The 115,343-nt window shown below is 74.0% G+C and carries 97 protein-coding genes, 1 tRNA gene and 1 pseudogene (2 of these 99 only partly in view); 53 read left to right on the top strand and 46 right to left on the bottom strand.

From position 1 onward, the window contains the following. A protein-coding gene (locus EDD32_RS08580; protein WP_170175252.1) for a bifunctional metallophosphatase/5'-nucleotidase crosses the window boundary here: on the bottom strand, positions 1–1,090 show its 5' portion. Its footprint begins 866 nt before the window's first position; only the first 1,090 of its 1,956 coding nucleotides appear in the window; its start codon is at positions 1,088–1,090; its stop codon lies off the left edge, out of view. A 159-nt stretch (positions 1,091–1,249) separates the two neighbouring features. On the opposite strand from EDD32_RS08580, the gene EDD32_RS08575 reads away from it, so the two are divergent. Continuing rightward, complete coding sequence (locus tag EDD32_RS08575) at positions 1,250–2,758, top strand: MFS transporter (RefSeq protein WP_246006048.1); 1,509 nt, start codon at positions 1,250–1,252, stop codon at positions 2,756–2,758. 7 nt (positions 2,759–2,765) lie between these two features. Here the strand turns inward: EDD32_RS08575 and EDD32_RS08570 are convergent, their stop codons facing one another. The 3 genes from EDD32_RS08570 to purL form a co-directional block, all read right to left on the bottom strand. Next, positions 2,766–3,488 (bottom strand): copper homeostasis protein CutC, encoded by a 723-nt coding sequence (locus EDD32_RS08570; RefSeq protein ID WP_123916671.1) that lies wholly within the window; start codon positions 3,486–3,488, stop codon positions 2,766–2,768. Position 3,489: 1 nt separating this feature from the next. Continuing rightward, positions 3,490–4,827 carry an NADP-specific glutamate dehydrogenase gene (gene gdhA / locus EDD32_RS08565; protein WP_123916669.1) on the bottom strand — a complete coding sequence of 446 codons (1,338 nt, stop codon included), beginning with the start codon at positions 4,825–4,827 and terminating at the stop codon, positions 3,490–3,492. A 64-nt stretch (positions 4,828–4,891) separates the two neighbouring features. Next, positions 4,892–7,183 carry a phosphoribosylformylglycinamidine synthase subunit PurL gene (purL, locus tag EDD32_RS08560; protein WP_123916667.1) on the bottom strand — a complete coding sequence of 764 codons (2,292 nt, stop codon included), beginning with the start codon at positions 7,181–7,183 and terminating at the stop codon, positions 4,892–4,894. On the opposite strand from purL, the gene EDD32_RS08555 reads away from it, so the two are divergent. Together EDD32_RS08555 and EDD32_RS08550 are read left to right on the top strand one after the other, a co-directional pair. Continuing rightward, complete coding sequence (locus tag EDD32_RS08555; protein ID WP_123916665.1) at positions 7,182–8,306, top strand: DUF2804 domain-containing protein; 1,125 nt, start codon at positions 7,182–7,184, stop codon at positions 8,304–8,306. The two genes, purL and EDD32_RS08555, sit on opposite strands and share 2 nt — an antisense overlap. A gap of 60 nt (positions 8,307–8,366) precedes the next feature. Next, positions 8,367–9,923: a glycosyltransferase gene (locus EDD32_RS08550; protein ID WP_123916663.1), complete on the top strand. Its 1,557-nt coding sequence runs from the start codon at positions 8,367–8,369 to the stop codon at positions 9,921–9,923. Between the two features lie 299 nt (positions 9,924–10,222). On the opposite strand, the gene EDD32_RS08545 is transcribed toward EDD32_RS08550, so the two are convergent. Next, positions 10,223–11,689, bottom strand: a complete 1,467-nt coding sequence (locus tag EDD32_RS08545) for a dihydrolipoyl dehydrogenase family protein (protein ID WP_123916661.1) — start codon at positions 11,687–11,689, stop codon at positions 10,223–10,225. 218 nt (positions 11,690–11,907) lie between these two features. Between EDD32_RS08545 and EDD32_RS08540 the strand changes: the two genes are divergently transcribed. After that, a complete protein-coding gene (locus EDD32_RS08540; protein WP_246006047.1) occupies positions 11,908–15,942 on the top strand; it encodes a Pls/PosA family non-ribosomal peptide synthetase in 4,035 nt (1,344 codons plus the stop codon). After that, complete coding sequence (locus EDD32_RS08535; protein WP_123916657.1) at positions 15,939–17,273, top strand: M1 family metallopeptidase; 1,335 nt, start codon at positions 15,939–15,941, stop codon at positions 17,271–17,273. Before EDD32_RS08540 ends, EDD32_RS08535 begins: the two co-directional genes overlap by 4 nt. Positions 17,274–17,376: 103 nt before the next feature. On the opposite strand, the gene EDD32_RS08530 is transcribed toward EDD32_RS08535, so the two are convergent. Next, complete coding sequence (locus EDD32_RS08530) at positions 17,377–18,627, bottom strand: IS110 family RNA-guided transposase (protein WP_123915458.1); 1,251 nt, start codon at positions 18,625–18,627, stop codon at positions 17,377–17,379. A 438-nt stretch (positions 18,628–19,065) separates the two neighbouring features. Between EDD32_RS08530 and EDD32_RS08515 the strand changes: the two genes are divergently transcribed. Beyond that, the gene (locus EDD32_RS08515) at positions 19,066–21,669 is read left to right on the top strand and encodes an HNH endonuclease signature motif containing protein (protein ID WP_170175251.1); all 2,604 of its coding nucleotides are present in this window, start codon (positions 19,066–19,068) and stop codon (positions 21,667–21,669) included. Here the strand turns inward: EDD32_RS08515 and EDD32_RS08510 are convergent. The 3 genes from EDD32_RS08510 to EDD32_RS08500 form a co-directional block, all read right to left on the bottom strand. After that, entirely contained in the window at positions 21,663–22,403 is a 741-nt protein-coding gene (locus EDD32_RS08510; protein WP_123916649.1) for a 4'-phosphopantetheinyl transferase family protein, read from the bottom strand. The two genes, EDD32_RS08515 and EDD32_RS08510, sit on opposite strands and share 7 nt — an antisense overlap. A 215-nt stretch (positions 22,404–22,618) precedes the next feature. Further along, the gene (locus tag EDD32_RS08505) at positions 22,619–24,820 is read right to left on the bottom strand and encodes an acyl-CoA dehydrogenase family protein (RefSeq protein WP_123916647.1); all 2,202 of its coding nucleotides are present in this window, start codon (positions 24,818–24,820) and stop codon (positions 22,619–22,621) included. A gap of 170 nt (positions 24,821–24,990) precedes the next feature. Next, positions 24,991–25,920 carry a TetR/AcrR family transcriptional regulator gene (locus tag EDD32_RS08500; protein ID WP_123916645.1) on the bottom strand — a complete coding sequence of 310 codons (930 nt, stop codon included), beginning with the start codon at positions 25,918–25,920 and terminating at the stop codon, positions 24,991–24,993. 147 nt (positions 25,921–26,067) lie between these two features. On the opposite strand from EDD32_RS08500, the gene EDD32_RS08495 reads away from it, so the two are divergent. From EDD32_RS08495 to EDD32_RS08475, 5 genes are all read left to right on the top strand, one after another. After that, on the top strand, positions 26,068–27,411 hold the full coding sequence (locus tag EDD32_RS08495; protein ID WP_123916643.1) for an acetyl-CoA C-acetyltransferase: 1,344 nt from the start codon (positions 26,068–26,070) through the stop codon (positions 27,409–27,411). Next, positions 27,408–28,799: a 3-oxoacyl-ACP reductase gene (locus EDD32_RS08490; RefSeq protein ID WP_123916641.1), complete on the top strand. Its 1,392-nt coding sequence runs from the start codon at positions 27,408–27,410 to the stop codon at positions 28,797–28,799. Before EDD32_RS08495 ends, EDD32_RS08490 begins: the two co-directional genes overlap by 4 nt. Positions 28,800–28,864: 65 nt before the next feature. Further along, a complete protein-coding gene (locus tag EDD32_RS08485) occupies positions 28,865–29,716 on the top strand; it encodes a MaoC/PaaZ C-terminal domain-containing protein (protein WP_123916639.1) in 852 nt (283 codons plus the stop codon). Between the two features lie 445 nt (positions 29,717–30,161). Further along, a complete protein-coding gene (locus EDD32_RS08480) occupies positions 30,162–31,817 on the top strand; it encodes an ABC-F family ATP-binding cassette domain-containing protein (protein ID WP_123916637.1) in 1,656 nt (551 codons plus the stop codon). Between the two features lie 125 nt (positions 31,818–31,942). Next, positions 31,943–33,592, top strand: coding sequence for a transposase (locus tag EDD32_RS08475; protein WP_123914609.1), 1,650 nt, complete (start codon positions 31,943–31,945; stop codon positions 33,590–33,592). 174 nt (positions 33,593–33,766) lie between these two features. Here EDD32_RS08475 and EDD32_RS08470 read toward each other — a convergent pair whose 3' ends face one another. After that, the gene (locus EDD32_RS08470; protein ID WP_123916635.1) at positions 33,767–34,330 is read right to left on the bottom strand and encodes a YceI family protein; all 564 of its coding nucleotides are present in this window, start codon (positions 34,328–34,330) and stop codon (positions 33,767–33,769) included. 165 nt (positions 34,331–34,495) lie between these two features. On the opposite strand from EDD32_RS08470, the gene ald reads away from it, so the two are divergent. After that, positions 34,496–35,614 (top strand): alanine dehydrogenase, encoded by a 1,119-nt coding sequence (gene ald, locus EDD32_RS08465; RefSeq protein WP_123916633.1) that lies wholly within the window; start codon positions 34,496–34,498, stop codon positions 35,612–35,614. 51 nt (positions 35,615–35,665) lie between these two features. Here the strand turns inward: ald and purQ are convergent, their stop codons facing one another. The 4 genes from purQ to EDD32_RS08445 form a co-directional block, all read right to left on the bottom strand. After that, positions 35,666–36,370 carry a phosphoribosylformylglycinamidine synthase subunit PurQ gene (gene purQ / locus EDD32_RS08460; protein WP_123916631.1) on the bottom strand — a complete coding sequence of 235 codons (705 nt, stop codon included), beginning with the start codon at positions 36,368–36,370 and terminating at the stop codon, positions 35,666–35,668. Beyond that, positions 36,367–36,627 carry a phosphoribosylformylglycinamidine synthase subunit PurS gene (locus EDD32_RS08455; protein WP_123916629.1) on the bottom strand — a complete coding sequence of 87 codons (261 nt, stop codon included), beginning with the start codon at positions 36,625–36,627 and terminating at the stop codon, positions 36,367–36,369. The genes purQ and EDD32_RS08455 overlap by 4 nt, the downstream gene beginning before the upstream one ends. Positions 36,628–36,858: 231 nt before the next feature. Then, positions 36,859–37,977 carry a fatty acid desaturase family protein gene (locus EDD32_RS08450; RefSeq protein ID WP_123916627.1) on the bottom strand — a complete coding sequence of 373 codons (1,119 nt, stop codon included), beginning with the start codon at positions 37,975–37,977 and terminating at the stop codon, positions 36,859–36,861. Positions 37,978–38,108: 131 nt separating this feature from the next. Then, positions 38,109–39,026, bottom strand: coding sequence for a phosphoribosylaminoimidazolesuccinocarboxamide synthase (locus EDD32_RS08445; protein ID WP_123916625.1), 918 nt, complete (start codon positions 39,024–39,026; stop codon positions 38,109–38,111). Positions 39,027–39,186: 160 nt separating this feature from the next. On the opposite strand from EDD32_RS08445, the gene gndA reads away from it, so the two are divergent. Further along, complete coding sequence (gndA, locus tag EDD32_RS08440; protein WP_170175250.1) at positions 39,187–40,641, top strand: NADP-dependent phosphogluconate dehydrogenase; 1,455 nt, start codon at positions 39,187–39,189, stop codon at positions 40,639–40,641. Positions 40,642–40,868: 227 nt separating this feature from the next. On the opposite strand, the gene purD is transcribed toward gndA, so the two are convergent. Then, on the bottom strand, positions 40,869–42,146 hold the full coding sequence (gene purD / locus EDD32_RS08435; protein WP_123916621.1) for a phosphoribosylamine--glycine ligase: 1,278 nt from the start codon (positions 42,144–42,146) through the stop codon (positions 40,869–40,871). A 145-nt stretch (positions 42,147–42,291) separates the two neighbouring features. Here purD and EDD32_RS08430 point away from each other — a divergent pair, with 145 nt between their 5' ends. Continuing rightward, on the top strand, positions 42,292–42,567 hold the full coding sequence (locus tag EDD32_RS08430; RefSeq protein WP_123916619.1) for a DUF2249 domain-containing protein: 276 nt from the start codon (positions 42,292–42,294) through the stop codon (positions 42,565–42,567). 207 nt (positions 42,568–42,774) lie between these two features. Here EDD32_RS08430 and EDD32_RS08425 read toward each other — a convergent pair whose 3' ends face one another. Then, the gene (locus EDD32_RS08425) at positions 42,775–44,616 is read right to left on the bottom strand and encodes a phosphoenolpyruvate carboxykinase (GTP) (RefSeq protein WP_211338775.1); all 1,842 of its coding nucleotides are present in this window, start codon (positions 44,614–44,616) and stop codon (positions 42,775–42,777) included. Positions 44,617–44,742: 126 nt separating this feature from the next. On the opposite strand from EDD32_RS08425, the gene EDD32_RS08420 reads away from it, so the two are divergent. Continuing rightward, positions 44,743–46,224: an XRE family transcriptional regulator gene (locus EDD32_RS08420; protein WP_123916617.1), complete on the top strand. Its 1,482-nt coding sequence runs from the start codon at positions 44,743–44,745 to the stop codon at positions 46,222–46,224. A gap of 176 nt (positions 46,225–46,400) precedes the next feature. Here EDD32_RS08420 and EDD32_RS08415 read toward each other — a convergent pair whose 3' ends face one another. After that, a complete protein-coding gene (locus tag EDD32_RS08415) occupies positions 46,401–47,687 on the bottom strand; it encodes an adenylosuccinate synthase (protein ID WP_211338774.1) in 1,287 nt (428 codons plus the stop codon). A gap of 249 nt (positions 47,688–47,936) precedes the next feature. Here EDD32_RS08415 and EDD32_RS08410 point away from each other — a divergent pair, with 249 nt between their 5' ends. Then, positions 47,937–48,293, top strand: a complete 357-nt coding sequence (locus EDD32_RS08410) for an STAS domain-containing protein (RefSeq protein WP_123916613.1) — start codon at positions 47,937–47,939, stop codon at positions 48,291–48,293. Positions 48,294–48,436: 143 nt separating this feature from the next. On the opposite strand, the gene EDD32_RS08405 is transcribed toward EDD32_RS08410, so the two are convergent. Next, positions 48,437–49,813, bottom strand: a complete 1,377-nt coding sequence (locus tag EDD32_RS08405) for an IS1380 family transposase (protein WP_425459477.1) — start codon at positions 49,811–49,813, stop codon at positions 48,437–48,439. Between the two features lie 328 nt (positions 49,814–50,141). Continuing rightward, positions 50,142–52,379: a SpoIIE family protein phosphatase gene (locus EDD32_RS08400; protein ID WP_123916611.1), complete on the bottom strand. Its 2,238-nt coding sequence runs from the start codon at positions 52,377–52,379 to the stop codon at positions 50,142–50,144. 95 nt (positions 52,380–52,474) lie between these two features. Here EDD32_RS08400 and EDD32_RS08395 point away from each other — a divergent pair, with 95 nt between their 5' ends. After that, positions 52,475–52,876: an STAS domain-containing protein gene (locus EDD32_RS08395; RefSeq protein ID WP_246006045.1), complete on the top strand. Its 402-nt coding sequence runs from the start codon at positions 52,475–52,477 to the stop codon at positions 52,874–52,876. Positions 52,877–52,941: 65 nt separating this feature from the next. Here the strand turns inward: EDD32_RS08395 and fbaA are convergent, their stop codons facing one another. Further along, on the bottom strand, positions 52,942–53,964 hold the full coding sequence (fbaA, locus tag EDD32_RS08390) for a class II fructose-bisphosphate aldolase (protein WP_123916609.1): 1,023 nt from the start codon (positions 53,962–53,964) through the stop codon (positions 52,942–52,944). A gap of 203 nt (positions 53,965–54,167) precedes the next feature. Continuing rightward, the gene (locus tag EDD32_RS08385; RefSeq protein WP_246006044.1) at positions 54,168–54,806 is read right to left on the bottom strand and encodes a TrmH family RNA methyltransferase; all 639 of its coding nucleotides are present in this window, start codon (positions 54,804–54,806) and stop codon (positions 54,168–54,170) included. 127 nt (positions 54,807–54,933) lie between these two features. Between EDD32_RS08385 and EDD32_RS08380 the strand changes: the two genes are divergently transcribed. Beyond that, positions 54,934–55,707 carry an HAD-IIA family hydrolase gene (locus EDD32_RS08380; protein ID WP_123916605.1) on the top strand — a complete coding sequence of 258 codons (774 nt, stop codon included), beginning with the start codon at positions 54,934–54,936 and terminating at the stop codon, positions 55,705–55,707. A gap of 64 nt (positions 55,708–55,771) precedes the next feature. On the opposite strand, the gene pyrE is transcribed toward EDD32_RS08380, so the two are convergent. Then, positions 55,772–56,344, bottom strand: a complete 573-nt coding sequence (gene pyrE, locus EDD32_RS08375; RefSeq protein WP_211338942.1) for an orotate phosphoribosyltransferase — start codon at positions 56,342–56,344, stop codon at positions 55,772–55,774. A gap of 33 nt (positions 56,345–56,377) precedes the next feature. Beyond that, positions 56,378–57,151 carry an SDR family NAD(P)-dependent oxidoreductase gene (locus EDD32_RS08370; protein WP_123916601.1) on the bottom strand — a complete coding sequence of 258 codons (774 nt, stop codon included), beginning with the start codon at positions 57,149–57,151 and terminating at the stop codon, positions 56,378–56,380. Positions 57,152–57,318: 167 nt separating this feature from the next. Here EDD32_RS08370 and EDD32_RS08365 point away from each other — a divergent pair, with 167 nt between their 5' ends. Then, on the top strand, positions 57,319–58,098 hold the full coding sequence (locus EDD32_RS08365; RefSeq protein ID WP_123916599.1) for an exodeoxyribonuclease III: 780 nt from the start codon (positions 57,319–57,321) through the stop codon (positions 58,096–58,098). 118 nt (positions 58,099–58,216) lie between these two features. Here the strand turns inward: EDD32_RS08365 and EDD32_RS08360 are convergent, their stop codons facing one another. Both EDD32_RS08360 and clpB read right to left on the bottom strand, forming a co-directional pair. Next, the gene (locus EDD32_RS08360) at positions 58,217–59,026 is read right to left on the bottom strand and encodes a serine hydrolase domain-containing protein (protein ID WP_123916597.1); all 810 of its coding nucleotides are present in this window, start codon (positions 59,024–59,026) and stop codon (positions 58,217–58,219) included. A gap of 158 nt (positions 59,027–59,184) precedes the next feature. After that, entirely contained in the window at positions 59,185–61,818 is a 2,634-nt protein-coding gene (gene clpB / locus EDD32_RS08355) for an ATP-dependent chaperone ClpB (RefSeq protein WP_123916595.1), read from the bottom strand. A 583-nt stretch (positions 61,819–62,401) separates the two neighbouring features. Here clpB and EDD32_RS08350 point away from each other — a divergent pair. Beyond that, positions 62,402–62,584: a hypothetical protein gene (locus EDD32_RS08350; RefSeq protein ID WP_123916593.1), complete on the top strand. Its 183-nt coding sequence runs from the start codon at positions 62,402–62,404 to the stop codon at positions 62,582–62,584. 187 nt (positions 62,585–62,771) lie between these two features. On the opposite strand, the gene EDD32_RS08345 is transcribed toward EDD32_RS08350, so the two are convergent. Continuing rightward, positions 62,772–64,214 (bottom strand): amidase, encoded by a 1,443-nt coding sequence (locus EDD32_RS08345; protein ID WP_123916591.1) that lies wholly within the window; start codon positions 64,212–64,214, stop codon positions 62,772–62,774. Positions 64,215–64,425: 211 nt separating this feature from the next. On the opposite strand from EDD32_RS08345, the gene EDD32_RS08340 reads away from it, so the two are divergent. The 15 genes from EDD32_RS08340 (at position 64,426) to EDD32_RS08270 (ending at position 77,843) form a co-directional block, all read left to right on the top strand. After that, positions 64,426–64,608, top strand: a complete 183-nt coding sequence (locus EDD32_RS08340) for an antitoxin (RefSeq protein ID WP_123916589.1) — start codon at positions 64,426–64,428, stop codon at positions 64,606–64,608. A 13-nt stretch (positions 64,609–64,621) separates the two neighbouring features. Beyond that, on the top strand, positions 64,622–65,029 hold the full coding sequence (locus tag EDD32_RS08335; RefSeq protein WP_123916587.1) for a hypothetical protein: 408 nt from the start codon (positions 64,622–64,624) through the stop codon (positions 65,027–65,029). A gap of 257 nt (positions 65,030–65,286) precedes the next feature. Next, the gene (locus tag EDD32_RS08330; RefSeq protein WP_123916585.1) at positions 65,287–66,522 is read left to right on the top strand and encodes a substrate-binding domain-containing protein; all 1,236 of its coding nucleotides are present in this window, start codon (positions 65,287–65,289) and stop codon (positions 66,520–66,522) included. 75 nt (positions 66,523–66,597) lie between these two features. Next, a complete protein-coding gene (locus EDD32_RS08325; RefSeq protein ID WP_123916583.1) occupies positions 66,598–67,356 on the top strand; it encodes an ABC transporter ATP-binding protein in 759 nt (252 codons plus the stop codon). Then, a complete protein-coding gene (locus tag EDD32_RS08320; RefSeq protein ID WP_123916581.1) occupies positions 67,353–68,093 on the top strand; it encodes an ABC transporter ATP-binding protein in 741 nt (246 codons plus the stop codon). The genes EDD32_RS08325 and EDD32_RS08320 overlap by 4 nt, the downstream gene beginning before the upstream one ends. Continuing rightward, complete coding sequence (locus EDD32_RS08315) at positions 68,090–68,962, top strand: branched-chain amino acid ABC transporter permease (RefSeq protein WP_123916579.1); 873 nt, start codon at positions 68,090–68,092, stop codon at positions 68,960–68,962. The genes EDD32_RS08320 and EDD32_RS08315 overlap by 4 nt, the downstream gene beginning before the upstream one ends. Next, positions 68,959–70,128: a branched-chain amino acid ABC transporter permease gene (locus tag EDD32_RS08310; RefSeq protein WP_123916577.1), complete on the top strand. Its 1,170-nt coding sequence runs from the start codon at positions 68,959–68,961 to the stop codon at positions 70,126–70,128. Before EDD32_RS08315 ends, EDD32_RS08310 begins: the two co-directional genes overlap by 4 nt. After that, a complete protein-coding gene (locus EDD32_RS08305; RefSeq protein WP_123916575.1) occupies positions 70,125–71,645 on the top strand; it encodes an AMP-binding protein in 1,521 nt (506 codons plus the stop codon). Before EDD32_RS08310 ends, EDD32_RS08305 begins: the two co-directional genes overlap by 4 nt. Next, positions 71,642–72,337, top strand: coding sequence for a TetR/AcrR family transcriptional regulator (locus tag EDD32_RS08300; RefSeq protein WP_123916573.1), 696 nt, complete (start codon positions 71,642–71,644; stop codon positions 72,335–72,337). The genes EDD32_RS08305 and EDD32_RS08300 overlap by 4 nt, the downstream gene beginning before the upstream one ends. Then, complete coding sequence (locus tag EDD32_RS08295) at positions 72,334–73,086, top strand: SDR family NAD(P)-dependent oxidoreductase (RefSeq protein ID WP_123916571.1); 753 nt, start codon at positions 72,334–72,336, stop codon at positions 73,084–73,086. The genes EDD32_RS08300 and EDD32_RS08295 overlap by 4 nt, the downstream gene beginning before the upstream one ends. Next, positions 73,083–74,045 (top strand): alpha/beta hydrolase, encoded by a 963-nt coding sequence (locus EDD32_RS08290; protein ID WP_123916569.1) that lies wholly within the window; start codon positions 73,083–73,085, stop codon positions 74,043–74,045. The genes EDD32_RS08295 and EDD32_RS08290 overlap by 4 nt, the downstream gene beginning before the upstream one ends. Further along, the gene (locus EDD32_RS08285; protein WP_123916567.1) at positions 74,042–74,848 is read left to right on the top strand and encodes a CoA transferase subunit A; all 807 of its coding nucleotides are present in this window, start codon (positions 74,042–74,044) and stop codon (positions 74,846–74,848) included. Before EDD32_RS08290 ends, EDD32_RS08285 begins: the two co-directional genes overlap by 4 nt. Continuing rightward, positions 74,848–75,501 (top strand): 3-oxoacid CoA-transferase subunit B, encoded by a 654-nt coding sequence (locus EDD32_RS08280; RefSeq protein WP_211338773.1) that lies wholly within the window; start codon positions 74,848–74,850, stop codon positions 75,499–75,501. Before EDD32_RS08285 ends, EDD32_RS08280 begins: the two co-directional genes overlap by 1 nt. Continuing rightward, complete coding sequence (locus EDD32_RS08275) at positions 75,498–76,706, top strand: acetyl-CoA C-acetyltransferase (RefSeq protein WP_123916565.1); 1,209 nt, start codon at positions 75,498–75,500, stop codon at positions 76,704–76,706. The genes EDD32_RS08280 and EDD32_RS08275 overlap by 4 nt, the downstream gene beginning before the upstream one ends. A gap of 6 nt (positions 76,707–76,712) precedes the next feature. After that, complete coding sequence (locus EDD32_RS08270; RefSeq protein ID WP_123916554.1) at positions 76,713–77,843, top strand: alpha/beta fold hydrolase; 1,131 nt, start codon at positions 76,713–76,715, stop codon at positions 77,841–77,843. Positions 77,844–77,849: 6 nt separating this feature from the next. Here the strand turns inward: EDD32_RS08270 and EDD32_RS08265 are convergent, their stop codons facing one another. After that, positions 77,850–78,917, bottom strand: a complete 1,068-nt coding sequence (locus EDD32_RS08265) for a LacI family DNA-binding transcriptional regulator (protein ID WP_123916552.1) — start codon at positions 78,915–78,917, stop codon at positions 77,850–77,852. A gap of 133 nt (positions 78,918–79,050) precedes the next feature. Between EDD32_RS08265 and EDD32_RS08260 the strand changes: the two genes are divergently transcribed. The 6 genes from EDD32_RS08260 (at position 79,051) to EDD32_RS08235 (ending at position 87,042) form a co-directional block, all read left to right on the top strand. Then, positions 79,051–80,346 (top strand): sugar ABC transporter substrate-binding protein, encoded by a 1,296-nt coding sequence (locus tag EDD32_RS08260; RefSeq protein ID WP_123916550.1) that lies wholly within the window; start codon positions 79,051–79,053, stop codon positions 80,344–80,346. Positions 80,347–80,459: 113 nt separating this feature from the next. Then, entirely contained in the window at positions 80,460–81,386 is a 927-nt protein-coding gene (locus EDD32_RS08255) for a carbohydrate ABC transporter permease (protein ID WP_123916548.1), read from the top strand. Beyond that, complete coding sequence (locus EDD32_RS08250; RefSeq protein WP_123916546.1) at positions 81,383–82,198, top strand: carbohydrate ABC transporter permease; 816 nt, start codon at positions 81,383–81,385, stop codon at positions 82,196–82,198. Before EDD32_RS08255 ends, EDD32_RS08250 begins: the two co-directional genes overlap by 4 nt. A 26-nt stretch (positions 82,199–82,224) precedes the next feature. Further along, a complete protein-coding gene (locus EDD32_RS08245; RefSeq protein WP_123916544.1) occupies positions 82,225–84,129 on the top strand; it encodes a glycoside hydrolase family 127 protein in 1,905 nt (634 codons plus the stop codon). A 35-nt stretch (positions 84,130–84,164) separates the two neighbouring features. Continuing rightward, the gene (locus tag EDD32_RS08240; RefSeq protein ID WP_123916542.1) at positions 84,165–84,896 is read left to right on the top strand and encodes an SDR family oxidoreductase; all 732 of its coding nucleotides are present in this window, start codon (positions 84,165–84,167) and stop codon (positions 84,894–84,896) included. Between the two features lie 52 nt (positions 84,897–84,948). Beyond that, positions 84,949–87,042: a prolyl oligopeptidase family serine peptidase gene (locus EDD32_RS08235; protein ID WP_123916540.1), complete on the top strand. Its 2,094-nt coding sequence runs from the start codon at positions 84,949–84,951 to the stop codon at positions 87,040–87,042. Between the two features lie 45 nt (positions 87,043–87,087). On the opposite strand, the gene EDD32_RS08230 is transcribed toward EDD32_RS08235, so the two are convergent. Next, positions 87,088–89,397, bottom strand: a complete 2,310-nt coding sequence (locus EDD32_RS08230; protein WP_123916538.1) for a sodium-translocating pyrophosphatase — start codon at positions 89,395–89,397, stop codon at positions 87,088–87,090. A gap of 143 nt (positions 89,398–89,540) precedes the next feature. Between EDD32_RS08230 and EDD32_RS08225 the strand changes: the two genes are divergently transcribed. Continuing rightward, positions 89,541–91,982, top strand: a complete 2,442-nt coding sequence (locus tag EDD32_RS08225; RefSeq protein WP_123916536.1) for a DEAD/DEAH box helicase — start codon at positions 89,541–89,543, stop codon at positions 91,980–91,982. A 15-nt stretch (positions 91,983–91,997) separates the two neighbouring features. Here the strand turns inward: EDD32_RS08225 and EDD32_RS08220 are convergent, their stop codons facing one another. The 7 genes from EDD32_RS08220 to ssd form a co-directional block, all read right to left on the bottom strand. Further along, positions 91,998–92,375, bottom strand: coding sequence for an Rv3654c family TadE-like protein (locus tag EDD32_RS08220; RefSeq protein ID WP_123916534.1), 378 nt, complete (start codon positions 92,373–92,375; stop codon positions 91,998–92,000). Next, entirely contained in the window at positions 92,372–92,746 is a 375-nt protein-coding gene (locus EDD32_RS08215) for a TadE family type IV pilus minor pilin (protein ID WP_211338772.1), read from the bottom strand. The genes EDD32_RS08220 and EDD32_RS08215 overlap by 4 nt, the downstream gene beginning before the upstream one ends. Before the next feature lie 17 nt (positions 92,747–92,763). Continuing rightward, positions 92,764–92,979, bottom strand: a complete 216-nt coding sequence (locus tag EDD32_RS08210; protein WP_170175249.1) for a DUF4244 domain-containing protein — start codon at positions 92,977–92,979, stop codon at positions 92,764–92,766. Between the two features lie 153 nt (positions 92,980–93,132). Continuing rightward, complete coding sequence (locus EDD32_RS08205; RefSeq protein ID WP_123916528.1) at positions 93,133–93,690, bottom strand: type II secretion system F family protein; 558 nt, start codon at positions 93,688–93,690, stop codon at positions 93,133–93,135. Continuing rightward, positions 93,683–94,354 (bottom strand): type II secretion system F family protein, encoded by a 672-nt coding sequence (locus tag EDD32_RS08200; protein WP_123916526.1) that lies wholly within the window; start codon positions 94,352–94,354, stop codon positions 93,683–93,685. The genes EDD32_RS08205 and EDD32_RS08200 overlap by 8 nt, the downstream gene beginning before the upstream one ends. Next, a complete protein-coding gene (locus tag EDD32_RS08195; RefSeq protein WP_246006042.1) occupies positions 94,351–95,541 on the bottom strand; it encodes a TadA family conjugal transfer-associated ATPase in 1,191 nt (396 codons plus the stop codon). The genes EDD32_RS08200 and EDD32_RS08195 overlap by 4 nt, the downstream gene beginning before the upstream one ends. After that, positions 95,538–96,551: a septum site-determining protein Ssd gene (ssd, locus tag EDD32_RS19455; RefSeq protein ID WP_123916522.1), complete on the bottom strand. Its 1,014-nt coding sequence runs from the start codon at positions 96,549–96,551 to the stop codon at positions 95,538–95,540. The genes EDD32_RS08195 and ssd overlap by 4 nt, the downstream gene beginning before the upstream one ends. A gap of 179 nt (positions 96,552–96,730) precedes the next feature. Here ssd and EDD32_RS08185 point away from each other — a divergent pair, with 179 nt between their 5' ends. Continuing rightward, on the top strand, positions 96,731–97,507 hold the full coding sequence (locus EDD32_RS08185) for an HAD family hydrolase (protein WP_123916520.1): 777 nt from the start codon (positions 96,731–96,733) through the stop codon (positions 97,505–97,507). A gap of 62 nt (positions 97,508–97,569) precedes the next feature. Here the strand turns inward: EDD32_RS08185 and EDD32_RS08180 are convergent, their stop codons facing one another. After that, on the bottom strand, positions 97,570–98,433 hold the full coding sequence (locus EDD32_RS08180) for a Fic family protein (RefSeq protein WP_123916519.1): 864 nt from the start codon (positions 98,431–98,433) through the stop codon (positions 97,570–97,572). A gap of 92 nt (positions 98,434–98,525) precedes the next feature. Between EDD32_RS08180 and EDD32_RS08175 the strand changes: the two genes are divergently transcribed. The 5 genes from EDD32_RS08175 (at position 98,526) to EDD32_RS08155 (ending at position 103,719) form a co-directional block, all read left to right on the top strand. Then, positions 98,526–99,344 (top strand): hypothetical protein, encoded by an 819-nt coding sequence (locus EDD32_RS08175; protein WP_123916518.1) that lies wholly within the window; start codon positions 98,526–98,528, stop codon positions 99,342–99,344. Between the two features lie 105 nt (positions 99,345–99,449). Further along, entirely contained in the window at positions 99,450–101,435 is a 1,986-nt protein-coding gene (gene acs / locus EDD32_RS08170; protein ID WP_123916517.1) for an acetate--CoA ligase, read from the top strand. Between the two features lie 345 nt (positions 101,436–101,780). Further along, positions 101,781–102,410, top strand: coding sequence for an AzlC family ABC transporter permease (locus EDD32_RS08165; protein ID WP_123920356.1), 630 nt, complete (start codon positions 101,781–101,783; stop codon positions 102,408–102,410). After that, positions 102,400–102,720 (top strand): branched-chain amino acid transporter permease, encoded by a 321-nt coding sequence (locus EDD32_RS08160; RefSeq protein ID WP_123916516.1) that lies wholly within the window; start codon positions 102,400–102,402, stop codon positions 102,718–102,720. Before EDD32_RS08165 ends, EDD32_RS08160 begins: the two co-directional genes overlap by 11 nt. 75 nt (positions 102,721–102,795) lie before the next feature. Further along, on the top strand, positions 102,796–103,719 hold the full coding sequence (locus EDD32_RS08155; RefSeq protein WP_123916515.1) for an alpha/beta fold hydrolase: 924 nt from the start codon (positions 102,796–102,798) through the stop codon (positions 103,717–103,719). An 8-nt stretch (positions 103,720–103,727) separates the two neighbouring features. Here EDD32_RS08155 and nth read toward each other — a convergent pair whose 3' ends face one another. Further along, positions 103,728–104,456 carry an endonuclease III gene (gene nth / locus EDD32_RS08150; protein WP_123916514.1) on the bottom strand — a complete coding sequence of 243 codons (729 nt, stop codon included), beginning with the start codon at positions 104,454–104,456 and terminating at the stop codon, positions 103,728–103,730. Between the two features lie 112 nt (positions 104,457–104,568). Here nth and EDD32_RS08145 point away from each other — a divergent pair, with 112 nt between their 5' ends. Next, a complete protein-coding gene (locus EDD32_RS08145; protein ID WP_170175247.1) occupies positions 104,569–105,246 on the top strand; it encodes a Crp/Fnr family transcriptional regulator in 678 nt (225 codons plus the stop codon). Positions 105,247–105,276: 30 nt separating this feature from the next. Here the strand turns inward: EDD32_RS08145 and EDD32_RS08140 are convergent, their stop codons facing one another. The 3 genes from EDD32_RS08140 to EDD32_RS08130 are packed head-to-tail and all read right to left on the bottom strand — an operon-like array spanning position 105,277 to position 106,274. Next, positions 105,277–105,735: a RidA family protein gene (locus tag EDD32_RS08140; RefSeq protein WP_123916513.1), complete on the bottom strand. Its 459-nt coding sequence runs from the start codon at positions 105,733–105,735 to the stop codon at positions 105,277–105,279. After that, entirely contained in the window at positions 105,732–105,896 is a 165-nt protein-coding gene (gene sp36 / locus EDD32_RS08135; RefSeq protein ID WP_123916511.1) for a Sp36 family protein, read from the bottom strand. The genes EDD32_RS08140 and sp36 overlap by 4 nt, the downstream gene beginning before the upstream one ends. A gap of 36 nt (positions 105,897–105,932) precedes the next feature. Further along, positions 105,933–106,274, bottom strand: coding sequence for a WhiB family transcriptional regulator (locus EDD32_RS08130; RefSeq protein ID WP_123916509.1), 342 nt, complete (start codon positions 106,272–106,274; stop codon positions 105,933–105,935). A gap of 257 nt (positions 106,275–106,531) precedes the next feature. Between EDD32_RS08130 and EDD32_RS08125 the strand changes: the two genes are divergently transcribed. The 3 genes from EDD32_RS08125 to EDD32_RS08115 all read left to right on the top strand — a co-directional run bounded on the left by EDD32_RS08125 (position 106,532) and on the right by EDD32_RS08115 (position 110,038). Further along, complete coding sequence (locus EDD32_RS08125; RefSeq protein WP_123916507.1) at positions 106,532–108,973, top strand: penicillin-binding protein; 2,442 nt, start codon at positions 106,532–106,534, stop codon at positions 108,971–108,973. Between the two features lie 89 nt (positions 108,974–109,062). Then, positions 109,063–109,887 (top strand): metallophosphoesterase, encoded by an 825-nt coding sequence (locus EDD32_RS08120; protein ID WP_123916505.1) that lies wholly within the window; start codon positions 109,063–109,065, stop codon positions 109,885–109,887. 77 nt (positions 109,888–109,964) lie between these two features. Further along, positions 109,965–110,038, top strand: a tRNA-Pro gene (locus EDD32_RS08115). Positions 110,039–110,127: 89 nt separating this feature from the next. On the opposite strand, the gene EDD32_RS08110 is transcribed toward EDD32_RS08115, so the two are convergent. Further along, positions 110,128–111,258, bottom strand: coding sequence for a tyrosine-type recombinase/integrase (locus tag EDD32_RS08110; protein ID WP_123916503.1), 1,131 nt, complete (start codon positions 111,256–111,258; stop codon positions 110,128–110,130). After that, positions 111,239–111,493, bottom strand: coding sequence for a helix-turn-helix transcriptional regulator (locus EDD32_RS08105; RefSeq protein WP_123916501.1), 255 nt, complete (start codon positions 111,491–111,493; stop codon positions 111,239–111,241). Before EDD32_RS08105 ends, EDD32_RS08110 begins: the two co-directional genes overlap by 20 nt. Positions 111,494–111,613: 120 nt before the next feature. Here EDD32_RS08105 and EDD32_RS08100 point away from each other — a divergent pair, with 120 nt between their 5' ends. After that, entirely contained in the window at positions 111,614–112,306 is a 693-nt protein-coding gene (locus EDD32_RS08100) for a hypothetical protein (RefSeq protein ID WP_123916499.1), read from the top strand. A gap of 476 nt (positions 112,307–112,782) precedes the next feature. Here the strand turns inward: EDD32_RS08100 and lspA are convergent, their stop codons facing one another. The 4 genes and pseudogenes from lspA to EDD32_RS08080 form a co-directional block, all read right to left on the bottom strand. Then, on the bottom strand, positions 112,783–113,283 hold the full coding sequence (lspA, locus tag EDD32_RS08095; RefSeq protein ID WP_123916497.1) for a signal peptidase II: 501 nt from the start codon (positions 113,281–113,283) through the stop codon (positions 112,783–112,785). Positions 113,284–113,313: 30 nt separating this feature from the next. Further along, positions 113,314–114,223, bottom strand: a pseudogene (locus EDD32_RS08090) (cation diffusion facilitator family transporter). A 60-nt stretch (positions 114,224–114,283) separates the two neighbouring features. Then, positions 114,284–114,886 carry a cadmium resistance transporter gene (locus tag EDD32_RS08085; protein WP_123916495.1) on the bottom strand — a complete coding sequence of 201 codons (603 nt, stop codon included), beginning with the start codon at positions 114,884–114,886 and terminating at the stop codon, positions 114,284–114,286. Positions 114,887–115,033: 147 nt separating this feature from the next. After that, positions 115,034–115,343, bottom strand: the final stretch of a protein-coding gene (locus EDD32_RS08080) for a heavy metal translocating P-type ATPase (protein ID WP_123920352.1). It continues 1,679 nt past the right edge of the window; 310 of the gene's 1,989 nt are visible here — the last part of the coding sequence; its start codon lies off the right edge, out of view — the gene reads right to left on this strand; it ends in the stop codon at positions 115,034–115,036.

Here is a 115,343-nt window from a genome sequence, read left to right as displayed (position 1 = left end):
CGACCTGCTCAGCGGTCCACTTCGCCACGCCGGCGAGGAAGTTGCCCAGGGGGGACTCGGTGCCCCGGTTGACCGGGGGCTCCGAGCCGGCGGTCGTGCCGTCGTTCGAGCCGCCGTTGATCGGCGCGGACGCCTCGCCGACCACGTTCTGGCCGAGCACGTCTGCCTGTGCGAGTGCCTCGTCGACGATCGCCTGGACCTCGGCGTCGGCGGGCCCGGTGCCGTCGATCGGGATGAGCGAGCCGGTCCCTGTGACGTCCCCACCGGTGGTCACGGTCAGCGTGATGCGACCGAGGTGGGACCCGGCGGCGCCGGCCTGGACGACCGGGGCACCCGACGGGGTGGTCGAACCGACCAGGTCGACGTGCGTGTGGCCGGTGAACACGGCATCGATGTCGCCCGTGAAGCCGTCGACGACGTGTACGCCCTCGTGGATCAGCGCGACGACGACATCGGCCTCCCCGTTGTCCGGGTCACCGTCCGACAGCGTCGCGGCGACCTCGTTCGTGGCCGCCACCGGGTCGCCGAACGTCAGGCCGGCGATGCCGTCCTTCGACACGATGGTCGGGGTCTCCTCGGTGACCGACCCGACGAACGCGACGCTCACGCCGCTCACGTCGACCACGGTGTAGGGGGCGAGCTCCGGGGCGCCGCCGACGTTCGCGCCGAGGTAGTCCCAGTCGGCGAGCGGCAGGACGCGGTCGCGGAGGTCGGCGTACCCGGCGTCGAACTCGTGGTTGCCGACGGCGGAGGCGTCCAGGCCCATGGCGTTGAGGACGTCGATCGTCGGGACGTCCTGCTGGATGGCCGACTCGTACGTCGAGCCGCCGATGTTGTCACCGGCGGAGACGAACAGCGTGTCGGGGTTCTCGGCGGTGATCGCGTCGATCTGACCGGCCAGGTAGGGGGCCTGCTCCAGCGCGCCGTGGAAGTCGGTGATCCCGAGGACGTCCACGGTGACGGATCCGTCCTCGTTGACGACCGCCGAGGCCGGCAGGGCGGTCAGGCCGACCGCTGCCAGCGAGAGGGCGCCCAGCGTGGTTGCCGGGCGGAGGAGACGTGCGCGGGTGTGCGCAGCAGAGGGGTGCATGGGTGACCTCACGCGTGGGGGACATGACATGTTGCCTTCCGGACACTAGTGACTGGCGTCACCGGAGGGAACCCTCTCGAAGAGGCGATCCGGTGGCCAGGCGGTGAACGCCCCGGCACCCGGGGGCGGCGTCGGGGGACCCTCTGCTAGACCTGGCACGTGACCTCCTCGGCCCTCCCCCAGCCGGACGAGCGGTGGCGCGCGTTCGCCGTCTGCCTGGGCGCCGGGTTCATGACCCTGCTCGACGTCTCGATCGTCAACGTGGCCCTGCCCTCGATCGAGGCCTCGCTCGGCGCCGGGCCGTCCGACCTGCAGTGGATCGTGGCCGGGTACACCCTCGCGTTCGGACTCGTCCTGGTCCCGGCGGGTCGGCTCGGCGACGTGCGCGGACGTCGCCCGGTGTTCGTGGCCGGGCTCACCGGCTTCGTCGTCGCCTCCGCCGCGTGCGGCCTCGCGACGACGCCGGAGATGCTCGCGGTCATGCGGCTGGTGCAGGGGTTCGCCGCCGGCGTCCTCAACCCCCAGGTGGTGGGGCTGATCCAGCAGCTCTTCACCGGTGCGGACCGGGGCCGGGCGTTCGGCCTGTTCGGGGCGACGATCGGCGTCTCGACCGCGGTCGGGCCGCTGCTGGGCGGGACGCTGCTGGCCCTCTTCGGCGAGGACCAGGGCTGGCGGGCCGTCTTCCTCGTCAACGTCCCCCTCGGTGCGGTGCTCATCCCGCTGGCGCTGCGCTACCTGCCGCGCACGGACCGGTCGTCCCCTGCCCCGTCGTCCGAGCGCCCGTCGTCGGCCGGCCGACCGGCCGCGACGGGACCGCCCAGCGCCCGGCTCGACCTCGACGTCGTCGGTCTCGGCCTGGTCGCCGTGAGCGTCCTGTGCGTGCTGCTGCCCTTCGTCAACTCCGCCGAGGGCGGGCGGTCGCCCTGGTGGCTCCTCGGCGTCGCGGGGGCCTCGGTCGTGGCCCTCGTCGCCCGGGAGCGCCACGTCGAGCGCGCCGGCCGCACCCCGGTCATCCCCTCCTCGCTGGTGCGCACGCCGTCGTTCGCCTTCGGGGCCGTCGTGGGCACCGCCTACTTCGCCGGGTTCACGGCGATCTTCCTCGTCGGCACCCTCTACCTGCAGAACGGCCTGGGGCTGAGCCCCCTCCAGGCGGGGCTCGTCCAGACCCCCTTCGCGCTGGTCGGTGCCGTCTCCGCCGCGGCGAGCGGTCGCCTGGTGCAGCGGTGGGGCCGGTGGACGGTCGTGGTCGGCATCGTCGTGATGTCGGTGGGGGTCCTCGGGGTCGACCTGACCGCCGCCCGCCTGGACGGGACCGCCACCGCCGGGTGGATGGCGGTGTGGTTCGCCCTCGCGGGCCTGGGCAACGGGGCGGTCATCTCGCCCAACCAGGCACTCACCCTGGCGGACGTGCCGGTTGCCGGGGGCGGCACGGCCGGCGGCCTGCTCCAGACCACCCAGCGCATCGGCGCATCGGTCGGCGTCGCCGGGATCGGCGCGGTCTTCTTCGCGTCCCTGGCCGGCGCGGAGGGCCCCGCGCGGGGCCACGGACCGGCGCTGTCCGTCAGCCTCCGCGTCACCCTCGCGCTCTTCGCCCTCGCCCTGGCGGTGGCCGTCGTCGACGCGCTGCGGCGCCGGCGCGGACCGCACGAGGCGCAGCCCGCCCGTTGAGCTCGGCTCAGCCGGCGACGGCGTCCACCGCGGCCCGTGCGGCCGCGACGAGCCCGGCGTCGGTCACGTCGTAGCCGTCGTCCCCCCCGCCGGGACCCGCGGGACCGGCGTCCGCCACCCGGACCCGGGCGGAGAGGTGCACGCCGGCCACCCCGGTGGCGGCGAGCGCGGCGACGTCGCGCGGGTGGACCCCGCCGCCGGCGACGACCTCGAGGCCGCCCGACGCCGTCATCGCCTCGAGCACGCCCGCCCCCGCCAGCGCCCGCGGCGCGCCGCCGGAGGTGAGCACGCGGCGCACCCCGAAGCCGGCGAGCTGGTCGACGAGAGCAGCCGGGTCGGACCCGCGGGCGAGGAGGACGTCGACGCACCGGTGCACGGTGACGTCGCGCCCCTCGGCCGCCCGGACGAGGGCCTTGAGGGCGTGGCAGTCCAGCGCGGCGCCGTCGGCGGTCAGGGCCCCGACGACCACGCCCGTGGCCCCGGCGTCGACCGCCGCCTCGACGTCGCGCACCATGCCCGAGACCTCGACGGCGGAGCAGACGAAGCCCCCCGGGCGGGGCCGGACGAGCACGTGTACGGCGATCCCGAGGTCGGCCGCGGCCTCGATCGCGCCCGCCGACGGCGTCAGCCCCCCGAGGGTCAGGGCCTGGCACAGCTCGATCCGGTCGGCGCCGCCCGCCGCGGCGGTCTGCGCGCCCGCGACGTCCTGGACGGCGATCTCGAGGTCCACCTCAGACGACGCCCTGGTCGACCATCGCGTCGGCGACCCTGCGGAAGCCCGCGATGTTGGCGCCGAGCACGTAGTCGCCCGGGGAGCCGAACTCCTCGGCGGTGGAGGCGCAGGTGTCGTGGATGCGGTCCATGATCGTCTCGAGCATCGAGGCGACCTCGGCGAAGCTGCGGGCGTGCCGGGACGCGTTCTGCGCCATCTCCAGCGCCGACGTCGCGACACCGCCGGCGTTGGCCGCCTTGCCGGGGCCGAAGAGCACGTCCGACGTCTGGAAGACCTCGACGGCGTCGGGGGTGGAGGGCATGTTCGCGCCCTCGGCGACGACCGTGACCCCGTTGCGGACGAGGGTCTCCGCGGCGTGCCGGTCGAGCTCGTTCTGGGTGGCGCAGGGCAGCGCGACCGTGCCGGGCACGTCCCAGACCCGTCCGCCGCGCACGAGCCGGGCCGACGGCCGCCGCTCGACGTAGTCCGCGACCCGCCCGCGCTCGACCTCCTTGACCTCGCGGAGCAGCTCGAGGTCCACCCCGTCCTCGTCGACGACGTAGCCGCTGGAGTCGGAGAAGGTCACCGGCGTGGCGCCGAGCTCCTGGGCCTTGGCGATGGCGTAGATCGCCACGTTGCCCGAGCCGGAGACGATCACCCGCTGCCCCTCCATGGACCGCCCGGTGGTGGCCAGCATCCGGTCGGCGAAGATGACGACGCCGTACCCGGTGGCCTCGGTCCGGGCCCGCGAGCCGCCCCAGCCGATGCCCTTGCCGGTGAGGACACCGCTCTCGAACCGGTTGGTCAGCCGCTTGTACTGGCCGTAGAGGTAGCCGATCTCCCGGCCGCCCACCCCGATGTCTCCGGCCGGGACGTCGGTGTGCTCGCCCAGGTGGCGGTAGAGCTCGGTCATGTACGACTGGCAGAAGCGCATGACCTCGCCGTCGCTGCGCCCGTGGGGGTCGAAGTCCGAGCCACCCTTGCCGCCGCCGATCCCCTGCCCGGTGAGCGCGTTCTTGAAGATCTGCTCGAAGCCGAGGAACTTCACGATGCCGAGGTTGACGCTCGGGTGGAAGCGCAGCCCGCCCTTGTACGGGCCCAGCGCCGAGCTGAACTGCACCCGGAAGCCGCGGTTGACCTGGACCCGGCCGGCGTCGTCGACCCACGGCACCCGAAACATCAGCTGCCGCTCGGGCTCCACGATCCGGCTGAGGACGGCGTGGTCGCGGTACTCCGGGTGCCGGGCGAGCACCGGGCCGAGGGTCTCGAGGACCTCACGGACGGCCTGGTGGAACTCGGCCTCGCCGTGGTTGCGGTGGAGGACCTGGTCGTAGACCTCCTGAAGATCGTCCTGCATCGTTCGTCGTCCGTTCGTCGTAGTGGCGCGGGAGGGCCGGGCGGGCCCGCGTCGCGGCGTGGTGTCAGCCGAAGTGGCGCGGCAGGGTCGCGGACGAGGCGGTGGAGAGCTCCTCGATCGTCAGGGAGAAGGCCCCGGCGTCGAGCCGGGCACCGCCCGTGGTGCCCACCCGGGCGGCGGGGACCCCGTGCGCGACGGCGAGGGACTCGAGCTCTCCGGCCCGGCCGGGGTCGACGGCGACGAGCGCGCGCGCGCCGGTCTCGGCGAACATCAGCGTGGCGAGGTCGACGGCGTCGCGCGTCGCCACCGCCTCGAGGTCGACCGTCGCGCCGACGCGGTAGCGCAGCACGCCGTCGACGAGAGCCTGGGCCAGCCCGCCGGTGGACAGGTCGTGCGCGGCGCGGGCGAGGCCGCCGGCGGCGCCGAGCAGGACCTCGGCGAGCGCGCGCTCGGCCTCGAGGTCCACCGCGGGCGGCAGCCCGCCCAGGTGGTGGTGGACGACGTCGGCCCACGCCGAGCCGTCGAGCTCCTCGGCCGTGGCGCCCAGGAGGTACAGGGCGAGCCCGGCCTCGGTCCACCCGGAGGGCGTGGCGCGGGTGACGTCCGCCATGACCCCGAGCACCCCGACGACGGGGGTGGGGTTGATGGAGGAGTCGATCCGGCCCGGCTCGCCGGTGCCGTTGTAGAGGGAGACGTTGCCGCCGGTGACCGGCACGCCCAGCGTCCTGCAGGCGTCGGCCAGGCCGGTGACCGCCTGGACCAGCTGCCACATCGCGTCCGGGTCCTCGGGGGAGCCGAAGTTGAGGCAGTCGGTCACGGCGAGCGGCCGGGCGCCGACGGTCGCGACGTTGCGGTAGGCCTCGGCGAGCGCCTGCTGGGCGCCGGTGTACGGGTCGAGCTTGGTGAACCGGCCGTTGGCGTCGGTGGAGAGCGCCACGCCGAGGTTGGTCTCCTCCACCACGCGCACGACGCCGGCGTCGTCGGGCTGGGCGAGCGCGGTGTTGCCCTGGACGTACCGGTCGTACTGGTCGGTCACCCACGCCTTGGACGCGAGGTTCGGCGAGGCCACGAGCGCGAGCACCTGCTCGCGCAGCTCCGCCCCGCTGCGCGGGCGCGGCAGGTGGCGGGCGGAGTCGGCGTTGAGGTCGTCCTGCCAGGCGGGGCGGGCGTAGGGCCGGTCGTAGACGGGGGCGTCGTGCGCGACGGTGCGCGGGTCGACGTCGACGATGCGGTGGCCGTGGTGGTCGATGGTGAGGCGGCCGGTCCCGGTGACCTCGCCGATGACGGCGCTCTCGACGTCCCACCGGCCGGTGATCTCGAGGAACGCGTCGAGCTTGTCCGGGGCGACGACCGCCATCATGCGTTCCTGGGACTCGCTCATGAGGATCTCCCCCGCGGTGAGCGTGGGGTCGCGCAGGAGGACGTTCTCCAGGTCGACGTGCATGCCGCCGTCGCCGTTCGAGGCCAGCTCGGAGGTGGCGCAGGAGATCCCCGCGGCCCCGAGGTCCTGGATGCCCTCGACGACGCCCGCCGCGAAGAGCTCGAGGCAGCACTCGATGAGGACCTTCTCCATGAAGGGGTCGCCCACCTGGACGCTCGGCCGCTTGGTGGGCATACCGTCCACGAAGGTCTCGCTGGCGAGGATGGACGCGCCGCCGATGCCGTCGCCGCCGGTCCGGGCGCCGAAGAGGACGACCTTGTTGCCCGTCCCGGAGGCGTTGGCGAGGTGGATGTCCTCGTGGCGCAGCACGCCCAGGCACAGCGCGTTGACCAGCGGGTTGCCCTGGTAGGAGGGGTCGAAGTCCACCTCACCGCCGATGTTGGGCAGGCCCAGGCAGTTGCCGTAGCCGCCGACGCCGGAGACGACGCCGTGGACGACCCGGGCGGTGTCGGGGTGGTCGATCGCGCCGAACCGCAGCTGGTCCATGACGGCCACCGGCCGGGCGCCCATCGAGATGATGTCGCGGACGATCCCGCCGACGCCGGTCGCGGCACCCTGGTACGGCTCGACGAAGCTGGGGTGGTTGTGCGACTCGACCTTGAAGGTCACCGCCCAGCCCTGGCCGATGTCCACGACGCCGGCGTTCTCGCCCATGCCCACGAGGAGGCGCTCGCGCATCGCGTCGTCGGTCTTCTCGCCGAACTGGCGCAGGTGGATCTTGGACGACTTGTAGGAGCTGTGCTCGGACCACATGACGGAGTACATCGCCAGCTCGGCGGCGGTGGGGCGCCGGCCGAGCAGGCCGACGATCTCCTCGTACTCGTCGTCCTTGAGCCCGAGCTCGCGGTACGGCAGCCGGACCTCGGGGGTGGCGGCCGCGTGGGCGACGGTGTCCGGCTCGACCACGCCAGTCATGGTTCCTCCGCTCGGGTCGGGTGCGGGGTCAGGGTACCTGCGCCTCCTGGCCGCCCTCGTGCGTGTCCGCCGGGCGGGCGAGGTGGTGGTGCGCGACGATGGTGCGGTGGTGGCCGAGATCACCCACGAGGTGGACCTCTGCCTTCCCTCCGGGGCCCTCAACCCCGCTGCGGTGGGCTGGACCCGCACGCCGCTGCACCGGGCGAACCTGCGCACCGGGGACCCGCTCGGCCGGGCCTCGACGTGGGCGCGGACGAAGCGGTGGGACTCCTGGAGCGTCCAGACCCCCGAGCACTGCGTCGTCCTGCAGCTCTCGAGCCTCAACTACGCAGCGCTGCACGAGGTCTGGGTCCTCGACCGGGCCACCGGCGTCCAGCTCGGCTCGACCGCCACCGTGCCGCTGGCCAGGGACGTGCGCCTGCCCAGCCGCTACGGCGGCGGCCCGGCCCGCGGGCAGAGCGGGTCCTTCGCCGTGGCGTTCGACCCGGTGGCCGAGGGGATGCGGCTGCGCGCCGTGGCGCCGCGGCTGCGCCTGAACCTCGTCGTCGAGGAGGTCCGTGAGCGCGAGTCGCTCGGCGTCGTCGTGCCGTGGAGCGACCGGCTCTTCCAGTACAGCCTGCGCCAGGTCGCGCTGCCGGTGCGGGGGCGGATGTGGCTCGACGAGCGGGAGATCACCGTCGAGCGCGACGACCCGAGCTGGGCCGTGGCGGGCTTCGGGCGCGGCCGGTGGCCGTACTCCGTGGAGTGGATCTCCGCCGTCGGGTCGGGTCTCGTCGACGGCGTGACGACCGGGCTGCAGCTCGGTGGTCGTTGGACGGACGGGACCGGCACCACCGAGAACGCCGTCGTCCTGGACGGGCGGGTCCACCGCATCAACGAGGACCTCTCGTGGGCCTACGACGCCGCCGACCGGGGCGCGACCTGGTTCGTCACCGGCGACCGGGTCCAGGTGCAGCTCCGGCCCTTCCACGTCCGCTCGGCCACGACCAAGCTCGGCGTGCTGTCCACCACGACCTACCAGAGCTTCGGCACCTGGACCGGCTGGGTGGTCGACGACGCCGGCGAGCGGCGCCGGGTCGACGGCCTCGTCGGGTGGGCGGAGGACGTCACCAGCCGGTGGTGAGCGCCCGGTTCCCCCGTCCGTTCCCCCGCGCGTTCGGGGCGATCGGAGTTTGATCGGGGCATGAGGACCGTCGACGTCGCCGCCACCCCTCTCGCCACCCTCGTCGCCGCGCTGGACGAGGTCTCCGCCCGCCGCCTCGAGGCGGGCGCCGCCCGCGCCCGCGGCCTCCTCGCCGACAGGCGGGTGTGGAACGTCTCGGCCACCGAGGTCGGCGGGGTGGGGGAGCTGCTGCGCAGCCTCCTGCCCTACGTGACGGGGGCGGGCGTGGACGTGCGCTGGCTCGTCGTCGACGGCGACTCCGACTTCCGGCTCGTCACCGACCGCCTCCACCACGCCCTCCACGGCGACCGGGGTGACGGCGGGCCCCTCGGCCGCGACGAGATGGCGATGTACGACCGGGTCCTGGCGGCGAACCTCGAGGAGGTCCGGAGCCAGGTCGCCCCCGGCGACGTCGTCGTCCTGCACGACCCCGGTACCGCCGGGCTGGCCCCGGGCCTGGCCGCCCGCGGGGCGCACGTGGTGTGGCGCTGCCACATCGGCAGCGACGTGGCGGGCGAGGTCTCCGACGCCGGCTGGGCGTTTCTCGAGCCCTCGCTGGCCCACGCCGAGCGGTCGGTGTTCAGCCGCGCGGACTACCGGCCCGGCTTCCTCGACGCCGTCACCGTCCGGGTCATCGCCCCCTCGGTGGATCCGTTGTCGGCCAAGAACCGCCCGCTGGAGGACGCCGAGGTGCGTGACCTCCTGCGTGGGGCAGGCATCCTCGCCGGCGCCGGGAGCACGGGACTCGGCGGACCGGGGTCCGGCGTTCAGGCCGGCGGACCGGGGTCAGGCGCTCAGGCGGGCAGCTCGGGCTCGGTCGTGCGGGCCGGCGGACCGGGGTCAGGCGCTCAGGCCGACGGCCCGGGCTCGGTCGTGCGGACCGGCGGCCTGGGCTCGGTCGTGCGGGCCGGCGCCTTGGGCTCGGTCGTGCGGACCGGCGACTTGGGCTCGGTCGTGCGGGCCGGCGGCCCGGTGCCGCCCGACGCCCGGGTCGTGCTCCAGCTCTCCCGCTGGAACCGCCTCAAGGACATGACCGGGCTGCTCATCGCCTTCGACGAGGCGTGCGAGGAGCTGCCGGAGGACGTCCACCTCCTCCTCGCCGGCGCCGACGTCGGCCCGGAGGACACCGAGGGCGAGGAGGTGCTCGAGCGGTGCCTGCAGATGTGGGCCGGGCTCGAGGCGGGCGTGCGGGCCCGGGTGCACGTGGCCTGCCTGCCCGACACGGCCGCGAGCGCCGTGGTCGTCAACGCCGTTCAGCGCTACGCCACCGTCGTCGTCCAGAAGAGCCTCGCCGAGGGCTTCGGCCTGACGGTGGCCGAGGCGCTGTGGAAGGGCAAGCCGGTCGTGGCGACAGCCGTCGGGGGCATCCAGGACCAGATCACCGACGGCGAGAACGGGCTGCTCGTGGACGATCCGCGGGACCTCGCCGAGCTCATGACCCACGTCGGGCGGCTGCTCGCCGAGCCGGCCCTCGCCCGGCAGCTGGGTGAGACCGCGCACGCGCGGGTGCGTCAGGCGTACCTCAGCGACCGCCACCTGCTGCAGTACGTCGACCTCATCGCCGAGATGCTGGGCTAGACGCTCCGGCCGGTCCAGCCCGGCGCAGCCGCGGGGCGCAGTCCGGCGCGGCGCAACCGATGGGTCAGTTCCGACGGCCGGCAGCCGATGGGTCAGTGCGGGGCAGCCGGCAGCCGATGGGTCACTGCGGGGCAGTCGATGGGTCAGTTCCGACGGCCGGCAGCCGTCGGAACTGACCCGAACCGCCGATTCCTCCCCGGACGCCCAGGACCGCCGCCGCGTCATTGGGCGCCCCCGACCGCCCCCAGACGCCCTGGACCGACCGCCGCCTCGTCCCCGACGCCCCCGTTCGTCTCAGCTCAGTGGTCCAGCAGCCGCAGCCAGATCTCGCTCATCGTCGGGTACGCCGGGACCGCGTGGCGGAGCCGGGACAGCGGCACCTCCCCCACGACGGCGATCGTCGCAGCGTGGAGCAGCTCGGCGACGTCCTGGCCGACGAACGTCGCACCGAGGACGACGTCCCGCTCGGCGTCGACGACCAGCCGGGCCCAGCCGGCGTAGCCGTCGGCGTGGAGGGACGCGCCGGCGACCGCGCCGAGGTCCTCCTCGACCATGCGCACCGTGAACCCGGCCTCCCGCGCGGCGTCGGCGTCGAGCCCGACGTGCGCGACGCCCGGGTCGGTGAAGACGACCTGGGGGACGGCGCGGTGGTCGGCGGTCGCCGCTGCGGCGGACCACGGCTCGACGTCGTCGCCGAGGGTCCCGGCGGCCCGGGCGGCGACGGCGACACCGACGGCCCTGGCCGCGTACTTGCCCTGGTGGGTCAGCGGCGCCCGACCGGTGACGTCGCCCGCGGCGTAGAGCCACCCGCCCGCCACCGCCCCGACCCGGCCGCTGTCGTCGACCTCGAGCGGTGCGCCGTCGTCCAGCTCCAGGCCGATGGTCGCGAGCCCGAGGTCGCCGGTACGGGGACGGCGCCCGGCCGCGACGAGGACCTCGTCGGCGACGACCTCGCCGCCACCCTCGAGGCGGACGGTCACCTCGCCGTCGGGACCGGCCGCTCGGTCCACGGAGGCGACCGCGGCACCCGTGCGCACGTCGATGCCGTCACGGAGCAGGGCCTCGGCGACCGCGTGCCCCGCGCCGGCCGGCAACGCGCTCAGCACCCGGGAGCGGGCCAGGAGCGTCACCGTCGAGCCCAGCCGCGCGAAGGCCTGGGCGAGCTCGGTCCCGGCGACGCCGGCGCCGATCACCACGAGGCGGCGCGGCACCGCCGTCGCGCTCGTGGCCTCGCGCGTGGTCCAGAACCGCGCACTCGCCAGGCCGTCGACGGGCGGGACGGCGGGCGCGGAGCCGGTGGCCACGACGACGGCGTGCCGCGCGGTCAGGACACGTTCGCCGTCGGGACCTGCGACGACGACGCGCCGCTCGCCGTCGAGCCGGCCCCGCCCCCGCACGACGTCGATCCCCGCGCCGTCGGCCCACCTCACCTGGGAGGAGTCGTCCCAGCCGTGGGTGAAGCTCGTCCGTCGCTCGAGCACGGCAGTGGCGTCCACCTCACCGACGGCGCCCGCCGCACCGGCCACACGACGCGCGGCCTCGAGGGCCTGAGCCGGCCGTAGCAGCGCCTTGGACGGCATGCACGCGTAGTAGGAGCACTCCCCGCCGACGAGGTGGGACTCCACCATCGCCACGCTCAGCCCGCCACGGTGGGCGTGGTCGGCCACGTTCTCGCCGGTGGACCCGCCGCCGATCACGACGACGTCGTATGTGCTCTCGGAGTTCCCCGTGCTCTCGGTGTTCCCCGTGCTCCCCGTGCTCTCCATGTGGCGAGCCTGCGGGGCCCCGCACGGACCCGCAACCGCGCGCAGCCCGGCCCGCGCGCGCCCGCCCCGCAGCCGGGCGCCGCGGAGCTCCGTCACCACCGCGTGAGACGATGCCGACGGCCCGGCCACCCCCCCCCCGCGGCGGGTCCACCCGCCCCTGCGGCGGGCCCATCCGCCCCCGCGGCGGACCACGAGCGACCTGGAGGACCGACCCAGCCGTGAGCACGCCCAGCGCCCCCGCGGTGCCCGACCTCCGCGCGGGGTCGCGGGCGCCGCAGGAGCGCACCCTGGTGGACGTCTTCGCCGCCACGGTCCGGCGCCACCCCACCGTCGTCGCGATCGACGACGGCGACGAGGAGCTCACCTACGCCGCCCTCGCCGACGCCGTCGCCGTGCGGGCGGAGCGGCTCGTCGCAGCCGGGGTCCGGCCCGGCGACCGGGTCGGGGTGCGCGCGACGTCGGGCACGGTCGGGCTGTACCTGTCGATCCTGGCCGTCCTGCACGCCGGCGCCGCGTACGTCCCGGTCGACGCCGACGACCCGGACGAGCGCGCCGACCTGGTGCTCACCGAGGCGGCCGTCGTCGCGGTGGTCGGTGACGACGTCCACCTCACCCGGCTCGGCGGCGCGCCGGCCCCGGTCACACCCGGCCGGCACGTCCCGCACGCTCCCTCGCCCGACGACGACGCCTGGGTGATCTTCACCTCCGGGTCGACCGGCACCCCCAAGGGTGTGGCGGTCACGCACCGCAGCGCCGCCGCGTTCGTCGACGCCGAGGCACGGCTCTTCCTCCAGGACGAGCCGCTGGGCCCCGGGGACCGTGTGTTGGCGGGCCTGTCCGTCGCGTTCGACGCCTCGTGCGAGGAGATGTGGCTCGCGTGGCGCCACGGGGCGACCCTCGTCCCCGCGCCCCGCGCGCTCGTGCGCACCGGCACCGAGCTCGGACCGTGGCTGGTCGAGCGGGAGATCACGGTCGTCTCCACCGTGCCGACCCTCGCCGGTCTGTGGCCGGAGGACTCCCTCGAGGGCGTGCGGCTGCTCATCTTCGGCGGCGAGGCGGTGCCACCGGAGCTGGCCGAGCGGCTCTGGCGGCCCGGCCGCGAGCTGTGGAACACCTACGGCCCCACGGAGGCCACGGTGGTGGCCTGCGCCGCGCCGCTCACGCCCGGCACCCCCGTGCGGATCGGCACGCCGCTGGACGGCTGGGACCTCGCGGTGGTCGACGGCGACGGGGTGCCGGTCCGACCCGGCGGCACCGGCGAGCTGGTGATCGGCGGCGTGGGGCTGGCCCGGTACCTCGACCCGGCCCTCGACGCCGCCCGGTTCGCCCCCATGGGCTCGCTCGGGTGGGAGCGGGCCTACCGCAGCGGAGACCTGGTCCGGCTCGACCCCGAGGGCCTGGTGTTCGTCGGCCGGGCCGACGACCAGGTCAAGGTCAACGGCCGTCGCATCGAGCTGGGCGAGCTCGACGCCGCGCTGCTCGCTCTGCCGGGGGTCGGTGCGGCCGCCGGCGCGGTGCGCCGCACGCCGTCGGGGGTGGCCGTCCTCGTCGGGTATGTCGTCGCCGAGAAGGGCCTACCCGCCCCGGAACCGGCGGAGCTGCTGGCCCACCTCCGCGAGACCCTGCCGGCCGCGATGATCCCGCTGCTCGCCGTCGTCGACTCCATCCCGACACGGACGTCGGGCAAGGTCGACCGCGACGCGCTGCCCTGGCCGCTGGCCGGGGGCGACGCCGAGGCGCCATCCCCGCTGAAGGGGACGGCCGGCTGGGTGGCCGGGCGGTGGGCGGAGGTGATCGGGGTCCGACCCGCCGACGAGGACGAGGACTTCTTCGCCCGGGGCGGCAGCTCGCTCACCGCCGCCCAGCTCGTCTCCGCGCTGCGGCGGCGCTACCCGGAGATGACGGTCGCCGAGGTCTACGACCACCCGCTGCTGGGCGACCTGGCCGACCATCTCGACGCCCGCTGGCCCGCCGCGGCCGTCGAGCACGAGCGGCCCGCGGTCCCCGTCCCGGTCCCGCGCCGCGCGCAGATCGTCCAGCTCCTCGCCCTGGTGCCGTTGCGCACCCTTGTCGCACTGCGCTGGCTGACGGCCCTCGCGGCGCTGAACAACCTCCTCGCCGCGGCGTGGGCCGTGCCGTGGGCGGCGCCGGTGTCCTGGTGGTGGGTCCTGGCCGGCTGGGTCCTGACGGTGAGCCCGCTCGGGCGCATGGGCGTCAGCGCCCTCGGCGCCCGCCTGCTCCTGCGCGGTGTGCGGCCGGGGACCTACCCGCGCGGCGGGGGCGTGCACCTGCGGATCTGGGCGGCCGAGCGGCTCGCCGAGGGCTTCGGCGCGGTCACCCCGGCGAGCGCGCCGTGGGTGGGGCTGTACGCACGGGCGCTCGGCGTACGCATGGGTCGCGGGGTCACCCTCCACGCCGTCCCTCCGGTCACGGGGATGCTCACCCTGGGCGGGCGCTGCGCCGTGGAGCCCGAGGTCGACCTCTCCGGGCACTGGGTCGACGGCGACGTCGTCCACGTCGGGCACGTGAGCATCGGCGCCCGCGCGACGGTGGGGGCCCGCAGCGTGCTCTACCCGGGTGCGCGGGTGGGGGCCGGCACCGACCTCGCCGCCGGCTCGGCCCTGCACGGCGCCACCGGCGAGGACGAGTACTGGTCGGGCTCGCCCGCCACCCGGGTGCGCCGGGCACGCCACCCGTGGCCGGCCGAGCGACCGGCCGAGCCGCGCCGCTGGCCTCTTGTCTACGCCCTGTCCGGCGCCGGCATCGCGGCGCTGGGGCTGCTCGCCGTCGCCGTCGGGCTCGTGCTGGTGGGTCTGGCGGTCCGCGACGCACCCGCGGCGGGCGCCGCGCTCGGGCCGGCCCTTCTCGCCGGGGCCGGGGCGTCGCTGGTGGCGTTCACGGTGTACGCGGGCCTCGTCGTCGCCGTGGTGCGGGTGCTGGGCCGGGGGCTGCGAGAGGGGTACCACCCGGTCCGGTCGGCCCAGGCGTGGCGGGCGTGGTGCACCGAGCGGCTCATGGACTCCGCCCGCACCGTGCTGTTCCCCCTCTACTCCTCGGTCCTCACGCCCGCCTGGCTGCGGCTGCTCGGGGCGGAGGTCGGCCGGGACACCGAGATCTCCACCGTCATCGGGATCCCCAGCATGATGCGGGTGAAGTCAGGGGCGTTCCTCGCCGACGACACCATGGTCGCCGCCTACGAGCTGGGCGGCGGCTGGCTGCGCGTGGCCCGGGCGAAGGTGGGCCGGCGGGCCTTCCTCGGCAACTCCGGCATGACGGCGCCGGGACGGACGGTGCCGAAGAACGGCCTCGTCGCGGTGCTCTCGGCGACACCGGACAAGGTGAGGTCCGGCTCGAGCTACCTCGGCAGCCCGCCCGTCCTCCTCCCCCGGGCCGCGACCCTCGACGACGGCGAGCGGACCTACTCCCCACCCGCACGGCTGAGGTGGCTGCGTGGTGCGGTCGAGCTCGTGCGGCTCGGCGCCGTCGTCGCGCTCGGCCTCCTCGCGCTCGGCACCGCCGCCGTCCTGCAGACGCTCGTGCTGGCGGGCGGCTGGGGCCTCACGGCTGCCGTCGGGGGCCTGGTGCTGCTCACCACCGGGGCCGTCGCCGCGCTGGTGACCGTGGCGGTGAAGTGGCTCGTGGTGGGACGGGTGCGTGCCGGGGAGCACCCGCTGTGGAGCTCGTTCGTCTGGCGCGGCGAGCTCGCTGACACCTTCACCGAGGTCCTCGCCGCCCCGTTCTTCGCCGACGCGGTCGCCGGCACGGTCGCGCTGGTGTGGTGGCTGCGGGCGATGGGCGCGCGGATCGGACGCGGCGTCTGGTGCCAGACCTACTGGCTGCCCGAGGCCGACCTCGTCCACCTGGGGGACGGCGCCGCCGTCGGTCCGGGCTGCGTGGTGCAGACCCACCTCTTCCACGACCGGGTGATGGCCCTGGACACCGTCACCCTCGGTGACGGAGCCACTCTCGGCCCGCACGGGGTCATCCTGCCCGCCGCGGTCCTGGAGGACGGCGCCACGGTGGGGCCGGCGTCGCTGGTCCTGCGGGGCGAGCGCGTGCCCGCGGCCACGCGCTGGGTGGGCAACCCGATCGCGCCCTGGCGCACGGACATGCACGGATCCGGCCACGACGACGGAGCCGGCCGCCGTGCGGGTGCCGGCGACAGGGCCGGCCGCCGTGCGGGTGCCGACGACAGGGCCGGCCGGCCACGTTCCACCCACGACAGTGCCGACGACGAGAGGAGCCGCCGGTGAGCGCGGGCACCGAGGAGACCGACCGGTACGAGCCCGCGCACGGGAGCGGGAGCATCCACGTCGAGCACTACGACCTGGACCTGACCTACCGGGTGGTGCCCAACGTGCTCGTCGGCGTCGCCACGCTGACCGTGCGCACACGGGAGGAGATGCGGGAGATCGCCCTCGACCTCGCGGGGCTGACGGTGGAGAAGGTCGCGGTGCGTGGCGCCGTGCTCACGCGCTACCGCCACCGCGGCGACAAGCTCGTCCTGCGGTTCGCGGAGGAGGTCGGCGACGGCGCACTGCTCGAGGTCTCGGTGCGCTACGGCGGTCGGCCGGTCCCCATGGACAGCCCGTGGGGTCCGGTGGGCTGGGAGGAGCTGGAGGAGGGCGTGCTGGTCGCGAGCCAGCCGACGGGGGCGCCTTCGTGGTTCCCGTGCAACGACCGGCCTGGGGACAAGGCCACCTACCGGACCTCGCTGACGGTGGACCGGCCCTTCTTCGTCCTGGCGCACGGGGAGCTGGTCGCGCGCAAGGAGCGGTCCTCGGCGACCACGTGGGTCTACGAGGAGCGCCACCCGACCGCCACGTACCTCGCCACGGTGCAGATCGGCAACTACGAGAGCGTCGCGCTGGGAGAGCAGCCGGTTCCGCAGCGGGTGGTCGTGCCGGCGGCCCACCGCGCAGCTGCGCAGCGGCTGCTCGCGCGGCACTGCGAGCTCATGGCCTACTTCACGGAGGTCTTCGGGCCCTACCCGTTCGCGGGGTACACGCTCGTCGTCACCGCCGACCGGCTCGAGATCCCGGTCGAGGCGCAGGGGATGTCGGTCTTCGGCTCGAACCACCTCAGCGACGACGACGGCGCACGCCTGGTCCCGCACGAGCTCGCGCACCAGTGGTTCGGGAACTCCCTCACCGTGGACTCGTGGCGGCACATCTGGCTCAACGAGGGCTTCGCCTCGTACGCCGAGTGGCTGTGGTCCGAGCACTCTGGTGGCGAGAGCGCCGACTCGCTCGCCCGCGCATGGCACCGGCGCCTGGGCGGCACGGGCCAGGACCTCGTCGTCTCCAATCCCGGCCCCGAGCGGATCTTCGATGATCTCATCTACAAGCGGGGGGCACTGACGCTGCACGCACTCCGCCGGACGCTCGGTGACGAGGCGTTCTTCGAGCTGCTGCGGGCCTGGACCGGTCGGCACCGGTACGGCACCGTCACCACCGGACAGTTCCGCGCACTCGCGGCCCATCGGGCCGAGCTGGAGGGCGGGCCGGCGCTGGCCGATCGCGTCGACGCCGTCCTCACCGCGTGGCTCGACCGCCCACGGCTTCCGGCGCTTCCGGGGTCATAGGCGGACCACGACGGAGGTCGGCGTTCGTCCGTGACCTGCAGGTGTGCTGCGCCGGCCGCGGTAGCCCCGCATCGACCACACCACACCCGTCTGACGCGAAGATTTACCCGGCCATAGGCAGGTGGGCGGGTGAGAGGGTGACGTCGTAGCCCATCTGTCGGAGTTGGTCGAGGGCGCGGTTCTTGGCCTTGTCGGGGTTGAGTCGGACGAAGTAGTCGCCTCCGGGCTCGTGGTAGGGGTTGTCGTTGGTGAGCATGTACCAGATTGCGACGAGCATCGCGTGCTCAAGTGCGACCTGGGCCTTGATCGGGCCTCGTCGTGTGGCGATGCGCCGGTACTTCGCCGCGAGGTAGGTGCTCTTGGACTTCGCGGCGGCCATGGCCGCGATGCCGAGGGCCCCCTTGAGGTAGGGATTGCCCGGGCGTGTCTTGGTGGACTTGACGTGCCCGGCGGATTCGTTCGATCCCGGGCACGTCCCGGCCCAGGAGGCCAGGTGTCCCGCAGTGGGAAAGATGGCCATGTCGGCTCCGGTCTCGGCGATGATGACGTCGGCGACCAACACGCTGATGCCCGGGATCGTGATGATCAGGTCCCTGACGTGGCGAAAGGGCTCGATCATCCTCTCGATCCGGGTGGTGAGCAGGTCGACGGCCTCGGTGTGGTGATCGATCAGGTCCAGATGCATCTGGGCAAGGAAGGCGTGGTGATCGTTGAAGCGTCCGGTCAACGCCTCGGTGAGCTGGGGGATCTTGACCCGCATGCGCCGCTTTGCGAGGTCAGCCAGCACGGCCGGATCCCGTTCACCGGCGATGAGCGCATCGAGCATCGCCCGCCCGGAGACCCCGGTGATGTCCGAGGCGACGGCGGAGAGCTTGATCCCGGCGTCCTCCAAGAGCTTTTCCAAGCGCTGGATCTCGCGGCTGCGTTCGCGGGTCAGCGCCGTGCGAGTGCGGGTCAGGTCCCGCAGTTCCCGTACCGGCGGCGGCGGCACGAACGATCCACGCACCAGGCCGTGAGCGCCCAGTTGCGCCAACCAGGCCGCGTCGGAGACGTCACTCTTGCGGCCCGGCATGTTCTTGGCGTGCCGGGCGTTGACGAGCAGCACTTCGAACGGGCCGTCCTCGAGGAGGTAGTAGAACGGCTTCCAGTAATCGCTCGTGGCCTCCATGACCACGCACGTGACAGCCTCGGTGATCAGATGCTCACGCAGGGCGAGTATCGAGTTCGTGGTCGCTCCCCACGTCGTGACGGTCGACTTCGCCCCCGCTCGGCCGCCTCCAGCGATCCGGACCGCGACCTTGGCGTCCCTCTTCGATACGTCGAGCCCGGCGCACCGCCGGTGCAGGACTTCCATCCCGACCACTTCCCCTCATCCGCCTTGGTGGAGTAACGGTGCGTTCGTCCCGGGAAGGGCTGGGAGTGTTTCGAAGTCTGACGCTCGTGCTCAAAGGCAACATTCCACGGTTCCCGTGGAGGCCCTCCGCCACCATGCTGACCTACAGGCTCAACGGCACCACAGAGGGCGCGGGGTCTACCGGGACGAACACCACCAGTGTCCCTGTCGGCACCCCCACGCCGCCAGCATCGCGCCAACCGCCACCGGAGCACCATCTTCGCGAGCCCCGGCGAGACTCCACGGAGTCTCTAAGTTGCTGACCTGCGCAGTGGCAATTTTCGTGAACTCTCTACGCCTGTCACAGGGCCGTGGTGGGGGTGGTGTCCACAGTCGTGGTGGCGATGTCGTACCCCGGCTCTACGGTGGGAACACCAGTTCGAGGTGGAGGTGGGAGCGGTGGACCAGGACCCCGGTGCGGCGGCCCGCGACCGCGACGCTGAGCCCGGTGCGGCGGCCCCCGACGGTGACGCTGAGCCCGGGGACGCCCCGGGCCGCGACGGCCAGGCCCGGGCGGGGGACCCCACGGGGCGTGGCGGCGGCCCGGTCGGGGATGCCGAGGCGCGGGATGCGCAGGCGCGGGAGCGCGGGTACTGCTGCTACGCCGACGCGCTGACCAACGGTGGGTGCGAGCACCTGATCGCGGTGCAGCGGGAGTGGCGGGCCGAGGAACGCATCGCCCGGGCCCGGACCCTGACCGCGATCGGTCTCAAGGGCCTGGCCGAGCGGGCCCACGACGGCAACCGGTGGTCCCAGGGCGTCTTCGACCAGCTCCTCGGCCCCGGCGGGTACCAGGCCGTCGCCGAGACCCTCCCCCAGCCCACCACCACCGCCGCCGACCCCCGCACCGGCCCGGCCGCCGACCCCGACCCGGCCGCCGACCCCGACCCGGCCGCCGGCACCGACCCGGCCGCCGGCACCGACCCCGCCGCCGGCTCCGGCACCGAGTCCGGCTCCGTCGCGCGCCTCGATCACGACGACCAGGACCACGACCCCACTGCCGACGCCGACACCGGCTCCGGCTCCGATGCCGGTGCCGGTGCCGACGTTGAATCTGACGTTGAATCTGACGCTGACGCTGACGCTGACGAGGACGGTGGTCGGGTCCGGCGGCGGCGGTTGGACCGGCCGATCGCGGAGGTCATCGCGCAGGTCTACGCCGAGCACGCGGCCACCCTCGGGGTCGCCCTGAACGTCCTGGCCTCCATGGCCCCAGGACCCGAGCTCGCCGCGCTGCTGGACGAGATCGACCTGGAGTCCCTCGCCCCCTTCGCCAAGGTCGAGGTCGTCGCCGCCTACAAACGCCTGGAGTCCTGGTCCGCCGGACGGGCCGCGCTCGCCGCCGCCCACGTCGCCACCGAACCGGTGATGTACGCCAAGACCGGCGCGGCCGCCCCCAAGACCATCGACGGCACCGCCGAAGAGCTCGCCCTACGCCTGGCCACCACCCGCCAGGACGCCGCCAAGCTCGTCGCCACCGGCCAGGGCCTGACCCGGTCCTTCCACCAGACCCGGGACCGGCTCGAGGCCGGCGAGATCGACTACCGCAAGGCCGCCACCATCGTCGCCACCCTCCACCACAGCCCCACCCCCGTGGCCTGGATGGTCGAGCACGACATCCTCACCGAGGCCGACCGGCGCACCCACCCCCAGCTCGTCCGCGACCTCGCCGACAAGCTCATCGCCGTCGACCCCACCGACGCCCAGGCCCGCCACCACCGCGCCCGCGGCCACCGCCACGTCACCCACACCCAACCCCTACCCGACGGCATGGGCCGCATCAGCGCCATCACCACCGCCACCAGCTGCGTCCAGATCGACCTCGTCCTGGACCACATGGCCCAATCCGCCCGCGCCGCCGGCGACACCCGCACCACCGACCAGCTCCGAGCCGACATCCTCCTCGCCCTCATCACCGGCCGCTTCCGCCCCACCACCCACACCCACGACCACAACCACGACCACGACCACGACCACGGGGACGGCGACGGCGACGACGGCCACGCAGCCCCACCGACCACCGACACCCACACACCCGGGGCCGGGCCGGACCCCGGGCGCGGGGCACCCGACGCCGGGGGCGAGGCCATCGGGACCGGGGGCGTCGGGGCCAGGGCCGTCGGGGCTGGGGCGACGTGCCGGTGCCCGGTCCCCCAGGACCCCGGGCCCCGCCTGCCCCCGCTGCACCTGCTCATCCCCGCCGACGGCGAGTGGTTCGGCGACCCCCCACGGGTCGACCTCCGCCTCGACGTCCCCCTGTCCGTCCTCCTCCCACCACCCACCAGCGCCCCGCCGCCGACCACCACGCCGCCACCGACCACCACGCCAACGTCTGACCCGCCGCAGGACACGCCGACGGTGCCCGGCGAGCTCCCCGACCACCCCGCAGAGTCACCGCCGACCACCGACCCACCGACCACCGACCCGCCGCAGGACCCGCCCGCCCTGACCGGCGAGTTCCCCGACGACCCACCCGCCGGCGTCGCCACCCTCGCCGGCTACGGACCCATCACCCCCGACGTCGCCCGCGCCCTCGCCGCCGGAGGAACCTGGCGCCGGATCGTCACCGACCCCCTGACCGGCGCGGTCCTCGACGTCGGACGCACCCGCTACCGGCCCCCCGCCGACCTCCTCGACCACGTCCGCCAACGCGACCGCACCTGCGTCCGCCCCGGCTGCACCACCCCCGCCCACCGCTGCCAGTACGACCACACCCAAGCCTGGGCCCACGGCGGCCCCACCGCCGCACACAACGGCGGACCCATGTGCACCCGCGACCACACCATCAAAACCGCCGGCATCTTCACCGTCGCCCAACCCGAACCCGGCATCTTCGAATGGCTCACCCCCACCGGACACGCCTACCGACGCCAGATCAACGGCACCATCACCATGCTCCCCCACACACCCCCCTACCTCCGCCACCACCGACCCACGTCAGCACCGCTGCCCGGAGCCGCACCCGCCGACCCGCCCTCGGACCACGACGCCCCGCCCTACTGATCGCGCTGCTCCGCATCCAGCAGGATCTCGCCCTCGTGGGGCCGTACCTCGACTCGCGGCCGTTCGTCCGTTCCTGGACCGCCCGTACCGACACCGCCCAGCAGCACGGCGACCGCGCCGACGATCCCGGGCCCGACACCGAGGTCCGCGACCTGCAGATCGGGGACACCACGTACAGCCGCACCGCCGACGAGCGGCATCATCTCGAGGTCCGAGGGGGAGCGCCGCAAACCCGTCCCGAGCGCCTTCAGCGCCGCCTCCTTCCGCACCCAGGCGGCGGCGACGGCGTCCGGCCGCTCAGCCGGCGCCAGGCCCTCGACCTGGAGTCGTTCACCAGGTGAGAGCGCGACGTCCACAACCGGGGCTGCATCGACGGAGGCAACAGACTGGACGTCGATACCGACCGGTCCGGCGTCGGTCAGCGCGACCGCGAGCACACCCGAGCTGCGGGTCACGCTGACCCACAGCCGCTCGACCCCCTCGATATGGACCTGCCCATGTGCCTCCCCGCACAGCTCGCAGCGCGCGACGAGCGGCACGGCCTCTGGCGCGAGGCCCAGTCGCTCACCGAGAACTCGCCGCAGCATGACGCGTGCAACCACGAAGGCGGCTCGCCGGTCGGGCCGCAGCCGGCGCGCGCGCCTCTCCTCGACGGCGTCCAGCTCGGCCGGCAGCCCGCGCGCGTCGACGGTGGAGCGCTGGGTCAACCACTGCTCACCCACGCCGGCGGCCACGAACCAGACGTCCACCACCGCGACCCCCACGCCGTCATCCTCGCGCGATCGAGTCGTCGCTGGGCGGCAGGCAGCGACGGCGCGGCGGCGGACTCGCTGGAGAGGAACCTCGTCGGCACACGGATCGCGACACAACGCACCCCGCGCGTCACCCCGAGCCCCCAACGGCTCGCCCGAGCCACCCGCCACAGGGGCTCGTGGCTCGGGCGAGCGCGTCAGGCTCCGGGCTCGGCCAGACCCGAGCGCTGCTGGCTGGCGTGGAGCTCCTTCTCGTTGATGGGCTCGCGCCCGACAGCACGCTGGTGGCGGAAGTACTCCCGTGCCTCCCGCTGGCGCTCCGCCTCCACATCGGTGGCGATCGTGGCGCGCAGGTGACCGGGGCTGTACCCGAAAGCGGCGACCAGGTCGTTCACGTGCGGGCGCAGCCGCATGAGCAGCCTGTCGACATAGCTCGTCACCGTCTTCGCGCGCTGGCCCGAGATCCGCCCGTTCATGAGGTACCAGGCGAGGTTCTTCTCGATCAGCGTGAGGCCGTAGAGGTCGCGGAGCGTGGTGAGGACCTCCCGGGTCCGAGGGTCCCGCACCGTGGGCAGCGCGGCGGTGAAGGCCTCCCACTGCAGCAGCTCGGCGTGCGACCGCGCCGCCTCGATGAGCTCGTGCTGGTGGGCGTTGAACAGGGCGGCCGCCTCGACCGGCGAGGCGTGCCGCGCAGGCCGCAGCGCCGTCGCGATCTCGGCGATCATCGACTCCACGCGGTCCTCCAGCAGCTCGCGCTGCGTCTCCGCGGCGCGCAGGTGGCCGGCCGAGCGGGCCCGGGAACCGGTGTCGAGGACGGACTGGGCGGCCCGGCGCAGCGGCGTGCGGTGCAGCGTCATGTCCGCTGCCCGCGCAGCGACGTAACGAACGGCGCCGGCGATGTCGACCTTCGCCATCTCCCGGCCGTAGTCGGTGAGGAGACGCTTGCCGACGAGCTGGAGGAGGACGTTGTTGTCACCCTCGAACGTGACGTAGACATCCATGTCCTGCCGGAGGCCGACCAGACGGTTCTCCGCCATGTAGCCGGCGCCGCCGCAGGCCTCCCGCGCCTCCTGGAGCGCGTCGAGCGCGAGCCATGTGGTCATCGGCTTCGCCGCGGCCGCGAGGGTCTCGAGGTCCTGGCGGTGCTCGTCGGAGTCGTGCCTGCCGGAGAAGACCTCGTCGAACCGGTCGAGCAGCTCGTTCTGCGCGAAGGTCGCCGCGTACGTCCGGGCCAGGAGAGGCAGCAGCCGGCGCTGGTGCTGCTGGTAGTCCATGAGCACGACCTCGCTGTGCTCGTCCGCACCGGTGAACTGACGCCGCTGGGTGCCGTAGGCGACGGCGATCGCGAGCGCCATCTTCGACACGCTCACCGCTGCGCCGGACAGGGAGACCCGACCCTGGACGAGCGTGCCGAGCATGGTGAAGAACCGCCGTCCCGGGCTGGAGATCGGCGAGGAGTACGTGCCGTCCGGCGCGACGTCCCCGTACCGGTTGAGAAGGTTCGTGCGGGGCACTCGCAGGTGGTCGAACCACAGCTGACCGTTGTCCACCCCGCGGAGCCCGCCCTTGAGCCCGTCGTCGGAGCCCTCGACCCCGTCGACGAAGTGCATCTCGCCGTCGGCCCGCTCCTCCCGGATCGGCACGTAGAAGGCGTGGACCCCGTGGTTCACGCCCTTGGTGACCAGCTGGGCGAAGACGACCGCCGCCACCCCGTGGAGCGCGGCGTTGCCGATGTACTCCTTGCGTGCGGCGGTGATCGGGGTGTGGATGACGAACTCCGCCGTCGACTCGTCGTAGGTCGCGGTCGTCGCGATGGACGCGACGTCGGACCCGTGGCCGATCTCGGTCATGGCGAAGCAGCCCGGGACGCTGAGGTCGAGGATGCCGGGAAGCCACCGGCGGTGGTGCTCCTCGTTGCCCAGGTGGAGGACGGCGGAGCCGAACAGGCCCCACTGGACGCCGGCCTTGATCTGCAGCGACGGGTCGAGGACGGCCAGCTCCTCGAAGCCGGCGAGATTCCCGCCGGGGTCACCCTTGCCGCCGACCTCCGGCGGGTAGGCACGGTGGACGAGGCCCATCGCCGCCAGCCGCCGGGACTGCACCAGGACGCGCTCGCGGTGCTCCTCCATGGTCAGGCTCTCGATCTTCTGGAGATCGGGGTCGAGGGCGAGGTCACGGGCGGCGCGTCGCAGCTGCCACCAGCGCCCGTCGAGGATCTTCCCCAGCGCGGCGACATCGATCCGCTCACCGGTCTCGACCGGGGTCACGCCCGGGCTGGGCGGGGTCGCGGCCGAGGGCAGCTGCTCGAGGGGGGCGGCGGTGACGCCGCCGTCCGGGCTCGCGGGCAGGGTCTCGGCCCTGCTCGCCGGGCTCTGGCTGGTGGGGATCGTGGTGCTCATCGGTTCTCCGGTTCGCGTCGTTGCTGGTCGGGTCTTCGGTGGTGCCGGTCGGGTCTTCGGTGGTGCCGGTCGGGTCTTGGTGGTGCCGGTCCACGTCTCGTGGTGCCGGTCGGTTCGTGGACGAAGGTCAGGCCCGGTGGTCCGGGTCCCGCTTCTGGGAGCGCGCCGTCTCAGGGTCGCCGTCGCGCGCGACGTGTCACTCCGACCGCTCCGTCCCACAGCCAGTTGGCCAGGTGGGCGGTCATCTCCTCGCGGCTCATCTCGGCGAGGACGCCCTCCGCACCCGACGGCGTCGACGCGGCACCAGCCGACGACGACGCCGCTCCCGCCGACGGCACAGCTCCCGAGGTCGGCGCGCCCGAGGAGGTTGCCGACGCCGAGGGGGCCGCGACCTCCGTCGTGCCGACCGCCGACCCGCTCTCGCCGGGGCGGTCGATCCGCGAGGCGATCCAGCGCTCGGCGGCGCCGCGCACCAGCCCGACGACCCCGGCCGCCCACACGTGGGCGACGGCGAGGGTCTCGTCGTCGGGACCGTCACCCGGCTCCTCGCCGCGCAGGGCGGGCAGGAGCGAGTCGACGACGAGGTCCGCGACCTCGGCGACGAACCCTCGCAGCGCCCCGGCGGTGGACGCGGCCTCGGTGCGGGTGACGAACGTGTAGACGTGAGGCGCGCGGTCGACCATCTCCAGGTAGACGGCAACCATCGCCGAGATCCGCTCGCGCGGACCCCCGGCCGTTGCCGCCGCCTCCTCGAGGGCGATGCGCATCCGGCCGAGCACCTCCTCGCCGACAGCGGTCTGCAGGCCGGTCTTGTCGGTGAAGTAGCGGTAGAGGATCGACTTGGAGGTGCCGATCGCCGCCGCCAGCTCGTCCATCGACAGGTCCGGACCGCCGTGCTGCACGGCCCGCCGCGCCGCCCGGACGAGCTCCTCACGCCGCGAGGTGCGGTGCCCGGCCCAGCGCGTGGAGCGCCCGTCAGGCGTCGGGCGGCCGTGGGCGCGGGCGGAGCCGGCACGCGCGGAGTCACCGGCGTCCCCGGTGGAACCCCCGGCGAACGCGGAGCTCTCGCCGGGCGTGGGGGTGCGGTCCGTGACAGGCATCACGATACTGACAGTATCAGGTACTGTGAGTACTGCAATGGTCGACGGCGGGCGACGGACCTAGGTCCCGACCCACCACGACCGCACCGCAGCGACCGCCGGGCCCGCCCGGCAGGCAAACCGCACCGGCAGGAAGAGGACGACGACGTGACCTCAGCACCCACCCCGCAGACCCCCGCGAAGCGCGCGGCGATCGTGGGGGCGAACCGCATCCCGTTCGGCAAGGCCGGCAGCGCCTATGCCGGCGCGTCCAACAAGGACATGCTCACCGCAGCCCTCGAGGGGCTCGTGGCCCGCTTCGGTCTGGCCGGCGAGCGGCTGGACGAGGTCGCCGCGGGCGCCGTCGTCAAGCACTCCCGCGACTTCAACCTCACCCGCGAGACGGTCCTCGGCTCGTCCCTGGACCACCACACCCCCGCCTACGACGTCCAGCGCGCGTGCGGCACGGGCCTGGAGGCGATCGTCGGCGTCGCCAACAAGATCGCCCTCGGCCAGGCCCAGGTGGGCGTGGGCGGCGGTGTCGACTCCGCCTCCGACGCACCGGTGGTCGTCTCCGAGCGCCTGCGCAAGGCACTGCTCAGGGCCAGCCGCGCCAAGACCCTCCCGGACCGGCTCAAGGCCTTCGCGGCGATCCGGCCGCGCGACCTCGCCCCCGTCGCACCCGACGTCGCCGAGCCGCGCACCGGACTGAGCATGGGCGAGCACCAGGCCCTCACGACCGCCCGCTGGGGCATCACCCGCGAGGCCCAGGACGCCCTGGCGCTGGCCTCGCACACCAACCTCGCCGCCGCGTACGAGCGCGGGTTCTTCGACGACCTCATGACGCCCTACCGCCGGCTCACGCGCGACGAGTCGCTGCGCGCGGACACCTCGATGGAGAAGCTCGCCAAGCTCAAGCCCGTCTTCGGCGCCCGGACCGCCACGCCCGAGGGTCCGGCGGCGACCATGACCGCCGGCAACTCCACCCCGCTGTCCGACGGCGCGTCGGTCGTCCTGCTCTCCTCGGACGAGTGGGCGACCCAGCGCGGCCTGCCGGTCCTGGCCCACGTGGTCGACGCCCAGGCCGCGGCCGTGGACTTCGTCGCCGGCGAGGAGGGCCTGCTCATGGGCGGCGCCTACGCCATCCCCGCCCTGCTCGACCGCACCGGCATGCGCCTGGAGGACTTCGACTACGTCGAGATCCACGAGGCCTTCGCCGCCACCGTCCTGGCCACCGTGGCCGCGCTCGAGGACGAGGACTTCGGCCGCACCCGGCTCGGCCGTGACGGTGCGGTGGGCACGATCGACCGCTCCCGCCTCAACGTCACCGGCTCCTCCCTCGCGGCCGGCCACCCCTTCGCCGCCACGGGCGGCCGGATCGTGGGCACGCTCGCCAAGCTCCTGCACGAGCGTGACGAGTCCGAGGTCCGCCCCGGCTCCCCCGCCCGCGGACTCATCTCGGTCTGCGCGGCCGGCGGCCAGGTCGTCACCATGATCCTGGAGGCAGCGTGAGCGACACCTACGCCAAGCTCGTCGGCGCACCCGGCCCCGCCCAGCAGCTCGCCAAGAAGCTCGGCCTCCCCCGGCCCGCGCGGCTGCGGCGAACCGACCCGACGTCAGTCGACCGGCCGCTGACCCCCGGGCCGGTGCTCGTCCTGTCCGACGACGCCTCCACCGCCGACGCCGACACGGTCGCCGAGGGCCTGCTCGCCTGGGACCTCGACGTCCACCGCGACGCACGGCTGCCCGACCACGCCCGCTGGGGCGCCGTCGTCCTGGTCCTCACCGAGCTGCCCCACCCCGCCGCCCTGTCCGCGCCCGCCATGCAGCTCGGTTCCGTGCTGCGCTCGCTGGCGCCGGGCGCCCGGGTCGTCTCCCTCTCCCGCCGGGCCCCGGGCCCGGACGCGACGACGAACCTCGCCCCGGCGGTCGCGGCCGCGCGGGCGGGCGTGGACGGCTTCGTCCGCTCGGTCGCCAAGGAGCTGCGGAACGGGGCGACGGCGAACGGCGTCGTCCTGGCCGACGACGTCGACGTCCGCGCGCCGTCCGTCCGCGGGGCGCTGCGGTTCTTCCTCTCGGCCCGCTCCGCGTTCGTCGACGGCCAGCTCCTCGCGGTGGTCTCGGGCGCCGGCTCGGAGCCGGCGGACTGGGCCCGCCCCCTCACCGGGGTGGCCGCCGTCGTCACCGGAGCCGCCCGCGGGATCGGCGCGGAGGTGGTGCGTGTCCTCGCGCGCGACGGCGCCCACGTGCTGGGCGTGGACGTCCCCGCCGCCGGGGAGTCGCTCACATCGGTGATGAACGAGGTGCACGGCGTCGCCCTCCAGCTCGACATCACGGCCGAGGACGCCGCCGCGCGCATCCTCGACGTCGCGCGCTCGCGCTACGGGCACCTCGACGTCGTCGTCCACAACGCCGGCATCCTGCGCGACAAGCTTCTCGCGAACATGTCGGCCGAGAAGTTCGACGACCTCACCGCCGTCAACGTCACCGCCCCGCTGCGGATGAACGAGACCTTCGCCCGGCCCGGGGTGCTCGGCTCGGCATCGACGGCGCCGCGAGTCATCTCCCTGGCCTCCACCTCCGGCATCGCCGGCAACCGCGGCCAGACCAACTACGCCAACGCCAAGGCCGGTCTCATCGGCATGACCCGGGCCCTGGCGGGCTCCCTGACGGACGCCGGCGGGACGGTCAACGCGGTGGCGCCGGGCTTCATCGAGACGGAGATGACCGCCAGCGTGCCGCCGGTCCCTCGCCAGGTCATGCGGTGGGCGAGCTCCCTCCAGCAGGGCGGGCGGCCGGTCGACGTCGCCGAGGCGATCGCCTTCCTCGCCTCCCCGCAGGCGGGCGGGATCGACGGGCAGGTGCTCCGCGTGTGCGGGCAGCTGCAGACCGGCCAGTGACCGGCGACGGGGGGCGCGCGGCGTCCCGGCGTCCGGCGACCTACCGGGAGGAGGTGCTCCCCACGATGCCGCGCCTGAGCCGGCTCTACGCCCAGGCCGTGGGACGCACGCGCACGCTGGTGATGGCCCGGAACCTCACATCCCGTGGCGGGCTGCCGCCCGTCGTGCTGCGGGTCGACGACGTCCGGCCGGACGTCGCCACGCTGGCGGAGTACCAGCACCTGCTGGGCGAGCCCGGCACGGACCGGCTCCCCGCCGGGTACGTGCACGTGCTGGCCTTCCCGCTCGCGATGGCGGTCATGGTCCGGGAGGACTTCCCGCTGCAGGTCCTCGGCCTCATCCACCTCGCCAACACCGTCGAGCAGCTCGCCCCGCTCGACCTCGGGACACGCCTGACCGTGCGGGCGTGGGCCCAGGACGCGCGTGAGCACCGCAAGGGCGCCCAGGTCGACCTCGTGGTCGAGGCCAGCACCGGGCCTGCCGACACGGTCGTGTGGCGCGGCGTCTCGACGTACCTCGCCACCGGACGCGTCCCGGCGGGGCTGCCGCTCGCCCCAGCGCTGCCCCAGGACGAGCGGGGGGGACCCCCCGCCGTCCCGACGGCGCTGTGGCGTCTCGGGCCGGACGTCGGCAGGCGGTACGCCGAGGTCTCCGGGGACCGCAACCCTATCCACGTCTGCCGCCTGGGCGCCCGGCTCTTCGGCTTCCCCCGGCCGATCGCCCACGGCATGTACACCGCGGCCCGGGCACTGGCGGGCGTGCCCGGACGCGGGGACCGCTTCGAGTGGACCGCGACGTTCGGCAAGCCCGTGCTCCTGCCCGCCACCGTGGCGTTCGCGGCCCAGGGCGACACGTACACCGCCTGGAGCCTGCGCTCGGGCAAGATCCACCTCACCGGGGCCGTGCGGCCGCTCTGAGTCTCCCGCGCCGGGCGTCCTCAGGGCCCCGCACCGAGGGTCGCAACGGTTGTGCACCGATACGTCGTCGGGGTTGCGCCCGCCCTGTCGGTCCGGGGTGGGCGCAGCACCCGACGGGTGTCTGCGGCCAGTTATCCACCACGAGTACCCACAGGCTTGTGCACATACACACAGAGCCGGGGACAACCCTGTGGACGACCGGTGGAGAAGGTCGTGGCGGGCTCGTCCACCAGCTCGACACCCGGTGTTCAGGCAGCGGTCACCGGACGGACAACCCCCCGGCCAGCCCCCCTTGTCCGGTGCCACCAGAGCGCGGCGGAGTGTGTTTCGTTTCACATTCGCGCCACCGGGCGCGGGGCCGGTACGGCGTCGTTCGGTGCCCGATCCCGCCGCGGCCGGGTGCCCGGCACCAGGGCCGGCCGGCCCGGCCGCGTACCCTTCCGGTGTGTCCGCCACCATGCACGTCACCGGCCTCGGCGCCGCCCGCGGGCCGCGCCGGCTCTTCGCGGACCTCACCTTCACGATCGCCCCCGGTGACGTCTGGGGTCTGGTCGGAGCGAACGGCGCCGGCAAGTCCACCCTGCTGGCGGCCCTGGCCGGCCACGCCACCGGCGCGGACCTCGACGGCACGATCACGCTCGCCCCGCCGACGGCCACGGTCGGGCACCTCGTCCAGGAGCCGGAGCGTCGGCCCGGCGAGTCGGTGCTGGACCTGCTGCGCCGGCGCACCGGCGTCGCCGCGGCAGCAGCCGACATGGACGCCGCCGCCCAGGCCCTCGGTGAGCGACCCGAGGACCACGCGACCGCCGACGACTACTCCCGCCTCCTCGAACGCTGGCTCGCCCTCGGCGGGGCCGACCTGGACGAGCGTGCCGGCGCGGCCGCCGACGACGTCGGCCTCACGGTCGACCTCGACACCCCCACCACCTCTCTCTCGGGCGGCGAGGCCGCCCGGGCGTCCCTCGCCGCCCTGCTCCTCTCGCGCTACGACCTGCTCCTCCTCGACGAGCCGACCAACGACCTCGACCTCGCGGGCCTGGACCGCCTCGAACGGTTCGTCACCGGGGCGAGGGTGCCGATCGTCGTCGTGAGCCACGACCGCGAGTTCCTCGCGCGCACCGTCACCGGCGTTGTCGAGCTGGACCTGGCCCAGCGGCAGGTGCGCGTGCACGACGGCGGGTACGACGCCTACCTCGCGGAGCGCGAGCTGGCCCGTCGCCGGGCCCGCGAGGCCTACGACGAGTACGAGGACCGGCTCGGCTCCCTCAACGACCGCCTGCAGACGCAGAAGGGCTGGGTCGACAAGGGCGTCCGCAACGCCCGGCGGAAGGCCCGCGACTCCGACAAGCACATCAAGGCCCGCGCTGTTGCCCGGACCGAGAAGCAGGCGGCCAAGGTCAGCCAGTCCGAGCGGGCCATCCAGCGTCTGGACACGGTGGAGGAGCCCCGGAAGGAGTGGGAGCTGCGCATGTCGATCGCGCACGCCCCCCGCTCGGGAGCGGTCGTCGCCACCGCCGACGGCGCCGTCGTGCGCCGCGGGACCTTCACCCTCGGCCCCGTCACCGCGCAGGTGGACTACGCCGACCGGATCGTCATCACCGGGGCCAACGGCTCGGGCAAGTCCACCCTCCTCGGCCTGCTCCTCGGACGGCTGGAGCCGTCGCAGGGGCGCGCCGGCCTCGGCGCCGGCGTCGCGGTGGGCGAGGTGGACCAGGCCCGCGCCCTCCTCGACGGCGACCGGACGCTCGCGGCGACCTTCGCCGAGGAGCTGCCGGACTGGCCCGACGCCGAGGTGCGCACCCTCCTGGCCAAGTTCGGCCTGGGCGGGGACCACCCGCTGCGGCCCGCGGGGTCCCTCTCCCCCGGCGAGCGCACCCGCGCCGCGCTCGCGCTGCTCCAGGCGCGGGGGGTCAACCTCCTCGTCCTCGACGAGCCGACCAACCACCTCGACCTGCCCGCGATCGTCCAGCTCGAGCAGGCGCTCGAGTCCTTCGCCGGCACCCTGCTGCTGGTCACGCACGACCGGCGCATGCTCGCCGACGTGCGCGCCACCCGGCGCTGGCACCTCGACGCCGGCCGCCTCACGGACGAGACGGTCTGAGGTCCGGCCGGAGCTCAGACCGACGACCGGCCGGGGGCGCAGCCAGCGACCGCGGGCCTAGGAGAGCGCTGAACAATGCGTGTCCTTGCCCGGTGTGTGGGTCGGGTTCGGGAACGCTTGGGGTTATGCAGGGTCGATCGCGAGATCAGCGGGATCTGTTCGACGCGGAGTCGATGGCCGGGAACTTGCTCGAGCGGGGCAGTGTGTTCGCGTTCTTGGCCGAGCAGCGGTTGACGTTGTTCCCGGAGGAGATGTTCGCGGACTTGTTCCGCTCCTCGCGGGGACGTCCGTCGGTGCCGGCGGACGTGGTCGCCGCCGTCTTGGTGCTCCAGGCCTTGCATGGCCTGTCCGACCGGGAGGCCACCGAGGCCGTGGCGTTTGATCTGCGGTGGAAGGCGGCCTGCGGCCTGGGCGTCCAGGCGCCGGCGTTCCACCCGACGACGTTGACGTACTGGCGCCGCCGCCTCGCGGCGTCGGAACGGCCGAACCGGATCTTCGAGGCCGTCAACGCGGTGGTGATGGAGACCGGGGTGCTGCGCGGGAAGAACCGGCGGGCGCTGGACTCCACGGTGCTCGAGGACGCGGTCGCCACCCAGGACACCGTGACCCAGCTGATCGCCGCGATCCGCCGGGTCGCCCGGGAGGTCACCGGCGGCAAGGAGCTGGTCGCCGCGCACTGCACCCGCCACGACTACTCCTCGCCGGGTAAGCCGCGGATCGCCTGGGACGATCCCGGCGCGCGGGACGAGCTCGTCTCGGCCCTGGTGAGCGACGCGCTGGCGTTGCTGGCTCACCTGAACGTCGGGTCCCTGGAGGAGGACGAGGCCCAGGTGGTGGCCTTGTTGGCGGTGGTCGCCGGGCAGGACGTCGAGCCGGCTGAGGGCTCCGACGGCACGGACGGGCGCTGGCGCATCGCGCGCAAGGTGGCCTACGACCGGGTGATCTCCACCGTCGATCCCGCGACGCGCCACGCGCACAAGACCGTGGCCCAGCGCCGGAACGGGTTCAAGGCCCATGTCGTGGTCGAGCCGACGACGGGGCTGTTCACCGCCACGAAGCTGACCAAGGCCGCCGGGCCGCAGTCCGCCGACGGGAGCGTCGGGACGGACCTGCTGGCCGCGGACACCACCCTGTCTCCTGAGTCCGCCGAGCCCGCCGAGGACGCAGCACAGGCCGAGGATGCCCCGCAGGCCATGGCAGGGCCGCAGGCACCGGCCCGGCAGATCCCCGTCGAGGTCCTCGCCGACTCCGCCTACGGCACCGGCGAGGCGCTGGCCGCCCTGGAGGCGGCTGGGCACACCGCGATCATCAAGCCCTGGCCCCTGCGCCCGGCCGTCCCGGGCGGGTTCACCCTCGAGGACTTCACCGTCGATGAGGCCGCCGGCACCGTGACCTGCCCGAACGGGCTGACCCGCACGATCAGTCCCAAGCGGAAGGTCACCTTCGGGGCCGGCTGCCGCGGCTGCCCGCTGCGGGATCGCTGCACGACCTCGGCCCGTGGCCGCAAGCTCGACCTGCACCCCCACGACGGGCTCCAGCGCGCCCACCGCGCCCGAGCCCAGCAGCCCGGGTTCCAGGACACCTACCGCACTCTGCGGCCGATGGTCGAACGCTCCATCGCCTGGCTCACACGCGGCAACCGCAAGGTCCGCTACCGCGGGATCGCCAAGAACGACCACTGGCTCCACCATCGCGCCGCCGCCATCAACCTCAAGCGCCTACTCACCCTCGGTCTGCAGCGCACCGGCGGGACCTGGGTGATGGCTACCGCGTGAAGCAGCCGCGCAGCCTGGTCCCACAGCGGTCCCCGGGCACACAATGGGCCCCGCGGGCAGGCCCGACCTCGTGTCCAGCCAGGTGCTGTGACCGCCGCCAGACGGCCTTGAGGCAACCTGCCCGCCCAGCCTCACCCCGCACCACCAGCAAACAGCGCCTTGTTCAGCGCTCTCCTAGCTGCCGTAGTCCTCGATCTTGACCGCGGAGATCTCGAACTCGAGGGTGATCTTCTCCGAGACGAGGACCCCGCCCGTGTCCAGCACGACCTGCCACTCCAGGCCCCAGTCACGGCGGTTCACCCGCCGGGTGCCCTCGAAGCCCGCCCGCAGGGCCCCGGAGGGGTCGCGCTGGACGCCCACGGCCTCGAGCGGGATGACCACGTGCTTGGTGACGTCGCGGATCGTGAGGTCGCCGGCGACCATGCACGTGTTGTCCTCCACCTCGTCCACCGCGGTCGAGGTGAAGACGATCTCGGGGTACCGCTCGGCGTCGAAGAAGTCCGCGCTGCGCAGGTGGGCGTCCCGCTCGGCGTTGCGCGTGTCCACGCTCGCCGTCCTGAGCCGCACGGTCACGGTCGACCGCGAGAGGTCGTCCGCGTCGACGTGCATGCGCCCGTCGATCTCGTTGAAGGCGCCGCGTACCTTCGTCACCATCGCGTGGCGGGCCGAGAAGCCGATCCTGGTGTGACTCGGGTCGAACATCCACTCGCCGCCGAGCTGGGCGTCGATCTCGGGCATGGGGGTGCTCCTTCGCCGCTCCGGGCCGCGCCGGGTGGAGGCCCGGCCGTGGCGAGAGTATGGCACGGGCGCCCCGGCCCCGTCCGGTGACCTGCAGCGACGCCCGGCCCTAGACTTCCCCACGCACGCCGCCCAGCGGTGCTTCGACGACGAAGGGTGTGTCCGATGAGGGTTGGGGTTCCGCGCGAGGTCAAGGACACCGAGCTGCGGGTGGCGCTCACGCCGGCCGGGGCCCACGAGCTCGTCCGCGCGGGGCACGAGGTGGTCGTCGAGGCCGGCGCGGGCACCGGGTCGGCCATCCCGGACCCCGAGTTCACCGCCGCGGGCGCCACCATCCTCGACTCCGCGGACGACGTCTGGGAGGCCGGCGACCTCATCCTCAAGGTCAAGGAGCCGGTGGCCGAGGAGTACCACCGCATGCGCGCGGGACAGACGCTCTTCACCTACCTCCACCTCGCCGCCGACCGTGCGCTCACCGAGGAGCTCGTGCGCCGACGCGTCACCGCCGTCGCGTACGAGACCGTCCAGCTCACCGACCGCACGCTGCCCCTGCTCGCCCCCATGAGCGAGGTCGCCGGCCGGCTCGCGCCCATGGTGGGCTCGCACACCCTCATGAGCGCCCAGGGCGGGCGCGGGGTGCTGCTGGGCGGGGTGTCAGGGGTGTACGCCGCGAAGGTCGTCGTCATCGGGGCCGGGGTGGCCGGGATGAACGCCGCCGCGATCGCCCTGGGCATGCAGGCCGAGGTCCTCCTCCTCGACCGCGACATCGCCAAGCTCCGCCACGCCGACGCCATCTACCAGGGCCACTGCCAGACGGTCGCCTCGAACTCCTACGAGGTCGAGCGCGCGATCGCCGACGCCGACCTCGTCATCGGGGCGGTCCTGCTCCCCGGGGCCAAGGCGCCACGGCTGGTGACGAACGATCAGGTGGGCCGGATGAAGCCGGGCTCCGTCGTCGTCGACATCTCGGTGGACCAGGGCGGCTGCTTCGAGGACACGCGGCCGACGACGCACACCGACCCGACCTACCGCGTCCACGACACGGTGTTCTACTGCGTGGCGAACATGCCCGGCGCCGTGCCGCACACGTCCACCTACGCCCTCACCAACGCGACCGTGCCCTACGCGGTCGAGCTCGCCGGCCGCGGCTGGCGTGACGCGATGCGCGCCGACCCGGCGCTGGCGCACGGCCTCAACACCCATGACGGCGCCGTGACCAACGCCGCCGTCGCCGCGGCGCACGGCATGGACGCGGTCGACCCGGCCGCGGTGGTCCGCGGCTGAGGACCGCGACCCCGGGCCCGCGACAGGCGCCGGGCAGCGGCGACGCTCAGCTCAGCGGCTGACGAGCGAACCGAGGACGGACGTGAACAGGCGCAGCCCGTCGGTGCCCGCGCGCGGGCGGCCCGGCTCGTCCGGGCCGAAGCCGGGCACGACGGCGTGCTCGGGGTGGGGCATGAGCCCGACGACGTTGCCGCGGGCGTTCGCGATCCCGGCGATATCACGCAGGGAGCCGTTGGGGTTGCCGCCCTCGTAGCGGAAGACGACCCGTCCCTCCCCCTCGAGCCGGTCGAGCGTGTCCTCGTCGGCGACGTAGCCGCCCTCGCCGTTCTTCAGCGGGACCGTGATGACCTCGCCGAGCTCGAGGTCCGACGTCCACGCCGTGGACGTGCTCGTCACTCGGAGGTCCTGGTCGCGGCACACGAAGAGCTGGTGGTCGTTGCGGATGAGGGCGCCGGGCAGCAGGTGCGCCTCGCACAGGATCTGGAAGCCGTTGCAGATGCCCAGCACCGGCAGGCCCGTCTCGGCCGCGGCGACGACCTCGCCCATGACGGGGGCGAAGCGGGCGATGGCCCCGCAGCGCAGGTAGTCGCCGTAGGAGAAGCCGCCGGGCAGGACGACGGCGTCGACGCCGCGCAGGTCCTCGTCCGCGTGCCACAGCGCGACCGGCTCGGCGCCCGCGAGGCGGACGGCCCGCTGGGCGTCGCGGTCGTCGAGGCTGCCGGGGAAGGTGACGACGCCGATCCGCGCGCCGTTCACCGGGCGGCCTCGTCGACCTCGTAGACCCCCACGACGTCCTCGATGACGGGGTTGGACAGCGCGGTCTCGGCGGCCCGCCGGGCGGCGTCGAGGAGCTCGCCGGTGACCTCGCCGTCGACGCTCAGCTCGAAGCGCTTGCCCTGGCGCACGCCCGCGAAGTGGTCGAGGCCCAGCCGGGGCAGCGCCCGGGCCACGGCCTTGCCCTGCGGGTCGAGGATCTCGGGCTTGGGCATGACCTCGACGACGATGCGTCCCATTGCGGTGCTCCTGGGCGTGTGGCGGACGGCGGCGCCTCCAGGATAGCCGCCGCGGCGCACCACCCGGTCCGGGTGTCCACGGGCGGCGCGGGAGGCGCGGAGCAGACGTCGGGGCCACGCCGGCGTGGCGAGCGGGCGGCAGGACGAGGCCGGGCAGCGGACAAGCCGACGGCCGGTCGCGGTGATCCGCAGCCGGCCGACGGGCTCAGGGGGTGGGGCGGCGCGTCGCCGTCACACCCGGTACTGGACGGCGAGCGGGCAGGCCCACACGTCGAGGCCGCCGCGGCCGACCTGGTTGAGGTAGGTCCCCACCGCTCGGTAGGACTGGACGAGGGTGGTCTCGGTGTAGCGCACACCCAGCTGGTCGCAGTACTCGCGCACCATCGGCGCGACCTTGCGCAGGTTGGGCCGAGCCATCGAGGGGAAGAGGTGGTGCTCCACCTGGAAGTTCAGCCCGCCCATGAAGGTGTCGACGGCGCGCCCGCCGGAGATGTTGCGGCTCATGAGCACCTGGCGCCGGAGGAAGTCGATCTTCACGTCCGGCGCGACCATCGGCATGCCGATGTGGTTCGGGGCGAAGGACAGCCCCATGTACAGGCCGAAGATCGCAAGCTGCAGCCCGATGAACGCCGCGGCCTTGCCGGGCGAGAGCACGAGGAAGACCAGCGTGACGTAACCGACGAGGCGGACGGTGATGAAGGCGATCTCGACTCCGCGACGCTTGACCACCTCGTCGCGGCCCAGCGCCCGCTTGAGGCCCTGGACGTGGAGGTTGACGCCCTCCAGGAGGAGCAGCGGCCAGAAGAACCAGCCCTGCTTGCGCCCGAGCCACCGGGTGACGGGGTGCTTGCGGGCCGCGATGTCCTCGGGGGTGTACGCGAGGACGCCGGGCTCGACGTCGGGGTCGGCACCGGCCTTGTTCGGTGCGGCGTGGTGCTTGTTGTGCTTGCGCTGCCACCACCCCAGGCCCATCCCGGCGTAGAGGTTGATGACAATGAGGGAGACCCACTCGTTCCACTTGCCGGACACGAAGATCTGGCGGTGCGCGGCGTCGTGACCGACGAACGCGACCTGGGTCAGGAGCACGGCCAGCACGGCGGCGGTGACGAGGTGCCACCACGAGTCACCCACGACCACGAACACGGCGATGAGCGCCAGCCCGGCCACGGTCAGGCCGATGAGCTTGGCCCAGTAGTAGCCGTACGCGCGCCGCATGAGCCCGGCCTCCTGCACCTTGGCGGTCAGCGCGGTGAAGTCGCTGACCTGGTGCCGGCGGGCCGCACCGGGGGTGCGCGGGGACGGGGTGCGCGTGGGTTCGAGGGTCTGGCTCAACGGCCGCCGCCTTGTCATCGAGGGGCGCGACCGGTGGGCCGCACAGGCCCGGGAACGGGCGCTGTCACCGAGTGTGGCACGGATCCGGCCGGCACGACAGGGGAAGTTACGTTTGCGTAGGTTTCCCCTGGTCAGGGGCTCGGCCGCTCTCACGCCTCCAGGACGCGTCCGGTGAGGCGCTCGTAGGCCTCGACGTAGCGCTCGCTCGTGCGCTCGACCACCTCGCGCGGCAGCGCAGGTGGCGGCGTCCCCGCCCGGCGGTCCCAGCCGGACGCCGGCGAGGTGAGCCAGTCGCGGACGAACTGCTTGTCGTAGCTCGTCTGGGTCCGGCCCGGCTCCCAGTCCTCGGCGCGCCAGAAGCGCGAGGAGTCCGGTGTCAGCACCTCGTCGCCAAGGACGATGACCGGCTCGCCGGGCTGCAGGGACGCACCGAACTCGAGCTTGGTGTCGGCCAGGATGATGCCCCGCTCCCCCGCGATCTCGGCCGCGCGGCGGTAGACGGCGAGGGTGCGGTCCCGCAGGCGGCGGGCGATGGGCAGGCTCACCCGGTGAGCGGTCTCCTCGAAGGTGATGTTCTCGTCGTGCTCGCCGACCTGGGCCTTGGCGGCCGGGGTGAAGATCGGCTCCGGCAGGCGGGCCCCCTCCTCGAGTCCGGGTGGCAGGGCCAGCCCGCACACCGTGCCGGAGGTCCGGTACTCGGTCATGACCGAGCCGGTGATGTATCCGCGCACGACGCACTCCACCGGGTACATCCGCAGCTGCCGGCAGATCATCGCCCGGCCACGCACCTCCAAGGGCACGTCGAGGGAGACCACGTGGTTGGGCACGACCTCGGCGAGCTGGTCGAACCACCACAGGCTCATCGCGGTGAGGATCCGGCCCTTGCCGGGGATGGTCGTCGGGAGGATGTAGTCGTAGGCGCTGATGCGGTCGGACGCGACGACCAGGACGACGTCGCCGCCCGCGTGCGAGGACTCGTCGGAGGGGACGTAGAGGTCTCGGACCTTGCCGGAGTAGGTGTGCGTCCATCCCGCCAGCACGGGCGCTGCGCCGCCGTCGATGCTCATGGGGGTCATCCTGGCAGGGTCCGCCGCGCGCCGTCGGCGGTGACCGTCGCGGCGTTCACGGGCACCCGGCGGCCCCGGGCAACTGATGGCACAGCCGCGCACGTCCGCGCGGGTACCGCGTACGGTTTCACCGGATCGATCCGAGAACCTGGAGGAACACATGGCAAGCGAGAAGCCCGTCGGCGTCGCCGACATCGGTGTCACCGGCCTGGCGGTCATGGGCTCGAACCTGGCCCGCAACTTCGCACGCCACGGCTACAAGGTCGCCGTCCACAACCGCTCCTTCGCCAAGACGGAGAGGCTCGTGGCCGAGCACGGCGACGACGGGACGTTCGTGCCGTCGGAGTCGGTCGAGGACTTCGTCGCCTCGCTCTCGCGCCCGCGCGTGGCCGTCATCATGGTCAAGGCCGGGGCCGGCACCGACGCCGTCATCGACCAGCTCGCCGCCGTGATGGAGCCGGGCGACATCATCGTCGACGCCGGCAACGCCCACTTCCCCGACACCATCCGCCGGGAGAACGCCCTGCGCGCCAAGGGCCTGCACTTCGTCGGGTCCGGCGTCTCCGGCGGCGAGGAGGGCGCGCTCCTGGGCCCGTCGATCATGCCCGGCGGCACCAAGGAGTCCTACGACCGTCTCGGCCCGATGCTCGAGGACATCTCCGCCAAGGTCGACGGCGTGCCGTGCTGCACCCACGTGGGCCCCGACGGCGCCGGGCACTTCGTCAAGATGGTCCACAACGGCATCGAGTACGCCGACATGCAGCTCATCGCCGAGGCCTACGACCTTCTGCGTCAGGGTCTGGGCGCCTCGGCCGCGGAGATCGGCGAGATCTTCGCCGAGTGGAACCGGGGCGACCTGGAGTCCTTCCTCATCGAGATCACCGCCGAGGTCCTCGCCCACACCGACGCCGACACGGGCAACGCCTTCGTCGACGTCGTCATGGACCGCGCCGAGCAGAAGGGCACCGGCCGCTGGACGGTGCAGAACGGCCTGGACCTCGGGGTGCCGATCACGGGGATCGCCGAGGCCACCTTCGCCCGCGCCCTGTCCGGCTCGGTCCCGCAGCGCGAGGCCGCCCGCGGCGTCCTGCCGGCCAACGCCGGCACCTGGGAGGTGACCGACCGCGCCGGGTTCATCGAGGACGTGCGCCAGGCGCTCTACGCCTCGAAGGTCGTGGCCTACTCGCAGGGCTTCGACCAGATCGCCGCCGCGAGCGCGGAGAACGGCTGGGACATCGACCGCGGCGCCATGGCCCGCATCTGGCGCGGCGGCTGCATCATCCGTGCCCGCTTCCTCAACCGCATCACCGAGGCCTACGAGGAGAACCCCGACCTGCAGCTGCTGCTGGCCGCCCCGTACTTCACCGAGGCGGTGGGCAACGGCGTGGCCGCCTGGCGCCGGATCGTGGCGCAGGCCGCCCTCAACGGCGTCCCGACCCCGGCGTTCGCCTCGTCGCTGGCGTACTACGACGGCGTGCGGGCCGACCGGCTCCCGGCCGCGCTCGTCCAGGCGCAGCGCGACTTCTTCGGCGCCCACACCTACCAGCGGGTCGACCGGCCCGGTACGTTCCACACGCTGTGGTCCGGCGACCGCAGCGAGGAGCAGCAGGACTGACCTCGTCCGGGCGCGCGCGTGCGACGGCCGGCCACCCCGCGGGGTGGCCGGCCGTCGGCATCCGGCCTCCCGGGGGACGGCGGACCTTGATACGCACGCCGCGCTGCCCACGCGGCGCGTCGAGTAGTGGCTTGTGGTCGTTCCCGGCCGGTCCACGGCAGCAACAACCCCCAGCTCGACGGGGCGGGGCGGGGCCCGGCGGCCGGGTGGCCGCGGCCGGCAGCATTTCAGCGACCGGCGGCGATGTCCGTGCGGTGCTGAGCGCCGTCGAACCTGATCCGGGCGACGCCCTCGTAGGCCCGCTCGCGGGCGGCGGCGAGGTCTCGGCCCTCACCCACGACGCTGAGCACCCGACCGCCGCCAGCGGCGAGGTTCCCCGCGCCGTCGAGCGACGTCCCCGCGTGCAGGACGTGGACCCCGTCGAGAGCCTCGGCGTCCTCGACGCCCGTGATGACGTCACCCTTGCGCACCTGCCCGGGGTACCCGTGCGCGGCGAGCACCACGGTGACGGCGGCGCCGCCGGACCACCGGGGCTCGTCCACCTCCGCGAGACGCCCGGTGGCCGCGGCGAGGAGGAGGTCGGCCAGGGAGGAGGTGAGCCGGGCGAGGACGACCTGGGTCTCCGGGTCGCCGAAGCGGACGTTGAACTCCACCACCCGCAGCCCGCGCGAGGTCAGCGCGAGCCCGCAGTAGAGCAGCCCGACGAACGGGGTGCCGCGTCGGGCCATCTCGGCCACCACGGGCAGCGCGACCCGGTCCAGCACCTGCTCGGTGAGGTCCGCGGGCGCCCAGGGCAGCGGCGAGTACGCCCCCATGCCGCCCGTGTTGGGACCGGCGTCGCCGTCGCCGAGACGCTTGTAGTCCTGGGCCGGCTCGAGCGGCACCACGGCCGTCCCGTCGCTGATGCAGAAGAGGGAGACCTCCGGGCCGTCGAGGAACTCCTCGACGACGACGGCGGGGACCCCCTGCGTGGCGTCGTCACCGCCGTCCTTGGCCAGGCACGCGATCGCGTGGGCGAGGGCCTCGTCCCGGTCGGAGGTGACGACGACCCCCTTGCCGGCGGCGAGGCCGTCGTCCTTGACGACGTACGGCGCGCCGAAGGCGTCCAGGGCGGCCGCGACCTGCTCGAGGTCGGTGCACACGTGCGCCAGCGCCGTGGGCACCTCGGCAGCGGCCATCATCTCCTTGGCGAACGCCTTCGAGCCCTCGAGCCGAGCGGCCTCCCGGCTCGGCCCGAAGCACGGGATGCCCGCAGCGCGCACCGCGTCGACGACGCCGGCCACGAGGGGCGCCTCGGGGCCGACCACCACGAGGTCGGCGCGCATGCCCACGGCCGCTGCGGCGACGGCGTGCCCGTCGAGGATGTCCAGCTCGAGGCTGGTGGCGACCCCGGCGGTCCCCGGGTTGCCGGGAGCGACGACCAGCTCGGTCGTGCGGGGGTCTCGGGCCAGGGTCCGGGCCAGGGCGTGCTCGCGCGCGCCCGACCCGATCAGCAGGATCCTCACGCACCGCACCCTACTGGGCGCTCGCGGGCGCGGGCGGCGCGGGCGCGACCCTGAGACCGCCTCCAGGGACGGCGCACGCGACCGGCCGCTTTATCACGGAATTCTTCTTGCTTATCGTAGGTGGGACGCCAACCCAGGAGGACCCATGTCGCTCGAGATCACCGAGACCCACGCCTGCAACTGCGGGCACGACGACGCCGTGCCCGCCCTCGACGTGCGCGCCGTTCCGCACGCGATCCGGCATGCGACCGTCTTCGGTGCGCTGTCCGCGATCACGCCGGGCGGGGCCATGGACCTCGTCGCGCCGCACAACCCGCTGCCCCTGCTCGCCCAGGTCGAGCAGCGCGAGCCCGGCGCCTTCGAGGTGGCCTACCTCGAGGAGGGACCCGAGGCCTGGCGCCTGCGGCTGACCCGCCGCTGAGAGCGCCGGTGGTGGGCGCCGGCCGACGGCGTCCGGCACCCACCACCGGGCGAGGCACGGGCACGGCGTTGTGACGCTGTGGCTGCTCGTACTCGACCCCGATCCGCCATACCGTCACAACGGGCGCCCAGTCATATCGCTCGCTCCGTCACATCGGGCGCACCGTCACATCGGGCGCACCGGCCCCAACCTGGCCGGTCATTACACCTAGCCCAGGCGCGCCCGCAGCTGGTCGAGCTGACGCGTCATCTCGGCAGGGAGCCGGTCACCGAACTGCGCGAAGTACTCCTCGGTGAGGTCGGCCTCGGCCAGCCAACTCGCCCGGTCGACCGCGAAGAGCGCCTCGAGCTGCTCGTCGGTGAGCTCCAGGCCCTCGAGGTTGAGGTCCTGCGGGCGCGGGAGCCGGCCGGTGGGGGCCTCGACGGCGTCGACCTCGCCGTTGACACGCCGCAGCGCCCACTCGAGGACGCGCGCGTTGTCCCCGAAGCCCGGCCAGAGGTAGGAGCCGTCCGCCCCCTTGCGGAACCAGTTGACCTGGAAGATCCGCGGAGCGTGGCTCCCCAGGCGCTCCCCCATCGCCAGCCAGTGACCCCAGTAGTCGGCCATGTTGTACCCGCAGAACGGCAGCATGGCGAAGGGGTCGCGGCGCAGGGCACCGACGGCCCCCTCGGCCGCCGCCGTCTGCTCGGAGGACACCGTCGCCCCGATGAAGACGCCGTGCTCCCAGTCGAAGGACTCCGCGACGAGCGGGACGTTGGTGGCGCGACGCCCACCGAAGAGGATGACGTCGAGCGGCACGCCGCCGAGGTCCTCCCACTCCGGGGCGATCGACGGCGCCTGGTCGGCGCGCACGGTGAAGCGCGAGTTCGGGTGGGCGGCCGGCCGGCCGGAGTCCGGCGTCCAGGCCTGCCCCTGCCAGTCGGTGAGGTGCGCGGGCACCTCGTCGGTCAGCCCCTCCCACCAGACGTCACCGTCGTCGGTGAGGGCGACGTTGGTGAAGACGACGTCGTGCTCCAGGGCCGCCACCGCCGTCGGGTTCGTCATCTCGCCCGTGCCCGGCGCCACGCCGAAGAAGCCAGCCTCGGGGTTGATGGCGTAGAGACGGCCGTCCTCGCCGGGGCGCATCCACGCGATGTCGTCGCCGATGGTCTCGACCTTCCAACCCGGGATGGTGGGCCGGAGCATGGCGAGGTTGGTCTTCCCGCACGCCGACGGGAAGGCCGCGGCGAGGTGGTAGACCCGGCCGTCGGGCCCCGTGATCTTCAGGACGAGCATGTGCTCGGCGAGCCAGCCCTCGTCCCGGCCGAGGACCGAGGCGATCCGCAGGGCGTAGGCCTTCTTGCCCAGGAGCGCGTTGCCGCCGTAGCCGGAGCCGTAGGACCAGATCTCGCGGGTCTCGGGGTAGTGGACGATGTACTTGGTGTCGTTGCAGGGCCACGGGACGTCCTCGCGGCGCAGCCCGTCGTCGTCGACGAGCGGCATGCCGACCGAGTGCACCGCCGGGACCCAGTCGGCGCCGCGCCCGACCTGGGCGAGGGCCTCGGCGCCCATGCGCGTCATGATCCGCATGGAGACGACGACGTAGGGCGAGTCGGTCAGCTCGACGCCGACACGGGAGATCGGACCACCCACGGGGCCCATGGAGAACGGGACGACGTACATCGTGCGCCCGCGCATCGACCCGGCGAAGACCTCGGCCAGCTCGGCGCGCATCTGCGCCGGGTCGACCCAGTTGTTCGTGGGGCCGGCGTCGACCTCCTTCTCCGAGCAGATGAACGTGCGCGACTCGACCCGCGCGACGTCGGACGGCTCGGAGCGCGCGAGGAAGCTGCGGGGCCGTCGGCTCTCGTCCAGGCGGATGAACGTCCCTGCCTCGACGAGCTCGTCGGTCAGGCGGTCGTACTCCTCCTGTGACCCGTCGCACACGTGGATGGCGTCCGGCTGCGTGAGCTCGGCGATCTCACGCACCCAGGCGGCGAGCGCCTCGTCCGTGATCTCCGCCCCGCTCATGGTCGCTGCGGTCCGGGCATCCGGGTCCGTGATGGTCATGCTGCTGTCCTCCGAGGTCGTGTCCTGGCGCGTTCTCGCGGCCTGGTTCAACTCTGGGCCCATTTCCAGCTCCTCATCAAGCGGACAGTGGCGTAAAAACAGCAAAAGTTTCGGTACCGTCAAACGGTGCCCACCGAACCCTCCTCCCAGGCTCCCAGAAACCCGGCCGATCCGCTGGTCCTGGGGCGGCGGATCCGCCATGCCCGCACCGCCCGTGGTCTGACGCTCAGCCGGCTGGCGGAGACCGTCGGGTCGACGACGAGCCAGCTCTCCCTCGTGGAGAACGGCCGGCGCGAGCCGCGCCTGTCCCTCCTCACGGCCCTGGCCGACGCCCTGGGCACCTCCCCCGCCGACCTCCTCGCGCCCGAGCCGCCACCGGACCGGCGCGCCGCCCTCGAGATCGCCCTCGAGCGGGCCCAGCGCAGCCCCCTCTTCGCGAGCCTCGGCGTCGCGCCGGTGCGCCCGGGGCGGCGCCTGCCGATGGACGCCCTGGAGTCGCTCGTGGCGCTCCACGGCGAGCTCGAGCGCCGCGCCCTGGCGTCGATCGCGACCCCCGAGGAGGCCCGGCGCATCAACACGGAGCTGCGCCTGGAGATGCAGGCCCGGGACAACTACGTCCCCGAGATCGAGGAGATGGCCGAGGACTTCGTGCGGTCCGTGGGCTACAGCGGTGGCGCGCTCACGCACCACATGGTCTCTCAGATGGCCGACCGGCTCGGGTTCACGATCATCCACGTCGACGACCTGCCCCGCTCCACCCGGACCGTCACCGACCTGGAGAACGGGCGCATCTACCTCCCGCCCGCCTCGATCCCGGGTGGGTACGGCCTGCGCTCGCTCGCGCTCCAGGCGATGGCCCACCGCCTGTTCCGGTTCGCCCACCCCGCGGACTACGGCGACTTCCTGCGCCAGCGCCAGCAGCTGGCCTACTTCACCGCCGCGTGCCTCGTCCCGCGCTTCGCCGCGACGGACTTCCTCGAGCGGAAGAAGGCCGCGAAGGACCTGTCGATGGAGGACTTCCGCGACGCGTTCGGGGTCACGCACCACTCGGCGGCCCAGCGCTTCACCAACCTCGCGACCGCGCACCTGGGCATCCCCACCCACTTCATCCGGGCCAACGACGACGGCTCGCTCCACCGCGGCTACGCCAACGACGGAGTGCCGCTGCCGACGGACGCCACCGGCACCATCGAGGGCCAGCCCCTGTGCCGGCGGTGGGCGGCCCGGGCGGCGTTCGAGCGGCGCTCACGCACCAACGAGTTCGTCCAGTACACCGACACCCCGGCCGGGACCTACTGGTGCAGCACCCAGACCGGGACGGGCACCGACGCGGAGTTCTCCATCACGCTGGGGGTGCCGTTCGCCCACGCGAAGTGGTTCCGGGGGCGCGAGACGACCCGGCGAGCGGCGTCGTCGTGCCCCGACGAGTCCTGCTGCCGTCGGCCCGACCCCTCGCTGGCCGAGCGCTGGCGGGAGCAGTCCTGGCCGAGCGCGAAGATGCACGCCCACGTCCTCTCGCCGCTGCCCTCGGGCACCTACCCCGGGGTGGACGACGCCGCGGTCTACGCCTTCCTCGAGCGTCACGCCGGCGGTGGGCCGCAGGACTGAGCGTCACGCCGGCGGTGGGCCGCAGGACTGAGCGTCACGCGGCAGTGGACCGGACGGACCACCACGGGGTAACGCGCTCCGGCGGGCCCCCGGACCGGCGGCGCCTGCGCTCCGGCGGGCCTGCGGGCAGGCAGACGGGCAGACGGACCGCCGGGCCACCGGACCGGCGGACCGCGTCAGTCCAGCAGGTCGTGCCGGACGATCGTGGCCTCACGGTCCGGGCCCACCCCGATCGAGGAGACCCGCGTGCCGCTCATCTCCTCGAGGGCGAGGACGTACCGGCGGGCGTTCTCGGGCAGGTCCTCGAACCGGCGCACGTGGGAGATGTCCTCCCACCACCCGTCCAGCTCCTCGTACACCGGGCGGGCGTGGTGGAACGAGCTCTGGTCGGCCGGCATCTCGTCGTGCCGGACGCCGTCGACGTCGTAGGCCACGCACACCGGCACCTTCTCGAGCCCGGTGAGGACGTCGAGCTTGGTCATCACGAGGTCGGTGAGGCCGTTGACGCGGGTGGCGTACCGCGCAACGACGGCGTCGTACCAGCCGGTGCGCCGCGGCCGCCCGGTGGTGGTGCCGTACTCCCCGCCGGTCTTGCGCAGGAACTCCCCCATGTCGTCGTCGAGCTCGGTGGGGAAGGGGCCCTCGCCGACCCGGGTCGTGTACGCCTTGAGCACGCCCACCACCCGGTCGATGCGGGTGGGTCCGACCCCGGACCCGGTGCAGGCGCCGCCCGCCGTCGCCGAGGACGAGGTCACGAACGGGTAGGTGCCGAAGTCGACGTCGAGCATCGTGGCCTGGCCGGCCTCGAAGACGACCGTCCGGCCGGCGTCGAGGGCGTCGTTGAGGACCAGGGAGGTGTCGGCGACCATCGGGCGCACCCGCTCGGCGTAGGCGAGGAGCTCGTCGGTGACCTCGTCGACGTCGACCGCGCGTCGGTTGAAGACCTTGACGAGCAGCTGGTTCTTCTGCGCCAGCGCGCCCTCGACCTTCTGCCGCAGGATCGAGGCGTCGAAGAGGTCCTGGATGCGCAGGCCCACCCGGCTCATCTTGTCCGCGTAGGTCGGCCCGATCCCCCGACCGGTGGTGCCGATCTGACGCTTGCCGAGGAAGCGCTCCGAGACCTTGTCGAGGGTGCGGTTGTACGAGGGGATGATGTGCGCGTCGGCCGAGACGAGCAGGCGTGAGGTGTCGACACCGCGCGCGCCCAGCCCCTCGATCTCCTGGAAGAGCACCTCCAGGTCCACCACCACACCGTTGCCGATCACCGGCGTGCAGCCGGGGCTGAGGATGCCCGAGGGGAGGAGGTGGAGGGCGTACTTCTCGTCGCCGACGACGACCGTGTGGCCGGCGTTGTTGCCCCCGTTGTACTTGACGACGTAGTCCACGCGCGAGCCGAGCTGGTCGGTCGCCTTGCCCTTGCCCTCGTCGCCCCACTGCGCCCCGACGACCACCACGGCTGGCATCTGACTCGTCCTCTCCCCGCCCGCGAGCGCCGGTCGGCGCCCCGACGAGGCTACCGTCCCGGGACGGCGCGGGGCGGCGTCGTCTCGCCGGGCGGCGTCCGCCGGGCACAGTTCGCGAACAGTTCCGAAACGGTGCACCAGCGAGTCTCGGTGTGCATCTCGACGCGGTTCGGGTTAGCGTCGTGTCTGCGACCGAGTGCCCCCGGGTGCGTGGGCGCGACCAGGGTGGCACGGAGAGGAAGCACGGGCATGATCGAGATCTCGGCGTCGGCGACGACCGCCACGGTGGCGATCGCAGGTGATCTGGACCTCGCCGAGCGCGCCCAGTTCCCCGAGGTGACCGCGCGTGTCAGCGGCCTCCGGCGCCAGCTCCTCGTCATCGACATGTGCCGCGTCACGTTCATGGACTCCACCGGCGCGGCCTTCCTCATGGCCCTCGCGGACGCCTCCGCCAAGCGGGGCGGCGCGACCGTCCTCCGTGGCATCCACGACCGCGAGCGCTTCGTCCTGGAGATCTGCGGTGCGCTCGACATGTTCCGCATGGACGACGAGCACCTCTGCGACAGCGCCGCACCGCGCGGGAGCTCGCGCCGCATCGACGCCTGAGCCCTGATCCACCGACGTGGCGGGGTGGTCGCTGGTCGGGTGGCGTGTCCGGGATAGCGGGTCGTTGGGCGTGGTGGGGCTGCCGGTCTGTGCCGGCTCTTCCACGGTGGGGTTCCTCGGGTCGTGCCCGTTGGGCTGGGTGGTCAGGACGCGGTGGCCGGTGGTGGCCCGGTCGCGGCGGTGTGGAGTGCGGTCCAGTGCTCGGCCCAGGCCCAGCGGGCGGGCAGGTGCAGGATCAGCCGGCGGCCGGTGGAGGCGATCCGGGCGGGGACGTTGATGATCTTCCGGCGCAGGGTGGCCCACCGGGCGGTGGCCATGTCGGCGGCGACGGCGGCGGCGCGGGCGATGTTGAACGCGATCGTCGCCATCGCCACCCAGGCCGCGTTCGCCGCGTACTTCCCGGACGGCAGGTGCGCCAGGGGCCCGTCCTTGAGCTCGGCGATGACCTGCTCGACGATCGCGTGCCCCCGGTGACGCTGGTCGGCCTCGATGGTGTCCAGGTCGGAGTTGGTGATGAACGCGTGGTGGCGGTAGGTCGCGAACAGCTCGCCCTGCTCGCTGCCGTCACCGGCCAGGGGCTGGAGCCGTCGGACGCGGCGCACGATCAGCCGGCAGGTCACCTGCTCGGCCTTGCGGCGACGGGTGAACGCGACGAAGGGGACCTCGGCGACCTCGGCGTCGGAGACCCACCGCTGCTCGGTCTCGTCCCAGAGGGCGTGCGGGTACCTGATCGGGGTCCAGGCGTCCTCGCCGATGCCCGCGATGGCCGCCTTGGCCTGGGGGTTCATCCGCACCGTCACCGAGAACCACGCCCCGTGGCGCAGGGCGGTGGCGACGAAGGCGTGGCCGTAGTACGCCGAGTCCGCCCGGCACAGCACCGGTCCCCTCACACCCGCGGCGCGGGCGGTCCCCAGGGCCTGGGCGAGGAGCTGGCCGGCCCCGGTGTGCGAGGCGACGTTCCCGCGCCGCAGCCGGGCCCGCACGATCACCGGCGCCGCGACCTCCGTGGCCAGGGTGGCGAGCTGGACGTTCAGGCCCCGGACCCCGGAGTAGCCGTACGCCGCGGCCTGCTTGGCGTAGCCGTGGACCTCCCGGATCGTGTCGTCGACATCGACGAACGCGATGTCCTGCGCCCCCGCGCCGCTGCTTACCAGGGCGGGAACCTTCCGGGCGAGCCCTGCCAGCAGCGCGCCGCTGATCTTGTCGAGCTGCTGGACGTGACCGTGGGTGAACGAGCGCAGGAACGTGCCCAGCGTCGACGGTGCCCGGACCCCGTCGAAGACCCGGCCCATCCCGCCATGGCGCAGCAGGTCCAGGTCATCGATGCAGTCCGCACCGGCGAGCATCCCACCGACCACACTCGCCGTCTTGACCGCGGCGTTGGGCGAGGGCACCGTCAACCCCTCGAGCAGGCCGTACAAACCCGCGGACTCCGCCAGCCGCAAGGCCGGGACCAGACCCGCCGCCGACACCAAATTGGACTCATCGAAGACCGGTCGAATCGTGTGAGAAGGTTTCACTTACGAGGTGCCCTTCCGGGTGGTCGGATCTAGACGTCGCAATCCAGATCTTCCCTGCCCAGAAGGGCTCTCTCGCTCTACGCCACGCTCAACACTCCGGTGGATCAGGGCTGAGGCGCCGCGCCAGGTCGCGTCACGCCCGGTCGGCTGATTCTTCCGCGCGCGCCCGCGTACCCGGCTGATCTTCCCGGTGCGCTCGCGAACCAGGCGAGTTGCGCGCGTCCCGCGCGCGTCCTGCGAGCGTCACGCGCGCCCCGGCGCGTCCTGTGAGCGTCAAGCGCCCGGCGCGTCCTGTGAGCGCCCGGCGCGCCCCGGGAGCGGCCCAGCCTCAGCGGGCCTCGGTGGCTGCGGGCTCCGACCGCAGGCGCGCCCACACGACCTTCCCGCCCGGCGTGGGGCGCCAGCCCCAGTCCGCCAGCCGGTCGACGATGTGCATGCCGAACCCGCCGACCCGCGCGGTGTGACGCTCCCGGGTGATGGGCGGCGCCGGGTTGGCGTCCTCGACCTCGATACGCAGGCCGTCGCCGGTGTCCTGCAGCCGCAGCCCGATCCGGCCCCAGCCGTGCATGACGGCGTTGGCCATCAGCTCGGAGACGACGAGCTCGGCAGCACCGACGTTCTCGATCCCCCACGTCGCGCACGCCCTGCGCACCGCGTGGCGGGCGCGCCCGATCGAGGTCGCGTCCACCGGCATCTGCCAGCGACGGCGGCGCGGGGCCGCCTGGTCGACCTGACCGTCGGGACCGCCGGGAACGCGGATGACGACCATGGCGACGTCGTCCTCGGGCGCGTCGGCCAGCTGGAGGATCTCCTCCCCCACGCCGGCCACGTCGATGCTCGGCACGCTGCGGCAGAGCTCGACGAGGGCCTCCAGGCCCTCGCGCATCGTCCGGTCGCGCCGCTCGACGAGGCCGTCGGTGTACAGCACGATCACGTCGCCGGGCTCGACCATCACCGTCGCCGTCTGGCGCTGGCCCGTGCCGAAGCCGACGAGCGATCCACCGGCTCCGTCGAGCGTGGTCACCTCGCCGCTGCGGACCCGCAGCGGCGGCAGGTGGCCGGCCCGAGAGTAGGCGAAGTCCCAGCACTCGTCGTCCCGCGGCGTCAGCGTGGCGTAGACGAGCGAGGCGGTCCGGGGGATGCGCATGCCGTTGACCAGGCTGTCGACGCGACCCAGCACGGTCGCGGGGTCGACGAGCTCGGCCGCGTAGGCACGCACCACCGAGCGGAGCTGGCCCATCGCCGCGGCCGCCTCGACGTCGTGGCCCACCACGTCACCGATCACCACCGCGACGACGTCGTCCTTGAGGTTGACGACGTCGTACCAGTCACCGCCCACCTGGGCGTGCTCGGCGTTGGGCGCGTAGTACGTCCAGACCTCGAGGCCCTCGACGTCGGCCTGCTCCGGCAGCATCGCCCGCTGCAGGGTCTCGGCGAGGAGGTGCTCGCGGGCGTAGAGCTGGACGTTGTCCATCGCCATGCCGACCCGGCGTGCGACGAGCTCCAGGACCGTGTCCGTCTCGTCACGCAGGGCGGGGGGCTCCTCCAGGTCCGCGCTGTCGGCGAACGCGGGCGGCACGTGCCGGGGTACGGCCACCAGGAGCGCCAGTGTGCGACGCCGTCCGAGGACGGGGAGCACGAGGATCTTCTGCTCGGCGTCGTCGTTGCCGCGCAGGTGCGGGGCGACCTGGGCGAGGAGCTGGGCGGTGACGGTCCCCTCCTCCGCGGGGGTGTCCGGGGCGAGCTCGACCGTGCGCATCCGCAAGGTCTGGAGGAGCTCCAGGACCGGGTCTCCCGTCGTGTCGAGCTCCGGCGGGACCGGCGCCGCCGGGTCCGGACTCGTGCCGTTGACCTCCTGCAGGGTGCGGCCCAGGACGAAGAACCCCGCCCACGCGACGACCTGGCGCGTGAGGAGCTCGGCGATGGTGCGCAGCACGTCGGACGCGTCCGTCTCCTGCAGCAGGTCCGAGACGCGGGCCACCAGCGCCAGACCCAGCCGGGCCCGGCGCTCCATCTCCAGGCGGACACGCTCGAGGTGGGCGTTCTCCACCTCGAGGGAGACGTCGCGCATGACGCCGACCCAGAGGTCCTCCTCGCTGGGGTGGGCGGACATCGGGGCGAGCTCCAGCGCCACCCAGTACTGGCTGCCGTCGGCGTGGGTGGCGGACATCGTCAGTGCCGCCGCCTCCCCCGCCGCGAGCACCTCGGCGATGGACCGCTCGCTCTCGGGGCTGACCCCCGCGACGGCGCGCAGGTCGTGCGCACCGGTGATCATCTGCGCCCGGGTGAAGCCGGTGAGGACCGTCACCGCCTGGTTGGCCGCCACGATCTCCGTCCGGCCGCCGGGCCGGTTGGCCAGCACCACCACCGCCTGCGGCATCTGCTTGAGAACCGTCAGCGCCCAGTACTCGTCGGCCCGGAAGCCGGGGCGGGCACCCTCGGGGGTGGGCAGGCGGGTGAGGTCGAGGAGGTCGTCGGCGCCGGGGTCGGCGTCCGGACCGGGCGCGCCGGGGCGCGCGTCGGTGGAGCCGGTGCGGGCGTGCGCTCCGCCGGCGGGATTGACCATGAACGTCTCCGATCGTCTAGCGTCCCCTACGATGCACTGGGATCGGGCGCCACGCACGGCGGGATCCAGCTAGCGGTACGGAGAAAGGACAGGCGGTGCGCGAGGTTACCCCCCCGTCGGGCGGCGAGATGCCCCCGATGCCCCCCGCGGGCACTGACAGCGGCTCGGTGCACGTCATGGTCTCGCCCACCCGGACCAGGCTCGTCCTCTCCGGCGAGATCGACGTCGCGCTGAGCAGCGAGCTGACGGAGGCGGTCACCGACGCCGAGCGCGCCGGCCTGCCCGTCGAGATCGACGCCCGGCACGTCACCTTCATGGACTCCTCCGGCGTGACCATGCTGGCCCGCCTGGCCCACCGCACCCCCGGCCGCATCACCATGATCCAGCCGCCCGACGTCGTCCGGTTCCTCCTGGAGGTCACCCGGATCGGGGACGTCATCGACGTCCTCGAGTCCGACCCCGGCTTCCCGGAGGACGGGCCGCCCGACGCCGCCTGACGCAGCCAGAGACAAAGGCGCCCGCCCCGGACCAAGGTCCGCGGCGGGCGCCGTCGTCAGTGCTGTCAGGCCATCTTCGTGCCGGCGGAGCGGAGCTGCTCGCAGGCCTCGACGATGCGGGCCGCCATGCCCGTCTCGGCCATCTTGCCCCAGGCGCGCGGGTCGTAGGCCTTCTTGTTGCCCACCTCGCCGTCGATCTTGAGGACGCCGTCGTAGTTCTTGAACATGTGGTCCACGACGGGCCGGGTGAAGGCGTACTGGGTGTCGGTGTCGACGTTCATCTTGATGACGCCGTTGTCCACCGCGAGGGCGATCTCCTCGGCGGTGGAGCCGGAGCCGCCGTGGAAGACGAGGTCGAACGGACGGTCCTTGCCGACCTCCTTGCCGACGGCGTCCTGGATCTCGCCGAGGATCTCCGGGCGGAGCTTGACGGCACCGGGCTTGTACACCCCGTGGACGTTGCCGAAGGTCAGCGCGGTGAGGTAGCGCCCCCGCTCGCCGGTGCCCAGCGCCCGCACGGTGGCGAGGCCGTCCTCGACGGTGGTGTAGAGCTTGTCGTTGATGGCGGCCTCGTGGCCGTCCTCCTCGCCGCCGACGACGCCGATCTCGATCTCGAGGATCGTGCGTGCCTTCTGGGAGAGCTCGAGGAGCTCCTCGGCGATGACGAGGTTCTCGTCCAGCGGGACGGTGGAGCCGTCGAACATGTGCGACTGGAAGGTGGGGAGCCTGCCGGCGGCGACCTCCTCGGCCTCGAGCTGCAGCAGGGGCCGCACCCAGGAGTCGATGTTGTCCTTGACGCAGTGGTCGGTGTGGATGGCCACGGTGACGCCGTAGCCGGCCGCGACCTCGCGGGCGTAGGCCGCCAGTGCGCGGGAGCCCGCCACCCGGTCCTTCACGGTGGAGCCGGAGGCGTACTCGGCGCCGCCGACGGAGACCTGGATGATGCCGTCGGACTCGGCCTCCGCGTACCCGCGGAGCGCGGCGGTGACGGTCTGGGACGACGTGACGTTGATGGCCGGGTAGGCGAACTTGCCCGCCTTCGCCCGGTCGATCATCTCGGCGTAGGACTCGGGGGTTGCGATGGGCACGGCTGCTCTCCTGTGGTCGACGACGTCGGTACGCCAGCCATCCTCCCACCACACCCCGCACCGGGCCTAGGACACTGGGGCCCGGGGGTGCGGTGAGGGCGGTCACAAACCGTCGGTGTCGGGCGGCGGGGACTGCGGTCGAGGCCCTCGCAGCGAGCCCGGTCGCCCGGTCGTCCGGTCGCCCGGTCGCCCGGTCGAGAGGCTCAGCCCGGGGCGGGTCCCGCGTGCTGCAGCATCCACGCGTGCATGGCGACGGCGGCCGCGGCGCCGGCGTTGATGGATCTCGTCGAGCCGTACTGGGTGATGTGCAGGACCTCCGCGCAGCCGTCGAGCGCCTCCTCGCTCAGACCGGCGGACTCCTGGCCGAGGAGCAGGACGCACGCCCTCGGGAGCGGCCGGTGCTCGATCGGCACCGAGCCCGGCCCGTTGTCGATCCCGATGACCGGCAGGCCCGCCGCGGCGGCCCAGGCGAGGAGCTCGGCGACGCTCGGGTGGTGGCGCAGGTGGAGGTAGCGGTCGGTGACCATGGCCCCGCGGCGGTTCCACCGCCGTCGGCCCACGACGTGCACCTCCGCGACGGCGAACGCATTCGCGGTGCGCACCACCGAGCCGATGTTCATGTCGTGGGCGAAGTTCTCGATGGCCACGTGCAACGGGTGCCGGCGGGCGTCGACGTCCGCCACGATCGCCTTGACGCTCCAGTACCGGTAGCGGTCGACGACGTTGCGGCGGTCACCCTCGGCCAGGAGCTCGGGGTCGAGCCGGGGGTCGGACGGCCAGGCGTCGGGCCCGCCGGGCCACGGGCCGACACCCACCTCGCGGTCGGCGGGGTCGGGGCGCACCGGGCCATCCTGCCAGCGACGGCGCACCCCGGCGCACGCGGCCCCGTCGTCGCTAAGGTCTGTGCGTGGGCCCGGCGTCGCCGGGCGCCGGGGCGCACCGCCTCGCACCGAGCCGCAGGAGCTGACGATGAGCGAGCCGATCGAGAACTGGCTCACGGACATGGACGGGGTCCTCGTCCACGAGAACCAGGCGCTGCCCGGGGCCGCGGAGTTCGTCGAGCGGCTCACCCAGAGCGGCCGGCCGTACCTCGTGCTGACGAACAACTCCATCTTCACCGCCCGTGACCTCGCCGCGCGGCTCCGCGCGTCCGGCATCGACGTGCCCGAGGAGCGACTGTGGACCTCGGCGCTGGCGACCGCCGCGTTCGTCAGCCAGCAGCTGCCCGGCGGCAGCGCGTACGTCATCGGCGAGGCGGGGCTCACCACGGCCCTGCACGAGGCGGGCTACGTCCTGACCGAGACCGACCCCGACTACGTGATCCTCGGCGAGACGCGCACCTACTCGTTCTCCTCGATCACCAAGGCGATCCGGCTCATCCAGGGCGGGGCGCGGTTCATCGCCACGAACCCCGACTCCACCGGCCCGTCGAGCGAGGGCCCGCTGCCCGCGACCGGCGCCGTCGCCGCGCTCATCACCAAGGCCACCGGTCGGGAGCCGTACTTCGTGGGCAAGCCCAACCCGGTGATGATCCGCGCCGCGCTCAACCGCATCGACGCGCACTCGGAGTCCACCGCCATGATCGGGGACCGGATGGACACCGACGTCCTGGCGGGCATGGAGGCCGGGCTGCGGACCTACCTCGTGCTCACCGGGTCGACGAAGGCCGAGGACGTCGAGCGCTACCCGTACCGGCCGAGCGAGGTCCGCGACTCCATCGCCGACCTCATCGAGCTGATCTGACGACCCTGGTGTCGGGGACCCGGTCCGCGGGCCGGCCCCGCGGACGGGAGCTCGAGCCGGACCGTCAGCCCTCGATACCGAGGTCGGCCAGACCCAGGGCGTACAGGTAGGGGACCTTCGCCTCGGCCTCGATGCGCTCCTTGGCGCCGGTGCTGCGGTCGACCACGACGGCGACCGCCGCCACCTCCGCGCCCGCCTCGCGGAGCGCCTCGACGGCCTGCAGGGGACTGCCCCCGGTGGTGGAGGTGTCCTCCAGGACGACGACCCGCCGTCCGGCGACGTCGGGGCCCTCGACGATGCGGCGCATCCCGTGGGACTTGGCCTCCTTCCGCACGACGAACGCGTCGACGTCGAGACCGCGCGACGCGGCGGCGTGCAGGATGGCGGTAGCCACCGGGTCCGCACCCATCGTGAGGCCGCCGACGGCGTCGATCTCGCCCGCGCCGAGACCGGCCTCCTCGAGGAGGTCGAGCATGACGTGCCCGATGAGGGGCGCGGCGGCGTGGTGGAGCGTGGCACGGCGCATGTCGACGTAGAAGTCCGAGGTGATCCCGGAGGCGAGGGTCACCTCGCCGCGGACGACGGCGAGCTCACGGACGAGCGCGGCGAGCTGTGCGCGCGGGGTGTCGTTGGTCATCACGCCGAAAGCCTAGCGGCGCGGGAACCGGTCCTAGACGATCGCGCGGCGGCTGGTCCCCGGCCCGGCGACGGCGCGCACGAGCGCGCGCGGCGCGTGCCGGAGCACGGTGGCGAGCGTGGCGTAGCGCAGCGACGGCACCACGACGACGTCACCACGCCGCACGGCTCGCAGGCCCGCCGCGGCGACCCGGTCGATGTCGACCCAGCCGGCCTCCGGCCAGGCGGCGGCGTCGAGCCCGGCCCGGTCGTGGAACTCCGTGCGCACCAGCCCGGGGCACAGTGCGGTGGCGGTGACCCCGGTCCCCCTGAGCTCGGCGGCGAGGGCCTCGGTGAAGGTCAGGACCCAGGCCTTGGCCGCGGCGTAGGTGCCCATGACGGTGAACGCCGAGACCGACGAGACGTTGAGGATCGCCCCCCGACCACGCTCCACCATCGCCTCCGCCGCCGCCTTGGACAGCACGAGCACGGCCCGGACCATGACGTCCAGCGCCTCCTCCTCCAGGGCGAGGTCACCACCGACGAAGGACTGCCCCGGGGTGAACCCGGCGTTGTTGACCAGCAGCCCGACCGGCCGCTCGGCCCGGCGGAGCCGCTCGACGACGACGTCCCGGCCCTCGACGGTGCCCACGTCGGCCGGCAGCACCTCCACCTCGACCCCGGCGGCGGCCCGGATCTGCTCGGCCACCATCTCCAGCCGGTCGAGGGAGCGGGCCACCAGCACGAGCCGGTGCTGCGCGGCGGCGAGCTGCCAGGCGATCTCGAGGCCGATGCCGGACGTCGCGCCGGTGACCAGTGCTGTTCCCATGGAGCCAGACTAGGTGCGCGGCCGCGCCCTCCGCCCGGCCGCCGTCGCCGACCGCCGTCCCCGGTCGCAGTCCCGGGCCGCCGTCCCCGGTCGCAGTCCCGGGCCGCCGTCCTCCGTCCACCCGGCCCGGGCGGTGGCCGCCGGTCGCGTTCGGTAACGTCACCGCCATGCGACTGGCGACGTGGAACGTGAACTCCATCCGCACCCGGGTGGACCGGGTGGTCGCCTTCCTGGAGCGTTCCGGCACCGACGTCCTGGCCCTGCAGGAGACCAAGTGCACGGACGAGCAGTTCCCCCTCCTGCCCTTCGAGGCCGCGGGGTACGAGGTGGTCACGCACGGGCTGAGCCAGTGGAACGGCGTCGCCGTCGTCTCGCGGGTGGGCGTCGCCGAGGCCGAGGTCGGCTTCCCGGGGATGCCGACGTGGGGCGAGCCGGCGGCGGCCGAGGCGCGTGCGCTCGGGGTCACGTGCGGCGGGGTGCGGGTGTGGAGCCTGTACGTGCCGAACGGGCGCACGCTCGGCGACCCGCACTACGTCTACAAGCTCGAGTGGATGGCGGCGCTGAAGGACGCGGCCCGGGAGTGGCTGCGCGCCGACCCGGACGCCCAGATCGCCCTCGTCGGCGACTGGAACATCGCCCCGCGGGACGAGGACGTGTGGGACATGCGCGTCTTCGAGGGCGCGACCCACGTGTCCGAGCCCGAGCGCGAGGCCTTCCGTGCTCTGGAGGACGTCGGGTTCACCGAGGTCACACGCCCCTACGTGGACCAGTACACGTACTGGGACTACAAGCAGCTGCGGTTCCCCCGCAACGAGGGCATGCGGATCGACTTCGTCCACGCCTCGCCGGAGCTGTCGGCGCACGTCGTCGGGGCGCAGATCGACCGCAACGAGCGCAAGGGCAAGGGCGCGAGCGACCACGTGCCCGTCATCGTCGACATCGCTTGAGCGGCGCCGCCCGCGCGGGCCACGTCAGCGGACCGGCGCGACCCGGGTCAGCGGACCGTCGCGACCCGGGTCAGCGCACCGGCGTGAGCCGTCGGGGCCACCGGGTCGGGGCTCGGGCTCAGCGGGCGTGCTCGGCCAGGATGGCGTCGGTGAGCGGCGGCCAGACCCTGACCGCCCAGTCGCCGAACGGACGCGAGGACAGGAACGCCGTCGCCAGGCCCGCCTCCGGGTCGACCCACAGGAAGCTGCCGGACTGGCCGAAGTGCCCGAACGTGGCGGGCGAGGAGCTCTCACCGGTCCAGTGCGGGGTCTTGTGGTCGCGGATCTCGAAACCCAGCCCCCAGTCGTTGGTCTTCTGACGGCCGTAGCCCGGCAGGACGCCGGACAGGCCGGGGAAGACGACGTGGGTCGCCTCGGCGAAGAGCTCCGGTCCCAGCAGGGTGGGGCTGAGCAGCTCGCGGCCCAGCCGGGCGAGGTCGTCGGCGGAGCCGGCGGCGCCGTGGGCGGGCGAGCCGTCGATGAGCACGGTGGCCATCCCGAGGGGCTCGAGCACGGTCTGCTCGGCCCAGGTGGTGAAGTCGGTGCCGACGTGCTCGGCGACGTGCTCGGCCAGCAGCTCGATGCCCCGGTTGGAGTAGACCCGCCGCCTCCCCGGCTCGGAGAGCACCGCGCCGTCGTCGAAGGGCACGCCCGCCGCGTGCGCGAGCAGGTGCCGGACGGTGGCTCCGGGCGGTCCGGCGGGGTCGTCGAGACCGACCATCCCGCGCTGGACGGCGACGAGTGAGGCCATCGTGCTGATCAGCTTCGTCACCGACGCCCACCGTAGGGGCTCGGCGGTCTCGCCGTGCCGGGCCAGCACCCGCTCGGCGTCGGTCACGACCACGGCGACCGGGTGGTCGAGCTCGTCCAGGACGTCGAAGATCTCCACCCGGCCAGCCTGCCACGAGCCCGCCCGGCGCCGAGACCCGGCGTCGCACCGGCTCCTTGCACCGGCTCCCTGCACCGGCTCGCGACGGCACCGCACCGGAACACAGAAGCTTCCGTCAGGCGGGGCCTGACGGAAGCTTCTGCGGGACGACGCTCGGCTCAGCGGATCGCGGGCGCCACGACGCTCAGGCTGAGGCCGTGCCGCTCGCCCGCGACGAGCTCGCCGTCGTCGGAGCGGTCGACCACGACCGTGTCGCCGTCCTCGACCTCCCCGCCGAGCAGCATCCGGGCGAGCTGGTCGCCGATCTCGGTCTGGACCAGGCGGCGCAGCGGTCGCGCACCGTAGGCGGGGTCGTACCCCTCCAGCGCCAGCCACTCCCGCGCACCGTCGGTGACCTCCAGGCGCAGGCGCCGGTCGGCGAGACGTCGCGCGAGGCGGTCGACCTGCAGGTCCACGATGGACCCGAGCTCGTCGATGCTCAGGGCGTCGAAGAGCACGACGTCGTCGAGCCGGTTGAGGAACTCCGGCTTGAACGCGCCGCGGACCGCGCTCATGACGGCCTGGCGCTTGGTCTCCTCGTCGAGGCTCTGGTCCACGAGGAACTGCGAGCCCAGGTTGGAGGTGAGCACGAGGATGGTGTTGCGGAAGTCGACGGTGCGCCCCTGGCCGTCGGTGAGCCGGCCGTCGTCGAGCACCTGCAGGAGGATGTCGAAGACCTCGGGGTGGGCCTTCTCCACCTCGTCCAGGAGCACCACGGAGTACGGGCGCCGGCGGACGGACTCGGTGAGCTGGCCACCCTCCTCGTAGCCGACGTAGCCGGGAGGGGCACCGACGAGCCGCGCGACGGAGTGCTTCTCGGAGTACTCCGACATGTCGATGCGGATCATGGCGCGCTCGTCGTCGAAGAGGAAGTCCGCGAGGGACTTCGCCAGCTCGGTCTTGCCCACGCCCGTGGGGCCGAGGAAGAGGAAGGAGCCGGTGGGCCGGTCGGGGTCGGCGACCCCGGCCCGCGAGCGCCGCACCGCGTCGGACACCGCGCGCACGGCCTTCTGCTGGCCGATGAGCCGCTGGCCGAGGACATCCTCCATGCGCAGGAGCTTCTCCGTCTCGCCCTGGAGGAGACGGCCGACCGGGATGCCCGTCCAGGACGCAACCACCTCGGCGACCTCGTCCGCGGAGACCTTGTCCGCGATCATCGGGGCCTGGCGCTGGGCGTCCTCCTGTGCCCGGGCCTCCACGGCCTCGGCCTCGGCGATCTCGGCCTCGACGGCGGGGATCTCGCCGTAGAGGAGGCGGGATGCCTTCTCGAAGTCGGCCTCGCGCTGCGCGCGCTCGGCCTCGGTGCGCAGGGCGTCGAGGCGGGACTTGAGATCACCGACCCGGTTGTGGCCGGCCTTCTCCTGCTCCCAGCGCGCGGTCAGCGACGCCAGCTCCTCGGCCCGGTCCGCGAGGTCCGCGCGCAGCTTCTCCAGCCGCTCGGCCGAGGCCTCGTCGTCGGACTCGGAGAGGTAGGCCTCCTCCATCTTCATCCGGTCCACCTGGCGGCGCAGGGCGTCGACCTCCTCGGGCGAGGAGTCCAGCTCCATGCGCAGGCGCGAGGCTGCCTCGTCGACGAGGTCGATGGCCTTGTCAGGGAGCTGCCGGCCGGTGATGTAGCGGTCGGAGAGCGTCGCGGCGGCGACGAGCGCGCCGTCGGAGATGGTGACCTGGTGGTGCGCCTCGTACTTCGGGGCGATGCCGCGCAGGATCGCCACGGTGTCCTCCACCGACGGCTCACCGACGTACACCTGCTGGAACCGGCGCTCGAGGGCGGGGTCCTTCTCGATGCGCTCGCGGTACTCGTCCAGGGTGGTCGCACCGACCAGGCGGAGCTCACCGCGGGCGAGCATGGGCTTGAGCATGTTGCCCGCGTCCATGGAGCCCTCGGCGGCGCCGGCCCCGACGACGGTGTGCAGCTCGTCGATGAAGGTGACGACCTGCCCCTCGGAGTCCTTGATCTCCTGCAGGACGGCCTTGAGCCGCTCCTCGAACTCACCGCGGTACTTCGCCCCGGCCACCATCGAGGCGAGGTCGAGGGCGATGAGGCGCTTGTCGCGCAGGGACTCGGGCACGTCGCCGTCCACGATGCGCTGGGCGAGCCCCTCGACGACGGCGGTCTTGCCGACGCCGGGCTCGCCGATGAGGACGGGGTTGTTCTTGGTCCGGCGCGAGAGGACCTGGACGACGCGGCGGATCTCCGCGTCGCGGCCGATGACGGGGTCGAGCTTGCCCTCGCGGGCGGCTGCGGTGAGGTCGTTGCCGTACTTCTCCAGCGCCTTGAAGGTCCCCTCGGGGTCCGGGGAGGTCACGCGGCCCGAGCCCCGCACGCCGGGCAGGGCGGCGAGCAGCGCCTCGCGGGTGACGCCGGCGCCCCGGAGGATCTCGCCAGCGGGCGACGTCGAGGCCGCCAGGGCCACGAGGAGGTGCTCGGTCGAGACGTACTCGTCGCCCAGCGCCTTCGCCTCGTTGCCGGCGTCGGTGATCATCGTCATCGCGGCGCGCGACGTCTGCGGCTGCGCGACCGAGGAGCCGGACGCGCCGGGCAGCGTGGCGATCGCGGCGGAGACCCGCTGGGAGATGGCGCGGCGGTCGGCGCCGACACCGTCGAGCAGCGCGACGGCGACCCCGCCGTCCTGCTCGAGCAGCGCCGCGAGGACGTGGACGGGCTCGAGCTGTGGGTTGCCAGCGGCGGACGCGGCCTGGATCGCGGCGGCGAGAGCCTCCTGCGACTTGGTGGTGAGCTTGGTGTCCAAGGGGACCTCCGGTCAGGTGGAACGGTTCTGCAGAGATCAACCTGCGCAAACTTGAGTCTATTCCGCTCAACCTTGTCGCGCACGGGTCGGAGGACCGTCCCGTTCAGGGCGCCATGACAGGCGGCGACGTTCCACCACACGGTGCGCGACGGGCGGTGAGCGATGCGGGATGCGCGGCGCGCGATGTCACCGTGTTGCGGCGATCCCGGGCCAGAGAACCGCAACAAAGTTCCATCGTGCGCGGCCGGAGCGGGATGTGACGTCGTCGCCGGAGCGGGACGTGAGGTCGCCGCCGCCGCGGTCGCGGCCGCAGCACGCCATCGCCGGCTCTCCGACACGGCGCGCCGCTTCGTCGAGTTGGACGTAGTTGCTGCGAATCGGGCCGCTGGACAACCACAACTCACATCTCGACGCGCGAGCGAGGAGCGGCTGAACGAGCGGAGCCGTCGGGCCGACGGGCCGACGGGCCGACGGGCCGACGGGCCGAGCCGACCGGACCGCCGGCTGCGCGCGGTGGAGTCGCCGGACGAGCGGTCGAGGCGAGTGCGGGATACGTTCAGCGAATCGACAGGAAGGGCGGACCATGAGTACCGAGGACCTCGCCAGCAAGGCCAAGGAGCTGTGGCAGCAGGAGAAGGCGCACGCGCACGCCGCCGAGGAGGACGCCCAGCGGACCGAGGAGAGTGTGCGGCACGCCGAGGGCCGCCCCCAGGAGTCGCAGCACGTCGAGGGCGCCACCGACCTGCAGGGCACCGCGACTGCCTGAGAGGGCCACCGCACCAAACCCGGCGCCCCACGCAGCGGACGGGGCGCCCCACGCACCAACTGACCGGGCGCACTCAGCACCAGCGGACCGGGCGCACTCAGCACCAGCGGACTGGGCGCACCGCGACCAGCTGACCTCAGGGCAACCAGCCACGGGTGCAGCGGTGGACACGCTGCGAGCAAGGTCCTCAGTCGTGCGGGTAGCCCGGCGCGAAGTGCGGCCAGGGGTCGGCCGCCTCGAGCTGCGCCGCGAGCCCGAGCAGGACCTCCTCCCGTCCCAGCCGTGCGCCGAGCATGACGCCGAAGGGCAGCTCGACGCCGTCGACCTCCTCGCGGTGCAGCGGAAGCGAGATGGCCGGCGCTCCGATGATGTTCCAGGGCGACGTCCACGGGGTGAACGCCTTCTGGGCCTGGAAGTCGCGCGCAGGATCGGCGTCGTCACGCATCGCCCCGACGACGACCGGCGGCTGGGCGAGGGTCGGGGAGAGGACGACGTCGAACGCCGACCAGGCCAGAGCCGTCTGCCGCGCGAGCCGCTGCAGCCCCGAGACGGCGTCGGCGTGGTCCAGCGCCGTGAACGAGCGGCCGATCTCGCGCATCCAGCGGGTGAGCGGGACGAGGAGCTCCTCGCGCTCCGGCGGGACCGGGGCCTGGAGCACCCCGACGGACCAGAGCGGCATGAACGCGTCCCACTGCTCGGGGCGGAACGGCACGGGCGCCTCGGCGACGTGGTGCCCCAGCCCCTCGAGGAGGCGGACGGCCCGTTCGACGGCGGCGCGGGCACCGGCGTGCACGGGTGCGTCGGCGACCACGACGGGGTCGAGGAGCACACCGATGCGCAGCCCCCGCGGTTCGCTGCGAGCCGCCTCGAGGAAGGAGGTGCGTGGTCCGGGCACGACGTAGTGGTCGCCCGGCCAGGGCTGGGCGAGGACGTCGAGGAAGGCTGCGGCGTCGGCCACGGTGCGGGTGAGCACCCCGTCGGTGGCCAGGCCCGATCCGGCCACCCCGTGAGGCCCGTGCGAGACCCGACCGCGGGAGGGTTTGAGGCCCACCAGCCCGCACGCGGCGGCGGGGATGCGCAGCGACCCGCCGCCGTCGCTGCCGTGGGCGGCGGGCACGATGCCGGCGGCAACGGCGGCCGCAGCGCCGCCGCTCGAGCCACCGGCCGTGCGGCTCAGGTCCCACGGTGTGCGCGCCGGGGGCGCCACGTCGGGCTCGGTGTAGGGCGGCAGGCCGAGCTCGGGCGTCGTCGTCTTGCCGACCATGAGGGTTCCGGCCGCCCGCAGCAACGTGACCACACCGTCGTCGACGGGGGCGACGAAGCCGGCGAGCGCTGCGGACCCCGCCTCGAACGGGAGGCCGGCCACCATCGTGAGGTCCTTCACCGGCACGGGCACGCCGAGGAACGGCGGGAGACCGTCGCCCGCGCCACCGACGGCGGCGAGCTGCTCCTCGGCCTCCCCGGCCTGGGCGTGGGCACGCTCCTCGGCGAGGTGTACGAAGGCACCCACCTGCGGGCCCAGACGGCGGGCCCGGTCGAGCGTGTGCCGGACCACCTCGTGCGGGGAGACCTCGCCGCGGCGCACAGCTGCCGCCAGGTCGAGCGCGCTGAGCTCGTGGAGGTTCGTCATGCCCGTCACGCTAGACCCGAAGGCAGGGGCGGTGGCCGGAGCCGGCGGTCCCAGCGAGGACGGGACAGCAGCCGGCGGTCCGCAGCCAGGCCAGGACCGGAGCGGCGGTCATGACGCCTGACAGGCCAGCGGTTGCGGGGGTGGGTGGGTGGGGACATGCTCGCAGCAGCCGCTCCGACCGGCGCGGCCACGACCTCCAGGGAGGGACCCCATGGGTATCGGTGACCTCGGCGGCAAGGCCAAGGACTTCCTCGACAGCGACAAGGGCGAGCAGCACAGCGACGACGCCCTGGAGAAGGGATCGGACTTCATCGGTGAGCGGACCGGTGGCAAGTACGACGAGCACCTCGACAAGGGCGTCGACACCGCTGACAAGCGCATCGGCGACGAGTAGGCCGGAGACCCTCATGACCCACCACGAGACCCACGACAGCCACGACAGCCACGAGACCCACGACAGCCACGACAGCCACGACCACGGGTCGCACGCCGGCCACGACCACCCCGGGCACCGCGCGGACACGCCAGGCACCACCGGGCTGCCGGACCGGGACAACGACGACCGCTTCGACAAGGGGCAGGCGGCCACGGCGCCGCTCGAGGGCGAGCTGCCCGAGGAGCGTTTCGACGAGGGCCAGGCGGTGACCTCCGACGTCGAGGCCGAGCTGCCCGAGGCCCGGTTCGACGAGGGCCAGGCGGTCACCTCCGACGTCGAGGCCGAGCTGCCCGAGGGGCGCTTCGACGAGGGGCAGGGCAGCACCTACGGCGAGCCGGACGTCGGCTTCGGCGAGGGTGGCGAGCGCACCGGCTTGTGAGCCGGGCACACCTCGAGGCCCCGCGCTGAACCGCACGCAGCCGGAGGAGAACGAGCAGGAGGGCCGGTCCGCCACGGACCGGCCCTCCTCGGCGTCTCCGGAGCCCCGCCCAGACGTCGCCACATGGCTCAAGGTGACATGACTGTCGCGATGATTGTGTGAACCGGAGCCATCGACAGCACCGCGCGAGCCCGGCAGCCTGGCACCTGAATCACCTCTCAGGTCGAGAGGTGTGCAACCCCAAGGAAGGCGGACTCATGCGGGTCACGAAGAAGTCCCTCGCACTGAGCCTCGGTGTCGCGAGCGTCCTGACGGTCGCGGCGTGCGCCCCCTCGACCAGCGACACCGGTGGCGGCCAGGCCGAGACCAGCGCCGCGGCCGAGACGGAGACCGAGGCCGAGCCGATCAACATCGGCATCATCACCTCGACCACCGGCCCGCTCGCCGCGTACGGCGAGACGTACGTCGACGGGTTCGAGGCCGGCCTCGACTACGCCACGGACGGCACGGGCGAGGTCGGCGGCGCCGAGCTCGTCGTCGAGTTCCAGGACGACGGCGGCGACACCGACCGCGCCGTCACCCAGGCGCGTGACCTCATCGGGCAGGGGTACACCATCATCGGCGGCACCGCGTCCTCCGGCATCGCCCTGTCCCTGGCCGAGCAGGCGGAGCAGAACAAGGTCCTCTACGTCTCCGGTCCCGCCGCCACCGACGCCCTCAGCGGCATCAACGACTACACCTTCCGCTCGGGCCGCCAGTCCCTCCAGGACGTCGCCACGGCCGGTTCGTTCGTCGACGTCGAGGGCCAGGAGGTCCTCGTCCTCGCCCAGGACAACGCCTTCGGCCAGGGCAACCTCGCCGCCGTCCAGGGCGTCCTCGGCGGGAAGGGCGCCGAGGTCACCTCGGTCATGGTCCCCGAGGACGTCACGGAGTTCACGCCCTTCGCCGCCCAGGTCCGCGACGCCGCCCCCACCATGGTGTTCGTGGCGTGGGCGGGCGCGACCTCGGGCGCCATGTGGCAGGCCCTGGACCAGCAGGGCGTGCTCGACGACATCACGGTGGTCACCGGTCTGGGCGACGCCTCGACCTTCGGGGCGTACGGCGCGGCGTCGGAGAAGATCGACTTCCTCAACCACTACTTCCCCGGCGCGACCGACAACGAGATCAACACCGCGATGATCGAGCACGTCGAGGCGGCCGGCGGCACCCCCGACCTGTTCACCCCCGACGGGTTCGTCGCCGCCCAGATGATCGTCCACGCCATCGAGGAGGCCGGCGGCGCGAGCGACGTCGACGCCATGATCGCCGCGCTCGAGGGCTGGAGCTTCGACGGGCCCAAGGGTGCGTACGCGATCCGCGAGAGCGACCACGCGCTCATCCAGCCGATGTTCCAGACGCGGCTGGTCTCCGACGGCGCGGGCGGGTGGGCCCCGGAGCTCGTCGCCGAGGTCGCCGGCGAGGACGTGGCACCGCCCGAGGCTGCGGCGCAGTGACATCCGGGTGCCCGGGCGGACCGCCCGGGCACCCGCCCACCTCACAGCCACGCAGCACCGCGGAAGAGGTTCCCCATGCCCAGCTCGGCAGCGCTCACCGTCGAGTCGCTCGGCTTCGTCGTCGGCGGCGCCCCGATCCTCCACGACGTCGACCTCGAGGTCGCACCCGGCGAGATGATCGGCGTCATCGGCCCCAACGGCGCCGGCAAGACCACGCTGTTCAACATGATCTCGGGCATCCACGCCCCCACCACCGGCCGGGTGCTGCTCGACGGGCGTGACATCACGCACCAGCCGGTGCACCGGCGGGCCCTCGCGGGGCTGGGGCGGACGTTCCAGACCTCCAACCTGTTCCCCGGCCTGAGCGTGCTCGAGAACGTGCGCCTGGCCGCCCAGCGGCGCCTCGGCGGCAACCTCTCGGTGCTGCGCTTCCCCCGCCGCTCCGACCGCGCCTCCACCGTGGCGATGGAGCACCTCGACGAGGTGGGCCTGGCCGGCCTCGCCGACGTGCTCGCCGGCGGACTGTCCCACGGCGACAAGCGCAAGCTCGAGATCGCCGTCCTGCTCGCCATGCAGCCGGGCGTGATCCTCCTCGACGAGCCGATGGCCGGCGTCGCGCGCGCGGACGTCCCCGGGCTGAGCGAGGTCATCCGACGGATGCACCGGGACCACCACAGCACCGTCCTCATGGTCGAGCACCACATCGACGTCGTCATGGGCCTCGTCGAGCGTGTGGCCGTGCTGCACCAGGGCACGATCCTCGCCCTGGACGAGCCGGACAGGATCATGGCCGACCCGCTCGTCCAGAGCGCCTACCTCGGAGCACCCGTATGACCGCGATCCTCGAGGTCGAGCACCTCTCCGCCTCGATCGGCGGCCAGCAGGTCATCGAGGACATCACGTTCTCCGTCCCGGCGACCGGCGTCACCGCCGTCCTCGGGCGCAACGGGGTCGGCAAGACCTCCACGATGAAGGCGGTCATGGGCCTCATCAGCCGGACCGGGACCGTGGTGCTCGACGGCGTCCGGATCGACCGGGAGGACACCCACCGGATCGTCCGGCGCGGCATCGGCTACGTCCCGGAGGACCGGGAGGTCTTCGGCACCCTCACGGTCGCCGAGAACCTCCGGCTGGCCGAGCGCGACGCCAAGCCGCGCCGGGACCTCGTGGAGCGGCTCTTCCCCGACCTCGTGCGGCGGGCGGGCCAGCGGGCCGGGACGCTCTCGGGCGGGCAGCAGCAGATGCTCTCCCTGGCTCGGGCCCTGCTCAACGACAACCGGCTCCTCCTCGTCGACGAGCCCACCAAGGGCCTCGCGCCGAAGATCGTCACCGAGGTCACGGAAGCGCTCGAGGAGGCCGCCCGCACGGTCCCGGTCCTCCTCGTGGAGCAGAACCTGCCGGTGATCGAGCGGCTCGCCGCCGACGTCGTCGTCGTGGACTCCGGACGGGTCGTCCACACCGGTCCGGCCGCCGAGCTGCTCGCCGACGCGGGGGCCGTCCTGCGCCTGCTCGGCGTCCACGCCGAGCACGCACCCACCACCCCCACCACCGCCGAGCGGAGCACCCGATGAGCACCGTCGTCCTGCTGCTGGTCACCGGGATCGGCCTCGGCGCGCTGTACTTCCTCGTCGCGTCCGGGCTCAGCCTCATCTACGGCCTCATGGGCGTCCTCAACTTCGCCCACGGCTCCTTCCTCACGCTCGGCGCCTTCGCCGGCTGGGAGGTCGCCCGGCGGCTCGGGCCCGACACCTGGACCGGCTTCCTCCTGGCGATGGTCGTCGGGACCCTGGCCGGCGCCGCGGTCGCGGCGCTGACCGAGCTGCTCCTCATCCGGCCCCTGTACAACCGGCACATCGAGCAGGTGCTCGTCACGGTCGGCCTCGGGCTGGTCACGGTCGCCCTCTTCGAGGGGGTGTGGGGCACCGACGCGATCTTCATCAGCGGGCCGGGCTGGCTCGCCGGCACCACGGAGCTCCTCGGTGCGCGGATCCCCAACGACCGCTTCCTCGCCATCGCGGTCGCGGTCGCCGTCCTCGCCGGCCTCCTGCTCTTCCTCAGGCACACGCGCTACGGCCTGGTCATCCGGGCCGGCGTGGAGAACCGGGCGATGGTCACCGCGCTGGGCATCGACGTGCGGAGGTCGTTCACCCTCGTCTTCTCCATCGGCGGCGCGGCCGCCGGCCTCGGCGGGGTCCTCGCCTCCCAGTACTACGGCTACGTCTCGGCGCACCTCGGCGCGACGCTGCTGATCTTCGCGTTCATCGTCACCGTCATCGGCGGCCTCGGCTCCCTCGGCGGCGCGGCCGTCGCCGCCCTCCTCGTGGCGGTCCCGCAGCAGTTCGCCAACTACTACCTCGGGGTGGGCGACCTCATCGCGGTCCTCGCCCTCGCCGTCGTCCTCCTCGTGCGCCCGAGCGGGCTGATGGGAGCCAAGGCATGAGCGTCCCCACCCGGCAGGCCCCGGCCCGCACGGCGGAGCCGGCGCCGGCACCCGCCGCACGCACCCGACGCCGCGTCCCTGCGTGGGCGGTGGGCGTCGCGGCGGTCACCGCCGTGGCCGTCCTGCCGCTGCTGAACATCTCCCTGCCCGGGGTGCTGCCCGGCCCGACGTACACCCCGGGCAGCCTCCACCTCATGACGCTGTCGCTGATCTTCGCGGCCCTCGCGCTCAGCTACCACCTGCTCTACGGCGTCGCGGGCATGCTCAGCTTCGGCCACGCCCTCTACTTCGCGGCCGGGGCCTACGGCCTGGGCATCGTCCTGTCCCGCACGGACCTGCCCCTGCTGACGGCGGCCGCCGTCGTCCTTGCCGGCACGGTCGTCCTCGCCCACGTCGTCGGCGCGATCTCGCTGCGGGTCAGCGGGGTGTCGTTCGCGATGGTGACCCTCGCCTTCGCCCAGGCCGGCAACGTCCTGGTCCGCCGCAACACCGGCGGCGTGACCGGCGGGGAGGAGGGGGTCGCGCCGCGCACGGACAACGTGCCCGACGCCCTCGTCGGGGTCGTCAACACCCGGAACATGTTCTGGGTGGCCCTCGCGGCACTCGTGGCCGTGTACGTCGTGGTGACGTGGACGCAGCGCTCGCGCGCCGGGCACGTGGTCGAGGCCACCCGGGAGAACGAGATGCGCGTGCGGGTCATCGGGCAGCAGCCGTTCCTCATCAGGCTGCTCACGTTCGTCATCGCCGCCGCGCTGGCGTCGGTGGTCGGCATGGTCTACCTGCTGCTGCAGTCCCAGGCGGTGCCGGCCATCACCTCGGCGGACTTCACCATCACGGTCCTGGTCATGGTGGTCCTCGGCGGCGTGGGGTCACGGTGGGGCGCGATCGTCGGCGCGGTGGTGTACACCCTGCTCGACCAGCGCCTCAGCGCGTTCGCCTCCTCCGACGTCGTCGCGTCGCTCCCGCCGGTCCTGCACGTCCCGCTCAGCGAGCCGCTGTTCATCCTCGGCACCCTGTTCATCCTCGTCGTGCTGTTCATGCCGGGCGGCATCGCCGGAGCGGCGGAGCGCCTCGCCGGCCGGCCGGCCCGCGCCCGGGCGAGCGCCGAGAAGGACCGCGCCGCGCGCGAGAGCGCCGAGCGGCGCCGGCTCGAGGAGCTCGCGTGAGCGACCTGCACACCCTCGGCCGCTGGACCTCGGACCGGGCGCGCCGGCGGCCCGAGGCCGTCGCCGTCGTCGCGGACGGCCACGAGACCACCTACGCCGAGCTGGACGAGCGCGCCGCCGCCCTCGCCGCGCGCCTGGTCCGGGCCGGGTACCGCACCGGGGACCGGCTCGCCACGCTCACCCGGTCCTCCACCGACCACGTGGTGGCCTTCTTCGCGTGCGCGAAGGCCGGCCTCGTCCTGGTCCCGCTCTCGTGGCGCCTGAGCGCCGAGGAGCTCGCCCACCAGCTGCTCCACTCCCGGCCCGCCCTCGTCCTGGTCGAGGCCCCCCGCGCCGACGCCGCGCGGGCCGCGCTCGCCCTGCTCGAGACCGTCCCCCCGGTCGAGCTGCTGGGCCGTGACGGCGTCGAGCAGCACGTCCCCGGGCCCCACCGGGGCGACGGCGCACCGGCCCTCGCGCAGCGCCCGCCCCGCGACGACGACCCATTGCTGCTCGTGTACACCTCCGGCACCGGCCGCACACCCAAGGCCGTGCCGCTCAGCCACGCCAACTGCTTCTGGACCAACCTCTCCCTCGCCGGGGTCGCACCCCTGACCCAGGACGACGTCGTCCTGGCCGTCCTGCCGCAGTTCCACGTGGGCGGCTGGAACGTCCAGCCGCTCCTGGCCTGGTGGCACGGCGCCACGGTGGTGGTCGAGGGCGAGTTCGACGCCGGCCGCGCGCTGGGGCTCCTGGGCCGCGGGGTCACCACGATGATGGGCGTGCCCACCACCTACCGGCTCATGGCCGAGCACCCGGGGTTCGCCGGGACCGACCTGACCGGTCTCACCCGGGTCGTCACCGGCGGCGCCGCCATGCCCGCCGACGTCCTCGCGGCGTGGACGGACCGGGGGGTGCCCGTGGTCCAGGGCTACGGGCTCACCGAGGCCTCCCCCAACGTCCTCGCGCTGGAGCCCGCCGACGCCGCGGGGCACCCCGGCTCCGTGGGGACGCCCTACCCCCACGTCGACGTCGCCGTCGCCGACCCGGCGACCGGCGAGCTCCTCCACGGTCCCGCCCGCGGCGAGCTGCTCGTGCGCGGGCCCGCGGTCTTCGCCGGGTACTTCCGCGACCCCGACGCGACGGCCGCCGTCCTGCGCGACGGCTGGCTGCACACCGGCGACCTCGTCGCCCGTGACGACGCCGGCTACCTCAGCGTCGTCGACCGGCTCGGGGACATGTACGTCTCGGGCGGGGAGAACATCTCCCCCGCCGAGGTCGAGGCGGTCCTGGCCGGGCACCCGGCCGTCGCGGAGGTCGCGGTCGTCGGGGTGCCCGACCGGCGGTGGGGCGAGGTGGGCCACGCCTACGTGGTGCCCGCCGCCGGGCACGACCTCGACGCCGAGACCCTCACCGCGCACTGCCGCGCGCACCTCGCCGCGTTCAAGGCGCCGCGCACGTTCAGCATCGTCGAGGCCCTGCCGCGCACCCCCCTGCACAAGGTGCGCCGCCGCTCCCTCCGGGAGGCCCGACGATGAGCGCCGTCCCCCGCACCGAGCGCGGCACCCGCACCCGCGCCCGCATCCTCGAGGTGGCGACCGAGGTCTTCGCCGGCCACGGCTACCACGACGCCTCGATCGTGAAGATCACCGAGGCCGCCGGGGTGGGCCAGGGCACGTTCTACCTCTACTTCTCCTCCAAGCAGGAGGTCTTCGAGGAGGTCGCCAAGGACCTCAACTCCCGGGTCCGGCGCGCCATGCTGGCCGCCTCCTCCGCCGCGGGGGACCGCCTCGCCGCCGAGCGGGCCGGGTTCCGCGCGTTCTTCCGGTTCACGGCCGAGAACCCGGCGCTGTACCGGATCATGCGCCAGGCGGAGTTCGTCGCCCCGCACGTGCTGCGGCTGCACTACGAGCGGATCGCCGCCGGCTACGTCGCCGGGCTGCGTGCGGCACGCAGCCGCGGCGAGATCGGCGCCGACGTCGACCCCGAGGTGGCCGCCTGGGCCCTCATGGGGGTCGGGGAGATGGTCGGCATGCGCTGGGTGCTCTGGGGCGACGGCGCCCGGCCGGACGGGACCGGCCCCGCCGGGGGTACCGGCGCGCCCCGCGCGGGCGGACCGCACCCGGACGGCGTCCCCGAGGCCGTGCTCGACGCCGCGATGCTCCTCGTCGAGCGGGCCCTCGCCCCGCACCGCACCCCTCGTCCCCCCATCCTCGGAGGAACCCCATGAGCACCCCCACCCTCGCCGGGCGCCGGGCCCTGGTCACCGGCGGCGGCGCCGGCATCGGGGCCGCCTGCGCCCGCGCGCTCGCCGCGGCGGGCGCCCACGTGGTCGTCGCCGACCGGGACGGCGGCGCCGCCCGCGCCGTCGCGGAGGAGGTGGGCGGCGAGAGCTGGGTGGTCGACCTCGACGACACCGCCGCGCTGGACGACCTCAGCCTCGAGGCCGACGTCCTGGTCAACAACGCGGGCATCCAGGTGGTCAGCCCGATCGAGGACCTGGCCCCGGCGGACTTCCGCCGCATCCAGCGGCTCATGGTCGAGGCGCCGTTCCTCCTCGTCCGGGCCGCCCTGCCCCACATGTACGCACGCGGCTGGGGCCGGGTGGTCAACATCTCCTCGGCGCACGGGCTCGTGGCGTCACCGTTCAAGTCCGCGTACGTCACCGCCAAGCACGCCCTGGAGGGCCTGAGCAAGGTCACCGCCCTGGAGGGCGCCCGGCACGGCGTGACGAGCAACTGCGTCAACCCCGCCTACGTGCGCACCGGCCTGGTGGAGAAGCAGATCGCCGACCAGGCCCGCGTCCACGGCATCAGCGAGGACGAGGTGCTCGAGCGCGTCCTCCTCACCGAGCAGTCCGTCAAGCGCCTCGTGGAGCCCGCGGAGGTCGCCTCCCTCGTGCTGTGGCTCGTCGGCCCGGACGCCGCCATGGCCACCGGTGCGTCGTACCTCATCGACGGGGGGTGGCACGCCCGATGAGGTACCGACAGCTCGACGTCGCCGTCGACGGCGGCCTCCTCCACGCCGGGGTATGGGGCGACGACGACGCCCCCACGGTCCTGGCCGTCCACGGCATCACCGCCACCCACCGGGCCTGGGGCTGGCTGGCGGGTGTCCTGCCGGGCGTGCGCGTCGTCGCCCCTGACCTGCGGGGGCGGGGCCGCAGCAACCACCTGCCGGGGCCGTTCGGGATGGCCCGGCACGCGGACGACCTCGCCGCCCTCGTCGACCACCTCGGCGCCGGGCCGGTCGTCCTGGTCGGGCACTCGATGGGCGGCTTCGCCTCCGTCGTCCTCGCCTACCGCCGTCCCGAGCTGGTGACCTCCCTCGTCCTGGTCGACGGCGGCCTGCCGCTGGAGGTCCCCGCCGGCGCCGACCCCGACACGCTCATGCGTGCGGTCCTCGGTCCGGCGGCGGCCCGGCTGGCCATGACCTTCCAGGACGAGCGCGCCTACCACGACTTCTGGCGCGCCCACCCGGCGTTCGCCGGCGCGTTCGACGGGCCATCGGTCCCCGACCGGCTCGACGCAGCCGGTGCGACCGACGCAGCCGACGGCGCCGGTGCCCGCGCGAGCGCCGACGACCTCCGGCGCTACTTCGACTACGACCTCGAGCCGGCCGACGGCGGCGGGCTGCGACCGACGTCGCGCCTCGAGGCGGTCACGGGTGACCAGCGTGAGCTGGTCACCGGGGCCTCGCTCCTGCCGGCCCTGGACGCGCTGACCGCCCCGGCCCTGTTCCTGCGCGCCCCCCGGGGCCTCCTCGACGGCGACCCGCTGTACGACGCCGGTCACGTCGAGCGGTGGGCGGCCCGGCTGCCGTCGCTGCGCACCGCCGAGGTGCCCGGGGTCAACCACTACACGATCATCATGGGCACGGCCGGGGCCGGCGCCGTGGCGCAGCACGTCTCCCACCAGCTGGAAGGAGCTCGACGATGAGCAGGACGACCCCCGCGCCCCCGCGCGGCCTGGACAAGGTGGTGGCCTCGGCCGCGGAGGCGGTGGCCGACATCGGCGACGGCGCCTCGCTGGCGGTCGGCGGGTTCGGGCTCTCGGGCAACCCGGTGGCGCTCATCGAGGCCCTGCTCGCCCAGGGCGCGGCCGGCCTGCGGGTGGTCTCGAACAACTGCGGCGTGGACGACTGGGGCCTGGGCGTGCTGCTGCGGGCCGGCCGGCTGGCCCGCATGACCGCGTCCTACGTGGGCGAGAACAAGGAGTTCGAGCGCCAGTTCCTCTCCGGCGAGCTCGAGGTCGAGCTCGTCCCGCAGGGCACGCTCGCCGAGCGGCTCCGCGCCGGCGGGGCCGGCATCGCGGCCTTCTTCACCCCCACCGGGGTGGGCACCCAGGTGGCCGAGGGCGGGCTGCCCCGCCGCTACGACGGCGCCGGGGCGGTGGCGGTGGCGTCCGAGGCCAAGGAGGTGCGGACCTTCACCGTCGGCGGCGCGGCGCGCGACTACGTGCTCGAGGAGGCGATCACCACCGACTTCGCCCTCGTCCACGCCGCCGTCGGGGACCGGCACGGCAACCTCGTGTTCAACAAGGCGGCCCGGAACTTCAACCCGCTGGCGGCGACGGCGGCCCGGGTGTGCGTCGCCCAGGTGGAGCAGCTCGTCGAGCCCGGCGACCTCGACCCCGACCGCGTGCACCTGCCCGGGATCTACGTCCACCGGGTGGTCGAGGTCGGCCCCGGGACCGAGAAGCGGATCGAGAAGCGCACCGTGCGCGAGGGAGGGGCGAGCTGATGGCGCTGACGAGGCAGGAGATGGCCGCCCGGGCGGCGGCGGAGCTGACCGACGGGGCCTACGTCAACCTCGGCATCGGGCTGCCCACCCTGGTGCCCAACTACGTCCCCCCCGGGCGTCAGGTCGTGCTGCAGTCGGAGAACGGCATCCTCGGCGTGGGACCGTACCCGCTCGAGGCTGACGTGGACCCTGACCTCATCAACGCGGGCAAGGAGACCGTGACGACCCTGCCCGGGGCGGCGTTCTTCGACTCGGCCACGTCCTTCGGGATGATCCGCGGCGGCAAGATCGACGTCGCGATCCTCGGCGGGATGCAGGTCTCCGCCGGTGGGGACCTGGCGAACTGGATGATCCCGGGGAAGATGGTCAAGGGCCCGGGCGGGGCGATGGACCTCGTCCACGGCGCGGGGAGGGTCATCGTGCTCATGGAGCACAACGCGAGGAACGGCGACGCGAAGATCGTCCGGCGCTGCACCCTGCCGCTGACCGGCCGGGGTGTGGTCGACCGCATCATCACCGACCTCGCCGTCATCGACGTCTCCCCCACCGGCCTCGTCCTCGTCGAGGTCGCGCCCGGCGTCAGCGCCGACGACGTGGCCGCCCGCACCGATGCCCCTCTCACCGTCCCGGACACCCTGGAGGTCCTCGCATGAGCACCGCCGCGACGTCACCCGCCAGCGACCTCGACGTCGTCGTCGTCGGGGCCGCCCGCACCCCGCAGGGACGCCTGAACGGCGCCCTGGCCCAGGTGGCGGCGACCGGGCTCGGCTCGGTCGCCGTCGCCGGGGCCCTCGCCCGGGGCGGCGTCCCACCCGAGGCGGTCGATGCCGTCATCCTGGGCCAGGTCCTCCAGGCGGGGGTCGGGCAGAACCCCGCCCGCCAGGCCGCGATCGGGGCGGGCGTGCCCTGGTCGGCGCACACGACCACGGTCAACAAGGTCTGCCTGTCGGGCCTCACGGCCGTCATCGACGCCGCCCGGCTCATCCGCTCGGGCGAGGCCGGCGTCGTCGTGGCCGGGGGCATGGAGTCCATGAGCCGCGCCCCGCACCTGCTCCTGGGCTCCCGCTCGGGCTGGACCTACGGCGACGTCACCGCGGTGGACCACCTGGCCCACGACGGCCTCACCGACGCGTTCGAGTCGTGCTCGATGGGCCTGGCCACCGACGCCCGGAACGCCTCCACCTACCCCGTCACGCGGGAGGACCAGGACGCCGTCGCGGCCGCCTCCCACCAGCGGGCGGCCCGGGCGTGGGACGAGGGCGTCTTCGACGACGAGGTCGTCCCCGTCACGGTGACCGGCCGCAAGGGCGAGACCGTGGTCGAGCGGGACGAGGGCATCCGGCCCGACACCACCACCGAGACCCTGGCCCGGCTCCGCCCGGCGTTCAGTCCCACCGGGTCGATCACGGCCGGGAACGCGTCGCAGATCTCCGACGGCGCCGCCGCGCTGGTCCTGACCACCCGGGGCCGCGCCCGGGAGCAGGGCTGGACCGTGCTGGCGACCCTGCGCGCCGCCGGGCAGGTCGCCGGCCCCGACACCTCCCTGCACGCCCAGCCCGCCCGCGCCCTGGACCGCGCGCTCGAGCGGCAGGGCTGGACGGTCGCGGACCTCGACCTCGTGGAGATCAACGAGGCGTTCGCGGCCGTCGTCGTGCACTCCACGCGCGAGCTCGGCGCCGACCCGGCGCGCGTCAACCCCCACGGCGGCGGGATCTCGCTGGGGCACCCCATCGGTGCCTCCGGCGCCCGCCTGCTCGTCCACGCCGTCCACCAGGTCCACCGCAGCGGCCACGCCCGCGCCGGTGTCGCGCTGTGCGGCGGCGGCGGCCAGGGCGAGGCCCTGCTCCTGGAGAGCTGAGCCACCATGGAGATCATCGAGCGCGACGTCACCACGGCCCGTGGGCGGGTCCACGTGCGCCAGTCCGCGCCTGGCGGCGCGGGGCCGGCGGACCCGGCTCGGACGGGCGGCGCGGGGCCGGCGGACCCGGCTCGGACGGGCGGCGCGGGGCCGGCGGACCCCGCTGAGGTGGGTCACCTGGGGACGGTCGTGCTCGTGCACGGCAACTGCTCCTCCTCCGCGTTCTTCCACCACCTGCTCGGCCGGCTCCCCGACGGCTGGCGCGGGCTGGCGCCCGACCTGCGCGGCTTCGGCGACTCCGAGCCGCTGCCGGTGGACGCCACCCGGGGCATGCGGGACTTCTCCGACGACCTCGCCGCCCTCCTCGACACGCTGGGGATCACCCGGGCGGCGTTCGTCGCACACTCCGCCGGCGCCGGCGCGGTCATGCAGCTGGCGATCGACCGGCCGGACCTCGTCGGGCCGGTCCTGCTCGAGGCGCCGATGTCGCCGTACGGCTTCGGCGGCACCGCCGGGCCGGAGGGCCGCCCGTGCTGGCCCGACTTCGCCGGGTCGGGCGGCGGGACCGCCAACCCCGAGTTCGTGGCCGCGCTCGCCGCGGGAGAGCGCGGCGCCGCTCGTGCCTCGTCGCCGCTGTCGGTGTTCCGGTCGCTCTACGTCGTGCCGGGCACGGCGCTCGAGGACGAGGACCTCCTCCTGGACTCGGTCCTGTCCACGCGCACCGGCGAGCACCACTACCCCGGCCCGGCGGTACCCAGCGCGAACTGGCCCGGCACGGCACCGGGGACCACCGGCATGAACAACGCCCTGTCACCGCGGTACTTCGACGTCAGCGCCTTCGCCGGCGCCGTGGGCGTCGGCCCGGTGACGTGGGTGCGCGGCGACGCCGACGCGATCGTCTCCGACACCTCGCTGCTCGACATCGGTCACCTCGGCGCGATGGGGGCCGTCCCCGGATGGCCCGGCGAGGAGGCCTACCCCGCCCAGCCGATGGTCACCCAGACACGCGCCGTCCTGGACCGGTACGCAGCGGCCGGCGGCGCCTACGAGGAGATCGTCCTGCCCGGCGTCGGGCACAGCCCCCACCTGGAGGACCCGAACCGGTTCGCCGAGATCCTCGCGCGCGCCCTCGCCTGAGCCGGCTCAGGCACCCACGACGGTCGAGCCCCGGACGACCAGGCGGCACGGCTGGGTCAGGGTGCCGCGCTCACGGGTGCCGTCGACCGCGGCGAACAGCCGCCGGGCGGCCATCCGGCCGAGCGACTCGAAGTTCATGTCGACGCTCGTCAGCTGCGGGACCGACCCCGTCGCGAGGATCTCCCAGTTGTCGAAGCTGACGACCGCCACGTCCTGCGGGACGCGCCGGCCGAGGTCCTTGAGCGCGTCCAGCACCCCGCGGGCGATCTGGTCGCTGCCGCAGACGACGCCGTCGACGTCCGGCTCCGCCTCGAGCAGGGCCCGTGCCGCGGTCCGTCCCCACGCCTCGGACCAGGCCCCGTAGGCGGGCGGACGACCACCGACGAGGTCGAGGCCGTGCTCGGCAAGAGCCGCGGTCACGCCCTCCACGCGGTCGCGGGCGGCGGCGTACGTGGGGTCGCCGGCGATGTGGACGATCCGGCGCCGTCCCGTCGCCAGCAGGTGCTCGACGGCCAGCCGGCCCGCCCCGACGTTGTCCGGGACGAGGGAGAGGTCCTCGGGGGAGTCCGACGGCGCGTAGACGTAGACCACGGGGACGGGGAGGTCGTGCCCCAGCGACGGTCTCGGGTCGGTGCGGCTGCCGACGACGATGATGCCGTCCACCCGGCGGCTGAGCAGGGCCTCGAGGTGGTAGCGCTCACGGATCGTGTCGTCCCGCGCGTCGCACAGGAAGACCGACATCTTCCCCGCGCCCGCGGCGTCCTCGGCCCCCATGAGGATCGGGATGGAGAAGCGGCCCTCGAGGTCGCTCGTGATGAGTCCGACCGTCCCGGTACGGCCGGTGGGGAGGAGCTGCGCGGCGGCGTTGGGCCGGAAGGCGAGGCGCTCGGCGGTCTCGGCCACCCGCCGGCGGGTCTCGGGGCGGACGTCCGCCCGGCCGTTGAGGGCCTTGGACGCGGTGGAGAGCGAGACGCCCGCGGCCCGCGCGACGTCGCGCAGCGTCACCGCTTTCGCCCGCGCGTTCTCAACGGTGCTCACCGTGCGCCTCCCCAGACCGGATCCTGGCCGAAACATAACAGATCGACAACGTGGTTGACGTGTGCCACCTCACACACCTACGGTACAGAAAGCGGTTTCGATCAGTTTCGGAACCGTGCCAGATCGTCCGGGACGACACCCGCGAGGAAGCGGGTCAGAAGGAGATGTCGTGAGGAACTCCGCTCAGAACCGCAGCACCCGGCACGTCGCCGTCATCGGCGCGGCCGCGGCCACAGCCCTCGTCCTCGCCGCCTGCGGCGGCGGCGACACCGAGCCCGGCGCCACGGCGGACGGCGGCGCCACCGCCGACGGCGCGGGCGGCGACGGCACCGTCACGGTGTGGCACTACTTCAGCGCCGACAACCAGGTCAAGCTCATGGACGACTACGCGGCGAAGTTCGAGGAGACCCACGAGGGGGTCACCGTCGAGAACGTCTACGTCCCCTACGACCAGATGAACTCCAAGGTCATCTCCGCCGCCGGGCAGGAGACCGGGCCGGACATCGTGGTCTTCAACGGCGCCGAGTGGAGCACCCTCGCCCTCGCCGGTGCCCTTGCCCCGATGGAGGAGCAGTGGGACGGGTTCGCCGACGCGGACCAGTTCCCCGACTCGGTCATCCACGGCATGGACGACCACGTCTACGCCGTCCAGGGCTACGTCAACCTGCTGGGCCTGTGGTACAACGCCGAGATCCTCGAGGAGATCGGCGTCGAGCCGCCGACGAGCATCGAGGAGCTCGAGGCCGCGATGGCGGCCGCCACCGAGGCCGGCTACCAGGGCATCACCCTCTCGGGCCTGCCCCAGTCCCAGGGCGAGTGGCAGGCCTACCCGTGGCTGACCAGCCAGGGCTTCGACTACTCCGACCTCGACGAGCAGGCGCTCACCGACGGCTTCGCCATGGTCCGCGGCTGGGTGGAGGACGGCTACCTCTCCCAGGAGGCCACCACCTGGGACCAGACCGTCCCCTTCCAGGAGTTCACCGCCGGTGACGTCGCCTTCGCCGCCAACGGCAACTGGCAGATGGGCACCGCCGAGGCGGACGCCGGCTTCGAGTACGGCGTCGTCCCGCTCCCCGTGGGCGAGACCGGCAAGGTCTACCTCGGCGGCGAGGGCCAGAGCATCGGTGCCTTCAGCGACGACCCCGACCTCGCCTGGGAGTACCTCACCGAGACGTACTTCGACACCGACGGCCAGCTGCTCGCCGTCGAGAACGTCGGCTCGATCCCCTCGCGGCTCGACGCCTCGCAGGAGCCGGCCGTGACCGACAACGCCCTCCTGGAGCCCTTCGCCACCACGCTGGCGGAGAACGGCGCGAACTACCCCGACCCGGTGGTCCCGCCCGAGAACGTGGCCGACCTGCAGACGGCCATGGGCCAGGCCTGGAGCGCGGCCCTGGGCGGTCAGCGCAGCCCCGAGGACGCCGCCGCCGACGTCATCGCCCAGATCCAGGGCCTCATCGGCTGACAACCGGCCCGACCGCGGGCACCGCCGGGTGCCCGCGGTCACCCGGGCGCCACCGCGTGCCCGGGTCACCGGGCGCCACCAGGTGCCCGCGGTCACGACGCGACGGAGCCCTCATGTCCACACCCGCACCGGCAGCCGCCCGGGCGAGCGCCGCGGCACCGCAGCGCCGCCCCCGACGGCAGAGCCGCTACCTCTTCCTCCTGCCGGCGCTCGTCTTCCTCGCCCTCTTCTCGGTCTACCCGCTCGTCCAGCTCGTCCGGATGAGCCTGAGCGACGTCACGGCGTCGACGCTCAACACGGCCTGGCCCTTCATCGGCCTGGAGAACTTCCAGCAGGGCCTCGCCTCGGGCCAGACCGGCGACGCGCTCACCCGCACGGCCGTCTTCGTGCTCGTCGTGACGGTCGTCGGCATGGTCCTCGGGCTGGCCGGTGCCATCGCCCTGCGCACCCGCGGACGCTGGTCGAACGTCCTGCTCGCCGTCATGGTGTTCGCCTGGGCGCTGCCCCCGGTCGTCAACGGCTCGGTGTGGAAGTTCCTCTTCGCCGACGCGGGGCTGCTCAACGTGGCCGCCCGGGCGGTCGGGCTGACGGACACGGCGCTGCCGTTCCTCTACGACCAGTACTGGGCGCTGGGCGCGGTCGCGTTCGTCAACTCGTGGGCCGTCATCCCCTTCAACGCGCTCGTCTTCCGCGCCGCCCTGCTCAACATCGAGCCGGAGGTGTTCGAGGCAGCTGCGCTCGACGGGGCCAGCCGCTGGCAGGAGGTGCGCCACATCATGGTGCCCTCGGTCCGCCCGACGATGCTCGTCCTGCTCGTGCTCACCATCGTCTACGGCTTCCGCAGCTTCGACTTCATCTACGTCATGACCTACGGCGGTCCCGGCACCGCGACGAACACCCTGCCGTTCCTCGGCTACCTCCAGGCCTTCAGCCGGTTCGACTTCGGCCTCGGCGCCTCCACGTCGGTCGTGGCCGTGCTCGTCGTGCTCGTCCTGGCCGTGCTCTACGCACGCAGCATCAGCAAGGAGGAGAAGGAATGAGCCGTTCCGCCGGCCCGGTGAACACGATCGTCAAGGTCCTGCTCTCCCTCATGTACGGCCTGCCCCTGCTGTGGATCCTCCTGACGTCGTTCAAGAGCTCCGCGGACGTGTTCGCCACGGACTCGACGTTCGTCTTCCGCCCCGTCGTCACCGCCTACGTCGAGGCGCTCGACGGCGCCCTCCTCGACGCCCTGCAGCAGTCCGTCGTCATCGCGGTCGGGACGACCGCGCTCACCCTCGCCATCGCGATCCCGGCCGGGTACGGCCTCGCCCGCACCCGCGGCTGGGCCGTCTCGGTCGGCCTCGGCCTGCTCATCGTGCTGCAGATGCTCCCGCAGACCGCCAACGTCATCCCCCTGTTCCAGATTTTCGGCGACTGGGGTCTGCTCGACAGCACCCTCGGCGTCGTCGTCGCCGACTCGGCGCTGCTGGTGCCCTTCGCGGTGATCCTCATGCGGCCCTTCTTCCGGGCGGTGCCGCCCCAGCTCGAGGAGGCCGCCGCGATCGACGGTGCGTCCGTGCTGCGGAGCTTCTTCTCGGTCGTGCTGCCCGTCGCCCGCAACGGCGTCGCGACCACGGGAACCCTGGTCTTCCTCCTCGCGTGGGGCGAGTTCCTCTACGCGGTGAACTTCTTCCTCTCCCCCGGGACCTACCCGCTGAGCGCCCTGCTGGCCCAGCAGGTCTCCGCCTTCGGCATCAACTGGCCGGGGCTCATGGCCCTCGCCGTGCTGAGCTCGGTCCCCGTGCTTCTCGTCTACTCCCTGACCTACCGCCTGCTGCGCGACGGCCTCACCGTGGGCGCCGTCAAGTGAGCGTCCGACCGAAAGCGAGCCACGTCATGACCACCGTCCCGTCCGAGGCCCTGCGCGGCCGCCCCGTCGCCCCCTCGACCGGCGCGCTCACGCCGGTGGGCCTGACCGACGTCACGATCACCGGTGGTTTCTGGGCGCGGATGCAGGAGCTGAACGCCACCGCGATCATCGACCACGCCGAGCACTGGATGGAGAAGGTGGGCTGGATCGGCAACTTCGACGCCGCCGTCGAGGGTCGTCTGCCGCAGGACCGCCGCGGCCGGGAGTTCTCCGACTCCGACGTCTACAAGCTCATGGAGGCGATGGCCTGGGAGATCGGGCGGACCGGGGACGCGGACCTCGAGCACCGCTTCAACGACCTCGTCGCCCGGATCCAGCCCGTGCAGGAGCCGGACGGGTACCTCAACACGATGTTCGGCCGGCCCGGGCAGCAGCCGCGCTACTCCGACTTCGAGTGGGGTCACGAGCTGTACTGCTTCGGCCACCTCATCCAGGCGGGCGTGGCCCGCGCCCGGACCCACGGGCACGACACGTTCGTCGACATCGCCCTGCGGGCGGCCGACCACGTCTGCGACGTCTTCGGGCCCGGCGGCAAGGAGATGGTGTGCGGGCACCCCGAGATCGAGACCGCGCTCGCCGAGCTCGGCCGCCACACCGGCGAGCGGCGCTACCTCGACCAGGCGCGCCTCTTCCTCGAGCGGCGCGGTCAGGGTCTTCTCGCAGAGATCGACTTCGGCCCGGAGTACTTCCAGGACGACGTCCCGGTGCGCGAGGCGGAGGTGCTCCGCGGCCACGCCGTGCGCGCGCTCTACCTGGCCTCGGGCGCGATCGACGTCGCCACCGAGACCGGCGACCCCGACCTCCTGGAGGCCGTGCGCGCCCAGGTCTCGCGCACGGTCGCGAGCCGGACCTACCTCACCGGCGGCATGGGCGCCCACCACGAGGGCGAGTCCTTCGGCCAGGACTACGAGCTCCCCTCGGACCGGGCCTACTCCGAGACGTGCGCCGGGGTCGCCGCGGTCCAGACCGCGCACCGCCTCCTGCTCGCCGACGGCGCCGCCGAGCACGCCGACCTCGTCGAGCGGGTGCTCTACAACGTCGTCAGCGCCTCCCCCGCCGAGGACGGCAAGGCGTTCTACTACACGAACACGCTGCACCAGCGCGAGCCCGGCACCGAGCCCGCGCAGGACGAGCCGAGCCCGCGCGCGGCCTCCAGCCTCCGTGCCCCGTGGTTCGCCGTCTCCTGCTGCCCGACGAACGTCGCGCGCACCCTGTCCTCCCTCGGCGCGTACGTCGCGACGACGGACGACGACGGCCTGCAGCTGCACCAGTACGCGGCGGGGCACGTCCGGGCGGGCGTCGCCGGCGGCGAGGTCGAGGTCGACGTCGAGACCCGGTACCCCGACGACGGCCTGGTCCGGGTGCGCGTCGCCGCGACGCCGCCCGGGCCGTGGACGCTCTCGCTGCGCGTGCCGGGCTGGGCCCCGGGTGCCGTGCTGCGGTCCGGGGGCGAGGAGCGCGACGTGGCGCCCGGCTACGCGAGCGTGCACCGGGAGTGGGCGGTCGGGGACGTGGTCGAGCTGGAGATCCCGCTCGCCGCGCGGTGGACCTGGCCGCACCCCGAGATCGACGCCCTGCGCGGCCAGGTGGCCGTCGAGCGCGGTCCGGTCGTGTACTGCCTCGAGTCGGTCGACCTCGGGGCGGACGTCGCGGCCGCCGAGGTCGTCGTGCGTGAGGCCCCCCACGACGACGGGACCACCGTCCGCGTCCCCGTGCGGGTGCGCGAGCGCGTCGGGGCTGCGTGGCCCTACCGTGCGGAGCCTGCCGACCAGGCCGCCGACGACGTGCGCGACGTGGCGCTCGTGCCGTACCACCGGTGGGCCAACCGCGGCCCGTCGACCATGCGCGTGTGGATGCCCGTCGCGCGCTGAGACCCGTCCCTCCCCTCTCACCCCGGAGCTGCCCCGTGCCCGACGTCCGTGACCTGGCCGGCACCGTCGTCGTCATCACCGGTGCCACCGCCGGCATCGGGCGCGAGACCGCCCGACGGCTCGTCGCGGAGGGGGCGCGGGTGGCCGTCGGCGGGCGCCGGGGGGCCCGGCTCCGCGAGCTCGTCGCCGAGCTGGGCGAGGACAACGCCGTCGGTGTCGTCATGGACGTGCGCTCGCCGCAGGACAACGCCCGTCTCGTCGAGGCGGCCACCGGGCGGTGGGGCCGGCTCGACTCGGTGGTCCCCAACGCGGGCATCGGCAGGTACGGCTCGATCCTCGACGGCTCGGACGACGAGCTCGCCGAGATGATGGACACCAACTACGCCGGCACGGTCTGGACCGTCCGCGCCGCGGTCCCGGCGCTCCTGGCGGCCGGCGGCGGCGACGTCGTCGTCGTCTCCTCCGTGGCCGGCTTCCGCGGCGGTGCGGACGAGGCCGTGTACGCCGGGACGAAGCACGCCCAGGTGGGCCTCGCCGGCGCCCTCGACCGCGAGCTGCGTGAGCACGGGATCCGGGTGACCCTGGTCTGTCCCGCCGCGACGACCACCGAGTTCGCCGTCGGGGCCGGGCGCGAGGCGCACGACCCGCGGGCGCGGGACTGGCTCGAGCCCGGCGACGTCGCCGACGCCGTCGTCACCACCCTCCGGCAGCCGCGCCGCGTGCGGACCGCCGTGTGGACCCTGTGGAGCATGGGTCAGGGCAGCTGACCTGATGTGCGAGCGGCTCCGCGGCCGGCGTCCCGTGTGATGGGATGACGCCATGACGCCGACCACCCCCGCCGCGCCCGCGCCCGCCGACCTCGACGACCGCCACGCCTGGCTCGAGGACGTCGAGGGGGCGGCACCGCTGGACTGGGTGCGCGACCGGAACGCCGAGGCCGTGGCGGCGCTGACGACGCCCCGGTTCGAGGACCTTCGCGCCGGGACCCTCGAGGTGCTCGACTCGACGGAGAAGATCCCCGCCGTCGTCCAGCGCGGGGACCACCTGTACAACTTCTGGACCGACGCCGAGCACCCCCGCGGCCTGTGGCGGCGCACCACCTGGGAGTCCTACCGGACCGCCGAGCCCGAGTGGGAGGTGCTCCTCGACGTCGACGCCCTCGGCGCCGAGGAGGGGGTGAGCTGGGTCTGGCACGGGTCCCGCGTCCTGCGGCCCTCCTTCGACCGGGCCCTGGTCCACCTCTCCCGCGGCGGCGCCGACGCCGACGTCACCCGCGAGCTCGACCTCACCACCCGGACCTGGGTCGAGGACGGGTTCTCGCGCGAGGAGTCCAAGGGCGGCATGGCATGGGCGGACACCACCGGTGACGTCGTGTTCGTCTACACCGACGTCGGCGAGGGCTCGATGACGGCCTCGGGCTACCCGCGCACCGTGCGTCGCTGGCGCCGCGGCACCCCGCTCGCGGACGCGCCGGAGATCTTCGCCGGCCGGGACACCGACCTCTCCGTGGGGGCCGGCCACGACTTCACGCCCGGGTTCGAGCGCGACGTGGTCGTGCGCTCGATCGCCTTCTACGAGTCCGAGACCTACCTGCTCGGCCCGGACGGCGCCCTGGAGCTCCTCGACGTCCCCCGCTCGAGCGAGCCGGGCGTCCAGCGCGACTGGCTCACCGTCGAGCTCCGCGAGGACTGGGAGGTCGGCGGGCACCGCTACCCGGCGGGCTCGCTCCTCGCCGCGCGGCTGAGCGACTTCCTCGCCGGCAGCCGTGACCTCGAGGTGCTCCACACCCCGACCCCGACGACGTCCCTCGCCGGGGACACCTGGACGCGTCACCACCTCGTGCTCAACATCCTCGACGACGTCACCAACCGTCTGGAGGTCCTCACCCCGCCCGACTCGGGCACGGGCCCCTGGCGCCGCCGGCCGCTGGACCTCGCCGGCAGCGCCGCACCCGCGCTGGCCACCGTGGCCGTGGGCGCCGTCGACGCCGACACCGAGGACGCGCTGTGGCTGACCACCACCGGCTTCGTCACCCCCACCACCCTGTCCCGGCTGGACCTCGACGCCGACGGCGCGACCCTCGCCGTCGAGCCGCTCAAGTCCATGCCCGCCTTCTTCGACGCCACGGGCCTGGACGTCGAGCAGCACTTCGCCACCTCCGACGACGGCACCCGGGTGCCGTACTTCCAGGTCTCGCGGGAGCCGGTCGGGGACGCCCCCCGGCCGACCCTCCTCACCGGCTACGGCGGCTTCGAGATCTCCCGGCTGCCGGGCTACTCCGGCGGGGTGGGCCGCGCGTGGCTCGAGCGCGGCGGCGTCTACGTCGTCGCGAACATCCGCGGCGGCGGGGAGTACGGGCCGGCGTGGCACCAGGCGGCCCTGCGGGAGAACCGGCACCGGGCCTACGAGGACTTCGCCGCGGTCGCGCGCGACCTCCTCGCGCGCGGCGTGACCGACAGCGCGCACCTGGGCGCCCAGGGCGGGTCGAACGGCGGCCTGCTCATGGGCAACATGATCACCACCTACCCCGAGCTCTTCGGCGCCGTCGTGTGCCAGGTCCCGCTGCTGGACATGAAGCGGTACTCCCACCTCCTCGCCGGCGCCTCGTGGATGGCCGAGTACGGCGACCCCGACGACCCGGAGCAGTGGGAGTTCATCCGCACCTTCTCCGCGTACCACCTCTTCGACCCCGCGGCCCCCTGCCCGCCGGTGCTGTTCACGACCTCCACCCGGGACGACCGGGTCCACCCCGGCCACGCCCGGAAGATGGCGGCGAAGATGCTCGAGGCCGGGAAGGACGTCACCTACTACGAGAACGTCGAGGGCGGGCACGGCGGCGCCGCGACGAACGCGCAGGCGGCGTTCATGCAGGCGCTGGCCTTCGAGTTCCTCTGGCAGCGCCTGGCCGGCTGAGCAGACGGTCCCCGCGGCGGCTGCCGCGGGGACCGGTGGGTCCCGTCAGAGGACGCCGGCGGCGGTCCGGGAGTCGTCCCGCTCGTCGTCGCGCTCGGCGCGCACGGCCCGCAGCCGGGAGGCGAGCACCGCCCCCAGGGCCACGGCCGCCGCGACGAGCGCCAGGCCGATCCGCAGGGCGTGGTTGGTGTCCGCCGGGACGGACATCTGCACCACCGCCGGGGCGATGAGCACCGACACGAGGTTCATGACCTTGATGAGCGGGTTGATCGCCGGGCCCGCGGTGTCCTTGAACGGGTCGCCCACGGTGTCGCCGATGACGGTCGCGGCGTGGGCCTCGGAGCCCTTGCCGCCGTGCAGGCCGTCCTCGACGAGCTTCTTGGCGTTGTCCCACGCACCGCCGGAGTTGGCGAGGAAGACCGCCATGAGCACGCCGGTGCCGATCGCGCCGGCGAGGAACCCGGCGAGCGGGCCGACGCCGAGGCCGAAGCCGACGGCGATGGGCGCCGAGGCCGCCAGGAGCCCGGGGGTGGCGAGCTCACGCAGGGAGTCCCTGGTGCAGATGTCGACGACCTTGCCGTACTCGGGGCGGGTCTCGCCGGTCATGATGCCGGGCATCTCCCGGAACTGGCGCCGCACCTCGAAGACGATGGCCCCCGCGGCGCGGGTGACGGCGTCGATCGCCAGGCCGGAAAACAGGAAGACGGTCGCGCCGCCGAGGATGACCCCGACGAGGGTGATGGGCGAGGTGATGTCGTAGGCGACCATCGCCCCGACGATCCCGCCGGCCACCTGCGTGCCGGCCTCGGCGATCTCGCCCATCGCGACGTCGACCGCCTCGCGGTAGGAGCCGAAGAGGGCGGTCGCGGCGAGGACCGCCGTGGCGATGGCGATGCCCTTGGTGATGGCCTTGGTCGTGTTGCCGACCGCGTCGAGGTCGGTGAGGACCTGCGCGCCGGCGGCGTCGACGTCGCCGGACATCTCGGCGATGCCCTGGGCGTTGTCCGAGACCGGGCCGAAGGTGTCCATGGCGACGATGACGCCCACGGTGGTGAGCAGGCCGCAGCCCGCGAGCGCGACGAGGAACAGGGCCAGCGAGAGCGACCCGCCGGCGAGGAGGAACGCCCCGCAGATGGCGGCGGCGATGATGCCGGCGGTGAAGACCGCCGACTCCAGGCCTACGCCGATGCCGGAGAGGACGACCGTGGCGGCGCCGGTGCGCGAGGTCCGCGCGACGTGGAGGGTCGGCCGCGAGGTGGTGCCGGTGTAGTAGCCGGTGAGCCACAGGATCACCCCGGCCAGGACGATGCCCAGCAGGACCGCGGCGCTGACGATCAGCCGCGGGTCGCCGGGCTGGCCGGCGAGGGCCTCGCTGATCCCCGGGACGTCGGCGAAGGTGCCCGGGAGGTAGACGAACGTGGCGAGCGCGGCGAGGAGCACCCCGACGACCGCGGCGACGTAGAAGCCGCGGTAGATGGCCCGCAGGCCCGACTCCTCCCCGCGCACCCGGGTGGTGAGGACCCCCAGGACGGCGACGAGGGCACCGATGGCGGTGATGATCAGCGGCAGGACGAGGCCCTGCTCGCCCATCGCGGCCTTGCCGAGGATCAGCGAGGCCACGAGCATCACGGCGTAGGACTCGAAGAGGTCGGCGGCCATGCCGGCGCAGTCGCCGACGTTGTCGCCGACGTTGTCGGCGATGGTGGCGGCGTTGCGGGGGTCGTCCTCGGGGATGCCCTGCTCGACCTTGCCGACGAGGTCGGCGCCGACGTCGGCGGCCTTGGTGAAGATGCCGCCGCCGACGCGCATGAACATCGCCAGCAGGGCGGCGCCGAAGCCGAAGCCCTCGAGGACCGCCGGGGCCTCGCCCCGGTAGACCAGCACCACGCCGGCGGCCCCGAGCAGCCCCAGCCCGACCACCGCCATGCCGACGACGCCACCGGTGCGGAAGGCGATGCGCGCCCCCTCCGAGCGTCCGCCGGGCCGGGTCGCGGCGGCCGCGACCCGGACGTTCGCCTTGACCGCGAGCGACATGCCGAGGTAGCCGATGGCGGCGGAGAAGCCGGCCCCGAAGAGGAACGCGATGGCCCGGCCGAGCTTGATCTCCGGCTCCGCCGGCAGGAGGAACAGCAGCCCGAAGACGATGACGGCGAAGATCGCGAGGGTGCGGAACTGCCGGGTGAGGTAGGCCTTGGCACCTTCCTGGATGGCTCCCGCGATCTCCTTCATCGCCGGCGTCCCCTCGTCGGTGGCGAGCACCTGTCGGCGCAGCACCACCGCGAAGGCGAGCGCGGCGACGGCGATCGCCCCGATCACCGCGACGATGGTCAGGCTTCCCTGGCCGAGCTCGATCATCGGGCCTCCTTGGCAGCACACATCCGGGACGTCGGTGTCACCGGGCGGATGGATGACGCGGAGCCTACCGGTGCCCCGCGGGGGCGACGAACAGATCAGGGACCGACGCGTCGTGAATCCCGCCGGGGAGGCACACTGGACCGGTGCCCCGCCCCGACGTCCTCGCGCTCCTGCGCTCGGCGGGCCGGCGCGACGGCCGGCTCGTCCACCTCGAGGAGCTGCCGGGCCGACCGGGCCGGACGGCGGACTGGCCGGGCTGGGCCGACCCGGACGTGGTCGCCGGCTACCGCCGGCTCGGGGTCGACCGGCCGTGGGTCCACCAGGTCCGGGCCGCCGAGGCCGCGTGGGCGGGCCGGCACACCGTCATCGCCACCGGCACCGGCTCGGGCAAGTCCCTGGCGGCCTGGCTCCCCGCGCTGTCGGCGGTGCGGGCCGGGGCCGCCGAGCTCGCCGGCCCCGCCGCCGGGAGCATCGGCTCCTACACCCGGCGCCCGTCGATCCTGTACCTCTCCCCGACCAAGGCGCTCGCCGCCGACCAGCTGGCCGGCCTCCAGCGGCTCCTCGACGCGGCCGCGCTGCGCGGGGTGCGGGTGGCGACGTGCGACGGCGACACCCCGCTGACGGAGCGGGACTGGGCGCGCGACCACGCCGACGTCGTCCTGACCAACCCCGACTTCCTCCACTTCTCGATGCTGCCGGGGCACCGGCGGTGGCAGCGGCTGCTGCGCGGGCTGCGCTACGTCGTCGTGGACGAGGCGCACGCCTACCGCGGGGTCCTCGGCGCGCACGTCGCCCTGGTCCTGCGTCGGCTGCTCCGCCTGGCCGCGCACTACGGCTCGGTCCCCACGGTCCTCATGGCCTCGGCCACGACCGCCGAGCCGGCCCTGACCGCGGCCCGGCTGGTCGGCGCTGACCCGGCCGACATCGTCGCGGTCACCGAGGACACCGCGCCGACCGGCCGCCGGTCGGTGGCCCTGTGGCAGCCGGCCCTGGCCGAGGCCTGGGCGGCGACGGCCCCGGACCCCGCCGGGGACGGCGCGGGCGACCCGAGCCTGGACGACCCCAGCCTGGACGGCCCGCGCCGCTCCGCCGGGGCCGAGGCGGCCTCCCTGCTGGCCGACCTCGTGTCCGCCGGCGCACGCACCCTGGTCTTCGTCCGCTCCCGGTACGGCGCGGAGGTGATCGCCGAGCAGACCCGGCGGCACCTGCGCGAGGTCGACCCCGCCCTGGCCGCGCGGGTGGCGGCCTACCGCGGGGGGTACCTGCCGGAGGAGCGCCGCGAGCTCGAGCGGGCCCTGCGCAGCGGCGAGCTGCTCGCCCTGGCCACCACCAACGCCCTCGAGCTGGGCGTCGACGTCGCGGGTCTCGACGCGGTCCTCATGGCCGGCTGGCCGGGGACCCGGGTCTCGATGTGGCAGCAGGCCGGGCGGGCGGGACGGGCGGGCGCCGACGGCGTGGCCGTGCTCGTCGCCAGCGAGGACCCGCTGGACACCTTCCTCGTCCACCACCCCGAGGCCATCTTCGGCACGGGGGTCGAGGCCACGACGTTCGACCCCGCCAACCCGTACGTGCTCGCCCCGCACCTGTGCGCCGCGGCGTCGGAGCTGCCGCTGACCACCGCGGACCTGCCGACCTTCGGTCTCGCCGGCACCGCGCTGCTCGACGAGCTCGTCCGGCGCGACCTGCTCCGTCGTCGCCCCACGGGCTGGTTCTGGAACTTCGCACGACCGGAGCGGGCGCAGGACCTCACCGACCTGCGCGGCGGGTCGTCCCAGCCGGTCCAGGTGGTCGAGACGGGCACGGGCGCGGTGCTGGGCACGGTCGACGGCGCACGCGCCGACAGCACGGTCCACCCCGGTGCGGTGTACGTGCACCAGGGCCGCACGTTCGTCGTCGACCAGCTCGAGGACGACGTCGCCCTCGTCCACGCCGACCAGGAGCTGGCCTACCGCACGCGGGCGCGGTCGAGCTCCACCGTCCGGATCGTCGCCGAGCGCGACCACGTCACCTGGGACGACCCGGCGGGCGCGCCGGTGCGGTGGTCGTTCGGGGACGTGGAGGTGACGGGCCAGGTCACGGGGTACGACCGGCGCCGGCTGCCGGGGATGGACATCATCGGCTCCTACGCCCTCGACATGCCCGAACGGGTCCTGCCCACGACCGCGGTGTGGTGGACGCTCAGCGCCGAGGCCTGCGAGGCGGCCGGGGTCGGCAAGGAGAGCCTGCCCGGCGCCCTCCACGCCGCGGAGCACGCCTCGATCGGCCTGCTCCCGCTGCTGGCGACGTGCGACCGGTGGGACATCGGCGGCCTGTCGACCGCCGTGCACGCCCAGACCGGGCAGCCGACGGTGTTCGTCCACGACGGTTACCCCGGCGGGGCCGGGTTCGCCGAGCGCGGCTACCGCGCCGCCCGGGAGTGGGTCGAGGCGACGCTCGGCGCGATCATGGCGTGCGGGTGCCTGGACGGGTGCCCGAGCTGCGTGCAGTCGCCCAAGTGCGGGAACGGCAACGCGCCTCTCGACAAGCGCGGGGCGACCCGGCTGCTCCGGCTGCTGCTGCGCAGCGCCCCGCCCGGGCCCGGCTGACGGATCGCGCCACGATCACGCCGGCCCGGCCCGGGCGGTCGCCCGCGCGGCCGGACCCACCGGCACGGTGACCCGTGCGACGACCTCGACCACGTCCCCGTGCACCACGCACCCACCCGGGTCGGCGCCGTTGGCGCGCACCACGCGCGCCGCCGCCCTGCACGGGTCGCTCTGCCCACCCCGGCCGTGGAGGACCTCGGCGGCGGCGAGCGCCCCGAGGTCCGCCGCCGTCTGGGCGACGCCCCGGGCGTGCACCGCCCCGGCCAGGGCGGTGACGCCCACGGCCAGGACGAGGACGACCGCGACGAGCGACAGTCCCAGCACTGAGCCCGCGCCCCGGTCGCCCGGACGGCGGTGCGAGCGGGTGCCGGGCGGGCCGGCACCGGGCCTCACGTGCCCGGCTCCGGCAGCGCCCGCGCCTGCGACCGGGCCCGCAGGTCGGTCAGGCCCAGCACGCCGGGAAGGTCGCTGGTGACCTCGACGAGGACGTAGGCGCCGTCCTGGGCGACGAGCACCCGGGCGCGTTCGCCCGCGAGGTCCTCGGCGACCCGCGCGACCACCGCGGCGGGCTCGCCGAGAGCGGCGGCGCGGGCACCGGCCCGGGCGGCGTCGGCCACGCGCACCTGGGTCAGGGCCGCGGACCCGGCCGTGAGCAGCAGGAGGAGCACCATCACCACCGCCGGCAGCACCAGGGCCAGCTCGGCGGTGACCATGCCGGCCTGGGCGCCGGCGCCCGGTGCCGGACGGGGGCTCCCGTCCGGCACCGGTCGACATGGCCGTCTCATCCCAGGCCGAGCGCCTTGCGGATGAGGTCCGCGACGAGCTCGCGGACCCAGTCGCTCTTGAGGATCCACAGCAGGACGCTGGCGATGGACGCCGCCGCCACCGTGCCGATGGCGTACTCCGCCGTCGCCATCCCCGCCTCGCGCCGCAGCGTCCGGGCACGACGCACCATCGATGCCCGCACCCCTCCCCAGCGCTGTCGCACTGCTCGCATGGTCGAACTCCTTCCCTCCGCCCCGTGGGGGCCCGGACGGCCGGCTGGTGCCGGCCGACACGACGAGCGTCGTGCCACCCGCCCCGGCGGACCGGGCGCACGCAGCGGCGCTGTGGAGGCAGGTGCCCCCGGCCGGGCTGTGGAGCGGACGGGTCAGCCACCGAGGAGGCCGCCGCCGGCGGCGGCCACCACCGGGACCACGCCGAGGAGGACGAACGCCGGCAGGAAGCACAGCCCCAGCGGCAGGACGAGCCGCACCGCCATGCGGGCGGCCGCCACCTGGGCGCGGCGGTGCCGTCCCGCGCGGACGGACGCGGCGGCGTGCCGCAGGAGCGGGCCCGGTGCGGACCCCTCGACCCAGGCGGGCTCGAGGGCGTCCGCCAGCGGCACGAGCGCGGGCGGGACGCCGGCCCATGCCTCGTCCCACGGTGCGCCGAGCCGCAGCGCGCCGCCCGCTCGCCGCAGGACGGTGCCGTGCGACCCGGCCACCTCCCCCGCGGCGCCGAGGGCCCGGCCCAGCGCCTCGAGCGTGCCCGGGACCGACGCACCGGCCTCGAGGGCCGCGCCGGCCAGGTCCAGCAGGACGGCGACGTCGACGGCGCCGCCGCCCCGCCCGGCCCGGGCCGGGCGCCGGTGCCCGGGCCGCCGGCGGCGGAGGACCCAGGGCGCGGCGGCGACGAGGGCGAGGACGATGACGACCACGTCAGTCACCGGCGTGGCGGGCGGAGCGTTCGAGGGCCGCGACCCAGCGGTGCCCGGCCACCATGAGCCCGGCGCCGGCGAGCAGGCAGGCCGACCCCGCGCCACCGTCGAGGAGGAAGGCGACGGGGTCGGCCCCGACGGCGGCCCCCATGAGCACACCGGCGGCGGGCAGCACACCGAGGAGCCGTGCGCTGGCGCGGGGCCCGGCGAGCGCGACGGCACGCGCTGCACGGGCCTGGCCGGCCTCGGTGAGGCCGTGCGCGGTCCGCTCGAGCACCTGCGCCAGCGGGGCCCCGATCTCGTGGGTGAGCCGGCAGGCGGCCACGGTCGCCGGCAGGGCGGCCTCGGCGCCCGGGCCCAGCCGGCGCCCGGAGCTTCCGAGCCGGGTGAGGGCGAGCGGCACGCCGCTGATCGCGGGTCCACCGCCGTCGGCCGTGGTGAGGCCCGCCCGGGCCAGGGTGCGGGACCAGGCCTCCTCAACACCGGCCCCCGCGTGCAGCCGGGTGGCGACCTCGGTCGCCACCACGCCCAGGTCGAGGTCGGTCCGGCGCCGCCGCCGCGGCCACGCGGGCGGGGTGCGTGGGCGGGCGGAGCGGCGCGCCCGCCTGCGCGGAGGGCTGACGAGCACCAGGGCGAGGGCGGCCAGCGCGCCGGCCGCGAGCGCCGCCGTCACGGGGCGCCTCCCGCGGCGTGGCGACCGGGCGACGGCGGGCGCCCGGCTCCCAGCCGCTCCTGCAGACGTTCCCAGCCCGGCCCGGGCCGTGCCCCGCCGGGCGTGGCGGCGAGGGCGACCTCGCAGCGCAGCTCGGCGCCCACGCGGCCCAGGACCGCCACCTCGGCGACCCGGCGTCGGCCGGCGGCGTCGCGCCGCAGGTGGACGACGGCGTCGAGAGCGCTGGCGGCCTGGGCCGCCACGGTGGGCTCGGCCATCCCGGCGAGGGCGCCGAGCGCCACGAGCCGGGCCGGGACGTCCGCCGAGGCGTTCGCGTGGACCGTGGCGAAGCCGCCGTCGTGGCCGGTGTTGAGGGCGCCCAGGACGTCCCGCACCTCCGCCCCGCGGCACTCGCCCAGCACGAGACGGTCCGGGCGCATCCGCATCGCCGCCCGGACGAGCTCGCTGAGGGGCACCTCGCCGACGCGCTGGACGTTGGCCCGGCGGACCTGCAGGTGGACGACGTGCGGGTGGTCGGGCCGCAGCTCGGCGGACTCCTCGATGCACACGATGCGCTCGCGGCCGGGCACGAGCCCGAGCAGCGCGGCGAGCAGGGTGGTCTTGCCCGAGCCGGTGGCGCCCGAGACCAGGACGTTGGCCCGCCGGTCCACGAGGGCCCGCAGCACGGGCTCGACGTCCGCCGGCACGGTCCCCGACGCGGTGAGCTCGGTCAGGCTGAAGACGCGCGCGCGGTGGGTCCGCAGCGAGATGAGCGTGCCGTCGGCCGAGAGCGGGGGTAGCACCGCGTGCAGGCGGGTGCCGTCGGGCAGGGTGCCGTCGACGACCGGGCTCGCGTCGTCGAGCCGCTGGCCGCTGGCCGCGGCGAGCCGGGCGGCCAGCGCCCGGACGGCGGCCGGGTCGGCGAGGGCGGGGTCCCCCACGTCCACCCGCTCGAGCCCCGCGCCGCGGTCGAGCCAGACCCCGCCGGCACCGTTGACGAGGACGTCGGTCACGTGCGGGTCGTCGAGGAGGTGCTGGAGCGGTCCTGCGCCGCGCAGGTGGGCGCGGACGTCCGCGTCGAGGTCGAGCAGCCCGCGGACCCCCACGGTGCGGGCGGCCCCCTCCGCGAGCGCACCGGCCAGCGGGGTTCCTCCGGCCACCGCGGCCCGCACCCGCGCGACGACGGCCGCCCCGCCGGGCTGGCTCACGGCCACGGCCCGAGGTCGCGCAGCACCGCCGACGCCGCGGCGCGCAGCGGCCCGCGGCGCTGGTCGCCGGGGGCGAGGCCGCGCTCGACACCCGCCGCCAGGCCGCGCTGCTCGCGCAGCCGCACGGCCCGGCCGAGCCCGGCGTGGTCGGCCACCTCCTCGCTCTCGACCGCGTCGGCGCGGACCACGAGGTGTCCACGGGAGCCGCTCGCACCGAGCGCGGCGGCGCCCGCCCGGGCAGCGGCAGCGCCGCGGACACCACCGCCGGCGACGAGGACGACGTCGCCGCACCAGCCGAGCCACGTCCGGGCCGCCTCACCGCCGGCGAGCACCTGGCGCGGCAGGTCGAGGACGACGAGGTCGTGCCCCTGGCCCAGCGCACGCACGGCGGAGCGGGCCACGAGGTCGGCCGGGTCGATGCCACCGCGCTGGTCCCCCGAGAGCACCCGGACGAGGTGCCAGGACGGCAGGGCGAGGGCCAGCCGCTCGGGCAGCAGCGCGCCCCGCTCGGCCCGCAGGTCGGTCCACCGCCGGCCGGGGTCGTGCTCGAGCCCGAGGAGGACGTCCAGGCCGCCACCGGCCGGGTCGAGATCGACCAGTGCGGTCGCCGCACCGTCGTCGACGGCCGCCCTGGCGAGGGCGGCGGCGAGCACCGAGGCCCCTGCCCCGCCGTGGGCGGCCACCACCCCCACCGTCCGGGCGCGGTGCGGCGTGCCGGCCGCGACGACGACGTCGAGCAGGACGGGGGTGTCGCCGGGCAGCTCGACGACGGCGGGGAGCTCCTCGGGCGCCCCGGGCACGCGCCCCACCCGACCGGGGTCGACGTGCACCCTCAGCACCGGCAGGTCGGCGCGCTCGTGGTCCAGCACCACCGCCGCCGCCGGCAGCACCCGGTCCGGTGGGACGACGAGCAGGCCCACCCCCGCGAGGTCGGTGAGCCGGCCGACCTGGGCGGCGACCGCCTCGTCCCCCGTGCGCAGGACCACCTGCAGCTTCCCCGACGACCCCATCGGCCACCTCCTGTCCAGGCCGCCACCGTGGCCCGGGTGCGCCGTCGTCCGCCCCGACCCTGTGGACGGCGGCGGTCCGGGCCGCCTGGGGACGCGGTCGCGCCCCGCGGCCCGGCGACCTCGCCGGGGCGCTCCACGGGGGGTGCCCGCACGGTTAGCCTGGTCAGGGAGGAGGTGGCATGGGCACCGACCGGCGCGCTGCGGCGTTCTTCGACCTCGACAAGACCATCCTCGCGACCTCGTCCTCCCTCGCGCTCGCCCGGCCCCTCCTCGCCGCGGGCCTCCTGCGCCGCGGGGACGTCCTGCGCTCGGCCGGGGCGCAGCTGGGCTACGCCTTCGTGGCCGCGGACCACCGCCGCAGCGACCGGATCCGTCAGGAGCTCTCCCGCACGGTCAACGGGTGGGAGGTCGCGCGGTTCCGGGACGCCGTCGCCGACGCGGTGGGCACGGCGGTCCGGCCCCTGGTCTACCTCGAGGCCCTCGAGCTGGTCGGTGCGCACCAGGACGCGGGCGAGGACGTGGTCGTCGTCTCGGCGTCGGCCCGGGAGATCGTCGAGCCGATCGCGGCGATGATCGGTGCCGACCACGTCATCGCCACGACGATGGCGGTGGCCGACGGCCGCTTCACGGGGCGGACGGAGCACTACGTCTACGGCCCTGCCAAGGCCGCCGAGATGGCCGCCCTCGCGCAGCGCCACGGGTACGACCTCGCACGGTCGTGGGCGTACAGCGACTCGATCACCGACCTGCCCATGCTCGAGGTCGTGGGCCACCCGGTGGCGGTCAACCCGGACCGCGCACTGCTGCGCGTCGCCCGCGAGCGGGGCTGGGAGGTGCGGCGCTTCCGGCGGCCGGTGCCGCTGCGCCCGCCGCCGGTCCGCGTGCTCCTCGCCCTGGCCGGCGTGGCGACGGCCGTGGGCGGCTGGCTCTGGGCGACGCGGCCACGGTCCGCCTGAGATGACTCGCCCTCGGGCCACGTGCCGACGGGTGACCGGCGGGCCTCGGCGTGGCGGCCGTGCTAGGCCGGTCGGCCGGCGAGGACACCCGTCGCCAGCCCGGCGCCGGCCCGGGCACCGGCGGTCACCGCCTCGGCCTGGTGCACCAGCCAGGTGGCCACCCCGTCGGGGGTGCCCGTCGCGTAGGCGGCGAGCGCCCGCCGGTAGGCGAGCGGGTCGCCCGCGTGCATCTCGTCGGGCAGGGCGACGCCGGTGGGGTCGACGCCGCTGCGCACGAGGACGAGGCGGGCGAGGACCCGTGCGAGCTGGCCGTTGGCCGTCACGAAGGGACGGGCCGTGGCGACCTCGGCGTGGACGACGGCGGCGCGCACCAGACCGGGTGCCCTCTCGGCGTCGAGCACGGCGACGACGAGGGCGGTGCGCGCCTCGAGCTCGGCACCGACCGGCTCGTCCGCGCCCGCGGCGTCGCGGGCCCGGCCGGTGGTCCGCGGGCGGCCGACGTCACCGGCTTGCAGGGCACCGGCCGCGACCAGGTGCGCGGTGAGGTCCCGGTGCAGCCCGGCCATCACCTCGGCACCGGGGGCGCGCGGGGCGCGTCCGCCCAGGTCGCCGAAGAGCGCGCCGGCGTGGACCTGGGCGCGCCAGGCGGCGAGCACGGCGGCCTCCTCGGCCCGTGCGGCGGCGGGGTCGACGTCGCCGGCCGCCACCCGGCCGCGGAGCCAGGACGCCGGTGCCCGGGCACCGTCGAGGGAGGCCCCGGCGACGGCGGAGCGCACCGCCGCCTCCGCCCTCGCCTCGCGCCAGCGGCGCCGCAGCCCCTCGTGCCAGCGCAGGTCCGCGGCGGCCTCCCGGGCTCCAGCCGCGGCCTCGGGCACACCGTCGAGCAGCGCGAGCCGCTCGAGGGCGGGGACGACGTCGCTGCTCACCCCGCCAGGCTAGTGCGCGGCCCACCCGGCGCGGCTCGACGTGCCCCCCGGTGCCCGGTGGCTAGGTTGGCACCAGAGACCCAGGAGGCGCAGTGAGCAGCACCGACCAGCACCCGGAGCCCGACGGCCGGCCCGCCGACGACACCACCCGCGTCCACCCGCCGGCCGACGACAGCACCCGCGTCCACCCGCCGGCCGACGGTGACGGCGTCCGCACCCCGGCCGAGCCGGGGACCCGCCGGGAGGACACCGAGACGACCGCGACGCGCCGTCAGGGCTTCCTCGGCCTGCACGGTGACGGCGCTGCCTCGCCCGCCGCGCCCACCGGGCGACGCGACGCGGCACCGGCGGCGCGACCACCCGAGCCGCGCGAGCGCGCCGTCGGGCGTGACCCGCTCCTGGACGGGGCCACCGAGACACGGCCGCGCTCGCGTGCCGCGGCGCACGGGTGGGCCCTGCTGCTGACGCTCGTGCTCGCGCCGGTGGCCTGGTACCTCGTCACCGACGCCGGCGCCCGGCTCACCCTCGGCGCCGACAACCAGTGGCAGGCCGGCGAGATCACCAACCCCGCGGCGCTCGTCGAGCTCGCGGCCGGCCTCGTGGTCACCGCGGCGCTGCTGCTCGCCGCACGCTGGTCCTCGCTCGGGGCGACCGCCGTCGGCGCCGTCGTGCTGGTCCTGGCCCTGGCCGCCGTCGCCCTGCCGGCCCAGGCCACGAGCTTCCTCGACACGCTCTCGGGGACCCTGGGCGCCCTGGGCAGCCTCGGGGACAACGCCACGTTCCACCTCGACAACGACGTCTCGACCGGCCGGCTCGCGCTGTACGGGCTGGGGCTGCTCCTGGTCGGCGTCGTCTCCCACGGGGCCCGCCGGCTGGGCCGGCGCGAGGAGCGGCTGCGCCCGCCCCGGTGACCGCCCCGGGCAGGGGCTGGTCAATCTGCCAGAGTCGGATATCTTGATGTCGACAGGAATGTGAGCCACGGCACAGCCGTGGCCGTCGCCAACGAGAGGACGCCGATGTCCCAGCCCGATGCCGCCCAGACGCAGGGCGGCCTGGAGAACCTGCTCCACGAGCACCGCTCGTTCCCGCCCTCCGCCGAGTTCGCGGCCCAGGCGAACGCGACCGCCGAGATGTACGAGCGCGCCGACGCCGACCGCGAGGGCTTCTGGGCGGAGCAGGCACGTGAGCTGCTGACCTGGTCGGAGGACTTCACCGAGGTCCTGGACTTCTCCGGCGCACCGGTCGCCCGCTGGTTCGGCGACGGCCGGCTCAACGCCGCGTACAACGCCGTCGACCGCCACGTCGAGGCGGGGCTGGGCGACCGGGTCGCGATCCACTTCGAGGGCGAGCCCGGCGACACCCGCACCCTGACCTACGCCGACCTCCAGGAGCAGGTCTCCCGGGCCGCCGGCGCGCTGGAGGCCCTCGGGGTCCGCAAGGGCGACCGCGTGGCGATCTACCTGCCGATGATCCCCGAGGCGGTCGTCGCCATGCTCGCGTGCGCGCGGATCGGCGCCCCGCACTCGGTGATCTTCGGCGGGTTCTCCGCCGAGGCGCTGAACAGCCGCATCAACGACGCCGACGCCCGCGTCGTCATCACCGCCGACGGCGGCTACCGCCGCGGCAAGGCGAGCGCGCTCAAGCCCGCCGTCGACGAGGCCCTGGCCAAGGGCACGCCGGTCGAGCACGTCCTCGTCGTGCACCGCACGGGCCAGGACGTGGAATGGACCGAGGGCCGGGACGTCAGCTGGGAGGACGCCCTGGCCGCCGCGAGCCCGGAGCACACCCCGGCCGTGGTCGACGCCGAGCACCCCCTGTTCATCCTCTACACCTCCGGGACCACCGGGAAGCCCAAGGGGATCCTGCACACCACCGGTGGCTACCTCACCCAGGTGGCCTTCACGTTCCGCAACGTCTTCGACATCAAGCCCGAGGCGGACGTGTACTGGTGCACCGCCGACGTCGGCTGGGTCACCGGCCACTCCTACGTCACCTACGGGCCCCTGCTCAACGGCGCGACCCAGGTGATCTACGAGGGCACCCCGGACACCCCGCACAAGGGCCGGTGGTGGGAGATCGTGGAGAAGTACAAGGTCTCCGTCCTCTACACCGCCCCCACCGCGATCCGCACGGCGATGAAGTGGGGCGAGGACATCCCCGCCGGGTTCGACCTGAGCTCGCTGCGGCTCATGGGTTCGGTGGGCGAGTCCATCAACCCCGAGGCGTGGATGTGGTACCGCCGGGTGATCGGCGGCGACCGGACCCCGATCGTCGACACCTGGTGGCAGACCGAGACCGGCGCCATGATGATCTCCCCGCTGCCGGGGGTCACCGCGACCAAGCCCGGGTCCGCGCAGCGGCCGCTGCCGGGCATCGCCGCCGACGTCCTGGACGAGCAGGCCCATCCCGTTCCGGACGGCGGCGGTGGGTACCTCGTGCTCACCGCGCCCTGGCCGGCGATGCTCCGGGGCATCTGGGGCGACCCCGAGCGGTTCAGGGACACGTACTGGTCCCGCTTCGAGGGCATGTACTTCGCCGGCGACGGCGCGAAGAAGGACGAGGACGGCGACGTCTGGCTCCTCGGCCGGGTCGACGACGTCATGAACGTCTCCGGCCACCGCCTGTCGACGACGGAGATCGAGTCCGCGCTCGTCTCCCACCCGTACGTGGCCGAGGCCGCCGTCGTGGGGGCCAACGACGACACCACCGGGCAGGCGGTCGTCGCCTTCGTCATCCTGCGCGCCGAGCACGTGGGGAAGGCCGACGAGGCGGGCGAGGGGTCCGACGTCGTCGCGGAGCTGCGCGCGCACGTGGCCAAGGAGATCGGCCCGATCGCCAAGCCCCGGTCCATCCTCGTCGTGGCCGAGCTGCCGAAGACGCGGTCCGGGAAGATCATGCGCCGCCTCCTGCGCGACATCGCCGAGGGGCGCGAGGCCGGTGACGTCACGACGCTGGCCGACTCGACGGTGATGAGCCGGATCAGCCAGGGGATGCACCGCTGAGCCGCTGACCGGTCGGGTCGCAGCACGCCGAAGGTTCCGTCAGGCCAGTCCCGACGGAACCTTCGGCATCTGTGCCGGGGCACCGGGCGCGGAGAGCGTGCCGCCGGCCGGACCTCAGGCCACGGCGCTGCACCACCACGGCCCGGCCTCCCCCGACGGCGCCACCACGGCCGACCCTCCTCCGACGCCACCCTGGACCACCACGGCCGGCCCTGCTCCCGGACGCCGGCCCGGCCGTCCGGCGCACGCTCGTACCCTGGGCCCGTGCCCGAGCCCGACGTCCCCGCCGCGTCCGCGCAGCGGCGCGAGGTCGCCGCCGCGGTCCGGGACACGGCCGCCGTCGGGATGGGGTACCTCCCGCTCGGCGCGGCGTTCGGGATCCTCCTGGTCGGCAGCGGCCTGGCCTGGTGGTGGGCGCCGGTCTTCTCCGTGCTCATCTACGCCGGCTCCATGGAGTTCCTCGCCATCTCCCTCGTCACCGGCGGGGTCGGCCTGGCCCAGGTGGCGCTGACGACGTTCTTCGTCAACTTCCGGCACGTCTTCTACGGCCTGAGCTTCCCGCTGCTCGAGATCCGCTCCACCGCCGGCCGCCTCTACGGCGTCCACGCGCTGACCGACGAGGCCTACGCCCTCCTCGCCACCCGCCCGCACGCCCAGCTGACCGGCACGCGCGTGCTGGCCACCGAGATCCTCTGCCACGCCTACTGGGTCGCCGGCTCGACGACCGGGGCGCTGCTCGGGTCGCGGCTCGGGCTCCAGGTGGAGGGCATGGGCTTCGCGCTCACCGCGCTCTTCGTCGTCCTGACGATCGACGCCTTCCGCGCCTCCCCCGACGTCCCCACGCTGGTGGTCGCGCTCGCCTGCGCCGCTCTCGCGCTCGTGGTGGCGCCGGGGAGCATGCTCGTCATCGCCCTCACCGCCTTCGTCCTGGTCCTGCTCGCACGGTTCGCCCTGGGCGGCGGCCATGACACCTGAGCGAATCCTCCTGACCCTCCTGGTGATCTTCGCGGTCACCTACGCCCTCCGGCTGGCACCGTTCCTGCTCCTGCGGCGCATGGGCGGCTCGCGCGCCGTCGGCTACCTCGGTCGCACCATGCCGCTGGGGGTGATGGCGGTCCTCGTCGTCTACACGCTGTCCGAGGTGGACCTCACCGCCGCCCCGCACGGGCTGCCCGAGCTCGTGGCCGTGGCCGTGACGGCCGGCCTTCACCTGTGGCGCCGCAACGCCCTGCTGAGCATCGTCGCCGGGACAGGTGTCTACGTCGGGCTCGTCGCCCTCGTGTGAGGGAGGGCACACGGCGCCCGCCGCGCCCCCGTGACAGGCACGGGCGGGGCCGGGCACCAGGTAGCGTGACCGGACGTGGTTGCCGACTCGAGCTGCGTCCTCGTCCCCGGGCCGTGGGAGCACCGCAACGTCGCCGCGAACGGCGCCCAGTTCCACGTCGCGCTCGCCGGGCCCACCGGCGAGGGACACCCCGTCGTGGTCCTCCTGCACGCGTTCCCACAGTTCTGGTGGGCGTGGCGCCACCAGATCCCCGTGCTCGCCGACGCCGGGTACCGGGTCGCGGCCATGGACCTGCGCGGCTTCGCCGGCTCCGACAAACCCCCGCGCCGGCACGAGACCGCCGTCCTGGCCCGCGACGTCGCCGGGGTCATCCGCTCCCTGGGCGCGGCGGGCGCGGTCGTCGTCGGTCACGGGTTCGGGGGCACCGTCGCCTGGTCGATGCCCACCCTGGCCCCGGACCTGACCCGCGCCGTCGTCACCCTCGCCAACCCCCACCCGGTGCCCCTCCACCGCCCGGGCACCGCCCTGCCGTGGGGTGCGCTCGGCACGATGGCCGCGTTCCAGGTGCCGTGGTTCCCCGAGCGGGCCCTGCGCGAGGGGGACCTCGTGGCCCGGCTCCTGCGCCGGTGGTCCGCGCCGGGCAACGACGGCGCCACCTCGCAGGCTGCGCTGTACACCGAGGCGATGGGCCTGCCGTTCGCCGCGCACAGCGCGATGGAGCACTTCCGCTGGCTGGCGCGCTCCACGCCGCGTGCCGACGGCCGGCGCTACCTCGCGGCGCTCGCCGCGCCGGTCCGGGTGCCGGTCCTCACCGTCCGCGGCCGCCAGGACCCCCTCATGGGCGCTCGCGCGTTCGGTCGGGACGCGGACCTCGTCCGCGCGCCCCTGCGCCAGGAGGTCCTCGACGACGCCGGGCACTTCCTGCCCGAGGAGGCCTCGGACGCCGTCAGCGACCTGCTGCTGGCCTTCCTCACGGAGCACGCGCCCGTGGGGCGCTGAGCGCCCCGTCAGCCCCGGCTCACCAGCGCCTGCGCCCGTTCGGGGTCGGTCTCCCCCTCGCCGTAGGACGGGCACAGGTCGGCCAGCACGCACGCCCCGCACGCCGGCCGCCGCGAGTGGCACACGCGCCGTCCGTGGAAGATCAGCCGGTGGCAGGCCATCGTCCAGACCTCCGCGGGAAGCAGCTCGGCCATGCGGCTCTCCACCTTGACGGGGTCCTTCTCCTCCGTCCAGCCCAGCCGTCGCGCGAGCCGGCCGACGTGGGTGTCGACCGTGATGCCCGGCACGCCGAACGCGTTGCCGAGGACCACGTTCGCGGTCTTGCGACCCACCCCCGGCAGCCGCACGAGCTCGGCGAGCGTGCCGGGGACGACGCCGTCGTGGTCGGCCACCAGCGCCGCACCCAGGCCCATGAGCGACTGCGCCTTTGCCCGGAAGAAGCCGAGCGGGCGCAGGAGGTCCTCGAGCTCGGCGCGGTCGGCGCCAGCGTACGAGCCGGCGTCCGGGTAGCGGGCGAACAGCTCCGGCGTGACGGCGTTGACCCGCTTGTCGGTCGTCTGCGCCGAGAGGACCGTGGCCACGAGCAGCTCGAGCGGGGTGCGGAAGTCGAGCTCGCAGTGCGCGTCGGGCCAGGCGAGGGTGAGCCGCCGGTCGACCTCGAGCGCCTGGGCGCGGGCCGCCCGCAGCGAGCGCGGACGGCGGGCCCGGCGGGCCGGGACGGCAGGCGCTGCATCCATGCGGGCAGCCTACGGCGCGCCCGTCGGCCGGTGTCCGTGCCTGCCGTGACCTGCGGTGGCAGGATGGTCACGTCGCGGCCGACGCCGCACGGACTCGCCGGAAGGGACCACCGTGGAAGAGAACGTGATCGGCTCAGTACCCCTGTTCGAGGCGCTCGCCGAGCAGGACCAGTCCGAGCTGCGCTCCGTCATGACCGAGACCTCCCTGCGCCGTGGCGAGATCCTCTTCAACGAGGGCGACCCGGGCGACCGGCTCTACGTGCTCATCGACGGCAAGGTCAAGCTCGGCCACACCGCGCCCGACGGCCGGGAGAACCTGCTCGCCGTCCTCGGCCCGGGCGAGATCCTGGGCGAGCTGACCCTCTTCGACCCGGGCCCGCGCTCGACGACGGCCACGGCCGTGGCCCCCACGCACCTGCTCGAGCTCCAGCACAAGGACCTCATGGCCTTCCTGGACACCCGTCCCGAGCTGGCCAAGCACATGCTCCGCGCCCTCGCCCAGCGGCTGCGCCGGACCAACACCGCACTCGCGGACCTCGTCTTCTCCGACGTGCCCGGACGCGTGGCCAAGGCGCTGCTGGACCTGGCCGACCGGTTCGGCGAGCGCACCGACGAGGGCCTCTACGTGCCGCACGAACTCACGCAGGAGGAGCTCGCCCAGCTCGTCGGGGCTTCCCGCGAGACGGTCAACAAGTCGCTCGCGGAGTTCGTCTCGCGCGGGTGGATCCGCCTGGACGGTCGCGCGGTCCTGCTCCTCGACGTCGACCGGCTGCGCCGCCGGGCCCGCTGAGCGCCAGGGCTCAGCGGACCTCACGAGGGGTCAGCGGACCTGGACGAGCAGCTCGACCTCGACGGCGGCGTCCAGGGGCAGCACGGGCACGCCGACGGCGGAGCGGGCGTGCCGCCCGGCGTCCCCGAAGACCTCGCCGAGGAGCTCCGACGCGCCGTTGACGACGCCCGGCTGACCGGTGAACGAGGGGTCGGACGCGACGAAGCCGGTGACCTTGACGACGCGCACGACCTCGTCGAGGTCGCCCACGAGGTCCGCGACCGCGGCCAGGGCGTTGAGCGCGCACGTGCGCGCCGCGGCCGTCGCCTCCTCCGGGGAGACGCCGGCGCCCACCTTCCCGGTGACGGTGACCGCACCGCCGACGAGCGGGAGCTGGCCGGAGGTCTGGACGAGGTCGCCGTAGCGCACGGCCGGGACGTAGGCCGCCACGGGCGCGGCCACGGGAGGCAGGGTCAGGCCGAGGGCGGCGAGGCGCTCACCGGTGCTCACCGCTCCCCCGCCGGGCGCTTGAGGTAGGCCACGAGGTTGTTGGAGCCGGCGGGGCCGGGCACCACCTGGACGAGCTCCCACCCGTCCGCACCCCACTGGTCGAGGATCGCCTTGGTGTTGTGGATGAGCAGGGGGATCGTCGCGTACTCCCAGGTCGTCATGCCGACATCCTAGGAGCCACGGCGAAACGTGCCTCCTCAGCCCGTGTGCGAGCGCATCCGGGCGATGATCCGAGGCGCCCGCTGCGCCCGCAGCTCGGCGATGAGCTCGTCGTCCTCGCGCTCGAGCCAGCTCGACCAGTCGGCGACCTCGGGGTAGCGGCGCAGCAGCGCCCGGCGTTCACGCTCGGTGAGCCCGCCCCAGACCCCGAAGGTCGTCTGGGAGTTCAGCGCGTCGGCGAGGCACTCCATCCTCACCGGGCAGGCGAAGCACAGCTCTCGGACCTCCCGCTGCGCGGCACCGCGCACGAAGAGCGCGTCGGGCTCGCTGCCGGCGCAGGCCGCGCGTGACGCCCAGGTCTGGTCGTCGTCGACCTTCATGGCACCTCCTACGTCGAAGGACAGAATCCCCCTCCGCCGACCCGCGGCAGGTATTTTGTCTCGACCTGACGTTATCCCTGGATACAGTCCCACGGAAGGGCTGTGACCGAACCGGGACCTCTGGCCCGTAAATTATCCGGATCCGGCCCTGAATTCCTCCCCCAGATGAGGGATTGAATTTCGGCCGACGATGTGTTTACGCCGTCCCGGGAGCGTTGCCGGGGCGCCCCGGGCCCGGCGCCACGTACGCTGGAGGCATGTCGTCGACCCCCTCCGCGTCCGGCCGGGCCGTCCGTCCCCTGCAGCTGTTGGTCATGCTGCTCGCCTTCGTCGTCGTCGCGGCCACGGGTGGCCTGCTCACCGCGGCCCTCGTCATGCCCGCCGTCGGCGCGGTGGGCTCGGTGAGCCAGGCGACCACCGACCTGTTCGACGACCTCCCCAGCGAGCTCGCCATCCCCCAGCCGTCGCAGCAGAGCGTCATCCTCGACGCCAACGGCTCGGTCCTGGCCACCATCTACGCCGACAACCGTGTCGTGGTGCCCCTCGAGGAGATCTCGCCCTACGTCCGCGACGCCGTCGTCGCGATCGAGGACCGCCGTTTCTACGACCACAAGGGCATCGACCCCGAGGGAATGCTCCGCGCGCTGGTGAACAATCTCGCCGGCGGCCCGCTCGAGGGGGCCTCCACCCTGACCCAGCAGTACGTCAAGAACGTCCTCATCGAGGCCGGCAAGGTCGCCGAGGACCCGGAGGCGATCGCCGCCGCGACCGAGACCACGCTGGGTCGCAAGCTCGAGGAGGCCCGCCTCGCCATCGGCCTCGAGCAGCAGGTGAGCAAGGACGACATCCTCGCCGGCTACCTCAACCTCGCCCAGTTCGGGCCCTCCCAGTACGGCGTGCAGGCCGCCGCGCGTTACTACTACTCCAAGAACGCCTCGGAGCTGACGATCCCGGAGTCGGCCATGCTCGCGGGCATCACGCAGTCCCCCGCGCGGCACGACCCCGTACGCAACCCCGAGGGCGCCAAGATCCGACGCGACACCGTCCTGGCGACGATGCGTGACCAGGGCTTCATCACCCAGGAGGAGTTCGACGCCGCCGTCGCGCTGCCGATCGAGGAGATGCTCAACGTCTCCGCCACCCCCAACGGGTGCGCGGCGGCCGGGAACGCCGCCTACTTCTGCGAGTACGTCGTCAAGGACCTGCTCCAGAACGACGCCTGGGGCGCCAGCGCGGAGGAGCGCCGCCAGCTGCTCTACCGCGGCGGCCTCGTCATCAAGACGACCCTCGACCCGGGCAAGCAGCAGGCGGCCTTCGAGTCCGTCACGGCGTCGGTGCCGATCAACGACGCCTCGGGCATCAAGATGGCGCTGTCCTCGGTGGAGCCCGGCACGGGCAAGATCCTCGCGATGGCCCAGAACACGAACTTCGGCTCGGCCACGGAGGAGGACCCCTCCGCGACGAGGGTCAACCTCAACGTCGGACGCTCGATGGGCGGCGGCGTGGGCTTCCAGTCCGGCTCGACGTTCAAGATCTTCACGCTCATCGAGTGGCTGCGGACGGGTCACACGCTCAACGACCAGGTGGTCTCCAACAAGCGGATGTACCCGCGCGAGTCGTGGAACATCTCGTGCAACCCCACCTACGCCGACGACTACGAGCCGAACAACCTCGAGGGCGTCGGCGGACCCCGGATGAGCGTGCTCGAGGCCACCCGGCAGTCGGTCAACCTCACGTTCGTCGAGATGGCCAACCAGATGGACCTGTGCGGCGTGCTGGACAACGCCGCCCGCATGGGCGTCGAGCGCGGCGACGGCCAGCCGCTGCAGCCCAACCCCTCGGCGGTCCTGGGGTCCAACAACGTCACTCCGCTGAGCATGGCCGAGGCGGTCGCGACCCTGGCGGCCGGCGGCGTCTCCTGCGAGCCGGTGGCGATCACCGCGGTGACCGACCGCGCGGGCAACGAGATGCCCGCGCCGGAGGCCTCCTGCAGCCAGGCGCTCGAGCCGGAGATCGTCAACGGCGTCAACCACGCCCTCCAGCGGGTGGTGACGAACGAGCGCGGCTCGACCGGCCGCAACGCCGTCCAGCCCGACGGCCGACCGGTGGCCGGCAAGACCGGGACCGCGAACGACGACTCGGCCGCGTGGTTCGTCGGGTACGCCCCCCAGCTGGCCTCCGCGGTGTGGATGGGCCACCAGGAGGGCAACATCTCCATGTTCGACGCGGTGATCGCCGGGACGTACAACGAGTTCGTCTTCGGCGGCTCCTACCCGGCCCGGACGTGGGGGGCCTACACCGCCCGCGCGCTCGCCGGTACTGGGCACGTCGGCTTCCCCGCTGCGGGCGAGACCGCCCTGTTCGGCGAACGGGTGGGCGTCCCGGAGGTCGTGGGCCGCAGCGTCGCCGACGCCCAGGCCATCCTGGCCGCGGCCGGGCTCCAGCCGGTCGTCGGCGGCGCGGTCTTCTCCGACTGGCAGGCGGGCGCGGTCGCCGCGACCAACCCCGCCGCCGGCACCCGGGTGAGCCCCGGCTCGAGCGTCGTCATCGTCCCGAGCGCAGGGCCGGCCCCCGCTCCCGCCCCGGCGCCGGCCCCCGAGCCCCCGCCGGCCGAGGAGCCACCGCCGGCCGAGGAACCGCCCGCCCAGCCCCCGGAGGACCCGGGCAACAGCGGCAACCGCGGGGAGGGAGACGGCTGAGCGCCGTCGGCCACCGCCTCGCCGCCGTCGCGGGAGGCGCCGCCGCCGCGGCGGCCGGGGCACTCGCGTGGGCGTGGGCGGAGACGTCGATGTTCACGCTGCGCCGCTACGACGTGCCCGTCCTGGGCCCCGGTGAGCAGCCGCTGAGGGTCCTGCACCTGTCGGACCTGCACCTGACCCCGGTCCAGCGCGACAAGGTCGCCTGGGTGCGCGACCTCGCCCGGCTCGAGCCGGACCTCGTCGTCACCACCGGGGACAACCTCGCCCACGACGACGCCCTCGGTCCCCTCCTCGAGGCCTACGCCCCGCTCATGGACCGTCCGGGGGTCTTCGTGCTCGGCTCGAACGACTACGTCGCCCCCCGGCCGAAGAACCCCGCCCGCTACCTCCTGCCCGACGCGCGCACCGCGCACGAGGACCCCGAGGAGCTGCCGTGGCGGGAGATGACCGCCGCCTTCCGCCGCGCCGGGTGGCGCGACCTCACCAACACCCGCGTGACGCTCGAGCTCGGTGGCCGGACGGTCTCCTTCGTCGGGGTGGACGACCCGCACCTGGACCGCGACGCGTTCCCCGCGCCCGGCCCCCGGGCGGACCTGCACCTCGGCGTCTCCCACGCCCCGTACACCCGGGTGCTGGACGCCATGGCCGGCGACGGCTGCGACCTCGTCCTCGCCGGGCACACCCACGGCGGCCAGCTTTGCGTGCCGTTCTACGGGGCGCTGGTGACCAACTCCGACCTGGACCGGGGCCGGGCCTCGGGCCTGCACGGCTGGCCGGGCCTGCGCCCGGACGCGCCCGGCGGTGCCGGGTCGACCTGGCTGCACGTCTCGGCGGGCCTGGGGACCAGCCCGTACGCGCCGTTCCGCTTCGCGTGCCGGCCCGAGGCGAGCCTGCTCACCCTCCTCCCGCGCTGACACCTGGACGTGGCGTGGGTCTCACCGCGCCGGTTTCACGCCGACGGCACCGGTCGGCTATCCTGAACCGGTTCCACCGGGGTGTGGCGCAGCTTGGTAGCGCGCTTCGTTCGGGACGAAGAGGTCGTGGGTTCAAATCCCGCCACCCCGACCGGAGAGAAGTGAGGCCCCTGGTCTGCGGTAACGCAGACCAGGGGCTTTGCCGTTCGCCGGCGTCGCCCGCGCTCCGGCAGCGGTGAATCACCCCAAAATCACCCCGGCCGCTGGACGCGGTGGTCGGGCATGCCCCGCCGAGCCGCCGTTGAGCAGCTGCAGCGCGGAGCGGTCGGCGGAGTCGCCGAGGTGGTGGAGGTATCGGGCGGTGATCTCGATTGAGCCGTGCCCAAGCCACGCCTGGACGGTCGTGAGGGGTACGCCGCGCAGGATCCACTCGCAGGCCGCGGTGTGCCGCAGGTCGTGAAGCGTACGGCCGCGACCGACGTCGCTCCACCCGGTCTGCCGGACGAACATCGAGCGGTGGAGCTGGCCGCCGCCAGGTCGCGTCAGCAGCAGGTCGTCCGGGCGCTTGCCGTCGGCGAAGCGACGCAGCACGGGCACGAGTGCGTCCGGCAGCGGCACTCGTCGCCCTCTGCCCGACTTCGGGGTCTTCGCTGCGGCCGTGCCTTCGGGCTGGTTCCGGACGACGTGCAGCACGGGCATCGGCATCTCGATGAAGTCCCGGACCAGGATCGCCCGGGCTTCGCCCCACCGGATCCCGGTCCGCCCGAGCACCCGGACAAGGTCCGCGTAGACCTCGCTGATCTCGGAGAGCTGGGCGACGACGGCGTCGAACTCGTGCGAGGGCAGGGGGCGCATGTCCTCGCGGGCACGGCGATCCTTCGGCGGCGCCGCCGCCTTGACCGGGTTGGCCGCGATGTAGCCCTCGGAGACACACCAGGCGAAGAACGACGACAGCGACTCACGGTGTCGCTTCACCGAGGTCGGTGCCAGCCCGCGCGCCAGCAGGCCGTCCTGCCAGGTGCTGATCGCGGCGCCGGTGACCTTGCCGACGTGGACCTTGCGGAACCAGATCGGCAGGACCGGCTCAGTCCCGGCCCTGCCGGACTCCTGGCCACGGGTCGGGAGGAGGTAACGGTCGGTGTTCAGCGTCGTGCGACTGACGCGCCCCTCCCGCTGCTCGAGCCATGCGTTCAGCAGCACCTCGACCGCGACCTTGCCCCGGCTCGGGTCGTAGCCGTGCTCGTCGAAGGCACTACGCTGCCGACGCTCCCAGTCGGTCGCCGCCCGCTTTGTCTCGAAGCGTCGGGTGCTGACGACCTGACCGCCGATCTTGAGACGGCCCTCCCACTTGTCACCGCGCCGAGCCGGCACGACGCCTCCCTCCACGCCGCGGCGCCCGGGGGCGAGCGGCGGAGCGCCCACTCAGCCACCGCTCCACGTCGGACGCACGGTAGCGAGGCACGCCGTCGGCGAGCCAGTAGACCTGTGGACCTTCGAGCGACTGACGCCAGCGCACCAGCGTCGACTTGGAGACAGCAAGCCATGCCGCGACCTCTTGCGTGCGCAGGAGCCGATCGGCGAGATCAACCACGGGCGCTTCACCCATCGCAATACCTCACGTCCTCGCAGGTACACGACATTACAGCACAGCAGCCACGTAGCGGCAAGTACATGAGTTGAGGGCCGCAGGCCCGGTACGCTGCTTTGCATGCCGACAGTTCCTCGCGTGACCGGCGATCAGACCTACGACGGGCTGCTCGTCCAGGACGACCTGCCGGCCGGCTGGCACCTGCCGAACCGGTTCCCCGGAGAGCGAGCCGATGACGCCAGCGGCGAGATTGACGCCCTGCTCGGCTACGACGACCAGACCGTCGACGAGGAGCAGCGCCAGGCGCGCATGGGCTCCGAGCAGAACGAGACCGTCGACGGCCGCTGGCGCTACATCGAACACACCGCCACGGCGACGCGCGTGTACCTCAGGCTTCAGCGCCAGCTGTTCGGCGTCCCCGAGGAGGTCCGCATCACCGGCGTCGTCTACCTGCCCTGGCGCCCGGGAGACCCGATCACCAGCCAGCTGCTGCGAGAGCTACCGACCGCGCGCATCGAAGCAGCGATCAACCAGCGCCTGTTCGCCATGAAGCGAGCCACCACCCTCACCGGCGGCAAGATCGAGCTACCCAGTGGCCGCAAGATCGCCGAACGGGACCTACTCAAGCCACTAGGTGACCCGAAGCAGACCCCCGACTTCTACGAACTCGTCGCACTCCAGCACGGCCGCCTCACAGCTAACGGCGACGCCAACCCCTCGGCGACCATGGCCGAGCTCAGCGGCGTCGCACTCAGCACCGCCCAAGGCTGGGTCGCGAAGGCTCGCGCCCGCGGACTGCTGCCGCCCGGGCGCCGGGGGCGCGCCGGCTAGCGTTGGCGGAGTAGGGGTTCGAACTGTTCGCGAGCCCCTCACGGGCGGGATCACGGATCGGCGTTTTGGCGCGCAACCACTGGGGTTTGGACGGGTCGGTCTCTGGATGACAACGTCGTGATTCACCGATCTACAGGGCCGGTAGCACATGAGTTAGCACATACCGCCACATGCACGCGGACGCCGCCCTGGACTTGCCGGGGCAGTGGAGCAGTGGCCGGCGGGATGGTGGGCCGTGAATGCGCACATGATGGCGCAAAGCGGCGGTCGCTGCGGTGCGCGCGCGCCGGCACGCGCCCGCCAGATCCCACCACGGCGACGAAGACCTTAACGACTGGACGCCGAACCCGATCAACGCCATGGAGTTCGACAGCACCCCGGCGGCTACGTCGTCGATGCCCGCTGACGTCCTAAGCCACGCCACGATGAACCAAGCCAGGCCAGCCCGCCCGACCGCCACACGTCGTCGTGGAGGGTCACACCGGGTCCTCGGCCCTGTCGCTGCCGGTGAGGCTAACCAGGACCAGCGCCGCGGCCCCGGCGGTGATGAAGACGTCGGCCAGGTTGAAGGTGGGGAACCAGCCGGTGTGCAGATAGTCGGTCACCACCCCGTCGGCGGCGCGGTCGAGCAGGTTGGCCACCGCGCCGGCCAGGATCGCGGCCAGCGCCAGCCGCGCGGGCAGCGTAGCGGTGCGGGTAGCCCACCAGGCGAACACCGCCAGCGCGACGATAATTAGGCCGGTGACACCAAGCACGACACCGGCGGGCAACGTGGCGCCGAGGCTGAACGCCACCCCGGAGTTGAAGACCAGGCGCAGCTGGAGGGGCCCGAGGTCCACCGTCTGACCGTCGGCCAGGGCCCCGCCCGCCCACGCCTTGAGGCTCAGGTCCACCGCGGCGAGCAGCGCGACGGTGACGGCAAGGGCGATGCGCGCCCGGGCCACCCTGGCGGTCCGGGCCGGTGCGTTGGCGGTCATCGCGACGTTCCTTACTTTTCGTCGGGTGCGTTAGTGCGCCGTGGGCTCGTGCTCGACGTGCGTGGCGGGTTCGAGCTGGAAGGTGGAGTGCTCGACGGTGACCGGGAAGTGGTCGGCCACGCAGACCTGGAGCTGGTGAAGCATCTCCGGCGCATGCCCGTCCTGAAAGCAGGAGTCGTCGAGAACAACGTGTGCGGTGAGGACCGGCAGGCCGGTGGCGATCTGGGAGGCGTGCAGGGTCATGGACGCCCAGGACGTGCGGCACGGCGAGGATGTGGCCGCTGACCTGGTCCAGGTCTAGGCCCTTGGGGGTTGACTCGAGGAGCACGCTGCCGGCTTCGCGCAGGATGGTCACGGCGCGCGGGACGATGAGGACGGCGATGAGCATGCCGGCCACGGCGTCCGCGCGGGTCCATCCGGTCAGGGCGATGACGACGGCACTGACGATCACCGCGACGGAACCGAGGGCGTCGTTGACGACCTCGAGGAAAGCGGCCCGCATGTTCAGGTTCGCGCCGCGCCCGGCGCTGAGCACGGCGATGGAGGCGATGTTGCCCAGCAGGCCGATGACGCCGAAGACGAGCAGGCCGGTCGAGGTGACCTCGGGCGGGGCGAACAGGCGCTGGACGCCCTCGACGAAGGCGTAAACACCAACGGCGAGCAGCACGGTGGCCTGGGCGCCGGCGGCGAGGATCTCGGCGCGCCGGTAACCCCAGGTGCGCCGGGCTGTGGCCGGCCGCATCGCGAGGGAGGCCGCGACCAGGGCCATGAGCAGCCCACCGGCATCGGCGAGCATGTGGCCGGCGTCGACGAGCAGGACCAGGCTGCCGGTCCACCAGGCACCGGCGACCTCGGCAACCAGGATGGTGGCAGTGATCGCGAACGCGATGGCCAACCGCCCTCGGTAGGTGGGGCGCTCGTGTGCGTGGTCGTGAGTCACCTTGTCTCCTTGGGATCTCGCCGAGGTCGCCGGGTGGTCTGCAGGCCGTTCGGGGTGGCGCTACAGGCCGAAGGCGCCGCCCTCGACGAGGATGACTACGCCCAGGCCGATCAGGACGAGCGGGAACAGCACGTGCTCCCAACGCTCGAGAATCTCGGCGATCGGCTTCCGGGTGGCCACGAACTTCGCCAGCAGCACGAGCACGGCCACCAGAAGGAGGAACACGATCGAGTAGGCCACGATCGCCCCGGTGCCCACGGTGACGAAGACCGGGACGTAGACGCCGATGTTGTCCCCGCCGTTGGCGAAGGTGACACCGGCGACGGTCCACGCGCTGATCGCCTTGCCGGCAATCTTCTCGTCGTCGTCATCGTCGTCGTCCCCGCGCCAGGCCTTCCAGGCCGCGTACAGGCCGAGCGCCAGCGGGATCAGGCCGAAGTAGGCGATCGCCTCCTCGGGCAGGAAGGTGGCCGCGCCCAGGGAGACGAGGACCGAGGCTGCGAGGATGGCGCCGAAGCCGAGGTACTGACCGGCGAGGATCTTCCCCGTGGTGCCGCGCATGCCGGCGCCGCGGGCGAAGAACAACGACAGCACGATGATGTCGTCGATGTTGGTGGCCAGGAACAGGCCGATCGCCTGCAGGGCCGGGGTGAGCAGATCCATGACTGCCTTTCGGTGAAGCGCCGGCGCTGGTGTCGGCACGGGTGTGCGATGACCGGGCAGGGATGAGGGCCGTGCTCGTGCGGCCACGGCCCTCCCCCGGCCGGGAATTCTTGGGGCTAGCGGGCGGTGCCCGCCGGCCCCCTGCCGTCAGCTCTGGGCGGCGACGGGCGTCGCGGCGGGCGCCGCCGTCGGGGCGGCGATGGTGCGCAGGTCCTTGGACCGCCCGGCCCGAACGCCGTTGGCGATGACGAAGACCTCGGCGATCTCGTGCACGAGGACCACCGCGGCCAGGCCCAGCACGCCGGCGAAGGCGAGCGGGATCAGGATCGCGATCAGCACCAGGGACAGCACGACGTTCTGCAGGATGATCCGCCGCGTGCGGCGGGCGTGGGCGAAGGCCCCGGGCAGCAGCCGCAGGTCGTCGCCCATCAGGGCCACGTCCGCGGTCTCGATGGCC

Source organism: Georgenia muralis (assembly GCF_003814705.1).
GTDB lineage: Bacteria > Actinomycetota > Actinomycetes > Actinomycetales > Actinomycetaceae > Georgenia > Georgenia muralis.
Note: the sequence above shows the minus strand (reverse complement) of the source record. Positions and strands in the feature narration are given on the sequence as shown.

Excerpts from the sequence above, each read along its gene's own strand:
- gdhA (WP_123916669.1), bottom strand. The coding sequence starts at position 4,827 with ATGCAGGACGATCTTCAGGAGGTCTACGACCAGGTCCTCCACCGCAAC.
- EDD32_RS08555 (WP_123916665.1), top strand. The coding sequence starts at position 7,182 with ATGGTTCCTCCGCTCGGGTCGGGTGCGGGGTCAGGGTACCTGCGCCTC.
- purL (WP_123916667.1), bottom strand. The coding sequence starts at position 7,183 with ATGACTGGCGTGGTCGAGCCGGACACCGTCGCCCACGCGGCCGCCACC.
- EDD32_RS08550 (WP_123916663.1), top strand. The coding sequence starts at position 8,367 with ATGAGGACCGTCGACGTCGCCGCCACCCCTCTCGCCACCCTCGTCGCC.
- EDD32_RS08545 (WP_123916661.1), bottom strand. The coding sequence starts at position 11,689 with ATGGAGAGCACGGGGAGCACGGGGAACACCGAGAGCACGGGGAACTCC.
- EDD32_RS08530 (WP_123915458.1), bottom strand. The coding sequence starts at position 18,627 with ATGGAAGTCCTGCACCGGCGGTGCGCCGGGCTCGACGTATCGAAGAGG.
- EDD32_RS08505 (WP_123916647.1), bottom strand. The coding sequence starts at position 24,820 with ATGAGCACCACGATCCCCACCAGCCAGAGCCCGGCGAGCAGGGCCGAG.
- EDD32_RS08500 (WP_123916645.1), bottom strand. The coding sequence starts at position 25,920 with ATGCCTGTCACGGACCGCACCCCCACGCCCGGCGAGAGCTCCGCGTTC.
- EDD32_RS08485 (WP_123916639.1), top strand. The coding sequence starts at position 28,865 with ATGCCGCGCCTGAGCCGGCTCTACGCCCAGGCCGTGGGACGCACGCGC.
- EDD32_RS08475 (WP_123914609.1), top strand. The coding sequence starts at position 31,943 with ATGCAGGGTCGATCGCGAGATCAGCGGGATCTGTTCGACGCGGAGTCG.
- EDD32_RS08470 (WP_123916635.1), bottom strand. The coding sequence starts at position 34,330 with ATGCCCGAGATCGACGCCCAGCTCGGCGGCGAGTGGATGTTCGACCCG.
- ald (WP_123916633.1), top strand. The coding sequence starts at position 34,496 with ATGAGGGTTGGGGTTCCGCGCGAGGTCAAGGACACCGAGCTGCGGGTG.
- EDD32_RS08455 (WP_123916629.1), bottom strand. The coding sequence starts at position 36,627 with ATGGGACGCATCGTCGTCGAGGTCATGCCCAAGCCCGAGATCCTCGAC.
- EDD32_RS08450 (WP_123916627.1), bottom strand. The coding sequence starts at position 37,977 with ATGACAAGGCGGCGGCCGTTGAGCCAGACCCTCGAACCCACGCGCACC.
- EDD32_RS08445 (WP_123916625.1), bottom strand. The coding sequence starts at position 39,026 with ATGAGCATCGACGGCGGCGCAGCGCCCGTGCTGGCGGGATGGACGCAC.
- gndA (WP_170175250.1), top strand. The coding sequence starts at position 39,187 with ATGGCAAGCGAGAAGCCCGTCGGCGTCGCCGACATCGGTGTCACCGGC.
- EDD32_RS08430 (WP_123916619.1), top strand. The coding sequence starts at position 42,292 with ATGTCGCTCGAGATCACCGAGACCCACGCCTGCAACTGCGGGCACGAC.
- EDD32_RS08425 (WP_211338775.1), bottom strand. The coding sequence starts at position 44,616 with ATGACCATCACGGACCCGGATGCCCGGACCGCAGCGACCATGAGCGGG.
- EDD32_RS08415 (WP_211338774.1), bottom strand. The coding sequence starts at position 47,687 with ATGCCAGCCGTGGTGGTCGTCGGGGCGCAGTGGGGCGACGAGGGCAAG.
- EDD32_RS08410 (WP_123916613.1), top strand. The coding sequence starts at position 47,937 with ATGATCGAGATCTCGGCGTCGGCGACGACCGCCACGGTGGCGATCGCA.
- EDD32_RS08400 (WP_123916611.1), bottom strand. The coding sequence starts at position 52,379 with ATGGTCAATCCCGCCGGCGGAGCGCACGCCCGCACCGGCTCCACCGAC.
- EDD32_RS08380 (WP_123916605.1), top strand. The coding sequence starts at position 54,934 with ATGAGCGAGCCGATCGAGAACTGGCTCACGGACATGGACGGGGTCCTC.
- pyrE (WP_211338942.1), bottom strand. The coding sequence starts at position 56,344 with ATGACCAACGACACCCCGCGCGCACAGCTCGCCGCGCTCGTCCGTGAG.
- EDD32_RS08370 (WP_123916601.1), bottom strand. The coding sequence starts at position 57,151 with ATGGGAACAGCACTGGTCACCGGCGCGACGTCCGGCATCGGCCTCGAG.
- EDD32_RS08365 (WP_123916599.1), top strand. The coding sequence starts at position 57,319 with ATGCGACTGGCGACGTGGAACGTGAACTCCATCCGCACCCGGGTGGAC.
- EDD32_RS08350 (WP_123916593.1), top strand. The coding sequence starts at position 62,402 with ATGAGTACCGAGGACCTCGCCAGCAAGGCCAAGGAGCTGTGGCAGCAG.
- EDD32_RS08345 (WP_123916591.1), bottom strand. The coding sequence starts at position 64,214 with ATGACGAACCTCCACGAGCTCAGCGCGCTCGACCTGGCGGCAGCTGTG.
- EDD32_RS08340 (WP_123916589.1), top strand. The coding sequence starts at position 64,426 with ATGGGTATCGGTGACCTCGGCGGCAAGGCCAAGGACTTCCTCGACAGC.
- EDD32_RS08335 (WP_123916587.1), top strand. The coding sequence starts at position 64,622 with ATGACCCACCACGAGACCCACGACAGCCACGACAGCCACGAGACCCAC.
- EDD32_RS08330 (WP_123916585.1), top strand. The coding sequence starts at position 65,287 with ATGCGGGTCACGAAGAAGTCCCTCGCACTGAGCCTCGGTGTCGCGAGC.
- EDD32_RS08325 (WP_123916583.1), top strand. The coding sequence starts at position 66,598 with ATGCCCAGCTCGGCAGCGCTCACCGTCGAGTCGCTCGGCTTCGTCGTC.
- EDD32_RS08320 (WP_123916581.1), top strand. The coding sequence starts at position 67,353 with ATGACCGCGATCCTCGAGGTCGAGCACCTCTCCGCCTCGATCGGCGGC.
- EDD32_RS08315 (WP_123916579.1), top strand. The coding sequence starts at position 68,090 with ATGAGCACCGTCGTCCTGCTGCTGGTCACCGGGATCGGCCTCGGCGCG.
- EDD32_RS08310 (WP_123916577.1), top strand. The coding sequence starts at position 68,959 with ATGAGCGTCCCCACCCGGCAGGCCCCGGCCCGCACGGCGGAGCCGGCG.
- EDD32_RS08300 (WP_123916573.1), top strand. The coding sequence starts at position 71,642 with ATGAGCGCCGTCCCCCGCACCGAGCGCGGCACCCGCACCCGCGCCCGC.
- EDD32_RS08295 (WP_123916571.1), top strand. The coding sequence starts at position 72,334 with ATGAGCACCCCCACCCTCGCCGGGCGCCGGGCCCTGGTCACCGGCGGC.
- EDD32_RS08290 (WP_123916569.1), top strand. The coding sequence starts at position 73,083 with ATGAGGTACCGACAGCTCGACGTCGCCGTCGACGGCGGCCTCCTCCAC.
- EDD32_RS08285 (WP_123916567.1), top strand. The coding sequence starts at position 74,042 with ATGAGCAGGACGACCCCCGCGCCCCCGCGCGGCCTGGACAAGGTGGTG.
- EDD32_RS08280 (WP_211338773.1), top strand. The coding sequence starts at position 74,848 with ATGGCGCTGACGAGGCAGGAGATGGCCGCCCGGGCGGCGGCGGAGCTG.
- EDD32_RS08275 (WP_123916565.1), top strand. The coding sequence starts at position 75,498 with ATGAGCACCGCCGCGACGTCACCCGCCAGCGACCTCGACGTCGTCGTC.
- EDD32_RS08270 (WP_123916554.1), top strand. The coding sequence starts at position 76,713 with ATGGAGATCATCGAGCGCGACGTCACCACGGCCCGTGGGCGGGTCCAC.
- EDD32_RS08265 (WP_123916552.1), bottom strand. The coding sequence starts at position 78,917 with ATGTTTCGGCCAGGATCCGGTCTGGGGAGGCGCACGGTGAGCACCGTT.
- EDD32_RS08255 (WP_123916548.1), top strand. The coding sequence starts at position 80,460 with ATGTCCACACCCGCACCGGCAGCCGCCCGGGCGAGCGCCGCGGCACCG.
- EDD32_RS08250 (WP_123916546.1), top strand. The coding sequence starts at position 81,383 with ATGAGCCGTTCCGCCGGCCCGGTGAACACGATCGTCAAGGTCCTGCTC.
- EDD32_RS08245 (WP_123916544.1), top strand. The coding sequence starts at position 82,225 with ATGACCACCGTCCCGTCCGAGGCCCTGCGCGGCCGCCCCGTCGCCCCC.
- EDD32_RS08235 (WP_123916540.1), top strand. The coding sequence starts at position 84,949 with ATGACGCCGACCACCCCCGCCGCGCCCGCGCCCGCCGACCTCGACGAC.
- EDD32_RS08230 (WP_123916538.1), bottom strand. The coding sequence starts at position 89,397 with ATGATCGAGCTCGGCCAGGGAAGCCTGACCATCGTCGCGGTGATCGGG.
- EDD32_RS08210 (WP_170175249.1), bottom strand. The coding sequence starts at position 92,979 with ATGCGAGCAGTGCGACAGCGCTGGGGAGGGGTGCGGGCATCGATGGTG.
- ssd (WP_123916522.1), bottom strand. The coding sequence starts at position 96,551 with ATGGGGTCGTCGGGGAAGCTGCAGGTGGTCCTGCGCACGGGGGACGAG.
- EDD32_RS08185 (WP_123916520.1), top strand. The coding sequence starts at position 96,731 with ATGGGCACCGACCGGCGCGCTGCGGCGTTCTTCGACCTCGACAAGACC.
- acs (WP_123916517.1), top strand. The coding sequence starts at position 99,450 with ATGTCCCAGCCCGATGCCGCCCAGACGCAGGGCGGCCTGGAGAACCTG.
- EDD32_RS08165 (WP_123920356.1), top strand. The coding sequence starts at position 101,781 with ATGGGGTACCTCCCGCTCGGCGCGGCGTTCGGGATCCTCCTGGTCGGC.
- EDD32_RS08160 (WP_123916516.1), top strand. The coding sequence starts at position 102,400 with ATGACACCTGAGCGAATCCTCCTGACCCTCCTGGTGATCTTCGCGGTC.
- nth (WP_123916514.1), bottom strand. The coding sequence starts at position 104,456 with ATGGATGCAGCGCCTGCCGTCCCGGCCCGCCGGGCCCGCCGTCCGCGC.
- sp36 (WP_123916511.1), bottom strand. The coding sequence starts at position 105,896 with ATGACGACCTGGGAGTACGCGACGATCCCCCTGCTCATCCACAACACC.
- EDD32_RS08130 (WP_123916509.1), bottom strand. The coding sequence starts at position 106,274 with ATGAAGGTCGACGACGACCAGACCTGGGCGTCACGCGCGGCCTGCGCC.
- EDD32_RS08125 (WP_123916507.1), top strand. The coding sequence starts at position 106,532 with ATGTCGTCGACCCCCTCCGCGTCCGGCCGGGCCGTCCGTCCCCTGCAG.
- EDD32_RS08120 (WP_123916505.1), top strand. The coding sequence starts at position 109,063 with ATGTTCACGCTGCGCCGCTACGACGTGCCCGTCCTGGGCCCCGGTGAG.
- EDD32_RS08105 (WP_123916501.1), bottom strand. The coding sequence starts at position 111,493 with ATGGGTGAAGCGCCCGTGGTTGATCTCGCCGATCGGCTCCTGCGCACG.
- lspA (WP_123916497.1), bottom strand. The coding sequence starts at position 113,283 with ATGACCGCCAACGCACCGGCCCGGACCGCCAGGGTGGCCCGGGCGCGC.
- EDD32_RS08085 (WP_123916495.1), bottom strand. The coding sequence starts at position 114,886 with ATGGATCTGCTCACCCCGGCCCTGCAGGCGATCGGCCTGTTCCTGGCC.